Source organism: Flavobacterium sp. UBA2787, assembly GCA_002352205.1.
In the GTDB taxonomy this organism is placed as follows: domain Bacteria; phylum Bacteroidota; class Bacteroidia; order Flavobacteriales; family Flavobacteriaceae; genus Flavobacterium.
Map to the genome: position 1 here is coordinate 57,672 of DEHZ01000004.1, position 115,343 is coordinate 173,014.

Here is a 115,343-nt window from a genome sequence, read left to right on the forward strand (position 1 = left end):
ATCAATAAAAATCAATTCGTAAGCATATCAATCTTCCACTTACTCCAATCATCCAAAAAATAATTCAGAATGACCGGATTATCAATCGTATTGATTTTCGTTTTTTTAATCAAAATATCTTTTGGCATCACAAACGAATTGGCTAATTCAATATCAGTTAAATACTTTAATTCATTGGGTAAAGTACGATGATTTTTTTCATCAAAATCAAAATTGGCAGCAATCGTAAATCCCCAATTTCCAAACGAAGGAACATAGGTTTGATAGGTTTTAGTATGTCCAAAAACCTCATTCACCGTATTTTTTATACAACTAAAAGCCTGATTGGAATAATAAATTTCGCCCGATTGTGTTACAAAAATGCCTTTTTCATGTAAATTCTTTTTAACCAACATAAAAAATTGCTTGCTGTAAAGTCGAGCAATCGCATCGTTGGAAGGATCCGGTAAATCGGAAATAATAATATCGTATTGCTTAAAATTATTCTTCAAATAAATAAACGCATCATCCACAATCAAATTCACTTTCGGGTTTTTAGACGCTCCTTGATTAATGTCTAACAACAATTTATTGTGCTTAGAAAGATGAAAAATAGTACTGTCAATATCCACCACATCAATGGCACGAACATTCAAATGTTTCAGCACTTCCCTACTCGCTAAATTTTCGCCACCGCCCAAAATTAAAACCGTTTTTGGGTTCGGATGAATCGTCATCGGAACATGCACCAATAATTCATGGTATCGATGTTCATCCAACGAACTAAACTGTATCGATCGATTCAAAAACAAACGAACATCTTCTTGTTTTTTAGTAATCACAATTTTCTGAAATTGCGTTTGAATGTTTTCAACCACCGGATTTTTATAGATTTTTTCATCCCAAACTTTCAAAAACTGAGCAGTAAAAAATACCATCACAATTAAAATCAGTAACGAAAATAGTCCTAAAAAAGTAACCTTATTCCATTTTTTTATCAACGTGAAATTAATCCACAAACCCAATAAAATATTCGAAATTCCAAAAATTAAAGACGAATAAAACAACCCGACAAATGGCAAAAGAATAAACGGAAAAATCAACGTAGCAATCAATCCACCAATATAATCCAACGACAAAATATTGGATAGGTTGTCTTTATAATCGTCGTCTTCGTTTACAAAAGTAAGCAATGGCACTTCCATTCCGGTTAACAATCCTATGCTAAACATGATGACCAAACAGAGAATTTGTAACGTCATCGGACTCACATTCACAAACAAAAAGTACAACAACGGAACTGAAATTCCTCCAATTAAACCGAGAATAAATTCGATTTTAATAAAAAATTCAAGTGGTTTGTCTTTGAAAAACTTTGAGCAATAGGCTCCAATTCCCATTGAAAATAAATACACGCCAATTAAGATGGAAAACTGCCGAACACCATCGCCCAAAAAGTACGTTGCCGTGGCACTAATTAGCAACTCATAAACGATGGAACACAAGCCTGCTATAAAAACAGAAAATGATAAAACTTTTATTTTGAAATTCAATTTATAATAGTATGTTTGTTAAAATAATTATAAATTTCAAAGATGAAAAAAAATACAATACAAATAATCGCTTTGCATAAAAAATTATTTGTTTCAGGTTTATTGGTTAGTTCTTTGCTGCTTCAGAGTTGTGGCGGAGACGGAAGTCCAAAAATTAAAGATGCTCAAGTTCAAACCATTATGGAATCTTCCAAAGGTGTTATCACGGAAGTGGAAGAAGTTGAACCCGGAGATGATTACAAAATCATTGATGAAAAAATCATTGATGAAAAAGAACAATCACTCGCTGTAGTGCATCGCTTAGACGGAAAAATCGATACACTTTCGTTACAAAAAATAAAATCAGAATCTAATAATTCAAGCCACAGTGGTTTACGAAATGTGTTAATGTATTCGTTAGCCGCTTCTTATTTTAGCAGAAATTTAGGCAATACAGCTCCCAATTCAGGCTATTATAAAGATGCGAATGCACACAGTAAATCAACAGGTTTAAAAAATGATTTGACCAAATCGGCTACATCCAGACGCGTGAGTGTTCCCGGAAAATCATCAACAGGTTACGGATCAGGAAAATCATTCCGTTCTCATGGAGGATAGTCGTTTTAAAGAAATAAAATCATTCAAGAAAAAAGAATTACCGCACCAATTACATTGGTTTTTAAAGGAAGATTATTTTTCGGAAGAATTATTGGGTTTGTATTCATCAGAAGTTCAAAAATTTGAATACATCGCCAATGAAACCTTTCTCCTTTTTGAAAAAGCAACCGAAAAAATCATCCGAGAGAAAAATTTAGATTTTTTGAATATCCCCTCTTTTTTTCATTCAACAATTGAAAAGTCGTGGGCAAACAGAAACGAAAACCCATTTTTATACGGAAGATTTGACATCAACGGCGGCTTAGACAATAAAGAAGCAAAAGTAATTGAGTTTAACGCCGACACGTGTAGCACACTTCCCGAAACCGTTCTTTGGCAAAAAATACAATTGGCAACAATGCCCGGCATGAAATCGCAGTTCAATTCGTTGGCGGAAGATATCAAGCAAACGTTACTGAATTTACGAACAAAAATCGATTTTCCCGAACCGTATATGCTTGCTTCCTCTTTTGGTCATCCGGAAGATATTCAAAATTGCAATATCATTTTGGATGTGGCTCGAGAAGCCGGTTTCAAATGTTTTTATTCCGATTTAGAAAGTGTAACTTTTTCTGAAGACGAAGGAATATTTTTTGAAATTGGTGGCGAATTTCAACCCATCGATGTTTGGTTTAAACTCATTCCGTGGGATTGGATGTTTAACGAAGAACCCGAATTGGCAAAATTAATTTCAACCATAATCGATAAAAAATTGGCGATTGTTTTAAATCCGGCATTCACCGCAATTTGGCAAAACAAAAAGTTTCTGGCATACATTACCAAAAATTTTCCAAATCCGTACATTGCAGAAACCTATCTCAATAAATCGGAGTTAATGGGTTATGTAGAAAAACCAATTTACGGCAGAATGGGCGAAAGCATCAAAATTGTGGCAAACGAAGAAATAAATTCCAAAGGAGATTTTTCTCATCAAGAAAAAATTTATCAAAAATATTACCCATTAATGACAGATAGCGAACGGTATTTTTATCAATTAGGAATATTTTATACCAACAAAGCATCGGCAATTAATTTTAGAGCAGAAGAAAAAAAAATTATCACTAATGACTGCGAATTTATGTCGCATTTTATCATTTAAAACTAACAAAACATGAAAAAAATAGTACTATTAACCATCCTTGCATTTAGCTTATTTTCTTGTTCCAGTAACGTAGATTTAGCAATTGACAATCCAACCGACACGCCGGTGATTGTAAAAATTGACACCTTAACCGTGGAAATTCCGGCCAGACAAGTTGTTTGGGTAGAAATGGGAAAAGGCGAACACCAAATTACTTTAGAAAATGACAGCGTTGTGAAATTCGATTTTCAAAACAGCTTATACATGATTAATCCAACCCTAAGCGAATACCTAAAATTCGAAGAGTTTTACGGAGACGCGATGTCGCAAGCCATGTACAAAAGTTCAATTCCGTTGCAAAATGTAAAGTTTTTGGGCACCGAATTCGAAGGCAATTTTGAAGTCGTAAAAAATTTAATCAATCCCGTTACTTGGGATTGCGGTCCAAGAGAAGCATTACCCGAAATGGTTGAAGTAGAAGAAGGCGACAATTATACCACATTAACCAAACTGTGCGATGTTCGCGAATTCATTCAAATGGTACAATCGGAATCACCTGCAGAATCGGAAGAACCGGAAATGGATCTTGAATCTGCTGTAGAATAATTAAAATAAAATCATTTTATTATGATAGGTTATCATACAATTTGGGATATTTATGATTGCAATGCGGACAAATTGAAATATGTTGACCCCATCAAAATCATTCTAAATACGGTTGTTAATGAGCTTCGCCTTGGCAAAGTGTCAGAGTCCTACAAACAGTTTGAACCTTTTGGAGCAACCGGTTTTATTTTGCTCGAAGAGAGTCACATCAGCATCCACACATGGCCGGAACATCAGTTTGCCGCCATCGATATTTTTTCCTGCAAACCCTTTGAAAAAGAAGCAATTATCGAACTGCTTTCTGCCTATTTTGAAACCAATTCCATCACCTCCAAAATAATTGAACGCGGGTTAATTCCGGTTAAGTCGGAGTAAACTATACTTTTTTTTTTGAAGCTAATCCCGCTTCCTGCCTGCCGGCAGGCAGGTTAGCTGCAAGCTTGTTTGCAAAAACTGATTTTTTCTAAGCCGCCTCAAGAGCTTCCTTTGGTCGCTTTGGGTCAGCAAGAAAAAATCAGTTTTTGCGGCACAAGGCTTTTCGCTGCAATCGGGGCTGGGAGATTGTGCTTCAAAACAAAAATTAGTGAACAAAGTCGTTTTGAAGATTAGTACGATTTTTTTATTAAATTTGAGAAAAAGTCTGTCTTTTGTCAGACATAGCAACCTCAAAATGGGTGTTTATGTCGAATTTTGTCAGACATATATACAACTTGGCAGTAAGTTTAGAGCGACACCATTCGACAATTAAAAATGTTACACAGACTTTTTAAAATTTTTCAATCAAAGAAACCTATTCAGACAATGTATCCTGAGTTGGAAAAGGTCGGTGGACTTCAAAACGCAATAGATATTGAATTTGAGAAACTCAATTCAACTTTGAGAGTTACGCAAGACAGTGGGTTGGGCAAAATTCCATTGACATATGCAAGAATTGAAAATAGACAAAAATTTTCACAGGTTTACATTGGTGCTGAAGAAAAAATTTATCTGCCTGACTTTTGGAAAGAAGGCGTTTGCCTTGCCCACGGACAAACTACAAATATTTCAGAACTTGCACAAGTATTAGATTTTTGGCTATGTAACGACATTTCTACAAAACAGTTGGCTGATAAATTCTCTTTCGTATCATTAAGCGACAAAGCATTTGCTTTTGACAACAATAATGAAGTTGAATATACTTGGAACTTAATTTTGCAAGACCAAAACAGACAAGAAATTAACGATTTTGTTAAACTTGCAATCAAGGACAATGTTTTAAATAAATTGTTTCCATTTACAAGTTTATATACTTTGTGTTTTAGTAGGTGTACAGGTTATCCTTATGACACAGACAATTTACCAAATGTAACGCCAAAACTATTTGAGAACTTTGCCCCAATTCAAGGAAAAAAGAATAGTGCAGAGCAAGACATTAAGAAATTAGAAACGCAATTTGTAGTGAAAAAAAATAAAAGTGAATACCTTGGTGAAGGAAATGCTGAAGAAGCTCTGAAAATTGTAAAAGAAAATTTGCCAGACAATGTACAACAAGCAAGAAAAGGAACAGCGGACGAATAGAAAACCTACTGCCAACATCGTATTGGCAATAGTGGGGCTGACATTTATAAACTCAACATTTATAATTCTATTGGGCATTTGTGCAAATGTTGAGCTGACGTATTTCAAATGCCCCACCATCGCCAATACGTAAAACGTTATAAGCTAGTTATGAAAATCGTATAAAAAAGAACTATAATTAATGAAACAAACAATAATTTTATTTTTAATTATTATTCAATTTATTTCTTGTGGCACAAATAAGAAAGAAATGAAAATTGAAGAAAATTGTTATGATGTATTATATTCAGTTTCTTATGTAACTGTCGTTTATGATAAAAGAAATATTCGATTATCTCAACTACTTAACGAAATTAAAAACAACTCAAAAATAGATAACGACAATATAAGAGAAATTGAAAAATTATCTATTGAAATAAAGAAAAGAGTTAAAGTAAGTCTGAATAAACTTAATGAAAAATATAAGGAAAATAAAAATGAGAAAATTTTCGAAATAAGTCTAAAATATCTTTCTAAAGTTAATGATCTTGAAGAAAAACTTCCTTCATTCATTAAAGAATTATCTGATAATATTCCAAATACTAATTTTGAATTAAAAGATTTGATCAAAGAATATTCAATCGAAGTAAAATCACTAGGACAAACATATCATATTGCAATGAATGATTACTATAAATTTCATAAAATAAGTGATGTAAAATTAGATTCAATTGAAAATGTTGTAGAAGAAAAGACGAAAAAACATTAAATATTAACCAGCTTATAACAGCGGTTTGCTTCAATGACTACTACCGGATTTTCCTACGGAAAATCAGCTGCTGATGGAATGTTTTGTTATATTTGTAATGGCTTGGTGCTGGTTCAACGCCACTGAAAGTATGCCTGAGAACGTTATAATTAAACCCAGAAGTTACAAATATAACAAATTGTTATTATTTGTTATTTCAACACAAAAAATTTGAAAGTAACGCTTTAGGGACTTACCTTTGTTGAAAATTCAAGAATGAACTCATCAGATTTACTACAATTAGCAGACCAATTCGGAGGACCGCTCTATGTTTACAATGCCGAAAAAATAGAATCACAATACAAACGTTTGGTTAACGCTTTTTCAAAAGTGGAGCGATTACAGATAAATTATGCTGTAAAAGCATTATCCAATATTTCTGTTTTAAAATATTTTCACAAATTAGGTTCGGGTTTAGACACGGTTTCGCTCCAAGAAGTGCAATTGGGTTTAGCCGCTGGTTTTGAACCGAATCGTATCATTTTTACACCTAATGGCGTTTCCATCGATGAAATTGAAGAAGTGGCGACTTTGGGCGTTCAAATTAATATTGACAATCTTTCGATTTTAGAACAATTCGGAACCAAACACCCGACTGTTCCGGTTTGCATCCGAATCAATCCGCACGTGATGGCGGGTGGAAACACAAATATTTCGGTGGGTCACATTGATAGTAAATTCGGAATTTCCATTCATCAACTACCGCATTTGCTGCGAATCATCGAAAACACGCACATGCACATCAACGGAATTCACATGCACACCGGTTCCGATATTTTGGATATCGAAGTGTTTTTGTATGCTGCCGAAATTCTCTTTGAAACCGCAAAAAACTTCAAAACACTTGATTTCATTGACTTTGGTAGCGGATTCAAAGTTCCGTACAAAAAAGACGATATCGAAACCAATGTGGAAGAATTAGGTAAAAAATTATCCAAGCGTTTCAATCAATTTCAAACCGAATACGGTCGACCGCTGACATTAGCTTTTGAACCGGGGAAATTTTTAGTGAGCGAATCAGGTTATTTCTTAGCCAAAGTAAACGTGGTGAAACAAACCACTTCCACCGTTTTTGCGGGAATTGATAGTGGATTTAATCACTTAATTCGTCCGATGTTGTACGGTTCATATCATCACATTGAAAACATTTCCAATCCAAAAGGGAAAGAACGTTTTTACTCAGTCGTTGGTTACATCTGCGAAACCGATACTTTCGCCAACAACCGTAGAATTTCCGAAATCAAAGAAGGTGATATTTTGTGTTTCAGAAATGCCGGAGCTTATTGTTTTTCGATGGCATCCAACTATAATTCACGCTTCCGTCCAGCAGAAGTACTTTGGTATGAAGGCAAAGGTCACTTAATTCGTGAAAGAGAAACCTTTCAAGACATTCTTCGCAATCAGATTGAAATCGCATTTTAATTTCAAGGTATAACACCTGACAGGTTTCAAAAACCTGTCAGGTGTAATAAAATAAATAACCCTTATTGCCATAAATCACTACCTAATCAAACAAACACAACCAAAAAGAGTCGGAATTCATTTTCCGGCTTTTTTTATGAATGGGAATTAATGTTTATTTAACGGTAACCTCATTTGTATTTTTTATATTTGAAAAATTTAAAATCCCAATGAATAGAAGAAAATTTTTCAGAAACGGAACCCTTTTTACGTTGGGAACCGCCATCATAAATCCGTTTGAAAGTAGTGCAAACAGTTTAGACAATTCCATTGAATTCAAAGGAAAAAAAGCCAAAAACATCATTGTGTTAGTGAGTGACGGAATGAGTTCAGGAACGTTAAACATGGCTGATATTCATCTAAACAGAAAAAATGGAAAAGGCTCAAATTGGTTGAATTTATACCGAGAAAACAAGGTAACACGTGCTTTGATGGATATGGCTTCGGCTTCTTCTGTTGTTACTGACTCTGCGGCGGCCAGTTCTTCTTGGGGAAGTGGTTTCCGAGTAAAAAACGGAGCATTAAACGTCGGAACAAACGGTGAAGAATATCTCCCAATTTGGCAAAAGTTCAAAAAAGCAGGAAAAATGGCGGGTTGTGTGACGACAGTTCCAATCACGCACGCAACTCCAGCCGGATTTTGTGCCATCAGTAAAAGTAGAAATAGTCAGGATGACATTGCAGAATCCTATTTAGAAAGTCAATTTGATGTAATGATGGGTGGCGGACAAAAATACTTTGATCCCAATTCCAGAAAAGATAAAAAAGATTTGTATGCCGCTTTTCAACTAAAAGGTTATCAAGTGGTTAAAACGCGAAACGAAATGCTTTCCATTTCAAACGACAAACCCATTTTAGGCGTGTTTTTTGAAGATGGTCTTCCCTACTCGATTGACCGAGAAAACATTAAAGATTTAGGCAACACGATTCCGACTTTGGCAGAAATGACGCAAAAAGCCATTGACCGAATGAAAAGTCACAAAAACGGATTTGTACTGCAGGTGGAAGCCGGAAAAGTGGATTGGGCCGCTCACGCCAACGACATTGCCGGATTGCTGTATGACCAAGTTGCTTTTGATGAAGCGGTGAAGGTTGCTATGGATTTTGCTGAAAAAGACAAAGAAACGTTAGTCATTATCACCACCGATCACGGAAACGCAAATCCGGGTTTGATTTATGGAAAGAACGTCAACGATCATTTTGACAGCGTTCAACATCATAAACATACGAATGAGTGGATTTTAAATGGTTTTACACCGGAATCAACATTAGCTCAAATCAAAGAACGCATTGAATTTGCCAATGGTTTTGCGTTAACCGATGACGAAGCTAAAACGATTTTGAGTTATTATTCCAATTTAGAAAAACAAGACGACGGATTATATAACTATAAAAACCTACCTTTCAAAACCTTTGCCGAAATGCAAAAAAGCAGAACTTCCGTAGGATGGATAAGTATGGATCACTCGGCAGATTACACAGAATTGGCGATGTTTGGACCCGGAAGTGAAAAACTAAAACCATTCATTAAAAACACCGATTTACATTATTTTATGCTGGAAGCAGCGGAAGTGGAAAATAAATTTTAAGGTTAATTAATTCACAAAAAAAACACAGCCATAAACTGTGTTTTTTTTATTTTATTACTTTACTTTCTTCTCTCCCGCTCCTTCTTAATCAACATCAACTCCCGACTCGTTTGTCCGGCCACGGAAGTATTTTCTTCTGCTCTGCGAATTAAGTACGGCATCACATCACGAACAGGTCCGAAAGGCAAATATTTCGCCACGTTGTATCCATTGGCGGCTAAATTATAACTGATGTTATCGCTCATGCCATACAATTGTCCGAACCAAATGCGTTCGTCGTTTGCTGCCAGTCCTTTTGATTTCATCAATTCCATTAATTTATACGAACTTAATTCGTTGTGCGTTCCTGCAAAAATGGCCATTTTGTCAATGTTCTCAACCATATAAGTCACGGCTGCATCATAATTTTCATCGGTCGCTTGCTTTGATTCACAAATGGGTGAAGGATATCCTTTTTCTTCGGCACGTTTATTTTCTTTTTCCATATAGGCTCCGCGAACTAGCTTCATCCCGATATAAAAACCTTCTGTTTTGGCTTGCTCGTGCAATTTTTTCAGGTAATCCAAACGATCCCAACGGTACATTTGCAACGTATTAAAAACAATGGCTTTTTCTTTATTGTATTTTTGCATCATTTGAAGCACCAACTCATCGGCAGCATCTTGCATCCAACTTTCTTCGCCATCAATCAACAACGCAACATCTTTTTCGTGAGCAAATTTGCAAACGGCTTCATAACGAGCCACTACTCTATCCCACTCAGCATGTTCTTCAAAAGTGAGCGGTTTTTTCTTTCCTATTTTTTTATATAAATCAAATCGACCAAAACCGGTTGGTTTAAAAACCGCAAACGGAATGGCTTTCTTTTCTTTCGCAAATTCAATGATTTTGAGCGTTTTTTTCATCGCCGCATCAAATTCAATTTCGTCCTCTTTGCCTTCCACCGAATAATCCAACACGGAACAAACGCCTTTGGTGAACATTTTTTCCATCACGGGCAAACAATCTTCTTCGCTAATTCCGCCACAAAAATGGTCAAAAACTGAAGCTCTGATTAATCCTTCCACTGGTAAATGTGCTTTGAGAGCAAAATTAGTTACCGCTGTTCCAATACGAACAAGTGGCTCGCTGTCAATCATTTTAAATAAAAAATAAGCTCTATCCAATTCAGTATCACTTTTTAACGAAAAAGCAACTTGCGTATTATCAAAGATTTTATCCATGTTTTGTTGAAAATAATGTAGCAAAGATAAGGAGTGTTTGAGAATGTTATCAAATTTTTGATTTAATTTGTATTTGAATTATCAAAAATAAAATCAACCTTTTTCATGCAACCCATTCAAGCAACTAATTATTCAGTTTATTTCAATCAAGATTGCTATACTTTTCTGGATTCATTTTTAGTAGAAAATAATTATTCCAAACTTTTTATTTTGGTTGATTCGAATACGAATGAAAATTGTCTGCCTCATTTTCTATCATTAATTGCAACCGAAATCGTCATCGAAATCATCGAAATTGAATCGGGCGAAGCACACAAAAACATCGAAAGTTGCATTCAATTATGGGAATCACTCACAGAATTGGGTGGCGACCGAAAAAGTTTAATCATTAATGTTGGCGGTGGCGTAATAACTGATATTGGTGGATTTGTGGCTTCCACTTTCAAACGCGGTATCGATTTTATCAATGTTCCCACTACTTTATTAGGAATGGTTGATGCGTCAATTGGCGGAAAAAATGGCGTTGACTTAGGAAATTTAAAAAACCAAATTGGCGTGATTAATTCCCCAAAAGCGGTTTTAATTGATACGATTTATCTAGAGACTTTACCACAAAACGAAATGCGTTCCGGTTTAGCCGAAATGTTGAAACACGGACTCATTTTTGACAAAGAATATTGGCATAAATTCTGCGATTTGGGTAATTTATCTTCGGATGATTTAGATGATTTAATTTATCAATCCGTTGAAATAAAAAATGCTATCGTGATGCAAGATCCAACAGAAAACGGCATTCGAAAAGCATTGAATTTCGGACATACATTAGGCCACGCAATTGAAAGTTATTTTCTTGAAAACCCATTAAAAACAACACTTTTACACGGAGAAGCTATCGCCGTTGGAATGATTTTGGAAAGTTTTATTTCGATGAAAAAAGAATTGATTAGTTTAGATGAATATTTGGAAATCAAAACCACCATCAATTCCATTTTTGAACGGATTGTTTTTGATGAAAATGACATCGATCCCATCATTGATTTATTGATTCACGACAAGAAAAATGAATATGGAACCATTCAATTTGCTCTTTTAGACGGAATTGGAAAAACTAAACTAAATCAACTGGCTAATAATGAATTAATTGCACTTGCTTTTGATGATTACAAAACATAACATTTTTTTTAACCTTGAGCTTGCATTTAGGTTATATTATTTTTTACATTTGCCTCAATGAAAAACAATCAAAACAATAAGTGGGAGAATTTGACGACATTCAATAATCATTGGTCTTTTCAATGTTTTATAAAAAATAGTCTGAGTTCTAAAAATACTTTAAATTTTGATAATTCAGAAAGTTCTAAAATGTTTCAGGAAAAACTGCAAATAATTTTTGCAAATATTCGGGTTTGAAATTTAGATTATTAATTTTTCACTTCACTTTTAATCTAAATCACTGACAAACAAATGAATACTAAATATTTCGACTTAATTAATCAAACTTTCTACTTTCCACAAGAAGAATTTACGTTAAACAAAGACAACTTGCAGTTTCACAACATCGATTTGATGAAAATTGTGGAACAATATGGAACACCATTAAAGTTTACGTATTTACCGCAAATTTCAAACAACATCAACCGTGCAAAAGGTTGGTTTAGAAAAGCGATGGAAAAAAATAAGTACGATGCCAAATACTATTATTGTTATTGTACAAAAAGTTCGCACTTTAGTTTTATTATGAATGAAGCGTTTAAAAACAACATTCACATTGAAACTTCTTCGGCTTTTGATATTGATATCGTAGAAAATTTGATGGCGGAAGGAAAAATCAACAAAAATACCTACGTAGTTTGCAACGGTTTTAAACGTGAACAATACATTGATAATATCGCTCGATTAATCAACAATGGTCATAACAAAACCATTCCTGTGATTGATAATTATGAGGAATTGGATTTACTTCAAGAAAAAATTGAAGGTAAATTCAAAATCGGAATTAGAATTGCAGCCGAAGAAGAACCAAAATTTGAGTTTTATACATCTCGTTTAGGAATTGGTTATAAAAACATTGTTCCTTTTTACAGAAAACAAATTGAAGAAAACAAGAAAGTAGAGCTAAAAATGCTTCACTTTTTCATCAACACAGGAATTCGTGACACTGCCTATTACTGGAATGAGTTGCTAAAATGTATGAAAGTATATGTGGCATTAAAAAAAGAATGTCCGACCTTAGACAGTTTGAATATTGGTGGTGGTTTTCCTATAAAAAACTCATTAGCATTTGAATACGATTACCAATATATGATTGATGAAATTATCAATCAAATTAAAATTTCTTGTGAAGAAGCGGAAGTGGATGTTCCAAACATTTTTACTGAATTTGGTTCTTTTACCGTTGGCGAAAGCGGCGGAGCAATCTACCAAGTTTTGTATCAAAAACAACAAAATGACCGTGAAAAGTGGAATATGATTGATTCTTCTTTCATCACCACTTTACCGGATACTTGGGCAATCAACAAACGTTTTGTGATGTTGGCTATTAATCGTTGGAATGACACTTACGAGCGGGTTTTGTTAGGTGGATTAACTTGCGACAGCGACGATTATTACAACTCCGAACAAAATATGAACGCCGTTTATTTACCAAAATACAACAAAGAAAAACCATTATACATTGGATTTTTCAACACAGGAGCTTATCAAGAAACCATTGGAGGTTTTGGCGGTTTGCACCATTGTTTGATTCCGCAACCAAAACACATTTTGATTGACCGTGATGAAAACGGAATTTTAGCAACCGAAGTATTTTCTGAACAACAAAGTGCAGAGCAAGTACTATCAATTTTGGGCTACGAGAAAAAATAAATTTTTTGTTCTAAAAACCTTTTTTCTTTTCAGAAAAAAGGTTTTTCTTTGAACCATAATAATACGAATACAATTTAAGAATTACAAAATGAGTAAAGGACCTATCAGTCAATTTATTGAGAAAAATTATCTTCATTTCAATGCCGCTGCGTTAGTTGATGCTGCCAAAGGATATGAACAACATTTGCTTGAAAACGGAAAAATGATGATCACGTTGGCCGGTGCGATGAGTACGGCTGAGTTGGGAAAATCATTAGCAGAAATGATTCGTCAAGACAAAGTACATATCATTTCGTGTACGGGTGCTAATTTGGAAGAAGATATCATGAATTTGGTCGCTCATAATTCATATAAAAGAGTTCCAAATTACCGTGATTTAAGTCCGCAAGAAGAATGGGATTTACTTGAAAATCACTACAATAGAGTTACTGATACTTGTATTCCTGAAGAAGAAGCGTTCCGTAGATTGCAATCGCACTTGTTTGATATTTGGAATAATGCTGATTCTAAAGGAGAGCGTTATTTTCCGCACGAATTTATGTATCAGATGATTAATTCCGGTGTTTTAAAACAATATTACGAAATTGATCCAAAAGATTCGTGGATGGTTGCTGCGGCTGAGAAAAATTTACCAATTGTTGTTCCGGGATGGGAAGACAGCACGATGGGAAATATTTTCGCTTCCTATTGCATCAAAGGAACTTTTAAACCTACCACAATGAAAAGCGGAATCGAATATATGATGTGGTTAGCCGATTGGTATCCAAAAAATTCAACCGGAAAAGGCGTTGGATTCTTCCAAATTGGTGGAGGAATTGCAGGTGATTTCCCAATTTGTGTTGTGCCGATGTTATATCAGGATATGGAAATGCATGATGTTCCGTTTTGGAGTTATTTTTGCCAGATTTCTGATTCAACCACAAGTTACGGATCGTATTCAGGAGCTGTTCCGAATGAGAAAATCACTTGGGGAAAATTAGATATTGCCACACCCAAATTTATTATAGAATCTGATGCAACCATTGTTGCCCCATTAATATTTGCTTACTTACTTGATTTATAACAGATTTTTTTATGAGAAGAATTATTGTTGACTATGCTAAACTAACGAATGACATTCTTTCGATGCTTGTGGAAAAATTTCCTGATGGCTACGAGGATACCGACATTATTCGCTTTAGAAATGCACAAAACGAACTAATTGAAGCAGTTGAAGTTCGTACAGAAGATACTATCTATTTGGTTAAAGTTAGTAAAAAATTAGCCACCCGTATTGAGAATTTTGAAGAAGACGAAGATTTGGATGTAGAAGTAGAAACAATTGCACCGGTGAAAGGCCTTGATTTGGATGACGACATTGATGAAGTGGATGTTGATGAAGAAGATGATGACGCTCCTTCTGATGATGATGTAGAAATTGATCCGTTAAGAGATTCCGGTGGTTCAGACGACGATGATGATGACGATGATTTTGAAGATGAACCTTCTGATGACGAAGACGACGAAGAAGAATATTAAAATGAAGAGCCTTGTTAGGCTCTTTTTTTGTTAATACAACATCCTAACTTCTTTTATGCCAAATTGCACTATTGATTCGTTTTCCAATAAAACATTCAATAAACCTTCAGTCGAAACATGTTGAATAATTCCCATAAACTTCTCTCTTTTTTTATTTTCAAAAGCCATGGGAACTCCTATTTTGAATAATTTTTGATGATATAAATTCCAAATTGAATCAGTTTGCGAACTAATTTTTGAGACAAATTGTCTAATTGAAACACAAAATTCTTCCAAAAGTTCATCTAAATCATAATCCACTCCGGTTTTAAGTTTTAAAGAAGAAGCATTTGGCAAATTTTCAAAATTAATTTGATTTATATTTAAGCCAATTCCAACAATCGAAAAGACTTCTCCGTCTGATTTAAAACTGTTTTCAATCAAAATTCCACCAATTTTGTGATTCCCTGACATAATGTCGTTTGGCCACTTGATACTTACTGAAGGAATTTTATACTTTTCCAAAACGGAAATAATTGCTAAGGAAACAACAATGTTTAAAGTATAAAGTTGCTTTACATCTACAATCAAATCCTTTATTAAAACACTAAAAGTCAAGTTTTTACCAGCTTCAGAAATCCAAACCGAACCCATCTGACCCTTTCCATTTATTTGACTTTTGGAAGTCACAACCGTATAATTTGTCACCACTTGTTTGGCTATCAACTCCTTTAAATAGTCGTTTGTAGAATTAATGGCACTTAGTTTGATGATATCCATAGAAATAAATTATATAAAAATCGTTCTAAAGTTGTGTTAAGCTTCAAAAATAAACACAATTTTTGATAACTTTGCGAAAATATTAAAATAGTAAATGGCGAACAAGAAAGTTAGTAAAGATGAGTTATTGATAAACATCATCAAAGGAATAGAAGAAGTTAAGGGAAATGACATCGATATTTTAGATTTACGAGAGATCGAAAATACTGTTTGCGATTACTTTATCATTTGCAACGGTAACTCCAATACGCAAGTTAACGCTATCGTTAACTCGGTTCAAAAAACTGTTTCTAAGGAATTAAAAGATAAACCTTGGCATGTGGAAGGTTCAGACAATGCCGAATGGGTTTTAATGGATTATGTGGACATAGTTGTTCACGTTTTTCAAAAGCACGTGCGTGAATTTTATAATATCGAAGGATTGTGGGGCGATGCTAAAATCACTACTATTCCAAACAAAATTTAAAAATTGCTAAAGAAGAAAACTCATAATGTCAAAAGAAAATAATTCTACACCAAACCCGAATAAATTTAAATTTAATCCTTGGCTGGTTTATTTTATAGTTGCCGGTATTTTTATTTTTATCAGTGTAATTTCCGGTGGAAGTTCATTTCAAGAGCCTGGAAAACTAACCATATCTAAGTTTAATGAATACCTTGAAAAAGGTGAAATTGAGAAAGTTTTGGTTTATAGCAAAGGTGAAAACCTAAGTGAAGCTGAAATTTATATCACTAAAGAAGCCCTTAAAGACAAAAAACACAAAGGCGTTATTAATGACGTTTTGGGTCGCGAAAACAAAGGAGCACACTATCTTTTACCGAACATTGGTGATGTTAAGTTATTTCAAGACAAGTTAGAATTAGCAAAAAAAGAAAACAAATTAGCCGATTATAATTATTTGGTAAAAAGCAATTGGTCAGGAATATTGATCAATTTTTTACCAATCATTTTAATTATTGTCATTTGGATTATCATCATGCGAAGAATGTCTGGTGGTGGTGCCGGAGGAGGTGGTGGACAAATCTTCAACATTGGAAAATCGAGAGCAAAATTGTTTGACGAAAAAACCGATGTAAAAGTTACTTTTAAAGACGTCGCAGGATTAGAAGGTGCAAAAGAAGAAGTACAAGAAATTGTAGAATTCCTTAAAAATCCGGAAAAATATACCAACTTAGGAGGGAAAATTCCAAAAGGAGCGTTACTAGTTGGGCCTCCCGGAACAGGAAAAACTTTGTTAGCCAAAGCAGTTGCAGGCGAAGCAAAAGTGCCATTTTTCTCATTATCAGGTTCAGATTTCGTAGAAATGTTTGTCGGTGTTGGAGCTTCGAGAGTACGAGACTTATTCAAACAAGCAAAAGACAAATCGCCAGCAATTATTTTTATTGATGAAATTGATGCCGTTGGTCGTGCCAGAGGAAAAAATAACATGTCTGGTTCAAATGATGAAAGAGAAAACACATTAAATCAATTACTTACAGAAATGGATGGTTTTGGAACCAACACAAATGTAATTGTATTAGCCGCTACTAACCGTGCCGATGTATTAGATAAAGCATTAATGAGAGCCGGTCGTTTTGACCGTCAGATTTATGTTGATTTACCGGATATTCGTGAGCGTAAAGAAATTTTTGAAGTACACTTAGCTCCTTTGAAAAAAGTTGAAGGTTTAGATACTGAATTTTTAGCGAAACAAACACCTGGTTTTTCCGGTGCTGATATTGCGAATGTTTGTAACGAAGCCGCTTTAATTGCTGCAAGAAACAATAAAACTGCAGTGGATAAACAAGACTTCTTGGATGCTGTTGACAGAATTGTTGGCGGATTAGAAAAGAAAAATAAAATTGTTACACCGTCAGAAAAGAGAGCTATTGCAACCCATGAAGCTGGACATGCTACTGTGAGTTGGATGCTGGAACATGCTGCTCCTTTAGTAAAAGTAACTATTGTTCCTAGAGGACAAAGCTTAGGTGCTGCTTGGTATTTGCCGGAAGAAAGACTAATCGTTCGTCCTGATCAAATGCTAGACGAAATGTGTGCAACCATGGGTGGAAGAGCCGCAGAAAAAGTAATTTTTGATACAATTTCTACCGGAGCATTAAGCGATTTGGAAAAAGTGACAAAACAAGCTCGTGCGATGGTGACGATTTATGGTTTGAATGATAAATTAGGAAACATTACCTACTATGATTCATCAGGACAAAGTGAATATAATTTCTCAAAACCTTATTCTGAAGAAACTGCTGTAACAATAGACAAAGAAATTTCAGGATTAATTGAAAGCCAATACCAAAGAGCAATCAAATTATTAGAGGAAAACAAAGATAAATTAATTCAATTAGCCGACATTTTAATTGAAAAAGAAGTGATCTTTAAAGACGATTTAGAAGCAATTTTCGGCAAGAGACCGTATGGTGATGATAGCCATGTTTCTGTTGGAGTGGAATAAATTTCTTTATTTTCATCAAAAAACATAAAAAACTCAATTCAATATCACTTTTGAATTGAGTTTTTTTTATCTTTGAACGATTTCAATTACGAATTGCAGAATTGTTTAAAAAAGTATGAGTCTTTTTAAAAAATTATTTGGTGCCGGAAACGATTCTTCTGATGAAAATAAGGAGAAAGACGCGAGTCCGTTTAATCCCGAATCCAAAATTCCTGTGGACGAAATGTTTACTTTCAATTTTAAAAAAAATGGAGGTAAGTTTTTGTATTGTGAAAATTTAGAGGAAGTAAACGAACAGTTTCTTAATATCTTAGAAGAAAATGATTGGTTTGAATGCGAAGCTATTTGCTATGAGCCTAAACTATATCATTTTTTAGATGACAATAGATTAACTTACAAAAATACAACCAGTCCAAAATTCCTTTTAGCAAGTTGCGAAAATTTAATTGCAGATGAAGGCTCGGTTTTATTAACATCCAATCAAATCAAGCAAAATAAACCGCACGAATTACCAGCAAATATTGTTGTTTTTGCCACAACGAGTCAGATTTTGGAAAGTAAAAGCGACGGTTTAAGAGAAATTAAAAAACGCTACGACAAAGATTATCCCACTAATATTACCACTATAAAATATTTTGAAAAAGCAAAAGAAGAAGATTTTCTTCACTACGGAAGTGCAGCAAAAAACCTGTACCTCTTGCTTTTAGAAGATCTATAAGATGAATGAAACGCTTATAAGAGCTTTATCGGGTGCGGTTTATATTCTATTACTTTTAAGCTGCATACTTTATTCAAACATTACTTTCTACATTTTGTTTGGTCTCTTTTTGGCTCTAGCTGTACTAGAATTCTGTAAATTAGTAAAACTAAATTATGTTATTCCTTTAATCATTGCAATTGTTAGTTATGTTATTTTTTACAACACACCTTTCAATCAATTATATGATGGAACTATAACTATCATTAGTATAATAGTTTCAATTCAATTGGCTTTTTTTCTTTTTTCAAAAAATGACAAAGCCTTTAAAAAACATGAAAAATGGCTATATCTAATTGGCTACATCATTTTACCTTTTATAATTTTAACAAAAATACCAATTGGTGTTGATGGATATAACCCAAGAATATTAATTGGAATATTTATTTTAATCTGGACAAATGATACGTTTGCTTATGTGGTAGGAAAATCGATTGGTAAACATAAACTTTTTGAACGTATTTCTCCTAAAAAAACCATCGAAGGATTTTTTGGAGGTTTAACTTTCAGTATTTTAGGCAGTATTGTTATTGCAAAGTTTTTCATTGGCACGTCCAATATCGGAATTTGGATTGGAATAGCCATTTTAGTTAGTATATTTGCAACACTGGGCGATTTAATTCAGTCTAAGTTCAAGCGATTAGCCGGAGTGAAAGACAGTGGAAAAATCATGCCCGGCCACGGAGGAATATTAGATCGATTAGACAGTATAATCTACGTGGCACCATTCATTTTTTTGTTTTACCAAATTTTAAATTATGTTTCATAAAGAAGGAGCAAAAATCATTTTAATAGCAACCATTTTAGTGGCGGCTTTGGTTTTATTAGCAGATCATTTCATACTATTAACGTGGTTACGAATGACAATTCAGATTATTGGTTTGATTTTTTTGATACTAATCTTGCAATTTTTCAGAAATCCAAAACGATTAACTCAAAACAATGATAATCATGTAATTGCTCCTGTTGATGGAAAAGTAGTTGTGATAGAAGAAGTTTTTGAACCGGAATATTTTAATGATAAACGACTTCAAGTATCTATTTTCATGTCGCCCATCAACGTGCATGTTACGCGTTATGCAGTGAATGGCAAAATCAATTTCAGTAAGTATCATCCGGGAAAATACCTCGTTGCTTGGCATCCAAAAGCGAGTACAGAAAACGAACGAACTACTGTTGTGATTGAAAACCGAAATTTTGGTGAGATTTTATACCGTCAAATAGCAGGTGCTCTGGCTCGAAGAATCGTAAACTATGCCAAAGAAGGAACGATAGTGAAACAAGGAACAGATGCCGGTTTTATAAAATTTGGTTCAAGAGTAGATTTATTCTTACCTTTAGGTACTAAAATAAACGTTAGTTTAAACCAAACCGTAAAAGGCGGAGAAACCGTTGTAGCCGAAAAATAAAATGGCTGAAAAAGATTTAGATACTCGTTTTTTGGAGGCTTTTGAAAAAGCATCAAACATGACTGAGCAATTGCCTCAGGATGTAATGTTGCGTATTTATGCTTATTACAAACAAGCAACTCATGACACGATTGGCTATAAACAAATGAGTAATAACGATTTGAGAAACGCCTTCAAAACAAATGCTTGGATGCAAATTAGTCATATATCTCCTGATGAAGCCAAAGAACTGTATATTGAAACCATAAATTCATTACTAAATAAAAAAAAATAATATTATGAAAAAATTAATTTTATCTGCTTTAATTGTCTCAACCTTATTAAGTTGTAACAACAGCAAAAAATTAGAAGAAGTAGTTGAAGTACCGCTACCGGAAACAGAGGAAGTTGTAACTGAGATGGGCAACCCAGCTGATGTAAAAGTGGATGAAGGTGGAGCCTTTGAAATGATTGCATTGCCTTATGCATACAATGCTTTAGAACCTCATATTGATGCGAAAACCATGGAAATTCATTTTTCAAAACATCATTTGGGTTATGCAAATAATTTAAATAAAGCTATTGCTGATACAGAAATGGCCAATATGTCTATTGAAGATATTTTGAAAAAATTGGATCCGGAAAACAAAGCCGTTCGTAACAATGGTGGAGGATATTATAACCACAATTTCTTTTGGGAAATAATGGCTGCCAACAAAGGTGGTGAACCAACCGGAGTTGTTGCAGAAGCTATAACAAAAGATTTTGGAAGTTTTGCCGATTTTAAAACACAATTTATTGATGCTGCTACAAAACAATTTGGTTCAGGTTGGGCTTGGTTAATTGTTGATAAAACAGGAAAATTAGCTATTACAACTACTGCTAATCAGGATAATCCATTAATGACAAAGTTAGGAAATTCAGGAACACCGATTTTAGCTATTGATGTATGGGAACATGCTTACTATTTAAAACACCAAAACAAAAGAAAAGATTACGTAGAAGGCTTCTTCAACATAATTAACTGGGATAAAGTAACTGAAAAATATACTGCTGCAACAGCAGTGAAATAATATTTTCGTTCAAAATTGAAAAGGTTTGTTGAAGTAAAATTCAGCAAACCTTTTTTTATTTATTGACTTTTTTTTCTAAAATCACTTCAACCGGACGATTGGTTCGCGGTCCGAATTGCTGAGCTTGACGTTCATTTTCGGAAGAACACAAAATATACATATTAAAAGGATAAAGTTGAATGAGTTGTGTTTCAAACTGTCCTCCGTTTTCATCACCATCAATGTCTTGTATTTTGATAAAGTAATTTTCTGCTTTAAAAGTCGTAGCAACTGAAAGTAAATAATTTTCTTTCGCAAACGGAAAAAACCATTTAGAATCCGGTGTATCAGTTGAGACTTTATTGCCGTTATTGTCAATCTTATGATTTAGTTTAAAAACTAGCGGTTCGTTTCTGTTGGTCCAACTCAATAAATTATTCACGTTAATGACTTCTCTACCTAAACTATCGGCAATGGTAATTCGCAATCCTTTGATGGTTTCCGATTTTCCTTGTTCGTGAACATTTATTACTAAGTACGAAGTAAAATCATAACCGCAATGTTGTGCGTTGATGACTTGTGCTTTTGCAGAAAAGTTAAAGAGTAGAATAAATAAAAGTAGAATTCTCATAGTAATTTGATGATGTTGTAAAGATACGAAAGCAAAAGTTATTCCAAAATAATTAGAACACGGATTAAACAGATTAGCAGAGCTAAACGCTGGTGAACACGGATTTTAAAAATTGAAGAAATAAAAAAGAAGCACTCTTTTCAGAATGCTTCTTTTATTTTTAATAGAACACGGATTTTATAGATTCAATGGATTTCCGCGGATTTTGATAGCTTTGCTATAATGGATTAAAAAGGATTCGTTTAGAGAACATCTTCTTTAAAACAATATTTCCTCAACTTGAAACTTGAAACCTGAAACCTTCAACTCCCAACTATTTCACCTCCATCAACTCCACATCAAAAATCAACGTAGCATCGGGTGGAATTACGCCACCGGCACCACGAGAACCATAACCTAAATAGGATGGAATTACAAAACGAGCTTTGTCGCCTACTTGTAACAATTGAATTCCTTCGTCCCAGCCTTCGATTACGTGACCTTTTCCGAGTGGGAAATCGATTGGTTGTTTTCTTTTGTAGGACGAATCGAAGACTACTCCGTTTTCTAAAGAACCGGAATAATGAACCGAAACGGTTTTCCCTTTTTCAGCTTGTTTTCCGCTTCCTTTTTGGATGATTTTATAACGTAAACCGCTTTCTGTTTTTTCGAAACCTGCGGCTAATTTTTCTAATGCTTGTTCTGCTTTTTGTTTTTCTTCCGCAATTCTTTTTTCTCTTGAACCTTCAAATGTTCTGAACGCTTCGATGGCATTCCATTTTTGAGCTTCCTCGCCTACTCTAACGATTTCTAGGGTTTCTAACACATCGCCTTGAGCAATTGCATCAACAACATCTTGTCCTTCCACCACATTTCCAAATACCGAATGTTTTTTATCTAACCAAGGTGTAGCCACGTGTGTGATGAAAAATTGCGATCCATTTGAACCCGGTCCGGCATTTGCCATCGACAAAACGCCCGGTGCATCGTGACGTAAATCAGGGTGAAATTCGTCGTCAAACTGATAACCAGGTCCGCCAGTTCCTTGTCCTTGTGGGCATCCACCTTGGATCATAAAATCGGAAATCACTCTGTGAAATTTTAATCCGTCATAATACGGTTTTCCCATTGGTTTGGCATCATTTTCTAATTGTCCTTCGGCTAAGCCAACAAAGTTTCCTACTGTTCCAGGTGTTTTATCGTGTGTTAATTTTACTAAAATGGTACCTTTTGTGGTATTGAATTTAGCGTATATTCCGTTTTCCATCATTTGATTTATTTTAATTGAGGTGCAAATTTAAGATATTATTGTTGATTAACCTTATTTTTATGAATGCTGATTGTTGAAAATGAATTTCTTTTGAAAGCAGAATCCCCTAGCCCGGACCTTGCCTACCGGCAGGCAGGTTGAAGCGGAAAGCTTTTTTGAAAAAACAAATTAGTTTTGTTGGCTTGGCAAAGCGACCTTTGGAGCTCTTGCCGAGGCTTACAAAACTTTTGTTTTGAAAAAAAACTTGTAGTGAAAAGCCGGAATAGCTTCTGAAAAATAAGTATTTTTGCCAAAAATTAGTTGTATGCGAATTGATATTATCACGGTTTTGCCTGAGCTTTTACGAAGTCCGTTTGAGGCATCTATTTTGAAACGTGCCATTGATAAGGGTTTGGTGGAAGTACACGTGCATAATTTGCGTGATTATACGACCAACAAGCAGAAAAGTGTGGACGATTATCAGTTTGGCGGTGGTGCCGGGATGGTGATGTCGATTCAGCCGATTGACGATTGTATTGCGAAATTAAAGAGCGAACGTGACTATGACGAAGTGATTTATATGTCACCGGATGGTGAAACGCTGAATCAGAAAATGGCGAATTCGATGTCGATGTTGCACAATATTATTATTCTTTGCGGACATTATAAAGGTGTTGACCAGCGGGTTCGTGATCATTTTATTACGAAAGAAATTTCGATTGGTGATTATGTGCTTTCGGGTGGCGAATTGGGTGCGGCGGTGTTGAGTGATGCAATTATTCGTTTAATTCCGGGTGTTTTGAGTAATGAAACTTCGGCTTTGACGGATAGTTTTCAGGATAATTTGTTGTCGGGACCGATTTACACACGTCCTGCAGAATACAAAGGATGGAAAGTACCAGCTGTTTTGTTAAGCGGAAATTTTGCCGAAATTGATAAATGGCGTGAGAATATGGCGTATGAACATACGAAAAATAGACGTCCGGATTTGTTGGAGGAGTAGTTTTATTAAAAAAGGAGCAACATAATCAACTTTTTGTTACTCCTTTTCTTAATGTTGTAAGTTAAGTTGTTTAGAAATAAATTATTTTTCTTGTTTTTGCAATTGAGCTGTTTTTTGGAATTTCAACTACAGTTCCGTCATTAAAATTTATTCCAAAAGCAGAATTTTCAGATGCTTGAGTACTGCTCCAGTAAATGTCATTTGTGAAATTTCCTGCACCATTCAAGTGAATATTAGTGTAAATTAATTCTAACTCATCTATGCTTGGAATGAACCAGTTTTTGTAAATCGTATCAGAAACTAATGCTGTCTTGGCTGTTACTGATCCATTATTTTCAGAACTACATACAGATGGATTCAAATAGTAATTAATTTGATCATGGTAATTTGCAATTGCAATTGTGTTAAATAAACCTTCCCCAATTTCATTATGTTCAGCTAAAGTTAATGAATAAGCTGTACAACCCCATTCTTCTTGAACTTGGTCTTGACTTGAAACTTCAATATATTTCCAACCTTGATCATAAGAGTCTTTCGCATATGAAATTATTCCTTCATTAGGACCATTCTGACCAACCGAATAATTTATAGTCGAGCCATAATTTCTAATTAAAGGAACACTAAATTCACTAATTAAAATTTTTGAATTAAAATTTCCGGAAATTTTAAAATTCTTATTCCAATATTGAGAAGCTGCAGAATTACCTAATAAATTTATATTTAGATATAATTCAGAATCTATAAAAAGATGTACCCAAGTTCCTGTATAAGTAATATTTTTATAATTAAATGTAATTAATCCGTCTTCATTTGCAGTAAAATAACCTCCAGAGAAAGTGTTATCAAATTCTGACTCTGTGTAAGGTACTTTCCAAAAACATATTCCTTCAGTAACCAGTTGTACATTATTTTCAGCAATAATATCTTCAAGTGTACATGCGTTCAAGGCAATGATTAATTCATCATTGTTTGATATAGAAAAGAGCTCCCCATCAGGAAGAATTGCTGATATAGGATAGCTTAAAGAGATATTTATTGTTTCCGGCACACCCTCTAAAAAACTAACAAGCTGATTACTCTCTTGAATTACTTGAGAAGTAATTAATTCATAACTTGAATCAAACGATAATATAGTAAAGGGATATACAAATTCAATACATACCGAATTATCGTTATTTGTTGTGCCATATTTTGCAACTCTTAGAAGACCCTCTTTAATTTCATCGTTTATAGGAACATAAAAATTTGGATCTAATTTTATATCCGCAGGTTCAACTTCACAAGAGGTAATAAAAAGAAAGGAAGAAACTAGTACTAAGATATTGTAGATTTTTTTCATGTTGAATTGGTTAAGTTGATAATTTATTTTAAAAAAATATTAACAATAAATATGCCATAAAAAGTTAATTTTTTTTTTACAAACTAATAACTGCAAAAAAGCAATTAGAAAAACATACATTTACTATCGAATGCTTATCAAAAAAAATCTCAACATAACTTTTACATAATTGACTAAAATTAAGTTCTAGTAATTTTAGCGTTACTAAAAACATAAACAATATAAAATTCTTATTTTAGAGTATCTTTGTTATTGAAATTCCAATTTTATGCACACAAATTTACGAACGGTAAATGTTACTCGCTACATTACCCCTTTGCGAGAAGGTGGTTCTTTGCCTGCTTTGGCCGAAGCCGATGATGATTTTAATTATGTTTTAAAATTTCGAGGTGCGGGTCACGGTGTGAAAGCGTTGATTGCTGAATTTTTGGGCGGTCAAATTGCTCGTTTTTTAGGTTTACCGGTTCCAGAATTAGTTTTTGCAACGCTTGATGAAGCCTTTGGAAGAACTGAAGGTGATGAGGAAATTCAGGATTTATTGCAAGGTAGTCAAGGTCTGAATTTAGGTTTGCATTTTCTTTCGGGAGCATTGACTTATGATGCGGCTGTGAATGATTGTGATGCACTTTTGGCATCCAAAATTGTTTGGCTAGATGCGTATATCACCAATGTTGACCGCACTTTTAAGAACACCAACTTATTGATTTGGAAAAAAGAACTGTGGTTGATTGACCACGGTGCTGCTTTTTATTTTCATCATTCGTGGGATAATTGGAAAACAACTGCATTGACACCATTTGCTTTGATCAAAGACCATGTTTTATTACCAAAAGCCACTCGTTTGGAGGAAGTTAATGCCGAATTTACATCCAAATTAAATGATACTGTTTTACGTGAAATTGTAAATCAAATTCCGGAAGATTGGTTACTTTGGGAAGATCAAGCAATAACACCCACTGAAATAAAAGAAGTTTATTTTCAATTTTTGTCCATTCGATTGGCAAATGCGTCAATATTTTTAAAACAAGCACAAGATGTCCGCACCACACTTATATGAGTACGCCGTAATTCGCGTTGTACCGAGGGTGGAACGTGAGGAATTCATTAATATTGGTTTGATGGTTTTTTGCAAACATCAAAAATATTTGCGGATTCAATATGAAATTCCGAATGAAAAAGTTCATTTTTTGGATGCTGAATTTGATTTACCCCAATTAAAAATAAATTTAGAAGCATTTTCAAAAATCTGTTCCGGCAAAAAAGACGGTGGTCCAATTGCTGCTTTTGATATGGCTGAGCGATTCAGATGGTTAACTGCCGTTAAGAGTTCGAGTATTCAAACATCGAGACCTCATACGGGTTTGAGTTTTGATTTGGATTGTACTTTTGAACGATTGTATGCGGAATTGGTTTTGTGAGTGAATATTTACTCATCTCTTTAAAAATTTAGAATATACTATGACCCCAATCAAAACAGCCCTCCTAGCCTACGGACTTTCCGGCAAAATTTTTCACGCTCCTTTTTTAGCTACGAATAAAGGTTTTGAATTGTATGCTGTTTTAGAACGAAATAATCAAAAAGCGAAGAACGATTTTCCGGATGTGAAAAGTTATGCTTCGTTAGAAGCACTTTTGGCTGATGATTCGATTGAGTTGGTAGTTGTGAATACGCCCAACAACACGCATTTTGAGTTGGCTAAACAATGTTTACAAGAAAAAAAACATGTTTTGTTAGAAAAACCTGCAACAGCAACACCTGAAGAATTTTTGGAATTGATGAGGATTGCAAAATCGGTTAACAAACAACTTTTAGTCTATCAAAACCGCCGATGGAGCAGTGATATTTGTGCTGCAAAAGAAATTATAAAATCAGGAAAACTAGGAAATATTGTTGAAGTTTATTTGCGTTTTGATCGTTTTCGTCCTGACATTAGTGTGAAAGGATTTAAAGAAAATGAATTACCCGGAAGCGGAATTTTATATGATTTAGGTTCGCATTTAATTGACCAAGCGATTTCAATTTTCGGCAAACCAAAAAAGCATTATGTTCATAAAGGAATGTATCGAAATGGCACTTTGGTGGATGATTATGCGTTTGTGCATCTTTTATTTGAGAATCAGGTGAATGCTTTTATAACAGTAAGTTTACACGTACTTGATGTTCTACCGGGAATTGTGATTCACGGCACAAAAGGAAGTTTCATTAAAGATTTTTGTGACGAACAGGAAAATCAGTTGATGGCAGGAATGGCTCCGAATCATCCGAATTTTGGATTGGAATTGGAAAACAAAGAGGGAAAATTGACTTATGTTGATGAAAATAACAATGTGATTACTGAGCGAGTTCCATCTCAAAAAGGAAATTTTAATGGTTTATTTGATGAAGTGTATGAATGTATTCGGAATGAAAAATCGTTTTCTGTTAGGAATGAGGAGATTTTGGAGCAGCTAACTATACTCAATACAAAATAAATTCAACCAATTTAATTGTAATTTCAAAATAAATTGTAAATTTGCACCCACATTTGGACTAACCTCTGACGATAATCGTGTATGTTGCTCTGATAATCACTATTTTAACTTAATTGTTATGGCAGATTTAATGAAATTCGTTCAAGACGAATTTGTTACAAAAAAAGACTTTCCGGAATTCGGAGCAGGTGATACTATCACTGTTTATTATGAAATTAAAGAGGGTGAAAAAACAAGAACCCAGTTCTTTAAAGGAGTTGTAATTCAAAGAAGAGGATCAGGTGCAACTGAAACCTTTACTATCCGTAAAATGTCAGGAGCTGTTGGTGTGGAAAGAATTTTCCCGGTTAACATGCCTGCACTTCAAAAAGTAGAAGTTAACCAAAGAGGTAAAGTTAGAAGAGCTCGTATTTTCTACTTCAGAGACCTTACAGGTAAAAAAGCAAAAATCAAAGAAAGAAGAAGATAATCAACTTTCTAATCATAAAAAGTCCCGTTTTGAAATTCAGAACGGGATTTTTTATTTCCGCCAATTTTAACAACTCCTCAATTTTTAATTCATTTTTTGTCAAATTACTAATTTTTATAGTTCAGATTATCATATCCATAATTCAATCGTTTTCGTTTGTAGAATCTACCTGAATTCCACTTCCTTTTTCTTATCTTTGTAATCCTGATTTTTTTCAGGAATTGTCACAAACAAACACAAACAAATAATACCATCATGTCAAAATCCAAAATTATTTATACAATTACGGATGAAGCTCCTATGCTTGCTACTCATTCTTTTTTACCTATCGTAAAGGCCTTTACTGCTCCGGCAGCCATTTCAGTTGAAACCCGAGATATTTCATTAGCCGGAAGAATTATTTCAAACTTCTCGGAATATTTAAAAGAAGATCAACGAATCAACAACGATTTATTAGAATTAGGTCAACTAGCAACAACTCCGGAAGCTAATATTATTAAACTCCCAAACATTTCAGCATCCGTTCCTCAATTAAAAGAAGCGATTGCAGAATTACAAAAATTAGGTTATGCCATTCCTGATTTTGTTGAAAATCCACAAACCGAAGAAGAAAAAACCATCAAAGCTAAATATGCTAAAGTATTAGGTTCTGCTGTGAATCCGGTTCTACGTGAAGGAAATTCTGATCGACGTGCTCCGAAAGCAGTTAAAAATTACGCTCGTAAACATCCACATAGTATGGGTGCATGGAGTGCTGACTCAAAAACGCACGTTGCTCATATGACCGGTGGCGATTTTTATGGAAGTGAGCAATCGGTTTCAATACCGGAAGCAACTACTTTCAAAATTGTTTTTGAAGCAAAAGATGGTTCCACTAAAATATTAAAAGACACTACGCCTTTAAAAGCAGGCGAAATTATTGATAGTTCTGTAATGAACTTGAAATCATTAAAACAATTCATTGCCAACGAAATTGAAGATGCAAAGGCGAAAAATGTTTTGTTTTCCGTGCATTTAAAAGCTACAATGATGAAGGTTTCCGACCCAATTATTTTTGGAGCTATTGTGGATGTTTTCTTTGCCGATGTATTTGAAAAATATGCCGATTTGTTCAAAGAATTAGGTGTAAATACTAAAAATGGTTTGGGTGATGTGTATGATAAAATTTCCGGTCATCCAAAACAAGTCGAAGTGGAAGCTGCTTTAACGGAAGCAATGTCAAAAGGACCAGCGATTGCGATGGTAAATTCTGATAAAGGAATTACGAATCTTCACGTTCCTTCTGATGTGATTGTTGATGCTTCGATGCCGGCAATGATTAGAACTTCCGGTCAAATGTGGAATGCAGCAGGAAAACCTCAAGATACAAAAGCCATTATTCCGGACAGATGTTATGCCGGAATTTATACCGCTACAATTAACTTTTGTAAAAAACACGGAGCTTTTGACCCAAAAACAATGGGAAGTGTTCCAAATGTTGGTTTGATGGCTCAAGCTGCGGAAGAATACGGTTCGCACGACAAAACATTCCAAATAGATGACTTTGGTACAGTTAAAGTAATTAATGGAGACGGAGCAGTTTTAATGCAACAAGCAGTGGAAAAAGGCGATATCTTCAGAATGTGTCAAGTGAAAGACGCTCCTATTCAAGATTGGGTGAAATTAGCCGTAAACCGTGCGAGATTATCTAACACGCCTGCTGTTTTTTGGTTGGATGAAAACCGTGCTCACGACAGACAAATTATTGAAAGAGTAAATTCATATTTAAAAAATCACGATACAAGCGGATTAGATATTCGTATTCTAAATCCAATCGATGCAACTACTTTTACATTAGAAAGAATCATCAAAGGATTAGACACCATTTCAGTAACCGGAAACGTTTTACGTGATTACTTAACCGATTTATTTCCGATTTTGGAAGTTGGAACTTCGGCTAAAATGTTATCCATCGTTCCGTTAATGAATGGCGGTGGCTTATTTGAAACCGGTGCCGGTGGTTCTGCTCCAAAACACGTGGAACAGTTTATTGAAGAAGGCTATTTGCGTTGGGATTCATTAGGCGAATTTTTAGCTCTTGGCGTTTCGTTAGAACATTTAGGTCAGTCGTTGAATAATGCAAAAGCGTTGGTTCTTTCAGAAACGTTAGATTTGGCTACCGAAAAATTCCTAGAAACAGATAAATCTCCTGCTCGAAAAGTAGGTCAGATTGACAATAGAGGTTCGCATTTTTACTTGGCTTTCTATTGGGCTCAAGCGTTGGCTGAACAAAATAAAGACGAAGAATTAAAAGCACTCTTCACTCCTATTGCCAAAGAATTAACTGAAAATGAAACCAAAATCAATGAAGAATTGATTGGTTCGCAAGGCAAAAAACAAGAAATCGGTGGTTATTACAAACCTGATTTTAAATTGTTAGAAAAGGCTATGCGTCCGAGTGAGACTTTAAATGCAGTTTTGGCGAAATTGAATTAAAAAATATATTTTCTCAACTCGTTGGGTGTAATTAAACGATGAAATAATCTTACCACTAATTCACTAATTTTTTGGAGTAATTATTCGATTTAATTCGAATTTTCATCAAAGATGAACAAATTATTGCTTTTGCATATTTTAAAATTCGAGAATTCGTGGTAAAATATCCATTATGATTTTGAATTAAATAATTACACCCAACGGGTTTTTCTCATTATAAAAAGACAATCCTAACCGATTGTCTTTTTTTGTTTCATTTTAAATCCTAAATTTATAAAATCGAAAAAAGTTTTAGGTTCTTCCCAACCTTTTGCCAACTATTGTGCTCTTTATAAGAAAGCAAACCAATTGTGATGGAAAAAAATATCATTCAAGCCTGCAGAAAAATGCACCGAGACGCCCAGCGGAAGGTGTATGAGCACATGGGACCCAAATTGTATCAGTTATGCAAACGGTATCTCAAAAAAGAGGAAGAAATAGAAGAAGCTTTGGCCGATGCATTCTTTACTATTTTCACCAAAATTGATCAATTAAAAGAAGACCATGCGTTTGAAGCTTGGGCTAGAAAAATCACAGTCAATCAGTGTTTGCTGACGTTACGAAAAAATGTGAATTTTAATTTGTATTTGGATGATGTCAAATTAGCGTCGCAACCTACAACGGACGAAATTACTGATTTAGAAGAAGAAGATTTACTCAACCTGCTTCAACTGATTCCCGACGGATGCAAAGCCATCTTTAATTTGTTTGTAATTGAAGGCTATTCACACAAGGAAATTGCACTGCAATTAGGCATTTCAGAAGGCACTTCAAAATCACAATTGAACGCTTCCAAAACCAAATTGAAAGAGTTAGTGAACAATTTTTATTATCAAAAGGCAAAATAGTTATGGAAAATCAAGATAAATTATACGATAAAATGCAACGGGCAGCAAAAAATGCCGAGTCTAATACATTTCCCGGAATGGAAAAAGTCTGGGCACGAGTAGAAGAAAAATTAGACAAAAAAGAAGACAAAAAAGTAATCGCTCTTTGGAAAAAAATAGCCGTTGCTGCCTCTCTCCTATTGTTTGTTTCCATTGGATATCAGTTTTTAAAATCGGATAAAGAAATTATTACAATTGAAAATCCGATTGTGATTGAAAATAAGGATACAATTCAAAATGTTTCTCCTTTAAAAATTGAGAAACCGGAAGAGAAAGAAGTGGTTGTTTCTGACCCAAAACCAGAAATTAACAATGAACCTTCAATTGTTTTAGAGAAAGAAAAGCAAATTGTATATGCTGTTGAAGATAGTATGGTTTTTATGAAGTCGAAAAAAGCTTTAGTTTGGAACCCGAAATCTGATAATAAAGAGTTTTATGTCAAAGCAACAATTGAGCAATCAAATGATCAATTATTACAAGGGAAAGCAGTTGGAGTTTACATTAATAATCCAAATAAAACATATAATGAAAATAACAATATAATTTTAAGAGGTAATAACTCACAACAAGTTGATTCAAATAAATCTGCGACATCAGGTTATGTAACCGTTGATGATGAATCTAATGATTACAACTATTATAGAGGTAATGTCTACTCAAAAAATATGATTGATCCTGATGGTAAGGTTGAAATAATTGACAATGAAGAAAACTATTTTCAAACCAATAAAATAAAATTAATTCCTAATATAGTTTATGATACTTTAAGCAATGGAAAAATAATTGCCCGAAAAATACCCGGAACAATCAACCAACTTGCAATAAGAGGTACTAATTCAATAAACTCCAAACAAGAACCATTAATCATTTTAGACGGACAACCCATTTCCCAAAAAGAAATGCAAGTGCTTAATCCAAATGATATAAAAGATATTACTATTTTAAAAGATGCATCAGCCACTTCTTTATATGGAAGCCGAGGAAGAACTGGTGTAATCGTCATCACTTCCAAAAGCGGAAAAGTTGAAAAATTATCAAAAAGACAACTCAGAAAGAAACTAAAAGAATTAGAAGAAGCTCAAAAACAAGCACCAATTCAATGGCCGGTTCATGATCCAACGCAAGATGAATCGTATGAATCATTTGAAGAAAACGCCTTCGAGAGTCCGAGTACAGCACCGCTTTCTACTTTTTCAATTGATGTGGATAATGCTTCGTACACCAACATTCGTCGCTTTATCAACAACGGACAAACTGTTCCGAAGGATGCTGTTCGAGTGGAAGAAATGGTTAATTTCTTTAAATACAATTATGCTGAACCAACCAATGAACATCCGTTTACCATTCACACTGAATACAGCGACTGTGCTTGGAACAGCAATCATAAAGTATTGAAAGTTGGCTTGCAAGGCAGAAATATTCCAACCGATAATTTACCGGCTTCCAACTTAGTTTTTCTGGTTGATGTTTCCGGTTCGATGAACGACCAAAATAAATTGCCCTTGCTCAAACAATCGATGAAAATTTTGGTAGAGCAACTTCGTAAAAAAGATAAAGTTTCAATCGTGGTTTATGCCGGAGCAGCGGGAATGGTTTTGCCTCCTACTTCAGGCGAGGATAAAAAGACCATTATCGATGCTTTGGAAAAATTGCAAGCAGGCGGAAGTACTGCGGGTGGAGAAGGAATTGAATTAGCCTATAAAATTGCACAAGAAAACTTTGTCAAAAACGGAAACAACCGAGTGATTTTAGCTACTGACGGCGATTTTAATGTGGGAGCTTCTTCTAATACAGACATGCAAACTTTAATTGAAGAAAAAAGAAAAAGTGGTGTTTTCCTAACGTGTTTGGGATACGGAATGGGCAACTACAAAGACAGTAAAATGGAAACCATTGCCAACAAAGGAAACGGAAATTATGCTTACATTGATAACATTCAAGAAGCCAATCGCTTTTTAGGAAAAGAGTTCAAAGGCTCAATGTTTGCCATCGCCAAAGATGTGAAAATTCAAATCGAATTCAATCCGCAACACGTGCAAGCCTATCGATTGATTGGGTATGAAAACCGAAAACTGAAAGACGAAGATTTTGTGAATGATGCCATTGATGCCGGCGAATTAGGAAGCGGTCACACCGTAACGGCTTTGTATGAAATTATTCCAACCAATGTGAAAAGCGACTATTTTAAAGAACCAATTGATTTGAAATACTCTAAAACTGAAAATTCTTCAACCGTTTTTGGCAATGAATTGGCCACCATCAAATTCCGATATAAAAAACCCGATGGCGAAAAAAGTATTGAAATGGTTCAGGTAATTGAAAACAAATCGATTCCAATTGAAAATTCATCCGATGATTTTAAATTTTCATCAGCCGTTGCTTGGTTTGGATTAAAATTGAGAGATTCAAAATTAGTACAAAACAAAGACAGCGAAGCCATCAAAACCTTAGCAAAAAAAGGACTTTCCAACGATGAAGATGGCTATAAAGCCGAGTTTATCCGATTGGTTGAAACCGTAATATAAAAAATTGGTTACTCTGAAAACCTGACAATTAAATCCAATTTGTCAGGTTTTTTATTAACCGTACTTTAACAACTGATGTATAAAATTTCTGAAAAAATTTCATCAAATTTGTTAAAAAAATTACTCATGTCGTTAAACAAAATTTTATTGACAACTTTGATGACTTTTGGAATATTATTTTCATCAACCGCACAAGAGAAATTCACAATCAGCGGAACTATTTCCGACCAAAAAAGCAATGAATCGCTCTATGGAGTTAACATCATTGTAACTGACACAAAATCGGGAGCAACAACAAACGAATATGGTTTTTACTCCATTTCCTTGCCAAAAGGAACTTATCTAATTCAAATTAGTTATGTTGGTTTTCAAACCATTGAGGAAACTATCGTTTTAGATAAAAACATTCGAAAAAACTTTTCCTTATTCGAATCGAGTCAGCAATTAAACGAAGTAGTTTTAACCGAACGCAAAGCCAAAGCCGAAATTCGGAAACCCGAAATGAGTGTGAACAAACTTTCCATTCAGGAAATAAAAGAAATGCCTGTTTTACTAGGTGAAGTTGACATTATAAAATCGTTGCTGACTTTACCGGGTGTCACAAGTGCCGGTGAAGGTCAATCCGGATTCAACGTTCGTGGTGGTGGAGCCGATCAAAATTTGATTTTATTAGACGAAGCTACCATTTATAATTCCTCTCATTTATTTGGTTTATTTTCGGTTTTTAATCCAGATGCCATCAAAGATTTAAAACTATATAAAGGTGGAATTCCTGCTCGTTATGGCGGAAGATTATCATCCGTTTTGGATATTTATCAAAAAGAAGGAAATAGTAAAGAATATCATGTGAATGGAGGAATCGGTATCATTTCAAGTCGATTAATGGCGGAAGGTCCAATTATAAAAGACCGCGGATCATTTTTGGTTGCCGGAAGAGGTTCGTATGCTCACTTATTTCTAAAACTAACAGACAATGACAATTCGGCCTATTTTTATGATTTGAATACGAAATTGAGTTATAAAATTAATGACAACAATAACGTTTATTTTTCAGGCTATTTTGGTCGTGATGTCTTTAGTTTGAATAATGCTTTTGTGAATACATACGGAAATGCGGTACTGAATTTACGATGGAATCATTTGTTTTCTGATAAATTATTCAGCAACATGTCATTCATTTATTCGGATTATTATTATGGTTTGGAATTGGATTTTGTTGGTTTCGAGTGGAATAGCGGTATCAAAAATTATAACTTTAAATATGATTTCAAACATTATTTAAGCGATAAATTGAAATTAACCTATGGTTTAAATACGATTTATTATGATTTTAATCCCGGTAAAATTGAACCTAGCCGTCCTGATTCAGGTATCAACGAAGATCAATTAGATAAAAAATACGCATTAGAATCGGCAGTTTATGTTGATGCAGAACATCAATTATCTGAAAAAATAACTGTTTCCTATGGTTTTCGATTTAGTAACTTTTTACGTTTAGGAAATCAGACGTTGAATGTGTATGAAAACAATCAAGCAGTTAATTTCAATACTGATTTTCAAGTGTATGAAAGTGCCACTCCGATTGGAACAGTTTCCTATGGAAAAAATGAAACGATTGCCAGTTTCAACAATTTGGAACCACGTTTTTCTGTTTCATATGCATTGAATGACAATCAATCCATCAAAGCAAGTTATAACCGAATGAGTCAGTATTTGCATTTGATTTCAAATACACAATCGCCTACTCCGCTTGATGTTTGGGCTCCAAGTGATAACTTTTTGAAGCCTCAATTATTAGATCAATATGCCATTGGCTATTTTCAAAATTTTAAAGATGACGAATATTCCGTTGAAGTGGAAACTTATTATAAAGACATCAAAGATCGCGTAGACTATATTGATGGTGCGAATTTAATTGCTAACGAAGCTATTGAACGAGTGGTTTTAAACGGTCGAGGAAGAGCATACGGAATGGAAGTTTTATTTAGAAAAAATGCCGGTCGATTCAACGGTTGGTTGTCTTACACTTTAGCCAGAACCGAACAACAAGTGGTTGGAAGAACTCCCGAAGAAACAGGCATCAACAATGGAAATTGGTACAAAACCGGCTTCGACAAATTAAACGATATTTCATTAGTTGGAAATTATAAATTGAATGAAAAGTGGCGTTTTGGAGCTAATTTTTCGTTACAAACCGGTCAGCCAGTTACCTATCCTAACGGTCAATATGAATACTTAGGAATCACAGTTCCAAGTTTTAATAATCGAAACGAAGACCGATTGCCAACCTATCATCGTTTGGATGTTTCTGCCACTTTAACTCCACGTAAAAACAAAGATAGAAAATGGCAAGCCGAATGGGTTTTTGGTTTTTATAATATTTACAATCGTCAAAATGCAGCTTCGATAACTTTTCGCCAAAATGATGAAACGGCTCGAAATGAAGCAGTTCGATTATCCATTTTCGGAATTGTTCCGAGTGTAACGTATAATTTTAAATTCTAAAAAAATGAAACATTTGAAATATAGCTTACTCCTATTAATTACTTTCTTTACATTTAGTTGTGAAGAAGTTGTAGATGTTGATTTGAATACAGCTCCGCCAAAATTAGTCATAGAAGCTTCTATTAATTGGGTGAGAGATACGCCAGGTAATATTCAAGCAGTAAAATTATCGACTACTACTAATTATTTTGCAGACGAAATTCCGCCGGTTACAGATGCAATTGTAACCATTACCAATAGTGAAGGAACGATTTTTACTTTCACACAATTAGATGAACCCGGTTTATATATTTGTGCTGATTTTGTTCCGGTTGTCAATGAAACGTATACTTTAGTTGTTGTTTATGACGGTGAAACCTATACTTCAATCGAAAGATTATTGGCAACTCCGCAAGTAACAAGAGTTGAACAACGCAATGATGGTGGCGTTTTAGGTGACGAAGTGGAAGTAAAATTCTTCTTCGATGATATTCCAAATGAAACGAATTTTTACTTTTTAGGAATTTTTGATCCTTATAAAGTTATACCGGAATACGGTGTTTTGGAAGATCGCTTTTTTGAAGATAATGAAATGTTCGGATTATATTTTAGCGAAGATTTAGTAGCAGGTGATACATTGACATTCACAATGAATGGCGTTTCTCAAAATTATTTCAATTACCTTAATATCCTTTTGGCTCAAGCAGGAAACAATGCCGGACCGTTTAGTACACCCACTTCCACCGTTCGCGGTAATATTATCAATCAAACTAATTTTGATAATTTTGCATTGGGTTATTTTAGATTGAGTCAAACAGAAATTAATGAGTATATTATTGAGTGATTTTATATCGCTGAAAAAATAAAAAATGTCATCACATCACATAGTTCGAGACGACCAAGAACCGGCACTAATTATTGCTAATGGTGCCGCTTGTAGCGAAGAATTGCTAGGACAGTTGTTAGAATGGTCACCTATTGTAATTGTCCTAGATTCTGCGATTAGTCGTGTGATTGAATTAGGTATTAAAGTAGATGTATTATTAGGTGATTTTGACAGAGATTTTGATTTTGATTATTACAAAGAAATTCAATATCCGCTTGAAATTGTTCATACACCCGATCAGAACAAAACTGATTTGGAAAAAGCATTTGATTATTTGGTCGAACGAAATTTTCCGGCCGTAAATGTCGTTTGGGCAACCGGAAAAAGAGCCGATCATACGATTACCAATATCACATCCATTGTAAAGTTTAGAGAAAAACTGAAAATTGTCTTGTTTGACGACCATTCCAAAATATTTCATTTACCAAAAAAATACGAAAAATGGTATCCAAAAAATACTGTTATTTCTTTAATTCCGATTGGCGTTGTGCTCGGCATTCATTCGCAAAATTTATTTTATCCTCTACAAAACGATTCGTTGCAAATTGGTTATAGAACCGGAAGCAGTAATCATGTTGCCGAAGACGGCATTGTCACCATCCAACACGAAGAAGGCGATTTAATTTTAATGGAATGTTGGGATTAAAAAAATGCCCGTCCTAAAACGAGCATTTTTATTATAATTAGCCCGTTGGGTGTAATTAAATTTTGAAATAATCTTGCCACGAATTCACTAATTTTTTAGAATAATTATTCGATTTAATTCGAATTTTCATCAAAGATGAACAAATTATTGCGTTTGCTTATTTTAAAATTCGAGAATTCGTGGCAAAAATATCCATACTACTATTGAATTAAATAATTACACCCAACGGGTTATAATTAATTGTTTTTTTGAATTATTTACATTCATTAAATTCTTTCACAATATTGATTAAATTTTCTTGAATTTTTAAATCAAAAGCTCCGCTTAAAATCTCATCCGCTAAAACTTTACAAGCACTCAAATATTCTGCTAATTCTTTTGAAAGGTTTTTATTGTTTCGTTTATCAATCATTTGACCAACAGTTTGGCTTTTCAATTTTATCACAAAAACTTCCTCATCAACCGGGTCAATATAAACCGAATTTTCTTTTTCGGTAAACACTTCTTTATAAAAATAAGCATTGTTAAAGCCTAAAGACATTGCATTTGATAATTTTTTAGCTGCATCGCCTTTCACTTTCATTCCTTTGTAACCCGTTTGAGTACCATCGCTGTTTATTACATAAAAACTAACGTTGTCTTTTGCTGAAAGTGTAATAAAACGTTCTTTCCCTTTTTCATTCAAATATTTTATACTTACATTTTTACCATAATTATCGATCGCATCAACCACTTCGGTATTGCCGGTTTGATGAACATCTAATTTTTCAAATTGAGCAGTTAAAGTTCCATCATATTTAACACCTTTTTCATCAATGGCATAACCACGAACATTGTACACATTTACACTTCTTTCTTTAGCTAATTTTACTTTTTCGTTCAATAAATCTTGCTTGTATTGTTTCGCTTGACGACCTAAAGTGATGTCACGATAAACCAATTCACCCATTAATTCAACAAAAAAACTAGTGTTATCCGGTCCACTATATCTTTTTTGTGCAGGATAAGTAAACTTACTGTCGTTAAACAACGTTACTTCCACATCATTATTCATATTTCCTGTAATTTTTGCAGAAGCCACCTTGATATTATCCAAATCATACACATCGGCAAAATTATTGTTTCCAAAAGCGGTGTACGGACTTCCAATAACTTTTCCGACAATATTAGTTCCGGCTGTTCCGCCAAACATCACTGTTCCATCTGTTTTTACAAATGGGCGATATTTAGCAATTTTTGTTTCTTTTTCTTTTTTAGAAGCAATTACATCAATTTTTGCTTGCAATGATTTGTCGCCAATACTTTCTCTTTCGGTGGCAAAAAAAGCATCAATTTTTGCTTGATTAAAACCATTTGCATCAAACAATTCATATTTTGCAGATAACAAATGCATAATAACTCGTGAAGAATTAAACGAAGTAATCAGAACTTCATACGGAATTTCAGTTTTCTTCGTTCCATCTGAATTGGTAACCACTAACCATTGATTGATAATGGTCTGACCTTCCATTAATGTTTTGTATTCTGTAGTAAATTGCTTTACATTATTCAAATCAAAAAAGATACATTGGTCACGTACTTTGTCATTGAAAATGGCGATTTCTTTTTCATCAATTAAAATTCTGTCTTTTTTGGTTTTAATCTTTTGAGCAAAAGAAAAAATTGGGATGAGTAGAAATAAGTAAAAAATTGTTTTCATATTATTTTTTTAGAGTGCAAATATACAATTCTAAAACAGAACTACTTTGAAAACAAATCATTTTCGCCTTATTTTCAGTCAGTTATTCATAAAATAATTGCATTTAATCTTTCAATTATCAAAAACTGATAGAAATGCAACAATATCATTTTAAAAAAGTAAATTTGTGTAAATTGAATCATCGAAACCATTTACCTTGAAAAATAATACCACCCCAGAAAAATCATCGTTACACCCTCGAAATAAACACCGTTCGCGTTATGATTTTGAAGTTTTATTACTTAAAACTCCTGAATTAAAATCGTTTATTTATACTAACGAACATGAAATTGAAACTATCGATTTCAGTAATCCGTTAGCGGTTAAAACACTAAACAAAGCCTTACTTAAATCCTATTACGGAATTTTAGATTGGGATTTACCCGAAGATTATCTTTGTCCACCCATTCCCGGAAGAGCTGATTACATTCATCATATTGCTGATTTGTTGGCCGAAGTAAATCAGAACATCATTCCAACCGGAAATAACATTATGGGTTTGGATATTGGTGTAGGAGCCAATTGCATCTACCCCATTTTAGGAAATGCCGAGTATGACTGGAGTTTCGTTGCCACCGATATCGATGCCAATGCTCTTGAAAATTGTGTGTCGATTATTGAAAAAAATCCGCATTTAAACGAAGTAATTAGCTTACAGCAACAAGTCAATTCGCGTTATATTTTTAAAGATATTATTCAACCCGAAGATAAATTTGCGTTTACCATTTGCAATCCGCCTTTTCACGATTCCAAAGAAGAAGCCGCCAAAAGTGCTGCTCGAAAAGTTTCTAATTTAACCAATCAAAAAACAGTCAATCCGATACTAAATTTTGGCGGACAAAATAATGAACTTTGGTGCGAAGGAGGCGAACTCGCTTTTATCACCCAAATGATTTACGAAAGTGTAAAATATCCCAAACAATGTTTTTGGTTTACAACTTTAGTTTCAAAAAAAGATCATTTAAAAAGTATCTATAAAACACTTAATAAAGTAGAAGCTTCTACTATCAGAACCATTGAAATGAATCAAGGTCAAAAAATCAGTCGCTTAGTTGCTTGGACGTTTTTAAGCGAAAATCAACAGAAAGAGTGGAAGTTTACATCCGAATAAAACAAAACGTTTTTTTCGTAACTTTGTAAAAAGCATTGAATTAAACTCTCTCTTTAAAACCTCAGCAACTCAGTAACTCAGCTCCTCAGCCCCTCAAAAAATGAAATTCCAAGTCATCTCAGATTACATACCAACCGGCGATCAACCGCAAGCCATTGACAAATTAGCCAACGGAATCCTGAATGGCGAAAAATACCAAACACTATTAGGTGTTACCGGTTCAGGAAAGACATTTACTGTTGCCAATGTGATTGAAAAAGTTGAAAAACCAACCTTAGTTCTTGCTCACAACAAAACACTTGCCGCTCAATTATACTCTGAATTCAAGCAATTTTTTCCGAATAATTCCGTGCAGTATTTTGTTTCGTATTACGATTATTATCAACCCGAAGCCTATATTCCGGTAACGGGAACATACATAGAAAAAGATTTAAGCATCAACGAAGAATTAGAAAAACTTCGTCTCAGCACCACTTCTGCCCTACTTTCCGGGCGAAGAGATGTCTTGGTCGTTGCTTCCGTTTCGTGTTTGTATGGTATCGGAAATCCTGTCGAATTTCAAAAAAATGTCATTTCAATTGATCGTGGCGAAATCATCTCCCGAACCAAATTATTACACCGTTTAGTGCAAAGTTTGTATTCGCGAACCGAAGCCGATTTTACACCCGGAACCTTCCGCATCAAAGGCGACACCGTGGAAATTTTCCCAAGTTATGCCGATGATCCGTTTCGTGTCCATTTCTTTGGCGATGAAATCGAAGAAATCGAAGCCTTTGACACTAAAACAACAAAAGTAATCGAACGTTACACCAAATTAAACATTTATCCCGCCAATATGTTCGTCACTTCGCCCGATGTGTTGCAAGGTGCGATATGGGAAATCCAACAAGATTTGGTCAAACAAGTCGATTATTTTAAAGAAATCGGCAAGCATTTAGAAGCCAAACGGTTGGAAGAACGAACCAATTTCGATTTAGAAATGATTCGCGAATTAGGCTACTGTTCCGGTATCGAAAATTATTCTCGTTACTTAGATGGTCGTTTGCCCGGCACACGTCCGTTTTGTTTGTTAGATTATTTTCCACAAGATTTTTTAATGGTTGTCGATGAAAGTCACGTCACCATTTCACAAGTTCACGCAATGTACGGTGGCGACCGAAGCCGAAAAGAAAACCTCGTCGAATTCGGGTTCCGACTTCCCGCTGCGATGGACAACCGTCCGTTAAAGTTTGAAGAATTTGAAGCCTTGCAAAACCAAGTCATCTACGTTTCTGCCACACCGGCTGATTACGAATTACAAAAAAGCGAAGGAATCTTCGTTGAACAAGTCATTCGCCCCACCGGATTATTAGATCCAGTCATCGAAATCCGTCCGAGTTTAAACCAAATCGACGATTTAATCGAAGAAATTCAACTTCGTTGCGAAGCCGACGAACGCGTTTTAGTCACCACGTTAACCAAACGAATGGCAGAAGAACTGACAAAATATTTAACCAAAGTCTCCATCCGTTGTCGCTATATTCATTCTGATGTGGATACCCTCGAACGAGTGGAAATTATGCAAGATTTACGCAAAGGTCTGTTTGATGTTTTAATTGGCGTAAACTTACTCCGTGAAGGGCTGGATTTACCCGAAGTTTCGCTCGTTGCCATTCTCGATGCCGACAAAGAAGGTTTCCTCCGCAGTCATCGTTCGCTCACCCAAACCGTAGGTCGAGCCGCCCGAAACGTGAACGGAAAAGCCATTATGTATGCCGATAAAATCACGGCTTCGATGCAAAAAACCATCGACGAAACCAATTACCGTCGCGAAAAACAAATTGCCTACAACACGCTTCACGGATTGTCGCCCAAAGCCTTAAACAAAAGTCTCGGCAATGCGTTGAGCAACAATTCCGTTTCTACGCAATACTACGAAGACAAACTCCTCAAAGCCGCCGAACCCGAAAGTTTGTACCTCACCAAACCCGAAATCGAAAAGAAAATCCGCGACCTCCGAAAAATGATGGAAAAAGCCGCCAAAGAACTCAACTTCATTGATGCAGCCAAACTGCGTGATGAAATCAAAAGTTTGCAGGAGAAGATGTAATTTTTCAGAAGCTATTCCCGCTTTTCGCTACAAGCTTGTTTGCAAAAACTGTTTTTTCTAAGCCGCCCCAAGAGCTTCCGTTGGTCGCTTTGGGTCAGCAAGAAAAAATCAGCTTTTGCTGCACAAGTCTTTCCGCTGCAATCGGGGCTAGGAAATTGTACTCATAAGGAATAATGTATTAATTTCTTTTGTATAATTGACAAATCAATAAAGTAGGATGATTATCATACAAATCCACCCATGTTTTGGTGCATTAATATTATTCAGTTATACTTATATATGAGTTGATAGTAATTTTTTGATCAGCAACTAATTGTCCAAATATAATTCTAATTGTCTCTTAAATTGTAAATGTAAATTAGAATTTGAATCAAATACTGATTGAAAATGACCTAAGTTCTTTAATTTTTCTTTAAACTTCAATAAAGAATTAATTGAATCATGAATTTCATTTGTATTTATGTTACCACTTTTAAAATATGTCCATATTTTTGGACTTCCTGAAAAAATAAACTTTTCATAAGCAGTATCAAACTCTTCTTCAGTAAATTTACCAACTTTGGTAAAAAATAAACATAATGCAATATCACATTCCTTAAGCATCTTATTATATTCATCTTGTAATCGTGTTGTTGACATCTCATCTAAAAAATATTCCCATTGAATAATCTGAAAATATATTCCTTTTTTATGAAGGCGGTCATTTTCAATACTAATAAATTCTCTAAATGATTTTCTTTCCTCAGCAAGTTCAGAGGATGATGCTAAAAATAACTTAATAGTTTTCATTTCAATCTTACTATCTTTTTTTTCAATATCATCTTTTAATTTTTTTTCAGGATTTGGTAGACCAATATTATAAAGAAGAGATTCTACTCTAAATGATTCTTCACTAATGTTACAAAATACTTTCGCATCTTTATTTTCCATAATTTTATCCAATAACATTTCATATGAAAAAGTTGTAGAATCTTTTTTTGATAAGCATTTTTGGCATGTACAAGGAATAATAATCCGAGGAACTACGCCTTTGTAGCCATCAGTAATATCTTTAACTGAATTCATAATAATCATCATTAATCCTCTTGCATCATCCCCTTTTGCTTTTACTGTAATTCGCCTTTTGTAAAAATCTTCAAATACTTGGCTTGAAGTACCATTATCATAAAAATTTACCCCGTTGTTCCAAACTTCATTATCGTCTAGTATAAACCTACTTAGTTCAGCACTAATTTGATTAACTAGCCCCTTAGGCATAAATTCGTAATGATATTCAATTCGAAGATAATTATCTAAATCATCTTTCCAGATATCTTTAATTTCCATCGAATGTAATCTCGTTGGCATTATATAGTTACTTTTATTATTCTTTTTAGGAAATGCTATCTTAAAAACCTCTAACATATCTTTCAATATTGTATGCTTATCTTCATATATCTTTGCTTTCCAAACTAAATCAAAGTCTTCGGACAAAATTATACCCTTATTAGAATTTTTTTTGTAATCAATAATTTTATAAACTGCATCAACTGCCCACTTAGGATTTAAAATTACCCAATCTTTAAGTTGGTTTTCTGTATGATACCAAAGTAAAATCCCAATTGAATGAAAAAACTTTATACAATCTTCAACATCTTCCCTTGATTTAAAACTATCTGGATTCGACTTAACTATCTGTTCTTTAAGATCAATATATGATATGCAATTTCTACTTTTTAAATTATAAATCATTTCTCTAACAGGAACCCATGATTTTGGTACATTTCTCCTGTAGTGAGGGAGAGCGACAATTTGATTAATAATAGACTTTTTTATTTGTGAAAGTCCTTTATTGCTTTTAGGAAGGTTTATTTCATGATAATATTGCGATGAATCTTTTATTATGTTAAAATTTTCATTTGCAACATACTCACCTATATCATTCCAATTTGCTGTATTTCCATCATGACAAGTTTGCCCCAAGATTATTGGGCTTTTACCTCCAAATTGATAAATTGTAGGAATCCAGTAATCAAAATGATGAGTATTTTGACGAGATGAAGCTAATAAAACAAATACTGAATTTTCAGTAATAAAAAATCTATGCACAGGATAATAAACATCTTGACCTCCAAAATCCCATATATGTGCCATATGCTTCTTGTTTTTTTGGATTTTAAAAACCCAATCGACTATTGAAATTCCTCTAGTTCTATTTTTCTCTTCAGGAAATGGTGCTTTTGAATCCAATAATCTTCTAACAAGCGATGTCTTTCCGGCACTCCCCTCACCAACTAAAGTTAACTTAGCCTCGTAAATTGTATCTTCACCTTCTTGCACAATTTTTTCAAAAAATCTAATTATTGCCTGATTTCCTTGCTTTATGGTTTGTTGAGGAGGATATTCTAATGGATTATTTTCAATTATTAAACCACTAGATCTAGGCATAAAAGTCAAATTTATTTGAATCCCTTTTTCTATTATTGGTAATATTGCTCTTATATCTTTTATTTTATTACTACTAAGATTCAATATTACAATTTCGTCCTTATTACCTAAAGGAGAAATATCCGTAATTAAATTATTTTGCAAGAATAATTCTCGCAATCCAAATAAGTTTTTCAAAGGGGAAATATCTGTTATAAGATTGAAACTAAGATTTAATGTTTCTAAAGCTTTTAAATCTGTTAGAAAACTTAAATCATTTATGCCATTTGATACTAAGGATAAATTAGTTAATTTAGTAAGTTGACTAATTGGCCAATATGTTCTTATATTACATTCACCCAAATCTAATGTCGATAAGTTTTTAATATTTCCGAGTGCTTGAATATTAACATTCGGATTATTACGCATAGATAAAGAAGTTAAATTACTAAATCCTGCGAGAGGTGAAATATCTTCGATTTGGTTTTCACTAATATACAGCATTTTAATTTTTTTCAATCTTTTTAAAGCCGCCAAACTTTTAATTTTATTACCATCCAAATCCAAAAAGGATAAATTTTCTAAATTAGAAAGTGAACTAATATCTTCAATATTATTATCCCATAATGTCAAATGATTAAGATTTTTTAATTTTGATAATGGAGATAAATCACTTATCTTGTTACTCCATAGGTTAAGTTTAATTAAGTTATGGAATTTTGAAAGTATAGAAATATCCGATAAATTATTATGCCTTACTTCCAATATTTCTAATGACGTGAAAGACTCTAAAAAATCTATATTTGAAATGTCATTTTCCTCTAGATAGAGTTCTGATAGCTGACTTAATTCTGAATATTTCAAATTTTCAATTGATCCATTCATTACCAATATTTTAAGATCAGGAAAATAATCGATAAAGTCAATTTGAGAATTGATAATATTTAATCCAATTATTTTACCTTCTTTAAGTAAGTATGTACTAGTTTCATTGTAATTTAACAATAATTCTTTTTTATTAACTTCTTTAAATTCAGTATTGAGTTTGCTTTCAATAAAGAGAATGTTTTTTGGTTTCATACAATATAATGATTAATTATTATAAACTTAAAGTAAGTTAAACTCTAATTCTTTTAAATGAGGATGTTAAAAAAAAACAAATATTGAAAAATTATATCAAATAATTATCATGTAATCAAATTATTCGGATAATAAATAAACTGTTGATAACAAATACTAAAACTCATAGCTAGTTTTATTAAGTAAGTTATTGATTTTTTTTTCCTAACCAACCTCCCTAATTTTTTTTTATAGCACGAAACTCTTTGGATAGTCTCCATACCTCGCACCGCTCCCGCACGAATCCCTTCGTGTGACATCTTAAATAAATCACTATATTTGAAATAATCATTTCAAACAAGCCTTCACATATAAAGCTAAATATTGATTTATATTAGAAGTTTGTTTCATATATGAATGAGTTGATAACAAATCAAAAAAAATGAAACTCTACATCACATTATTCCTTTTATTCCTATCCACAACACTTTTTGCTCAAGAGCAATTTTTTTTGGATAACAGAACCGCTTATTGCACCCTATTTTTAAAAGACGGAAAACTGATTGGAACCTGTGAAAAAAGTTTTTTTACCTCCTTCGAGATTAATTTGACGAATCAAGAATTGGATAGCGTTAGTTTGTTTAAACAGCTTCCGTTAAGTGGCATTGCTAATGTTACCTATGTACCCAATTCGAAGGAAAATGTGGATTACAAACTAAAGGCAGAATACGATGTAACGACCCGAGCAGGATTTCCTCAAATTCTTATCAAAACAAGCGATGGATGGTTTGCAATGGATAATCTTACAATATACAGCGATCGCATTACCTTTGAAATGGATAATGACCCTGATCCTCCTATCACAGCAACTGATTTAATGGTTATCAATAAAACAATCACTTTACTTCAAAATGAAAAGCATTGGAACAGAAATGATGACAGAAGATGCAAAGATGATATTGAAAATAAAATCTACAGCCTTTTTTGTGCTTTATATTCCGCATCTGTTGAAGTGGAAGGAGCATACAACCACAGAAGTGCCATTATGCAACGCATCAGAAAAACAATTGTTGACATTTATCCCAACAAAGAATTAGAACACCGCCTACAAAGTTTTAATAATTTACCCGAAACAGACCATACCGTTTTAATGGATTTACTGACTCGGGTAAAAAATCAAGTTAGTGAAAAGTTGAAAGAATAATAGTGTACAAGCTCTGCATTCTATAATTTAGCAACAATAATCTTTTGTTATAGCAAAGCCATATAACTTTTCAAAAAACTTATATGACTTATATGGTTTAAAATAAATTAAGATATGAAAACCCCTCACCAACTCGCCTCCCGTTTTCGTGAAGTCATTTTAAACGGCACTTGGGTGGCCAACACCAACTTTAAAGCACAACTTTCCGGCACCGATTATAAAACGGTTACCACACCAATAAACGACCTCAACACCATTGCCGTGTTAGCACAACATATTCATTATTACATCAACGGAATAAATCAAGTATTTACCGGTGGCACTCTGGATATTAAAGACAAATACAGTTTCGATTTTCCACCAATCACCTCACAAGAACAATGGGAAAATTTTCTCAACACTTTTTGGAACGATTCAGAAACCTTTGCTAACCACGTTGAACAACTTTCCGAAGAACAACTCCAACACTATTTTACCGATGAAAAATACGGCACTTATTACCGCAACATCGACGGAATGATTGAACACAGTTATTATCATTTGGGACAAATTGTGTTAATCAAAAAGCTCATTTCAGCGAAAAAATAATTCATAAAAAATAAATCTATTTTAAAATCTACGAAACAGTTAGGTAAAATAAAGCATTGTTGGTGAGCAATTAAGCGAAAAGAACATGTGATTTTTGTAACAAAAAAATGTTACATATTTACGATATAGAGTGATTTTTATTAAGTAAAATTGTATAAATTTACTTAATAATTCATCATTTTATGAAAAAAGCCTATCTACTTCTGTTTTTTATTTGCAGTTTTTCTTTTGCACAAAGTCCACAAACCATCGATTCTCTAAAAAAGGTTATTTCTTCAAAAATACCAAGCGATGATAAATTGGATGCGTATCATAAACTCTTTTTTAATTACTTAAATTCAAATCCTGAATTGGCAAAAAAATATATGAATTCGCTTTATAAATTGAGTAAAGAAGGAAAATGTGAAAAATGTGAAATTTATGCCGATTTAGAAAATGGTGATTATCACAATTCTAAAAATGATTATAAAAAAGCAATTTATTATTATGATTTATGTGCTGAAAAATGCTTGAAACTAAAAGATTATGAAGTATATGAAGTTGCAATAATGCAAAAAATCAGCACTATTATAAACTTTAATAAACATGAAAATGTAGAAGCTGATATTAATCAATTACTTGAAATTAAGAAAAAATACAATTTGAATTCGAACTACGAATATGTTTATTTTTTATCAGGAGAATATTATACTGCCAAAGAATATTATCAAACTGCTTTGAAATATTATATCATGTGTGATGAGATTATGGATAAGAATAAATCCATCGATTTTCCTTTCAGAATTAATATAAACAATATGATTGCATTAGTATATTCTAATCTGGGAAATCATGACAAAGCCAGAAAATATATCGACGTATCATTAAAATTTGCAGAAAAGACAAATGATATTCACTATAAAATGTATGTCTATGTAAATAAAGGTTTTACTGAATATAAAGCCGGAAACTATAAAGAAGCTATAAAATATTCACAAGAAGCCTATGCTCATTTTGAAAAAAACAATATGGTTTTTAGTCTTGATGAACTTGCTTCAAATTTAGGAAAATGTTATCTGGAGTTAAAGGATGATTCAAAAGCACTATACTATTTTAATAGAAACATTGAAAATTATGAGCCTACTCAAGGAAAAGAAAATTACAGTACGTCATTAACCGGAAGGGCTCAAATTTGGCTAAATCGCAATGAAGTTGAAAAAGCAAAAGCAGATATTTTAGTGGCCAAAGAGTTGAATAAAATTGATATGGAATCAACTTATTATATTCAAATTCTTGACACAGAATTTAACTATTTCAAAAAAACAAATCAGCTGGAAAATGCTATTCAAACATTAAAAACTAAAGATTCATTAAATGCTATAAAAAATAGCAAGACCGATTTAATAAAACTCAACGAAGTGGAAGCCAAATATCAAAATGAGAAAAAAGAACAACAAATTCAACTTCTATCCACTCAAAAAGAACTAGCTGAAAAACAAAAATACATCTACATCGGATTACTCGGTTTGTTAGTCATTCTGGGAGCAAGTTTATTCTACGGCTATCGCAATAAAATTAAAACTGCTCAAAAACTCAATGAACTAAACGAATTAAAATCTCGTTTTTTTGCGAATATTTCTCATGAATTTAGAACACCGTTGACATTGATAAAAAGTCCTGTCCAAAGTTTGCAAGCCGAGATTACAAATGAAAACCAAAAAAATAAACTCCATTTGATTAATAAAAACTCCGATAGAATGTTAGATTTGGTTGATCAACTTTTGGAACTTTCAAAATTGGATAGCGGAAAATTGAAACTCATTTTAAAAGAAGGAAATATTGGTTTGTTTTTAAATTCTATCATTGAATCTTTTTCTTTTCAAGCCAAAGAAAATAAACTTTCATTTAGTTCTACCATTGAAAAAAACACAGAAAATCATCATTTTGATAAGGATGTAATTGAAAAAATAGTCACTAATTTACTTTCCAATGCTATTAAGTACACAGCTGAAAATGAAAAAGTTAACTTTACTTCTTCAACAGAAAACAATCAGTTAAAATTAGTGGTTTCTAATTCGGGTTCGGAAATTAAAAAAGAAGAAATCAATAAACTTTTTGAACGATTTTATCAGAAAAAAGAAAACCATCAAGGTGTAGGAATCGGCTTGGCGTTAGTGAAAGAATTAGTAGAATTGTATAACGGAAAAATTGAAACAACCGTTGAAAATGGACTTTTGAGTTTTACAGTACTATTGCCATTAGAAAAATCTAATCAAAATGCTATTGTTGTTACAAAAGAAACTACACAATTACTAAATGATCAAAACACTAACGAATCAGAATTACCTATTCTTTTACTTGTAGATGACAATCAAGATGTAAGAACCATTTTAAAAGATATTTTCAAAGAAAACTATCAAATTATAGAAGCGGCAGATGGCGAACAAGCTTTAAAAATTGCCAAAAAAGAAATTCCGGATTGCATTATTTCCGATGTTATGATGCCAAAAATGGACGGATTTGAATTTACCAAACAAATTAAAACCAACGAATTAACTTCATTCATTCCGGTTATTCTGTTAACCGCAAAAACATCAGACGAAGCTCATTTGGAGGGATTAAAAAGTACTGCAGATGCATTTTTAACTAAACCATTTAACAACGAAATCTTAAAAGCAACTGTCTTACAATTAATCGCAGAACGCAAAAAACTGCACACACGTTACAGTCAGGAATTGATTTTACGTCCGGTGGATATTGTCATAAATTCGGTAGAAGAAAAATTTATTGAAAAATTGCAACTCATTTTAAACAAAGAATTAGCCAACTCAGAATTTAGTTCCGATGACTTTGCTGCTTCAATTGGTATGAGTAGAATGCAGTTGCATCGTAAATTAAAATCACTTTTAGGTGTTTCGACTTCCGAATTTTTACGAAATGAGCGATTGAAAGCCAGCACAGAATTACTCAAAAAAGGTAAAGCAAATATATCAGAAATTGCTTACTCTGTCGGGTTTAATGATGTATCCTATTTTTCAAAATGCTTCAAAGAAATGTATCATTGCACTCCAACTGAATACATGGAAAGAAATTAAATTACGCTGCTCAGATCCTTATTTTATTGAGATGTAACACCTTGTTACAAAAATCATAATCCCTGTTACAATAGTCATAGGGATTTTTTTGTGCGTCCTATACTTTTACATCAACACAAAAACGATTACTCAATGTCAAAAAAAGAAACGGTGAAGTATGAAGCTAAAATTGATCAGTTTTTTGATAAGAAGATAATCATAAATGTGAACCATTTGGATAATGGAAATTATGAATTGAACATAATCAATAAAAATAAGCTCATCGTAAAAACAACATTCAAAAAGAAATAACCATGAAAAAAATTCTATCCCTATTATTATTACTTCCATTATTGTCTATCGCACAAGTTGGAGTAAACACAACAACGCCAAAAGCAGCTTTGGATGTAGAATCAACGAATAACGGAGTATTAATTCCAAGAGTTCAATTGACTTCAATACTAGATATAACTACTGTAATTAATCCCAACACCGGTCCATTAGAAACTTCAACATTGGTTTATAATATAGCACCAGCAGGAACAATACCAAACAATGTGGTACCAGGTTTTTATTATTGGAATGGCTCACAGTGGACAGCTATCGCAGGAAATGCTCCATCAGATCATGATTGGTATGAAGTGGGAACAACAGTAGCTCCCAATGCAATTACCGATGAAATGTTTCATATTGGAAATGTTGCTATTGGAAAAAATACAGCAAACCATAAACTTGATGTTGAAACTACAAATCAAAATGTTGGAATTTCCAATAATTTAATAAAAAGTCTAAGTTTAGGCATAGGTTATGGTTTTGATAACATAATGAACATTAACTCAAATGACGAAACTCAAGCCATTAGAAATAGATTTTTAGGAACAGGAACAGGTTTAAAAACCGGTTTAAAAAACTATGCTGATTCATCCATTTTAGGTTCAAAAATAGGTATTGACAACGAACTAAATGCTAGTGGAAGCAATTTCCTTTTCGGGATGAGAAATACGCTCAATCATTCCGGTAGCGATTTAACTTTAGGACTATTTAATGCTATAAATAATCCTCTTGGTTCTACCGGAACGACTCACGCCATTGAGAATAGAATAATTAACAATAGCACCCTTGAAACAACTGCTGTTTTTAACGTTATAGACTCTCCAGATGGTGGTGGTGGTGGAAGCTATGGAATCCACAATTTTATTGGAGGAAGAAAAACTGGTGGAAAATATGGTTTCAGAAATGTAATATCCTCACTAGTTCAAGATGACATGTATGGCGTTAGTAACTCCATTACTTCAACTGTTGACAACGGAAGTATATACGGATTATATAATGATTTTAACACAAATAGCAACACACCAACTTATGGAAATAGCAATCAATTGGGCGGAACAGGTGATGGAATCATTAGAGGTGTTTACTCTTTTATTACTAACTCAGGTAATGGAAATCACATCGGAATTCTGAGTAATCTTTCCGGAAGTGGAAATGGAAGTAAAATAGGAACTTTTACCATAATACCACCAACTGCCGGGGGGACACACTACGGAATTTACAGCGAAGTTTTAAAACCGGGAGCAAACAATTTTGCCGGTTATTTTCTCGGAAATGTTGGTATAGGAACAACAACAACCAACACATATACTTTCCCTCCATCACGTGGAACCAACGGTCAAATCATGCAAACCGATGGTTTTGGAAATTTATCTTGGACAAATCCGCTCAGTATAGGAACTGGCTGGTCTATTTTTGGAAACTCAGCCATCGTAACACCTGCAAATCCTGCCATTTACGGTACTTCCTTTATAAGTGCAACCGAAAACTTTATTGGAACAACAAACGCACAAGCTTTTGTGATAGGCACCAATAATATCGAACGCATGCGAGTACTACCAACAGGAAATGTTGGAATTGGTATTGCAACTTCACCGGCAAGGTTAACGGTACGAGGCACTATTAACGCACCAGCGATTCCGGGTGCAACTTCTAATGCCATGCTCAGAATTGGAAATGAACTTGATGCTTTAGATATAGGCAAAGCAGGAGCAACAGGCAATTTTTCCGCTTGGTTGCAATCTGGATTTCAAGGCACAGCAGATCCCATGAGCTTACAACCACTTGGTGGAAATGTTGGTATTGGAACAACAAACCCCACATCTAGTTTAGAAATTGAAAGCGGGGGCATAACAGAGTTAAAATTAAGCTCTCGGGCAGCTTTTGGTGCAACACGATTTTCTATGTATAGTGATAAAAACCTACCAAATGAATGGCGACCAGCCTACATCGAAAGTGCAGACAACGGAGCATTTACAGGAAGATTAGATTTTTATACCAATGGAACCGGAGCTGCCAATCGATTAGGTTCAGTGAGAGCCATGAGTATCGTTAATGGAAATGTTGGAGTTGGAATTACAAATCCAACTCAAAAACTGCACGCGTTTGAAAATGCAGACACAAACAAAAGTGTTATTTTGGGTGAAGCTAGACAAATTAATACCGGAACAGATTTTCTAAACATTGGTGTAAAAGGAAATGGTAATGGCACCGGAGGTTGGGGTTTTGGAGTTGGTGTATTGGGAATGAGTGATGTTAACAACACCTATAATTCAACTGGAGTTTATGCACTTTTGGGCACTGTAAACCCAACATTTAGTACAAGTTTTTCTCGAAATCAAGCATTAATTGCAAATGGAAATGGAATTGGAAACTCGGCAATGTTTGTTGGCGGAAATATGGGCGTTGGAGTACCATTAGACACAAATCCTACCAATTTAGTCCATATAAACAATGCAACTCCCGGTGCTTTACGAATTGTAGATGGCACTCAAGCAGCTAATCGGGTATTAACTTCAGATGCCACTGGTGTTGCAACTTGGAGAGAAAGTGCCTTGACTGGAGTGACTGGAAATTTAGTTGCCTCTGGCAGCGGTATTAGTATTCCTTATACTCAAACAGTTGGTTTTCTTCAAACAGGATCATCTATCACTTTGCCTCCAGGCCGATATGTGGTTAATGTAACAATGTTAATGTCTGTATTCCCTACTACATCAACAAATAATTCTTCGTTTTGGTTAAGAACAGCGTTTTCAGATAGTAGTGCCGCAAGTCCAACCAGAACAGCAGATACAGTAGGATCATATTACATAAGCGGAAACTTACCCGGAAGTAGCTATTTTTCTATTTTATCAGGCTCTGTAATTATTAATAATACATCTGGAGCAAACAAAACTTATTACTATATAGCCGGTGAAGCTCTAACAAACAACACAACGCAAAGTTTAGGGAATTTTAGCGGATGGGGAGAAGATAGCATTGTAGCCTATCGATTAAATTAATAAAATCTTAAAATAATAACCTTTAAATCAAAAACAATGAAAACAAAAATTTTAAAATCAGTTTCAATGGTACTATTTATGAGTACTAGCCTATTTTCTTGCAGTAGCGATGCTATTATTTCCAACGAAAATGAAAACAACAATAGTAATACAAATCATTTAAAACCAGCACCACCGGGATTACCAGAATTTTATTACCGCCATAATGGTGTAACACCCTATACTAGTGTTCCAGATGCATTTGCAAGCTCCTCTTCTTCTGCCATTTACGCAATGGACGGGTCGTTTAATGTTATAAAAATTCCGCTAAGCTCTCTAGCTGTCGGCTCTTATCACGTCAATATTGGTAGTAATTATTTTACCTATATGTTGCCTACCAATACAAATAATTGGAATGGAATACAAGGTTCTGTCAAAATAACACAGAATGATTCATATCTAATTTCAGGGAATTTTAAAATTACAGGTAACGGAATCGGATTTACAGGCGTTACCTCTGTAAATGGCTTTTTTAATTCAGTCCCAATTCTGCCATAATTTTAAGTACTCATTAGTTCACAAAAAAAGCACCCCGAAAGGTGCTTTTTGTCATTTAACTTTATGATTAACCAATTTCAATCATTCGCTTTGGTTTTGGTAATGCTTCTTCGCGTTTTGGTAAGGTTATATGCAACACACCATTTTCATAAGTAGCATTAATATCCGATTCATTCACAATTTCAGGAAGTGTAAACGCACGTTTAAAAGACGAATAACTAAACTCTTTGCGAGTATATTTTCCATCGTTGTCTTTTTCTTCTTTTTCGTGTTTCGATTCAGAAGAAATAGTTAACACATTGTCATCCAATTCAATGTTAAAATCGGCTTTACTTTTGCCCGGAGCGGCTAACTCTACCACAAAAGTAGTTTCAGTTTCTTTAATGTTCACTGCCGGTACTGTGTTGTTCATTCGTTCCATGCCACCCATCCAATCGGGTTTAAAAAATTCATCAAAAACGGCTGGAAAAGGAAATCGGTTGTTTGTTTTTACTAGTGTCATAACTTTATTTTTTTATGGTTAAACATTTTATTTTGACTCACAAAAAACAAAGTTTATACCAATTGAATCGTTAAGTCAAATTGACATTTTTTTAAACCAAAAACAGTCAAAATTTCAGTTATTACAACTGATTAACAATGTTTTAACAGACATTTTTTCAGAAGCTAATCCCGCTTTACGCTACAAGCTTTTGCTCAAAAACCTTTTTTTCTAAGGTCCGGCAGTAGCTCCCAAGGTCGCTCTGCCAAACCAAGAAAAAATAGGTTTTCTTCACCAAAGGCTTTTCGCTACAATCGGGGCTATGGGGTTTGTGCAAATAAAGAAATAATAGTTCAAATCTGCTTTCACAATAATTGTATCTAACTTTTATAAAATAAAATATTAAATTTACTCCCAACGCTACCGCACGAATCCCTTCTTGTGGCATTTATAAATACCTAATTTAATCAAAATAACCATGTATCATTTCTCCTACTTCAAAGAAAAAGAAAAACAAGTCATCTTCGATTTTATGGAAGATCATCCATTTGCATTTCTAACAGGAAGTACACTTTCTGGCAAACAAGTGGCCACCAAAATTCCTATTTTGATTGAGGAACGAAATGGCGACTTGTTTTTGCAAGGACATATTATGCGAAATACAGACCATCATAAATGCTTTGTAGAAAACCCAAATGCATTGGTGGTTTTTACAGGTCCAAGTGCTTATGTGAGTGCTACTTGGTACACCAATTCACAAAATGGCTCTACTTACAATTACATGAGCGTGCACACCAGCGGACAAATGAAATTTATGTCACCTGAGGAGTTAATACAATTTATGCGAAAGTTTACCTTGAAATTTGAAAAAGGAAATACCGAGTCGGCAACCATTTATGACAATCTACCTGACTCCTATTTATCTAAATTGATGCCCGCCATTGTAGGTTTTGAAATCAAGGTAGATAAAATGGACAATGTCTTTAAACTAAGTCAGAACAGAGATGAAAAAAGCTACCTCACCATCATCTCCAAACTCGAAGAACAAGGCGGAGAAAGTGCCTTGATTGCTCAAGAAATGAAGAAAAGAAAAGCAGAACTATTTCCACCCGGAGCAGAATGGGATAATTCTAAATTTGATTCCTAACAAAATCAATTACATCTTTACAAACTTTCTATTCTCCACCACATTTCCTGAAATAAGTTTCAAGAAATAAACTCCCGCTTGTAAGTCTTGCACATCGAGTTCATTGGTGTTATCATGACTACTTTTCACTGTTTTTCCATGAATATCAATCACTTCTAGTGTATCAATAGCCAATGATGAAGAAATCCTAAGCATGTTTGCTACTGGATTCGGATAAAGTGTGATGTTAGCTTCCAAATTTGTTTGCGGAAGAGCCAATGTTGAATCCGGTCGTGTGGCAACCGCTCCCAAACAATTGTTATAATTCGTCATCATATTTATCACCGAACCTTCTTCGCTATTGATTGTGGTGGTACTTGTAACAAGTCCGGTTTCTAATGAAATGCCAAATAAACTCTCACCATTACTAAAATAATAAGTTCCCGTAGTTGGGTCAATTGTTGATCCGGCATTTACAGAATACGCATAAGTTGGCAGCGGAACTTCAGAAATGTTTGTTACTTCTCCGGTGGTAGGATTAATTTTTCCAAAACGTGTATAATAAATAGAGGAAGGAAACGAAACATCAGGATTTTGCACCTGAGTATTTTCCACCACCAAACCATAAACCGTTTCATCGGCACAGTTATAGGTAAAATTAGTAAAATTGAATTCGTTTGGGTTACTAAAAACAATATCCGGGTTGCTATATACCGCTCCGTTATATAAATCGATACCCATAAACTTAGTACCTGTTGAATAATAATAAACCATTTCTCTTGGGTCGATGGCTGTTCCGGCCAATTGATAACCTTGTCCAATAGACGTTTGCGAAAGCTGGGTTAAATTACCGTTATCGCTATTTAATTCAGCAAGATACATACCAATAAATTGATTGTTTTCTGTAAATGTTCTGGCTAAACCGTACAGTTTATTGTTTGAATTATTATAGCGAACATTATCAAAATACGTAGTTCCGCCAAAAAAACTGTTGATAGGTAATTCGTCAATAATATCACCTGTGAAAATATCAAACGACATCATAAAATTAATGGAAACCAAATTAAACCGATTGGTCGATTGGTTGAGCGAACCACCCGTGATACTAAAAATATTTGGGCTGGTTTCTTCCCCAACATTGGTAACAATTCCATCGGTTGGATCTACTGTACCTATTCGAATGCTAGGGCCAAATTCGGTACTATATTTAGATACAACTGTATACAATTCATCTGTGGCTTGAGCACTCAGTTGCAGTGCAGTTGCCAAAACCAGTACAAGTAATGTTCTTTTCATAGCTTAATATTGTTTAATGCGTTACTAAATACTGCAATTAAGTATTAATAATTTATTTTTTACTAAAGGTAATGTATATATAAATTCAAATGTTAAAATATAACGCATTTAACTATTGTTTAAGCAGTTAGAATAGAAATGTGAGGCATTTAATTTATATTTTTAAACAATGCACAACCTGAAACTTGGAACTTGAAACTTTTTAACCGCAAAGAACGCTAAGGATTTCGCAAAGAGCACAAAGACGCTTCGCTTTTAATAGAACACAGATTAGAGGGATTTACCAAATTTATTAGGAAATTAGTGAGGTGTAGAAGTTTTTTGTATTCTATATGAGAAAATTGATATTAAAAATGAGTAAATTGCATTATGAAAAAGATACTACAACACATATTCATCTTTATTATCATAGTAGGTTTTTGCATTTTTATTGCCTTTAAACTCTCACCCTATCCTTCTGCTTGGATTGTGAGACATGGTTTTAACAAAGAGGCTATACGAGTTAATAAAGCTTTGGAAAAGTTTGTTCCAAAAAATATTAAAACGATAGGCAACTTGCATTATGACACAAAAGACAAGGATGCTTTTTTAAATGCATATTTTCATTCAGATACGGTTAAAATAAAAAACAAATTACCTATTATTGTATGGACTCACGGAGGTGGTTTAATCTCCGGTAATAAAGAACAATTAAGTAATTACTGCAAACTACTTGCTTCATATGGTTATGTTGTTTTTTCAATTGATTATTCAATTGCTCCCGAAAAAAAATATCCAACACCCATGCGGCAACTAAATAAAGCATTGGAATATATTTCTTCTAACTCCGAAAAATTCTATGCAGATAATTCTTTTTTTGTTTTGGCAGGCGACTCAGGCGGTTCAATGATTTCTGCAGCCACAGCCAATATTATAACAAATCCGAGTTATGCTCAACTAACCAAAGTTAAACCAGGATTAGATTCCAAACAATTGAGGGGACTATTGCTATATTGTGGAATTTATGAAATTGATAACTTAAACACAGATGGTGCCTTTGGTGCATTTTTAAAAACTGTTCAATGGGCCTATTTTGGTAAAAAAGATATTTCAGATGATGAATATGCAAAAAGTGCTTCTGTTACAAACTTTCTTACCCACTCATTTCCACCCACTTTTATTTCTGCCGGCAATGATGATCCTTTACTCCCGCAATCCAAACTATTATCTCAAAAACTTTCAGCTTTAGGTACTCCAATAGATACATTGTTTTTTCCGGAAAATTATTCTATTAAATTAGGGCACGAATACCAATTCACCTATGATAAATCAGGCAAAATGGCACTTGAAAGGTCTTTATATTTTCTTAAAAATATTGCTAAGTAAATTTATAATTGATACGTCGCCAAGTTGCTACTTAAAATCTATTCGTGTAACATTTTTAAAATAAAACAGTATTTTTACTGTTCTAGTATTAAAAGTTTACACCCCACCATGAACAAAGCATTTCCCCTCCTACTACTATTGCTATTCCTCAATTGTAGTAAAAGTGATGACTCATCATCAAATATTCCTGAACCGGAAGCATTCACCATTCCGGAAACCAAAGACATTGTGATGTATGAAATCAATATCGGATCGTTTAGTCAAGCGGGAAATTTGAGCGGTATTACCAATCGATTAGATAATATCAAAGCATTGGGAATTAACACCATTTGGTTAATGCCAATTCATCCGATTGGCACTGTCAATTCGTTTGGTTCTCCCTATTGTGTGAAAGATTATCGAGGAGTAAATCCCGAAATTGGAGGGTTCACTGATTTAAAAAATTTAGTTGATGAAGCTCATGAACGCGGAATTGCCGTGATTTTAGACTGGGTCGCCAATCACACCGCCTGGGATCATGCTTGGATTACACAACATCCGGACTGGTACACACAAGATGGTTCCGGAAACATCGTTCATCCGCAAGGAACCAATTGGATGGATGTAGCCGATCTAAATTTTAGTAATACCGAAATGCGTTTAGAAATGATAGCCGCCATGGAATTTTGGATTACCGAAGCCGGAGTCGACGGCTTTCGATGTGATGCAGCCGATTTGGTTCCGTTTGATTTTTGGCAAGATGCTCTTTCAACTCTAGAAACCAATACACAACGCGACCTCATCTTTTTGGCAGAAGGCACACGAAACGATCATTTTGCAGCAGGATTTCAAATGAATTTCAGTTGGGATTATTACAATACTGTGAAAAATGTGTTTGTTTCGAATGGAAATCCTTCGCAACTTTCTACAACAAATACGAATGAATATCAAGTTGTTCCCGCAGGAAAAAAGAAACTTCGATTTACCACCAACCATGATTTATCCAACGAACTTACACCAATTGGTGTATTTGGCAATAAAAATGCGGCTTTAGCAGCTTCCGTTGCTACTATCTTCATGAATGGAACACCCTTGATTTATTCCGGTCAGGAAGTAGGTGTGAGTAATCCATCTGTTTATACAAACGGATTAGCTATTAATTGGAGTTCAAATTCGGATATGCTTTCGGCATACACAAAATTACTACAGTTTTATAAAAGTTCAGAAGTGGCAAAAAATGGAATAATAGCCCATTTCAATACCTCCGATTTTATTGTTTTTGAAAAAACACTTGGGAATGATAAATTGCTAGTCATTATTAATAGTCGTTCTTCTGAAAAAACATTGACTGTTCCCGCCGGATTACAAGGAAATTGGGAAAATGCTTTGTTGAATGAACCTTTATCTTTAAATGGAAGTTTACAACTCAATGCTCATGGGTATTTGATTTTAAGAAAGTAATAATGGTTTGTTATTAATAGCACACGGATGAAAAAAGATTAATTAGATTTCCGCTGATTTCTTTGGTTCGCTTGGCGATAATAGATTAAAAAGGATTTATTCGTGCTAAATTTTAGTTATTTTAGACATTATTCTTAATCTATTGAGATTTCTCCTATCGTCGACATGACAAGATTCACGGATAATATGCCGAAAATTCCAATTACCTATTACCTTTAACTAATTAACCTTTAATTTACAACTTTCAACAACTCTTTTTCAAACTTTTTAAAATTACTTTTATTCTTTCCCCAATCAAAAATCTGATAAGGAAAAGCACACACCGATTTGTAATCTAAATTGAGTTTTCCATCAGAACTTGCTACTTTAACTTCTACATATTCCGACCAAGAGTTCATCGAAAAACCAACTAATCCGGTAAATTTATTTTCTTCTTGATGAAAATTTATGTTTTTCACACCTGCTCTTTTCATTACCTCTGGAAGAAGTTGCATAATGCTATCTGATTCTTGAATTTTTAATGAATTTTGATAATTAGATCTTAAAAAATAAGGTCTTCCGCTAACTAATCGAATGAGTGAGGTCAGAATAATAACACCAAAAAAAAATGACCCAAAAAATATTATTTTTAATAATTTCCATAGTAATTTTATTTGTTAGTTAAGTATGATGAATTAAACGATATTTATGTTTTTTTATTAAAATGTTATGAGATTTCTTCTATCGTCGACATGAAAAGATTACGAGAGATTATGTCCAAAATCACCTTTCTACCCATCACCTTTCACCCTAAATTAATTATGTTGCTCCTTAAAAATTCCCAACAACAAATCGGCTTCAATCATTCGTGTTGGCGAATTATCCATTTCTTTTAATACACGTTTGATGGAAAAAGGATTTAGACCTAATTTTAATCCCAACTGATACATAAATTCATGTTCACGATCATGGTGATGGTTATCGCAATGCGAAAGTAATGCCAAGCGGTAAAAATGCTCAATACGTTTAAATTCCGACTTAAAAACTAAGAGCTCGTTTGGAATTGAAAATAATTCTTCAAAATCGGCAGTCCGAACGTTTAATTCTTCTGCTACCATTTTGATAAATTCGTATTCGCGGTCGTGCAATTGACCATCTACTTTAGAAAGTTCAATCATATCGCCCAACAAGCTTAATTTTTCTTTATACGTGATCATAAAACCATATTTTTGGCTAATTTAGTTTTTCCATTCAATTTATCAAAAAATGAAGTTAATTTTCTCGTTACTTATTCTTTTCGGCATACTCATTTTTGTTAGTCAGAACGTTTGGAGTCAAAAACGCTATTCCACTTTTGAAATAGAATCTCCTCAACTGAAAACCACCAAAAAAATATGGGTTTATCTTCCAAAAGACTATGCAAAACAAACCCGAAATTATCCTGTAATTTATATGCATGACGCTCAAAATCTTTTTGATGCTAAAACTTCCTATGCAGGGGAATGGAATGTAGATGAAACTTTAGACAGCCTGAAAATGAACGTAATTGTTATCGGTATCGAACACGGAAACGAAAAGCGTTTGGAAGAATTAACACCCTATAAACACGAAAAACACGGTGGAGGAAATGCCGATGCATATTTGGATTTTATTGTAACCACCTTAAAACCTCATGTTGATAAAACCTATCGAACCAAAACAAAAGCCAAACATACCGCTATTTTTGGCAGTTCGTTGGGCGGATTGGTTTCGTTTTATGCAGTATTAAAATATCCTGAAATCTTTGGTAAAGTAGGCGTCTTCTCCCCTTCTTTTTGGTACACGGAAGATATTTACACATTGACAGAAAAAACAGAGAAAATCAACGCAAAACTATATTTCCTTTGCGGAGACAGCGAAAGTGAAGACATGGTGAGTGATTTCACTAAAATGACTGCTTTGGTTGAAAAACGAATTTGTAAAAAATCGAACCTCAAACAAGTCATCATCAAAGATGGAAAACACAATGAGAAATTATGGAGAGAGAATTTTGGGGAGGCGGTTCGGTGGATGTTTTAGTTGCGGGTTTGAAGGTTGCGAGTTGCGGGTTATTATAAATCCATAAAATTTCAAGATGTACAATTGGAAAAAAGATAAAATAAGCATTAATAATATAGGAAAAACTAATTTTTGGTTCGGAATAATTATTGGTATTTTAACTGCCACAACACTATCTTTTAGTTTCAATTACTTTCGAGAATTTTTCAGGTTATTTAGTCAAATGAATACCGATTTATTAATTCTTTCTGATAAAAAGGTTTGGTTTTACACATTTTTTTTCTCGTATCTATCAAGCTTTTTAGGCTTGAATATGACACTTTGGATTTGGATGAATACTGATTATCAAAAGAGGCGAAAACACAGTCTGTTAAAAAGAACGGCAAAAATGTATCACCTTTTATTTTTTTGGTTTTTCTTATTTATTATAACTCGATTTTGCAGTGCAATTTCAACAGTGTTTTTTGGGGTTGGAGGTCCATCTTATTTTGAAGAGTTAATTGATAATTATATTAATTTCTTTTTATTGATACCGATTTTTTTATTTTTTAAAAGTTGGTCAGTAATTCAATTAGTATTTAAATGTAGACTTTGGATGATTTATTCTTTTATCATTTGTATGATATTATCAATAATTTTGACATTTATATCTAAAGTTGATCAATCTGTTTTGAATAATTCTTACCATAAAAGGTTTGAAAAAGAATATCAATATATTGATGATGAAGTTGCAAAAACCTATCATAACTACAATTTCAAACTAAAAGATGAAACAATTAAAGCTCTAAAGGAAAGGAATACAGATGCTTCGCAATTTCAAGTTTTCAAAGTTAGGGAAGCTTTCAATTCTAATTCAAAAGTATCTTTAGATACAATAATTTTACAACGAATGATTATCCATAATTTTAAAGAAAATTGGGTTTATTTAAACGAAAATGATCGTTTCAGTTTTAATAGATGGATGTATGTTTCGCCTTTTGATATTAAAAATCAATTAATGTTGTTTAATGAAGAGATAATGAAGCGACTGAATTATTCAAATTATTGAGAGAAATTGAAAATGTGTCATATTTTAAACATAAAGTCGATGACATTGAAAACTTGGATGAAACAGAGTATAGAAAATATATGTTTTCTAAAAATGAAGAATTTCATCTGGGATTTGATGTCAGTTACATCTTTTTAATTAATGAAGAATTAAAAACTAAATTCCCTACACTAATAAAACTTTTGTACTTTTATGAAGCTGAAAATTACACTATCTTTACCGAATAAAAAACTCGCAACCCACCACCTTCAAACCCACAACAATTATAAAAATGAACAACAACGATATCTTCAAAAAACTCCGTGTAGCCCTTCAACTTCGTGATGATCAAATTGTAGAAATCATGGAATTGGTTAATTTTCGTATTTCGAAAGCGGAATTAGGAGCTTTTTTTAGAAATGCTGACCACCCTAATTATATGGAATGTGGTGATCAAGTGCTTCGCAATTTTTTGAACGGATTGGTGATTCATTTAAGAGGAACAAAGGAAAACCCGAAAAATCCGATGGAAGTGATTAAAAGTCACAAACCAACTACTCCTGTCACTGAAAAACCGAAAGCTAAAACCTTTGGTGATAAAAAACCTGTTCAAAAATCAGGTCCAAGACCCACTGGAAAACCAAGCGGAAAACCGGGTTTCAAAAAGAAACCGGAAGCAAAACCTGAAATTGTTGAGAAAGTTAAATTCAATAACGGTAAGAAAAAATAGTTTCTACAAATACCTCTCTGCTATAATCCGTTGATGATGTTTTTGATGTCCTGCAGCAATAAAACCAATGGCTCGCACCGTGAAAGAATTATTTGAAGCGATTCCGGTGTGCATCAATTCTTCCTCTGTAAACGACTTGAATAAATATAACGTTGACAATCGCACTGCTTTATATTCTTGAAGTAAATCAATTAGCGTTCTTTTATTAGCATCTGTAGTATCAACATACTCGTTTTCATCAAAACCGGGAAGTGGCGTTTGATCTTTTCGGGCAAAACGCAACGAGCGATAAGCAAAAACACGTTCGGCATCAATTAAATGTTGCACAATATCTTTGATAGTCCATTTACCATCCGCATAACTAAATTCATGTTTTTCTGATGGAATTCGATTTAGAAATTCTTCAAAATCTTGAATTGAATTTTCTAATTCTTCTATCAGGTTTACATTGCCTAATGCTTTTATGTAAGGAGAATAATACGATGCGTATTCGGTTGGTTGTAAAGTGGATGAGTTCATTATTTTAATATTTTAAGCCGAATTTCTACTCGCATTAATATTTCCAAACAACGAACGGGTAACAATTTTTTCGTACACGGCAATCTGCTTTTCGTCCGGATTTTTCTGTTTCTTTAATTCACTTATTTTCAACAAAGCATATTGCTGAATCGTCAACAAAGGCAATACAATTTGTTCACGAATTTCAATTGATGCTTTTCCGTCCGGATAATTTTCCATCAATTCAGTAAAACCGGATAATTTGAGTAATAATCGTTTGGTTTCCAGATATTCATCATGAATAATCTGCCAAAACTCACCAAATTCTTCATCCTTTTGCATATAAGCCGTGAGCGGAAAAAATGATTTTGACAACGACATCATGCTGTTCTCAATCAGCGTTTTAAAGAACAATGAATTTTGATATAACTGCGTTACTTTTTCCCATTCATTAGTTTCTTCAAACTGTTTTAAAGCGGTTCCTACACCGAAAAATCCGGGAACATTTTGCTTTAATTGACTCCAAGAACCCACAAACGGAATGGCTCTCAAATCGTTGAAATCCAACTGATCACTTTTATTTCTTTTGGATGGACGACTGCCAATATTGGTTTTGGCATAATAATTCAACGTGCTCATTTTTTCCAAATAAGGGATGAATTTTGGATGCTGTTTAAACTTCAAATATTTGTCATAACTCAACTGTGACAATTCATCTAAAACACCATTATCAGTCTCAGAAAGTACATTTTCACCTTTACTAAAAAGCTGATTGGTGGCTCCTGCACTCAACAAATTTTCTAGATTATAACGACAAGAATCCAATGTTCCAAAATTAGAACTAATGGTTTGCCCTTGTACCGTCACTTGAATCTGCTGATTTTCGATGGTTGACCCCATCGAAGCATAAAACTTATGTGTTTTGCCTCCACCTCTTGCCGGCGGACCACCTCTACCATCAAAAAAGAGCACTTTTACGCCATATTTTCGAGAAATAGCTGTTAGTGTTTGCTTTGCTTTATAAATGCTCCAATTCGCCATTAAATAGCCTCCGTCTTTAGTTCCATCCGAAAAACCAAGCATCACAGTTTGAATATTATTTCTAGTTTCAAGATGATTTTTATAGGCTGAATTGGTATATAATTGTTCCATGATTTTATCGGCAGCTTGTAAATCATCTACCGATTCAAAAAGTGGAATGATATCTACCGAAGGATTTTTCCATCCGCAAAGTCCAAACATGGCAAACGTTTCCATCACATTCAATGCACTTTCGTTGTTGCTGATGATGTAGCGATTACAACCCAATTCGCCATTTTTTTCCTGAATGGTTTTCATGGCATGAATGGAACTTACGGTAGATTTCGTGATTTCGTTTTCAAAATCGGATTCGGTTAATGAACTGCTGACTTTAGATAAAATTTCAATTTTTTCTTTTTCGCTTAATTGGGTATAATTAATTGGAAATAAGGATTTTTCTTTATCCACAATCTCTTGAAAAACGGCTTTGTGAATGCGGCTATTTTGACGAATATCTAATGTAGCAAAGTGGAATCCAAATAAATTAAGTTTATTCAACAATAAATCTATTTCATCCAAATAGAGCGACTGATGTTCATCTTTTATAATTTTTTTAATATTTATCAAAACCGATTTAAATTCATCATGCGTGATGTAAATTTCTCCTCTTGAATAAAAAACGGAACGGTATAATTTGCTTTCCACATCAGCAATTAAGGTATCAACTCCTTTAAAAGTTAGTTTTCGTTTTAATTTTCGAATGTCTGTGTAATATGATTTTAAGATTGAAGTACGAAGTCTTTCGGCTACTTTCAAAGTAATTTCGGTTGTTACAAATGGGTTTCCATCCCGATCGCCACCCGGCCAAAATCCTAAATTAATAATGGAATTTTGTATTTCTTCTCCATCAAAAATATTTTTTTGAAGGTATTGAATCATTTCGCCCACCGTTTGATAAAACACATTTTCCAAATACCAAATTAAACTCACTGCTTCATCAAATGGCGTTGGTTTTTCTTTTTTAATGAAAGGGGTTTTCCCCAATTGAGCGAGTAATTCTTTTATGACAACTAGATTATTCACACGAACAGCTTCGGTTAAATCGGTGATAATTCCTAACACAGCACCTGGGTAAAATTGCGTTGGATGAGCCGTTAAAACAGTACGAACTTGAAAATTTTCTAAAAATTCTTTTAATTCTTTTCTTTTAGAACGTTGATCTGCTTTTTCTTTCATATCTCGAAGAGAACCGCGTCCTTCCATATTATTTACAACAGGAAAAGCAGCATCTTCAATAGCATCAAACAAAACAATTTGCCGTTCGATATATTGAATGAATCGAAACATTAATTCAATTTTCTGCTCCTCAGTTGGGTTTTCTAAATATTTGGAAGCGAAAGAATTAAAAATCTCTTCCGGATTTTGTTGGTTTTTAAAACCGTTTTCACAAACTTCTGTAAAAAGTGGTAGAAGTACGCCGGTATTATCAATCGCATCAAAAGGAAGCGTGATAAAAACACTGTTGTAAATTTGATATTTAGAGATTACGTTTTGGTGAAAACGTTCAATTTTGGGAAGCGTGTACATAGTCTGAATTTTGCTCACTAATTTAGTGAATTATTTTAAAAAAGAATCTTGATTTTTTTCATAAAAAAACCCTCTCGATTGTAGTGGAGAGGGTATATATTTTGAAGATTTCAAATCTTACATGTTTTTGAAAATCGTGTGCATCAAACGTTTTTTGTCGTTGATACTTTCCTCTAACGAGATCATTGTTTCGGTGCGATAAACACCTTCGATATCATCAATCATGAAGATAACATCTTTAGCATGTTTAGTATCTTTAGCTCTAATTTTACAGAAAATGTTGAATTTTCCGGTTGTAACGTGAGCTACGGTTACGAAAGGAATTTCGTTGATACGTTCTAAAACGAATTTAGTTTGAGAAGTATTATTCAAGAAAACGCCAACATAAGCGATAAATGAATAACCTAATTTTTCATAATCTAACGTTAAAGACGATCCCATGATAATTCCGGCATCTTCCATCTTTTTTACTCTTACGTGAACGGTACCTGCTGAAATTAATAATTTTTTAGCAATATCCGTAAAAGGAACTCTTGTGTTATCAATTAACATATCAAGAATTTGGTGGTCTACTTCATCTAAACGAAACTTACTCATCTGTTTTTTGTCTATTTATTTTGTTTATTTTCACTGCAAATGAAATACAATTTATTCAATAAAAAAACGAATTCATTAATTTTTTAGCAAACCATTAACAAATTTGATATGTTTTCCTATTGTAAAATTAGCTTTTTCATTGATTTTCGGCAAATTATCATTTTCATCTTGGTATACATCATCTTGAACATCATATTCTGAATGACCAAAAAAACCTTTTAAATCGCCAACATGTGAAATGTAAGCATTAAAAACAAGCTGATTTTCTATAATTTCTTCCCGAAATTGCACTGCAAAATTCGTAATAAATATTGAATTATCATAATTTATTTTGACATTTCTGTAAACAATATCGAAAAAACAGGGATTATTTTGCGGAATTTTTAAATAATCATCGATTTTGTTATTAACTATATCGTTTTCGTAAAGTGCTTGAAAACTTTTTAAAAGAGCAATAAATACATATTTTCTAGTTTCTTCCCTTTGGTAATCATGAGGAAAATGACCTGCTTCAAACAAAACAGTTGGAACTCCTAATTGCTGAAAAGTATCTCCAACACAATTTCTGTTGAAACTATCATCAAAACGACCAATTTGGCCTGGAATATGTATTTGAAGTTCTTCATTTATGCAAGAAATTAGATTCATTGCCTGTAAGCGATTATCATTCACATCTCTAATTTCATTAAAAGAAGGTGCTAAAAAAGAGACAGTAGCTGGTTGTCCGGTATTTTCCACACCAAAAATAGTACGTTGATCATGTAAATTGAAACAAAAATCGGGTTCAAAATCATTAAAAACACTCATTAGCAGCTGACTTTCCGGTTGTGAAAGTTTTATAAAATCACGATTTAAATCGACTTGATTGGCGTTTTCTCTTATATAAAGTTCAGCTCCATCGGGATTGAGCATAGGGATAAAATAGAAACTAAATTTTTCTTTCCATTTTTTTACTTCTTCCACATCGGAATCCAAAAAATTAAAAAGATCAAAAAGTGCTTTGGTGGTTGTACTTTCATTTCCGTGCATTTGTGACCAAAGTAGAATCTTGAAATTTCCTTTTCCAACCTGATAACTGTAGATTGACTTTTCCAACACCGAATTTCCTATCACTTGAATTTCATTTTTGGCAAAATGTTTTCCTAAAATTGGTTCGATATTTTTTAATGTTATGTATCGACCTAATAAGGATGTTTCTTTGTTTTTTTCGAAAATAGAAAGGTAGTTCATTTGGGTAAAATTTATCAAAACAAAGGTAAACATCTTTACAATAACATTTGTAAACAGATGAAAATTAGTTTGTAATTTAACTTTGTAAACAACAAGTTACAATTAGTATTCCTGTATTTATTTTTAAATTTCAATACTTTGTTTTCCAGTATTTTAAATTTTATTAAATAAACAATAAGTTTAATAAAATAATTGCTTTAAAAATTAAATTACATTTGTAACATTCAATAAGTAGCACAATTTGATTACATTTGTAACACACAATTTACTATTATATTTCACCATGCAAAACACTCAGGATTTTGTTCAAAAACTGGAACTAATTTTAAACTATTTCAACCTCAATGCTTCTGCTTTTGCAGACAAAATTGGTGTGCAACGATCTAGTCTTTCTCACCTACTCTCGGGCAGAAATAAACCAAGTTTAGAATTTGTAATCAAAATTACAGAGGCTTTTCCAGAGGTGGATTTGTATTGGTTTTTGTTGAATAAAGGAAGCTTTCCTAAATCAAATTCGACGGAAAACCATTTAATTTCAGAAGAAATTCCACCGAAAAAAAATGATGAAATCAGTAAACCGGAAGTGATTAAACCTGAAAAAGCAATCTTTCAAGACCAAGAAGACGTTGAGAAAATAGTAGTTTTCTACAAAAACGGAACTTTTAAAACGTATCTACCAAAATAAAGAAAGCCCCAACTCACATGGAGCTAAGGCTTTCAGGACCAATAAAACAAACACAAAAAACTATCTTCTAAGCAAGAAAACCGCAGCACAACCAGGCTCTAACCTATTCATTGCAGGAGCATAATCTCCGCTGGTTGCCGGAACCGAGAAAGTTAAAACTCTTCCGCCTCCGTTTGCTCTTTCTGCTACATATATCATTTTAGTCACATTGTCATACGCCACATCTACCGGATTTCCTAACATTGAATTAGGTCCGTAGATTCTAATTTGATTTGCTGTTGAAATCGTTCCGTTATTTGCTGTGGACGAGAAAACATTAGAGAAATTTTTAATTACAATCACACCTCCGTCAGAATCAGAAGCTGCTGCAGCTACATCGGTTAAAACCATAGTGTTTTCAACACTTGAATAAGTGATTCCGTGTGTACGTACCAAACCTTCAATAGTGACACGTTTGCTTGGCATAAGCGGTCCGGATGAATTGCTTAAAAAATTATTATAAGCCACTAAATCGCTAGTTAAATCAACAATAGCATACAATGTAGTTCCATCGAAATGTATTCCCCATAACTTAATATCAACATCAAATGTTCTTTGCAATGTGAATCCGGAAGCTGTTTTTTCATAAACAAACAATTTGTTTTGATTTCCGTTAGATTCCGCTTGATCTTGTGTTACAATCACTGTATTTCCTGTCACTGCAATTTCTCTGGCATTATTAAAATCTGAAGTACTGTTGTAAGCCATAGTTAAACTTGAACTATTGTTCATCATTGCTTGTTTTACGTTCCCATAAGCCTCCAAGCGATTATTTGAACGAGAAGCCAGAATGATTTCATCAGTTGACGGATAATAATGAATTCCGTCTGCATCGGTAGAATTTACCAAAAAACTTTGAGTGGTTGGTGTAGATGGAATTAAATCCGTTACCGAAACCATTCCTGAAGTGTTACTTGAAGTAAATAATTTTACTTCGCTAACTGTTTGCTGGTTATCATCGTCATCACTACATGACATAAATAAGATTGAACTTAAGATAACTGCCGAAAATAAATTTTTGTTTTTCATGTTGTATAATTTTAAGTGTTTATACAAGCATGTACGAGAACAAATTACTATTGGTTTTTTTAAAGTTTATTTTTTTTCTTTAAAAACTATTTTCCGGTATTTTTCCAATTACTCCAACATATAATTTTTGCAAGAATTGAATATCTTCTTCACTATTTCCGGTCGGGTAAAATGGGTTTCCTAGTTTAACTTCTTTTTTTGAATAATCAAAAGCAACCGGAATTATAGGAACATTTGCTTGAAGAGCAATGTAATAAAACCCCGTTCTCCATTCAGTTACTTTTTTTCGGGTTCCTTCCGGTGCGATGGCTAATCTGAAAATTTCTCTTTTTTGAAAAACTTGTGCAATGGCTTCTACTTTATTTAAACCTCCCGATCTGTCTAATGGCTCTCCTCCCATCCATTTGAAATAATAGCCAAAAGGAAATCGGAATAATTCTTTCTTCCCAACAAAATTCATTTCTAAACCTACAATTCCTCTTGTAAAAAGACCAAGATAGAAATCATGCCAACTTGTGTGCGGAACCACAATCATGACACATTTTTTAATAGCTGGGTCAATGGTACCCGAAATTTTCCATCCCATGAATTTAAAAAACACCAACTTGTATAGCCACTTCTTCATCGCACAAAATATTTTAGTAAAAATACGATTTATACATTATTTTTGATAAAAATTATCAAATGTTCAAAAAAATAATCAGCTACTTCTATCCTATCAATTTACATAAAACGACTTCTGAGATTAGCAAGTCTTTGGAAGTTACCTTGGTAAATGGTCAAGTAGTTTTGGACAGCTTGAACACCAATTATTCGTATGGAAGTCTGCAACGTGTGCTTAGAAAAGGACTTTTAAGCATTGGTTTTGATAATATTAAACCAATGAATCACATATTGGTTTTGGGTGTTGCAGGAGGAAGTGTTATCAAAACGTTGGTGGATGAAATCGGTTATTCCGGAAAAATTACCGGCATTGAATTGGATGAAAAAGTAATCGATTTGGCCAACGAACATTTTGGTTTGGATAAAATAAAAAACCTCAACATTATTCATCATGAAGCCTTTGAATTTGTGTTAAAAACCAAATTGAAATATGATTTAATTATTGTTGATATCTTTCAAGACACGACTATGCCCGGCTTTTTATTTGAAAATTTCTTTCAGAATCGGTTGACTGAAATTTTAAATGTAAAAGGTTACATTCTTTTTAATACGATGATTTTGAAAGAACATGACAATGCAAGAAATACAGCCTATCTCTCTTTTTTTGATATTGAAAAATATAAGGTTTGGACACTTCCGCGAATTGAAGAGCACAACGAACTGATTTTAGTTAGAAAAGAAAATAACTTGGTACACTAATTGCAACGTAATCTAATGAATACCAATTAAATTATTACTTTTGACCTCAGAAATTCGTAGCATGAAAAAAATATATTTTATACTTCCCATTGGTTTGGCCTTACTCCTTTTATTTGGTTTTGAAATGGATGATAAAGATAAAAACACGCAAAAAGCAGGAAAAAAAATGCAGGAAATGGTGGTCGGCATTTCAAAATATGCCCGCAAATTCAATCCTGATTTTATTGTTATTCCGCAAAATGGTTCCGAATTAGCATTTCAAAACGTTGATCCGGACAAACCGTTGTGTAACGAATATATGAATGCAATCGACGGAATCGCAATTGAAGAATTATTTTTGGATGAAAAAGGTAAAGCAGACAACTATCGAATTAACAATTTAAAAAAATTACCAAAAGACAAAAAAGTAATTGTTTCTGAGTTTGTAAAGGACAAAAATGAAGAAGAAAATATCATTAAACTAAATCAAGAAGCTGGATTTGTTCCGTTTATTAGAACAGCAGATAATTATCATTATCATACCATTCCTGAAAAAATACTGAATGAAAATTCTAATGATGTTAACAAACTAAAAGATGTTCAGAATTTTTTATACCTCATTAATGCCGATGATTTTGACACCAAAAAAGAATTGATTGATAAAGTTGCTGATACTAATTTTGACTTGATTTTAATCGATTTATATTATTTAAGTTTTCCATATACCAAATCCGATTTAGAAAAACTAAAAGTGAAGAAAAACGGCGGAAAACGATTAGTAATTTGTTATTTAAATGTTGGTGCTGCCGAAAATTGGCGAAGTTACTGGCAACCCGACTGGAAAAAAGGCAATCCGAAATGGCTTAAAAAGAACTACAAAGGCTATGAAAATGAAATTTATGTAGAATTTTGGGAACCAACTTGGCAAAAAATCATATATGGTAATGATGATTCGTATATGAAAAAAATAATCAACGCCGGATTCGACGGTGTATTTTTGGATAATGTAGAAGCTTATTATGCTTTGTACAACTAAAGTAAAAGTCTAGCTTTTTCCAAATCTTCCGGAGTATCGATTCCGATGCCAACATGATTGGTTTCTACCATTTTGATTTTTTTACTGTATTCTAAATAGCGAAGTTGTTCTAATTTTTCTGAAGCTTCGAGTGATTTCATCGGTAAATGATAAAAATCCAACAACGCTTGTTTTCTGAAAGCATAAATTCCGATATGCTGAAAATAGCGAACTCCAACATTTTTCTCTCTTGGATACGGAATTACAGAACGTGAAAAATACAAAGCCAATCCGTTTTGATCGACAATTACTTTTACGTTATTAGGGTTTTCAATCGCTTCCCAATCGGTTATTTCTCGCATCAGCGAAGCTAAATCGACTTTTTGTTCTTTATCGTTTTTAAAAACTTCAATCACTTTTTCAAGTGGTTCTTTGTTGATGAAAGGTTCGTCGCCTTGCACATTTACCACCACATCAACGTCTAAATTTTCAACAGCTTCGGCAATTCGGTCGCTGCCACTTTCGTGTTCTTTGATGCTCATGATGGCTTTTCCACCTTGCGAAACAATTTCATTAAAAATTAAATCGGAATCCGTAACCACAAAAACATCATCAAATAAATTAGTGTTTACAGCCGCTTCATACGTACGTGTGATGACAGTTTTTCCACCCAAATCTTGCATTAATTTGGCAGGAAATCGTGTGGATGCATAACGGGCTGGAATGACGGCGATGATTTTCATTTTTGGATTGTTGGATTTTCAGATTTTTCGATTTTTGGATTGTTGGATTGTTAGATTCTTTCGGTTCTTATTTTATCATCTTTCGAAAAAATTTAATTCCCACAAAGAAAATAAAAAGCACTAGAACAAATGCTATAATTGGTATAAAAATGGAGGCGAACGACATGACTGTTGCTGTTCCGGTTTCAACGGTGGAAACAATCGGGTTTCCAAGTCCGCCCGTGGTTGTGGTTGAAGTTAACCGTGTTGCTGCTGTGGCTGAATTGATTGCTGCAGCTGTTCCCCCACCGGCAATAATGGCTAAAGCCCACGTAAATAGCGGACTCAAATCAACCAACGTAGAAGCCATGACAGCCGTTCCGGCAATGGCTGCTAAAGGAATAGCAATTGTGTCTAAAATATTGTCTACAAAAGGAATGTAATAGGCTAAAACTTCAAACATCATAGCAATTCCAAGTGCAATTAATGCCGGTGTTTCGCCAAGCCAACTCCACGAATCATTCACAGGAATCCAATTCAAATGAGAAGCCAAACTCAATATAAAAAGGGGTACAAAAACGCGGAATCCGGCTGAGGCTGCCAATCCAATTCCGAGACAAATGCTTATAATAGTTTCTATGGATATCATAGTTCAAATTTATTCAAAATTTTCGTCTTTATAACCAATTAGATACAATTTCTCTTTGGCTCGCGTGATGGCGGTGTACAACCATCGAATATAATCTCGATCTACTCCATCAGGCAAATACGGTTGTTCTACAAAAACGGTATTCCACTGACCACCTTGCGATTTGTGACAAGTTATGGCGTATGAAAATTTGACTTGCAAAGCATTGAAATATTCATTTTCCTTCACCTTTTGCACTTGTTTATATTTTGGTCCTTCATTTTCATAATCTTGCAATACTTCCTGATACAAGCGGTTGGATTCTTCATACGTCAATGATGGTGAAACACTTGTAACTGTATCCAACAACAAAATGGTTTCAAACGGTTTTTGGTTCGGATAATCGACCATTCTGATTTTTACTTTTGCAAATTTGAATCCGTATAATTCTTGAATTTTATGAATTTCGAGTATTTCAACAATATCTCCATTGGCAATAAATCCGGCTTCATCGGTTTCTTTTAACCAAAAATAATTGTTTTTTACCACCATCATAAAATCCCCGGCAGATAAATCGCTCTCGCGGAAAAGAATGGTATTCCTAATTTGTTGATTATATTGATTAGCTCGTTTGTTAGTTCGCACGATGAAAGCGGTTTCCTCCATCCCATCCTTACTGTAAGCGGTATTAATAGCATCTTGAATATCATATCCATCGGTTAAACGCACGATATCCTTGAATCCTTTTACATTAAATTGAAAGGAATCGATAAAATGATTTTTCAAAATTTCTCTGAGTAAAGTCGCATTATATAAAATTCCCGAATTTTCTTCTTGACGCATAACTTCATCCAACTCAATATGAAGCACTTCTTTATTATAATACGTTACTAAGGTTTCAATATTCAAAGCAGGACTTACATCTAAATGAACGGGTGGTAGCTGAGCTGTATCTCCCAATAAAATCATTTTACAATTTTCTCCTGAATAAACATAACTCATCAAATCATCCAAAAGCGAATTGCTGTCCATTGATTTTGAATCGGTATTTACATCCGAAATCATCGAACTTTCATCTACAATAAAAATCGTGTTTTTATGTTTATTAATTTGTCTTGTAAAAGAAACACCTCCTGAAGGATTTTTTTTGGGAAAATAAATTTTTTTATGAATAGTGAAAGCCGGTTTGCCCGAATAATTGGCAATCACTTTTGCTGCCCGACCCGTTGGAGCTAACAACACATATTTTTTGTTTACAGAGATTAAGTTTTCAACTAAAGTAGAAATCAATGTAGTTTTACCCGTTCCTGCATATCCTTTTAAAACAAAAAGTTCGTTAGAATCTGAATTTGTGGCGAAATTGGCTACCTTTTCAAAAAAAATAGTTTGTTTTAAAGTGGGATTAAATGGGAATGATTTTTGTAAGATACTGTAAAACAGAGATGAATTCATTTATGAAAAGTTAGGAAACTATTAAAATTCAAATATACTGATGAATTTTGTGTGAAATGCTTTTGAGAAAAAAAAAAAATTGTAGATTTGCCTTAAACTGAAATTAAAAAAAATCAAGATGATTAAATTAGTTATAATTGTTGTAGTACTTGCATTAGCCATTTTTGGAATTGTAAAATTACTGGATAAAAACACAAATACTAAATTGAAACCTGTTATTTCAATTGTATTATGGATTGTAACCTTAGTGTTTGGCTATTTAATTTACGAATCAATTCAGGATCCGATTCGATTTGACAAATTAAAAGAAAAGCGTTTTCAAGTTGCCGTAAATAAAATGTTAGATATCAAGGCTGTTCAACAAGCCTACAAATCTATCAACGGAAAATATACTGATAATCTTGATTCGTTGATTTCGTTTATTGAAAATGAAAAGTTCACAATCATCGAGAGAAAAGATACGTCAGTAATTGATGCAGAAAAAAATGCAGCTTATCGTATAACTGTTGGTCCTGACGGAACAGGCGGTTATTTTAAAGATATTGTTGTTACGAAAGAATTAGGAAAAGTAAGCATCAAGGATTCCTTGTTTAAAGGTTCTGACCGTTACAAAAGATTAAATGTTGTGAAAGTTGGCGACATTGAAGCTAAAATTGATTTAAAATCCGGTTTTATTAAGAAAAATGATTTGAATGTTCCTGTTTTTGAAGCAAAACTTGAGAAAGCAAAATTGTTAACAGACCAAGATCAAGGTTTGGTTGCAAAAGAAAAGAAAGTTGTTTCAGTTGATGGAATTAATGGTGAATACATTTTATTAGGATCAATGGAAGAAGTTAGTATGTCAGGAAACTGGCCTAAAAAATATGGTAATAACGAATAGTACAATCACCGAAAAAAGTTATAAAAAATTGTCCATTCAGGTCTCTCTGAATGGGCTTTCTTTTTGTTGCCGTGACAATCTGTCTGGGCAAATAATCTCTTTTAATAACATTGATTTTACTAAATTTCCAAAAACTTTCAGTATCGAAAACTGTTTGTGGAAATCAATTTTAGATTATACAGATTTAACAAAATCATATGATCAAATTACGGTTTTACATGAAAACAATCTGAGCACTTTTGTTCCAAAACCGCTTTTTGATGAAGATTATAAAGGAAGTTATCTCCAATATAATACCAAGGTGTTTGACACCGATTATTTTGCCGTTGATGAAATTGGAAAATATGAAATGATGAATGTTTATGTACCTTACGTCAATATAAACAATTATCTTATTGATCAATTTGGTTCATTTGAATATCAACACTATAGCGGAATTTTAGTTTCAAAATTGCTTGATTTGTCTAAAAATGACGTTTCGCAAAATATGTTTGTTCATGTAACTAAAACACATTTTGAAATTATAGTTATTCAAAATCAAAAATTATTACTTTTCAATTCATTTGAATATCAAACTGCCGAAGACTTTTTATATTATTTATTATTCACTGCTGAGCAACTACATCTTAATCCGGAATCGTTTAAATTAGTAGTTTTAGGCGATTGCACTGAAAAAGATGCATTGTATCAAAAGGCTTATCAATATGTTAGGAATACATCTTTGTTGGATGTTTCCGATTTACAAAAATCAAATACTTTTTCGGCTCAAGAAAACAGAACCCATTTTATACTTTTTAACTCGTGAGAATCATATCCGGAAAATACAAAGGTCGCAGGCTATCACCACCCAAAAACTTACCTGTTCGACCCACAACCGATATGAGTAAAGAAGCTTTGTTTAATATTTTGAACAATCATTTTAATTTTTCTGAACTAAAAGTTTTAGATTTATTTGCAGGAACAGGAAATATTAGTTTTGAATTTGCTTCTCGTGGAAGTGAACCAATAGTTTCAGTTGATGCAGATTTTGGATGCATTTCTTTCATTAAAAAAATTACAACCGAATTTGAATTTAATATCACCGCCATTAAAAGTGATGTATTTAAATTTTTAGAAAAAACCAAAGGCGATTTTGACATTATTTTTGCTGATCCACCCTATGGAATGGAGCAAAAAGACTTTGAAAGAATTGTTCAGTTGGTTTTTGAAAATGAGTTAATGAATGAAGAAGGTATGATGATTATGGAGCATTCAAAACATACCAAATTGGAACATTTAGCTCAATTTTCATTTCAAAAAAATTACGGTGGTTCTACTTTTTCTTTTTTTGAATGGGAAAATAAATCTGAGAACGATGAAAATGAAGATGACGATAGCGAAGAATAAAGCGAACTTTTTTGGTTTATTAATAATTGTTATGTTTTTCAATTCGTGCTATTTTCCAAATTATAGGTCAATTGCTGAATCAAGTTTATATGACATCAATTTTTCGGAAGGAAAATGGTTTTTAAATCATGTTACCGTAAACGGAAAAGCTTGGAATGATTTATCTACTCTAACTGAAGAAGCCCTTGCAACATGTCTTAAAGACTCGCTATATCTTAGCTACGGAAAGCGAAAAGCAGCTTATATTGTTCCGGTATTAAATGATAAAAACGCTAAAGAACAATTAAATCTATTAAAAGCAACTAATAGTGTGGATTATGTAATTCAGGTAGTAGGTAACATTAGTGCTGATGAAATTGGAGTAATCAATATCAAGCCGCACAAATTCAATGAGAAATCAGAAGCATCTATATCAGTTCAAGTTTATGATGTTCAAAAAGGAAAACTAATTTATTCTCATAAAACCACCGGAACAATTGATAGCGAAAACAACAATAAAGATGTCGTTTTTGGAAAATCAATACAAACAATTTTAACAAAATGCCTGGAAAAAGAATTGAAAACACTCAAGAAAAATAGTGGTTGTGAATTATAGCAGATTTGTCTACTAAAATTCCAACCACCACTTAGACCAATTTATCAAAACTATAAGTACTAAAAACCTTAATTTATAATTAATTTAATTGATTTTTGTCCTTCACTACTATTCAGTTTTACAATATAAAAACCTGTAAGATCAATATCGAAAGATAAATCCGTTGATGTAGTGCTTAACGATTTTACTAATTGTCCGGTAATCGAATAAACTGAAACATCTAATTGTGAATCAATATTATTTAAGTAAACTCTTTTGTCCTTTACATAGTAATTGATGTTAGACAACCTTGTTTCTTGAACATTTAACAGCCATTCAGACATAGGTATTGTAGTGGTAACTGTAGCACCGTCAACTTCAATTTTATATATTCCAAAACCATTCGTTTCTGCATAAACAAATATTCTTTTTGGACCATTTGTATTATTTCCTTCTAAGATAAATGCTCCCGGATTGCTTGAATTTGGAGCACTAGCAAGAACATTTTCACCATCACTGATTAAAAGGGTTCTAGTAGATGTGTTTTGTTCTCTTGCCCATACCTTTATAGTACAATTATCTGATACATCAAAAAAGAAAAATCGCATAGTTGGTAAAGCTCCTACTGGAACAGAACCGCCACTCATATTGGCTCTTCTGTTGGTTTGAAAACCATCCGGAAAAGTAGACGCTCCTGTTGCTTGAGATGAAAAGTTGTTTGATGTTATATGGCCAAATCGACCTAAATCATCCACAATATCTTCTGTTCCTCCTGGTACACCGGTAAAATCATCTGGTAAAATAGTCATGTTTGTTAAAAAGTTCCAAACTTTTGTTTGAGCATCAGATGTCATCACACATAAAAGTGTCAATAAGCTAAAGAGAAATTTTCTATTCATAATTTTAAATTTTAAATGTAATCGATTACGTAAATTTAAAAAAATAATTTTATTTACAACATTTTTTTTACGAAATTATTTTTTATAATGATAAAATAATAACGAATCAATAATTTAAAAAACAAAAAATGGCAATTTTCTTTTTAGAATTATTTAATGAAAATGAAGAAAAAACAGTAATGGTAGTTTAAAAATTTGAATTGAAAAATTGAAGAAAAGTGGTGATTACGATTATTTATAGCCTTCGATAACACAACACCTGATTAATATTTACAATAAAAAAAGCAGACCTATAAGCCGGATTCTGTATTCGCCGAACCGAACCCTTATCATTTATCTTGTTCAATAGTTACCCATTGAATCTAGCTGCCTACCCTTCAACCTCGGACGAGTAGCCCTTATCCGCCGGAGCGGAACGTTGATTTACATGGCATTTCACCGCATAGAGTTTACCTGGTTTCACTACAGCCGAACTGTACATACTTTCTGTTGCACTTGTCCTTCTCGTCCCGAAAGACGAGAGACGGGCGTTACCCGTTATGCTACCCTGTGGTGTCCGGACTTTCCTCTCTCATTACTGAAAGCGATAAGGCGGTCTGCGTTGCAAAAATAAACTTAATAAATCATTATTGTGCAAAATCTTGCGGATTAAATTTTCCGGTTGACACCATATAAATTATCATCAATATAGCAGCTATAATAATAAATATAATATACAATAAAGTTAGCATGATAAGAAAAAATAATGTCTTCTTTATGAGTTGCTTTGCAGTTAAATCAAAAATTCTCTTTAGTGCAAAACAATGGTAAACTAACATAAATGTAATGGTGAGAAGAGAATAATAATAAAATTCAATTTTTAGAAATAATAAGAAAGGAATCATTAATAAAACAGAAATCGAAGATTGCGAATAAGTATAAAAGTATATCAAATTATGTTCAGCATAATTAAATTGTTTGTAATTATAAAAAACTATTTTTGAAACCAACGCTAAAAGAGGTATACTTATAAATACGATAACACTATTATAATCATAAATACTATTCATGTATTCCTTCATGTCAAATGGAATTTTATCATTGCCTTGCATCGCTTTAAAATCAATTTCACCTAAATAACCTCTTTTCATCAAAAAAATAGAAATACCACTCAACGTTACAGCGATTATAAGATAAGTTATCGGATTAACATAGCGAACTCTTAAACCATTCAAATATCCATTCACCACCAATTCCGGTTGAGTAAACATTGTTTTAAAAGTGGTTAGAAACTTATTGTCAAAACTTAAATAGCGTTCAGAAAATTCGTGAACTACTTTTTTTACCGTTAATTTTTCGGTGACTACTTGTGCTCCACAATTCGAGCAAAATTTATCTTCTGATAATAAAGGTTTCAGGCAATTTTTACAGCTCATGTTAAAATTTTTAACTAAAGTAAAAAAAATAACTTTGTACATTTGAAAAAAGTTACAAAATGAACATCAAATTAATCGCTATTGGTAAGACGGATAACAAAAATCTTCAAACGTTGATGGATGAATACCAAAAGCGATTATCGTTTTACATCAAATTTGATTTGGAAATTATTCCAGACATCAAAAACGCCAAAAATCTTTCGGAAGCTCAACAAAAAGAAAAAGAAGGCGAATTGATTTTGGGTAAATTGGCTCCTACTGACTTTTTAATTCTGTTGGATGAAAATGGAAAATCCTTTAGCAGTGTTGAATTTGCAAATGAATTACAAAAGAAAATGAATGCCGGAATTAAAACGTTGGTTTATGTAATTGGTGGTCCGTACGGCTTTTCGGAGGCGGTTTATCAAAAAGCACAACAGCAAATTTCGCTGTCTAAAATGACTTTTTCACATCAAATGGTGCGGTTGTTTTTTATTGAACAGGTTTATAGAGGGTTTACGATTTTGAGGAATGAGCCTTATCATCATCAATAGAAGTCGCTTTGCTTCTTTTCTTAAACGCAAAGAGCACGAAGAATTTCGCAAAGGACACAATTTTTTCTCACAGAAAACAAGGAAGACACGGAATTTATACTTTGCCACAAAGGCACAAAGTCAGAAAAATTGTAACTCTACTTTATGAGATCCCTCCTTCGTCGGAATAACAACATTACGTTCAAAAACTTGAAACCTGAAACTTGAAACTCGCAACCCGAAACCTTCCAACCCGAAACGTTTACATCCCACAATCACAATCAGGCAACTTCTTTTTATCATAAATAAAATGGATTGGAGAAATGGAAACCATCTCATTTTCAAGTGATTTAAGTTCGATTAATTTAGATAAATATTGATTAAACGTCAATCGTTCATCAAAATTCAAATAAATTAAAACACGTTTTCCATCGCTGGAAAAAACAGTATATTCTTTTAAAAAAGTAAGTAGTTCGCTCATTTCTACTTCATTTCCATCCACAGAAACTTTATTTTTTGGTTTAAAATTTACTGAAAAAGTCTGAAAATGAAGATGATAATCAGGATTTTCTTTTACATAAACAGTAGAGAAATAACTGTTGTAGCTATAATTGATTTCCTTAAATGGAATGAAAGCCAATGTTTTTTGGACGCTATCTGTGTAAGAGAAATAATTTCCGGCTTCTTCGTTTTTATGAAATTGAGCCTTGTCTCTTCTGTCTTGCAACGCCACAATTTCTGGAATTGCAACGTTCAACGGAAGACGTTTATCTACATGAAAAATCCAATTGGTTGTTCCGATGGTGTTTTTTCTGTTCACTTCGGCAAGGGTATCTTTTCCTTTCGTATCTAAAAAAATATAAATTGGAGAATGATCCACAACGGTTGAATCAATTGTTCGATTTGCTTTTACTAATTCAACTTCCTTTTGACAGGAAATCATCATCAAAACACAAAAAAGTAAGGTCAGTTTTTTCATTTTATAAACTCATTAAAGAAAATAATTTTACACATTCTACCGCTTCTTTTACGTCGTGAACTCTCAAAATCGAAGCTCCTTTTGTCAACGCAATCATATTGAGAGCAGTGGTTCCGTTCAACGCATCTTCGGGCGAAGATTCCAATGGTTTATAAATCATTGACTTTCGTGAAACTCCGGCTAAAATAGGCAATTCCGTCATTTGAAACAATTGTAGTTTTTGCATTACTTCATAATTTTGCTCGATGGTTTTGGCAAATCCGAAACCGGGATCAATAATCAAATCATTAATTCCGAGACTTCTGGCTTGAGCAATTTTTTCAGAAAAATAGAATAACATTTCTTTTACAATATCATCATATTTAGTCAAATTCATCATCGTTTGCGGCGTTCCCTTCATATGCATCATAATATAAGGAACTTGAAATTTTGCCACCGTTTTCATCATATTTTCATCTAAACTTCCGGCAGAAATATCGTTAATCATCGCCGCACCGTTTTCAATAGAAGCTCTAGCAATTTTGCTTCTGAATGTATCAACCGAAATTATCGTCTTGGGAAATTCTTTCAAAACCGATTTCAAAATTGGAAGTAATCGATTTGATTCTTCTTCTTCCGAAACGAATTCCGCATTTGGTTTACTGGAATAAGCTCCAATATCAATAAAATCAGCACCTTCATTCAGCATCACTTCTACCCTTTTGAGAATTTCATTTTCTTGTTGGTATTTTCCTCCGTCAAAAAAAGAATTGGGCGTAACATTCAAAATTCCCATTACTTTGGGTGTTTTTAAATCAACTAAATTACCTAAGCAGTTTATTAACATATCGTTTGAAAAAAGGCATTAAAAAGTAGCATCTACTTGTTTTGAAAATTGTATTTTTGAAAATCTTATACAAATATAATTCAATAATGGATAGTACTTCCCAACAATATGATAAAGTCATCGCTGTATGCCGACAATTGTATTGCAATAAAATGAAAGATTATGGTAGTGCGTGGCGAATTCTGCGTTTACCTTCATTAACCGACCAAATTTTTATCAAAGCTCAACGCATTAGAAGTTTACAGGAAAATTCCGTTCGAAAAGTAGATGAAGATGAAACGGGCGAATTTATTGGCATCATTAATTATTCTATTATGGCTTTGATTCAGTTGGAAAAAGGCGTGGTCGATCAACCCGATTTAGGTTTAGAAGAAGCCACTCGTTTATATGATGAAAAAATTGCTGAAACCAAATCGCTAATGGAGAACAAAAATCACGATTATGGCGAAGCTTGGCGAGAAATGCGAGTGAGTTCATTAACCGATTTAATTTTGCAGAAACTCCTTCGCGTAAAGCAAATTGAAGATAACAAAGGAAAAACATTAGTATCCGAAGGTATTGATGCAAATTATCAAGATATGATTAATTATGCCGTTTTTGCTTTAATTCACTTAGGTTTTCACCAAAAATAACCCAAATTTACACATTGCCAAATTAACTAATTGACACATTATAAACATGAAAATTATCACTCATATCTCCAGAATTTTAGTCGGATTGTTATTCATAATTTCCGGATTAATCAAATTAAATGATCCGGTTGGGTTTTCATTTAAATTGGAAGAATATTTTTCGGAAGGCGTTTTGAATCTTCCATTTCTAATGCCAATTGCTTTGATGATTGCCGTTTTTGTAGTCATTTTTGAAGTGGTTTTGGGCGTCATGTTACTCATTGGTTTTAAACCTAAATTCACGGTTTGGAGTTTATTTTTGATGATTGTATTTTTTACATTCCTAACCTTCTACTCTGCCTATTTCAATAAAGTAACCGATTGCGGTTGTTTTGGCGATGCTTTAAAATTAACACCTTGGGAATCATTTACAAAAGATATTGTTCTGCTGATTTTGATATTAATTTTATTGATTAACTTAAAATACATTCAACCACTTTTTGGACGATTGGCTTTAAACATAACCGTTCTGGCTTCTTATATTTTTTGTTTATGGATGGCTTACACCGTATTAATGCATTTGCCTTTTATTGATTTTAGAGCGTATGCTGAAGGAACAAACATTCAAAAAGGAATGGAAATTCCTGCCGGTGCTCAAATGTCGGAATACGAAATGATTTTTATTTACAAAGTAAATGGTGTAGATACCGAGTTTTCACAAGCCGATGTCATGGCAAATAAAGTGCTGGAAACTGCCGAATTTGTGGACAGAAAAGACAAATTGATTACACAAGGTTATGTTCCACCAATCCATGATTTTACAATAGAATTAGATGGAAGTGATTATACGGAAGACATGTTGAAAGAACCAAAATTAATCATGCTAATTTCGTATGATTTAACTAAAGCGGAGCATGATGGTTTGAATGAGTTGGAAGATTTTTACCAAAAAGCGACCAAAAAAGGCTATAAAGTTATCGGGATGACTTCTTCAGATAAATCGATTATTGATGGTATTAAAGCTGAATACAAATTAAGTTTTGACTATTATTTCTGTGATGCAACTACCTTAAAAACAATCGAAAGAGCCAATCCGAGTATAGTTGTTTTAGAAAAAGGAACGATTGTAGAGAAAAAGCATTTTAATGATATTGATAAAGTAACTTTAAAATAAGTTGATTCGCTATCTCCTAAATAAAATTGGCTATGCTCTGCTTACACTTTTTGGTGTAATTACGGTTATTTTTGTTTTGTTTACGATACTTCCCGGTGATCCGGCAAGAATGATGCTCGATCAAAATGAAAATTCCGAGCAATTAGCAATCGTCAAAAAAAAGTATGGTTTTGATAAACCGATTTCAACACAATATTTATATTATTTGAATGATTTGTCACCTATTTCTTTTCATAGTTCAAATTCAGAAGATTATACTTTTTTATCAGAAGGAAAATACAATGCTTTTCAATTAGTGAAGTTAGGAAACACAACAACCGTTTTAAAAACGCCTTATTTAAGAGAAAGTTTTCAGAAAAGCGGTAAAAAAGTAACGGATGTAATTGGAAATACATTACCAAACACATTCATTTTAGCGATTTTTGCCATTATCATTGCCATTGTAATTGGTGTTTTTTTGGGAATCATTTCAGCACTTTATAAAGACACGTTGTTAGACCGAATTATCGCTTTAATTAGTACGTTAGGAATGAGTGTTCCGTCGTTTTTTAGTGCCATTTTATTTGCTTGGTTGTTCGGGTTTGTATGGCATAATTACACCGGACTCAACATGACCGGAAGTTTGTATGAGGTGGATGATTTTGGAGAAGGAAGTTACATTCAGTGGAAAAACATTATTCTTCCCGCAATAGTTTTGGGAATTCGTCCGCTTGGAGTTGTCATTCAATTGATGCGAAATTCATTATTAGAAACATTCGGACAAGATTATATCAGAACGGCAAAAGCTAAAGGATTGAATTCGTATCAAATTATTAAAAATCACGCATTAAAAAATTCTCTCAATCCAGTTGTGACAGCTATTTCCGGTTGGTTTGCCTCGATGTTGGCCGGGGCGGTTTTTGTAGAATATATTTTCGGTTGGAATGGTCTTGGGAAAGAAATCGTTGAAGCATTGAACAACTTAGATTTACCGGTAATTATGGGTTCTGTGATTGTGATTGCCACGACTTTTGTAGTAATTAATATTTTGGTGGATTTGGTGTATGCATATTTAGATCCAAAAATCAGGTTAAGCTAAAACGTTTTCGGTTTTAATTAGGACTTTTTTGGGATTTCATTTCCTGAGTTATCGTAAATTTGTGTGATAAAAATTAAATTATGAAAAAAATAATTGTGTCCTTTTTTGTTGCGTTAGGATTGATTTCCTGCTCCAATGCTCAAAAAACTGAATTTTCAAAAGAAGCTTTAGCTGATAAAATGTTATCTGTAGACGGAAGTGAATTAGCTTTTTCAGACATCCTGAAAAAATACGAAGGCAAAACTGTTGTCATAGATGTTTGGGCCTCTTGGTGTCCGGATTGTATCAAAGGAATGCCAAAAGTAGAAGCGTTACAAAAACAATTTCCTGATGCCGTTTATTTATTTTTATCATATGACAAAACCCCTGAAAGTTGGGCAAAAGGGATTGAAAAATATGCTGTAAATGGCGAACATTATTTAATTTTATCCAAATGGAAAGGCGGAACTTTCAGTAATTCAATTGATTTAGATTGGATTCCGCGTTACATTGTTTTAGATAAAACCGGAAAAATTGCTTTATATAAAGCCATCGAAGCAGATGATGAAAAATTGATATCGACCATAAAAAACCTTAACTAATGAGACAAAAAATCGTTGCAGGAAACTGGAAAATGCATAAAAATGCAGAAGAAACCGAAGATTTATTAAACGAATTGATTGATAAAATTCCAACTGATATAGAGCAACGTGTAATTGTTGCTCCAACATTCGTGAATTTATCAGCGGCAGCCGATCACTTGGAATTCACCAATATTGAAGTCGCAGCTCAAAATATGCACCAAGCGGAAGGCGGAGCTTTTACGGGTGAAATTTCAGCTTCAATGCTAAAAAGTGTTGGCATAAACATTGTGATTTTAGGTCATTCTGAACGTAGAGCTTATTTTCACGAAACCGATGCTTTATTAGCCAACAAAGTGGATACCGCTTTGAAACACGAAATGGAAGTCATTTTCTGCTTTGGCGAAGAATTAAAAGACCGTCAATCGGGACAACATTTTAATGTGGTAGAAAATCAATTAAAAGACGGTTTATTTCACTTAGAGGCTTCGGCTTGGAAGAATATTATTCTGGCATACGAACCGGTTTGGGCGATTGGAACGGGCGAAACGGCTTCTCCTGAACAAGCACAAGAAATGCATGAATTCATTCGTGGAATTATCAACAAAAACTATGGCAATACTGTTTCAGACAATGTTTCTATTTTATACGGAGGAAGCGTAAAACCGGAAAATGCTGCCGAAATTTTTTCTAAACCTGATGTAGATGGTGGTTTAATTGGTGGAGCCGCTTTAAAAAGTGATGATTTTGCTAAAATTGTTTTAGCGGTATAAATATTTTTACTAAACAAAAAAGTCGTCCAAATTTTCTTTTCGGACGACTTTTTTTTATGTAATCAGTTTTCGATTAATCATTCATTGAAATCAAAAACTCTTCGTTATTTCTGGTTTTCTTAAATCTGTCGTTTATAAAATCCATTGCTTCTACCGGATTCATATCAGCTAGATATTTTCGCATTATCCACATACGGTGAATTGTATTTTCATCCAATAATAAGTCATCACGACGTGTGCTTGAAGAGGTTAAATCAATCGCAGGGAAAATACGTTTATTCGAAATTTTTCTATCCAATTGAAGTTCCATATTACCTGTTCCTTTGAATTCTTCAAAAATAACTTCGTCCATTTTAGAACCTGTTTCGGTAAGAGCCGTTGCAATAATACTCAACGAACCTCCATTTTCGATATTTCGAGCAGCTCCAAAGAAACGTTTTGGTTTTTGTAAAGCATTGGCATCAACACCACCACTTAACACTTTTCCTGACGCCGGTTGAACTGTGTTATAGGCTCTTGCTAAACGTGTAATTGAATCTAATAGAATAACAACATCATGACCACATTCTACCAAACGTTTTGCTTTTTCTAAAACGATGTTGGCTACTTTTACGTGACGATCGGCTGGTTCATCAAATGTAGAAGCGATTACTTCACCTCGCACATTTCGTTGCATGTCGGTTACCTCTTCCGGACGTTCGTCAATTAATAAAACAATTAAATATACTTCCGGATGATTGGCGGCAATGGTGTTGGCGATATCTTTCAACAACATGGTTTTACCTGTTTTTGGCTGAGCTACAATCATTCCGCGTTGCCCTTTTCCTATAGGAGAAAATAAATCAATAATTCGGGTTGAAACGGTAGCTTGCTTTTCGGCTAATTTGAATTTTTCTTGAGGAAAAATCGGTGTTAAATGTTCAAATGAAACACGATCTCTAACTACTTGCGGATCATGACCGTTAATTTTTAACACTTTTACTAAAGGGAAAAACTTCTCTCCTTCTTTTGGAGGTCTAACCACACCTTTTACAGTATCTCCGGTTTTTAAACCAAATAAACGAATTTGTGAAGTGGAAAGATAAATATCATCGGGCGAGGCCAAGTAATTATAATCGGATGAACGCAAAAACCCGTAACCATCCGGCATCATTTCTAAAACTCCTTCACTTTCTATGATTCCGTCAAATTCATAATCGGCATCGCGATAATTAGTTTTTTTGTTTTTAAAGTTTGGATTTTGGTTACCATTTCCGTTTCCGTTACCATTTTGGTGCTTTTGAAAAGGCTGATTTTGCTGTCGTTGTGGCTGATTTTCAGAATTTGAAACCTGATTCTCTTCTGTAACTGCAGGAGCTTGAACTTCTTGAGCTGAATCGGATGTTTCCGGTTGTTCGTTTTTCTTTTTGAATATTTTTTTCTCAAATTTAGATTTTACAAACTTAGCCGGTCTATCAGTATTTTTTGAATCTTGAACATTTTGTTCAGATTCTGACTGATTGTCTTTAGGAGCAGTATTTTCAATTTCAGCAGACTGTTTTACTTCCGGTTCAGAAAATAAAGTAGAAACTTCTTCTTTTTTCTCTGCAGGAGCAATTATTCTGGCTCGTTTGGATTTAGAAGCTGATTCATTAGGTTGATTTACTTCAGACTTTGAAACACTATTTTGCGTTTCAATAATTTTTTGAATTAAATCGTCTTTTTTTACGCCGTTGAATTTTATTGTTTTGGCTGCTTTCGCAATTTCTTGAAGCTCAGAAAGCTTCATTTCTTTTAATACAGAAATTTCAAACATGAATGTTCTATGATGTTAATTTTTAGTCGGAAAATGTAATGAGGTACACTATAAATATTTTATCTGCTATAATGAAGAAAAAACAGATTTACATTGCAATATTACAAATATTTTTTAATAAACAATAGCAATTATTAAAAAAGAAAATATATTTTTGCTGAGTTAATATAAAAACATGTTACAAAGAATACAATCTATTTACCTTATTGGTGCAATCATATGTTCAGGGATATTACCTTTTTTCTTTCCTTTGTGGTTTGATGAAAACGGTTTTCCTTTTTATTTTCAAGGAGATTTACCTATTTCAATTTTATTTGGTTTTGGTACCTTATTAGCTATTTTAGCTGTTGGGTCTTATAATAAAAGACAACATCAATTTGTTCTAAACAGAATGAATATCATATTAAATATAATTTTATTATTATTATTTGTGTTGTATGCCCCAAAATTATCTGGAGACCCATTTGTGTCTAAGAAGGGTATTGGGCTAGTTCTTCCTTTACTTTCTATCGTGTTTTTAGCATTAGCCAACATCGCTATTCAAAAGGACGAAAAGCTCGTAAAATCGTCGGGCAGACTACGTTAATAATATAGTAAACTTAGTTTATTTTAGTGCGTTAAAAATCCGAACCAATGGTTCGGATTTTTTTATTTAATTAACTCACTGATTTTAAGACTTTACCGTGACTTTACCTAAATTATAACAGAAATTGTTAAAAGATTAGTATTTTTTTTTACTTTTGATATTGACTTAAGATAATAAACAAACCTCTAAAATTACATGTCTGAAAAAATAAGAATTCATCTGGCTGATGATCATCAGGTTCTGATTGACGGAATGCTTGCAGTACTAAAAACGAATTCAAAGTTTGAGGTAGTTGGTCATTCTTTAAACGGAGTAGAATTGGTAAACAATATACTTTCAAATGGTGCTAATGTCTTAATTATGGATATTAATATGCCAAAAAAAGACGGTATAGAAGTACTTAAAGAGCTCTCGTTAACCAAACATTCTTGCAGAGTGATTATTTTATCCAGTTATGATGACATCAAATTAATCAAAGAGGTTTTAAAATTAGGAGCCAACGGTTATTTATCTAAACAATGTGCCGGAGAAAGTATTGTTGAGGCCATCGAAAGTGTTGCTTCAGGAAAAGATTATTTTTCTCAAAACATTCAAGAAAAAATTTTTAGCTCTTTTTCAGGAAATGGAGCAGAGCCTTCTACTAATGAAATTTCTATAAACGCTACGTTAACCGACCGTGAACTTGAAATTTTGAAGCTTATTTCTTTAGAATACAGTGGAAAAGAAATTGGTGAAGAACTTTCCATCAGTCTAAATACCGTTGAGACTCACCGCAAAAATTTAATCAAAAAACTAAACGTTAAAAATACGATTGGGATTGTAAAATTTGCTATCAAAAACAACTTAATCAAACAATAATTATGGAACTTTTAGGAACTTATTCTACTTCGAGAATTGATACAAACAGCTATAATTTGACCTATAGTTACCCAGAAAATTGTAATGTAGTTGTAAGTCACAAAGATGGTTTATATTCAGTAGCAATCAATTTAAAAAAGGGTCAAACACAACCTTCATCAAAATATGTCACTGAAAATGAGATTTGTAATCAATTTAATGGCATTATAGAAATTCAATTTATACAACAAAATTACAATCCAATTGGCGGTGATTTTGGGGACGGAACTTCAACTAAACCAAAAGTGAAAATTTTTGTTAATGGGTAAAATTTTATTAAATATCCTACTTCTTTTTTTTGTTATTACAACTACTTTCAGTCAATCAAAAGTTGACTCGATTGATTATTATTCTGAAAAAAAAGAATTAATAAAAGCAATTAATTATGCGAAAAAAAAATCTGATAATTATTTAATACAAAAAAAATACGCTGACTTTTGCAAAATTTCAGTCAGAAAATCAAAACTTTTTGGCACACTTAATGATCATGAAAAAGCCCTAGTCACGCTGTATAATGCTCTTTCCATTTCTGAAAAAAATAAACTGAAAGGTAGAGCAGAAATAATTGAACAAATAGCAACTCGTTATTCAATTGTGAGTGATACTGCTAGAGCTTTTAAAAATTACTACAAAGCTAAACACATTGCTTTAATCGAAAAAGATACTTCATCATTAATTCATGTCTATCATAATTTATTTCGATTACATACAACAAAGAGTATTGATAGCTCATATTATTACATGAAAAAGAAGTTTGTATTAGATAAATTAACAAATTCAATTTCGGGTCTATCATTTAGTTACAATAATCATTTTGTATATTATACATTAATAAATGAAAAAGAAAATGCAAAGTCATATTTAGACAGTTCCTATAATTTTGCTGTAAAGCATAATATTAAAAACTCAATTATTGGGACTCTAAGCAATTATGGCTATTATTACATGCAGTATGAAAATGACTTTAAAAAAGGAGCAGAAACGTATGAAAAAATTAAAAATGAGTACAAAGACGATTTAACTACATTTGATTATGTTGAGTTATATTTAAACTTAGTTTATGCTTATGAGCAAATTGGTGATTATAAAAAAGCAAATTTTTATAGCTCTTTAGCTTATGAGTACAGTCAGAAATTATATAATGAAAACCTAAGTGATAAAATTCGCGAAATTGAAACAAAGTATAACATTACTAAAGTAGAAGATGAGTATAAAGAAAAATCTAAACAATTAGAAGAAAGACAAAGCCGAAACAAAAAAATCATTTTTATTTTTGTGGCTTTATTTGGATTCAGTTTAGTGCTTTTCTACTTTTTTTATCAAAACTTACAATTAAAGCAACGCAATAAAATTAAAGAATTAGATAGTGAAATTCAAGAAAACATTATCAACGCTTCCATTGATGGTCAGGAAAAAGAACGAAAAAAACTTTCTGAAGTTCTTCACGATAACATCAGTGCTTTATTGTCTTCAGCCGGACTGCATCTGTCTGCGTACTTAGTTGGTCATAAAGATGAAATTCCCGAAGAAATTTTGAAAGCACGATCGCTTTTAAAAGAAGCACATGATCAAGTTCGTGATTTATCACACGAACTAGTTCCACCTGTATTGGCAAAATTAGGTTTGTATTATGCTGTGCAAGATTTATGTGAAAAAAATTCAAATTCCATTATCAATTTCACATTTAACTATTTTGGCTCAAACCAAAAAAGATATAACGAAGAATTTGAAATTAAAGTTTATTTTATAATTACAGAACTCGTTAATAATATCGTTAAACACAGTAAAGCAACCAGTGGTTATATCACATTAGAAGAACGTAATAATCAAATTATCATTAACGTAGAAGACAACGGAAAAGGATTTGACAGCACTAAAACATACAATAGCGACGGTTTCGGACTTACTCAAATTAAGGCTCGAGTTAAAAACTTAAAAGGTAAAATTACAATCAATTCTAAGTTAAATGCAGGAACATTAGTTTACATCAAACTACATATTCCAGATCATTAAGCTTTCTTCTCCATTTCAATAATTTCTAATGCTTTAATTTGCTCACCGTCAATTTCAAATCGAAGCATTGTTCGCACTTGATGAAACCCGCTAATTCCGGCCGCACCGGGATTCATATGAAGTAAATTCAACGTTTTATCAAATTGTACTTTCAAAATATGCGAATGGCCACAAATAAATAATTTTGGCGGATTATTTCTAAGTTCCTCACGAATTGCCTGATTATATTTTCCGGGATAACCACCAATGTGCGTAATTAAAACCTCTACCCCTTCACAAAAAAAACGATTATTCAACGGAAATTCCATTCTGGCTTTATCGTTGTCAATATTGCCATAAACAGCCCGTAGCGGTTTGAGTTTTTTAATTTCATCGGTCACAGTCAAATCACCAATATCGCCGGCATGCCAAACTTCATCAGCTAAACGGACATATTTCAGGATCTTTTCATCAATAAAACTATGTGTATCGGAAAGAAGAAGAATTTTTTTCAATTTTTATTTTTTTTGACACCAAAGCACGAAGATACAAAGAGAAAATTTAGGAGACTTTCTAAATTGAAATAAATCACCCATTACCTTTTACCTCTTACCGATCACCTTGACAAAGTTTAACGTAAAATTATATCCTCCGTAAATTTGATACAATTTCAATTCAATTATCTTTGTAGATTGAAATATGAGATACTTTATCAAACTAGCATATAACGGAACCAACTACCACGGGTGGCAAACGCAACCCAATGCAGTATCAGTTCAAGAAACATTGGAAAAAGCACTTTCTCTTTTACTTAAAAATAAAATTGAAATTGTGGCTGCCGGTAGAACTGACTCCGGAGTTCATGCCAAAGAAATGTTTGCTCATTTTGATTTTGAAGAGGCTATTGATGGTGATTATTGGATTCCAAAATTGAATTCCTATCTTCCAAAAGATATTGTAATTTATTCCATTTTTGAAGTGAATGCAGAAGCTCATGCTCGGTTTGATGCCATCGAACGAACCTACGAATACCATATTCATTCTACGAAAGATGCTTTTATAAACGAATTAAGTTGGTATCATTTTTATCCCTTAAATTTGGAAAAAATGAACCAAGCTGCAAAAATTTTGTTGGAATACACAGATTTTGAATGTTTTTCAAAAGTAAATACAGACGTTTTTACTTTTAACTGTAAAATAAAAAATGCCTTTTGGCAACAAAATGAGAATCAACTGGTTTTTACGATAACTGCCGATCGTTTTCTACGAAATATGGTGCGAGCAATCGTGGGAACTATGATTAATATTGGCCAAGGAAAAATTGAACCGGAACAGTTGCGAAACATCATCGAAAGTAAAAACCGAAGTCAAGCAGGGTTTTCTGCACCGGCACACGGACTCTATTTAACCCAAATTTTATATCCATACAGCACCGAATGAAAGCATTTGACACTCAATTATTCAAACGGATTTTATTCTACACCAAACCCTATCAATGGCGGTTTAAAGGAGTAATATTTTGGGCAATCGGACTTTCTGTTTTTGCCGCTCTTCGCCCCTATTTATTAAAAAACACAGTTGATGATTACATCAAAACCCATGACAGCCATGGCTTGATGTTTTATATTATATTGATGGGAATCGTATTAATTCTCGAAGTTATATCACAATTTTACTTTGTTTATTGGGCCAATTGGTTAGGGCAAGATATTGTTCGCGATATCAGAATCAAGCTTTTTGATCATATGCTTCGGTTTAAAATGAAATATTACGACCATTCTCCGGTTGGTCAATTGGTAACTCGGTCAGTATCTGATATTGAGGCAATTGCACGGATTTTCAGTCAAGGATTATTTATGATTATCAGTGATTTAATGAAAATGGTTGCCGTTATTTTTGTCATGTTCTTCATGAATTGGAAACTTTCATGGATTGCAATTTTGGCCATGCCCATCTTAATTTATGCCACACGAATTTTTCAATTAAAAATGAAATCAGCGTTTGAAGAAGTTCGAACACAAGTGGCCAACATCAACACTTTTGTGCAGGAAAGAGTAACCGGAATGAAAATTGTTCAACTTTTTTCGAGAGAACAAATTGATTATGAAAAGTTTAAAGTCATTAATGACAAACACAACAAAGCCTGGATAAGAACAGTTTGGTATAACTCAATTTTCTTTCCAATTGCCGATTTAGTTACTTATTTCACCTTAGCTTTTGTAGTATATGTTGGTGGATTATCTCTGATTGGTGGAGATACCACAACCACTTTTGGAGATTTATTTACGTATACAATGTTGATCGGAATGTTATTCAACCCACTCCGTCAAATTGCAGATAAATTCAATGAGATGCAAATGGGAATGATCGCTGCCAATCGCGTTTTTGCCATTTTAGACATTCAAGACCAAGTGCAAGAAAACGGTACAGTTGAAGCTCCGCATTTTGAAGGTAAATTATCTTTTCAAGATGTTCGTTTTGGCTATATCGAAGATGAAGAAGTCATTAAAGGCATCAATTTGGAAGTAAATCCGGGTGAAACCATCGCCATTGTAGGTTCTACCGGAGCAGGAAAATCAACGATAATTAATTTATTAAATCGATTTTACGAAATTAATAGCGGAACTATTTCCATCGACGGAAGAAACATCAATGAATTTGAATTGCAAAGTCTTAGAAAACAAATTGCTGTTGTTTTGCAAGATGTATTTTTGTTTGCCGATACAATTCTGAACAACATCACTCTCGATAATCCAAACATTACTAGACAAGATGTGATTGAAGCCGCCAAAAAAATTGGTGTAGATGAATTTATCATGACTTTACCTAATGGTTATGATTATAATGTAAAAGAACGCGGTGTGATGCTTTCATCCGGTCAACGACAATTGATTGCTTTTTTAAGAGCGTATGTAAGCAATCCCAGCATTTTAATTTTAGATGAAGCCACTTCTTCTATTGATACCTATTCTGAAGAATTAATTCAACGTGCTACCGAAAAAATCACCAAAGGTAGAACTTCCATCGTCATTGCCCATCGCCTTGCAACTGTTGTGAATGCTGATAAAATCATTGTGATGGATAAAGGGAAAATTGTGGAACAAGGCAAACATTCAGAACTTTTATTAAATGATAAAGGATTTTATAAAAACTTATATGATTCGCAATTTGTAAGCGAGCATTAAAAAATTGTCAGTTGTACGTTATCAGATAACCATCAACAGACAACCGAGAACAAACAACCATCACCCTTCATGGACGATCAACAAAAACAACTCATCAAATTGGCCCACACCAAAATGCCTTTCGGTAAATACGAAGGTCGATATTTGATTGATCTTCCTGAATATTATGTAGTTTGGTATCACAACAAAGGTTTTCCAAAAGGAGAACTTGGACAACAACTTCAATTGATTTATGAACTCAAATTAAACGGTTTAGAACATTTAATTCGAACCATAAAAGTCAAATTTCCAAAGCCTTAACGATTGAATTGGAATGATTTTTTTTTTAATTCAATTATTACATCATAATCTCAATATTTCATTTTTACATTGACTAATTAAATCGTACTTTTGCACCGTTTTGCATTAAAGTATATTCTATTAATTCATCACACACAACTACAACAACAAACAACAACACAATGAATCAGACAAAGTATATTTTTGTTACCGGCGGCGTAACTTCTTCCTTAGGAAAAGGAATTATTGCGGCTTCGTTAGCAAAATTATTGCAAGCCAGAGGTTATCGAACAACCATTCAAAAGTTCGACCCGTATATCAACGTCGATCCGGGAACACTAAATCCCTATGAACACGGAGAATGTTATGTAACAGATGATGGTGCAGAAACCGATTTGGATTTAGGTCATTACGAACGATTTTTAAACGTACCTACTTCGCAAGCTAATAACGTAACCACCGGAAGAGTTTATCTTTCTGTGATTGAAAAGGAGCGAAGAGGCGAATTTTTAGGTAAAACGGTGCAAGTTGTGCCACACATTACCAACGAAATTAAAGAAAGAATGCAGTTGTTGGGTAATTCAGGTAATTTTGACATCGTAATTACAGAGATTGGCGGAACTGTTGGTGATATTGAATCATTGCCGTACATAGAGTCAGTTCGTCAATTGTTATGGGAATTGGGTGAAGAAAATGCAATCGTTATTCATTTAACGTTGATTCCATATTTGGCTGCAGCAGGTGAATTGAAAACAAAACCAACACAGCATTCCGTAAAAACCTTGATGGAAAGTGGAATTCAAGCGGATATTTTGGTTTGTAGAACGGAACACGAATTATCAGATGAATTACGTCAGAAATTGGCATTGTTTTGTAATGTAAAACGTGAAGCGGTTATTCAATCGATTGATGCATCAACGATTTATGATGTTCCGAATTTAATGTTGGAAGAAGGTTTGGATAAAGTCGCTTTGAAAAAATTGAACTTACCCGAAAAAACCACTCCGGATTTGAAACAATGGAACGAGTTTTTGTTTAAATTGAAAAATCCAAAGCATACTGTAAACATTGGTTTGGTTGGAAAATATGTTGAATTGCAAGATTCGTATAAATCAATTTTAGAAGCGTTTATTCACGCAGGTGCTGCAAACGAAACGAAGGTGAACATTGTAAGTGTGCATTCAGAATATATTGATAAATCGAATGTAGCAGAAAAAATTGGTGATTTCGATGGAATTTTAGTCGCACCAGGTTTTGGAGAAAGAGGAATTGAAGGAAAAATTGAAGCAGTTCGTTACGTTCGAGAAAATAATATTCCGTTTTTCGGAATTTGTTTGGGAATGCAAATGGCTGTAATTGAATATGCTCGAACTGTTTTAGGTTTTGAAGATGCCAATTCAACCGAAATGAATTCACAAACATCGCACGCCGTAATTGATTTGATGGAAGAACAAAAAACAATTACCGACAAAGGCGGAACAATGCGTTTAGGAAGTTGGAAATGTGATCTTCAAGAAGGAAGTTTGGCTCATCAGATGTATGGGAAATCTCAAATTGAAGAACGTCATCGTCACCGATTTGAATTTAACGGTCAGTTTAAAGATCAATTAGAAAAAGCAGGTTTAAAAGCAAGTGGTATCAATCCAGATACCGGTTTGGTTGAAATTATCGAAGTGGATAACCATCCGTTTTTTATCGGAGTTCAATACCATCCGGAATATAAAAGTACAGTAGCCAATCCGCATCCAATTTTTGTTGGGTTTGTAAAAGCAGCTGTTGAACATAAATCCGTTTCAGCCTAAATTTGAAACGTAAATAAGTAATAAGTAAGTAAATGGAAGAAAAAAAATTAGACTTAAACTCGATTATCGGATTCGGATTAATTTTCGTAATTCTGATTTGGGTGATGTACAACAGTCAACAAAAAGAAGCCGAAGCACAAGCTATGAAAGCTCAACAAGAACAAGTTGAAGCCAAACAAAAACCTACTCCAGCCAAGGTTGCAACAACAGAAACAAAAGCGGTTGCTCCGGTTTCAGATTCAGTTCAAGTGGCTCAATTGCAAAGTAGTTTAGGTTCTTTTGCTTATTCTGCCTCACTTCCATCTGCAACTGAAGCATTTACAACCATCGAAAATGAAGTGGTACGATTGAAAATTGCCAACAAAGGTGGTTATATCGTGGAAGCCGAAATGAAAGAATTCGAACAATTTAAAAAAGGTTCGGGTAAAACTGTTCATTTAATTAAAGATGGAAATGCCGATTTCAACATCGAATTAAAAACCAACGATAATCGTACATTAAACACAAGAGATCTATTTTTTGAACCAACTTTAACGAAAGAAGGTGAAAATCAGGTCGTAACTTTTCGTTTAAAAGCTGGTGCAAACCAGTTTTTAGAATACCGTTATGTATTGAAACCAAAAGAATATATGCTCGATTTCGCTATTCGTTCACAAGGTTTAAATACGGTTTTAAATTCCTCAAATCCGGTAAATTTAGATTGGAAAATCAAAACGTACCGAAATGAGAAAAGTGTAAGCTATGAAAATCGTTACACCGAATTGATTTTTGAATATGAAAATGGTAAAGATGATTATTTAGGTCAAGGGGATTCAAAAATGGATGATCCTGATGATGTAACTTACATCGCCTTCAAACAACATTTTTTCACTTCAGTTTTAATGACAGATACGGCTTTTGAAAAAGCTGTAGTTGTTTCAGAAAATTTAGTTCAAGACGAAGAAATTGATACTTTATTCACTAAACAATTTAAAGCATCAGTTCCGTTAGCGTTTAAAAATGGTGAACTTAATTATGATATGAATTGGTACTACGGTCCGGCTGATTATCATATTTTAAATAATTATGATAAAAATCTTGATGAAATTGTTCCGCTTGGATGGGGAATGTTCGGATGGATTAACCGATACATTTTCATACCCACTTTTGACTTATTAATTGGGTTTTTACCTTACGGAATTGCCATCATCATCTTAACCATCTTGGTTAGAATTGTGATGTCGCCTTTCACTTATAAATCTTATCTTTCTCAAGCTAAGATGAAAGTTTTGCGTCCTGAAATTCAAGAATTGACAGCAAAATATGCAAAAGATCCGATGAAAAAGCAACAGGAAACAATGAAATTGTATTCCAAAGCAGGAGTAAATCCGATGGCGGGTTGCTTGCCGGCTTTAATGCAAATTCCGGTGTTTTATGCGTTGTTTAGTTTCTTCCCATCAGCAATTGATTTAAGACAAAAAAGTTTCCTTTGGGCAGATGATTTATCGTCATTTGACTCGGTTATCGATTTACCATTTTACATTCCTTTTTACGGAAATCACGTGAGTTTGTTCCCGATTTTAGCTTCTATTGCTATTTTCTTTTATATGAAAATGACAACAGGAGATCAAGCGATGAGTGCTCCACCACAAGAAGGTATGCCGGATATGGGTAAAATCATGAAGATTATGATTTATATTTCTCCGTTAATGATGTTGTTCTTCTTTAACAATTTTGCTTCTGGTTTGAGTTTGTATTACTTCATTTCGAATGCCATTACCATAGGGATTATGTTAGTGATTAAAAACTACATTATCGATGACAAAAAAATTCACGCTAAGATTCAAGAGAATAAAACGAAGCCAAAAACAATGAATCGCTTCCAACGCAAAATGCAGGAAATGATGGAAGAGGCTGAAAAGCAAAAGAATTTAAAGAAAAAATAAACTATAAAAAAAGCTCCGAGATTTTCGGAGCTTTTCTTTTTCATAGCAAATAAATTGTTGTTAATCAAAAGTTGGTAACAAAACATTGTCTAAAACATGAATTACACCATTTGCAGCTTGTACATCAACAGCCACAATGTTTGTTATTCTACCTCTTTCGTCTGTTAACTTAGCACCGCCAGTTAATCCTACAGTTAGAGTTCCAGTTTCAAACGTAGTTAAAACTTGACCTTGTGTTAATGATGTTGATAAAGCATTTGCTCCAGCAACAACGTGGTAAGTTAAAACAGCTGTTAATTCATCTGAGGACAAGGAGGCAACTACACCCGGAATTTCTGCATCTAAAGCAGCAAAAGCAGCATTAGTTGGTGCAAAAACAGTGAAAGGAGAACCTGCAGTTCCTTCAAGAGTAGGTACTAATCCTTGTGCGGTTAATGCTGCTGCTAAACCAGAAAAGTTACCATCAGCTTTTGCAAATGTGCCAACAGTTGGCAATCCAATTACAGCATCTACCACATGAACTACACCGTTTGAAGCAATAATGTTTGGAGTCACCACAGAAGAAACACCGTTTAGTCTAACACCTGCGGCAGTATTTACATACATGTTCAATGCGTTACCAGTCGGGGTTCCACCAAAAGTAGCACTTGTTTCGATGTAACCTGTTGATAACTGTGTAGATTGTACAGCTCCAGCTACAACGTGGTTTAATAAAACCTGTCTTAAAACGTCAACTGGAACAGCATTTAAATTTGCAAATCCATTGTCGTCTAAAAAGTCTTCAAAAGCATCATTAGTTGGTGCAAAAACAGTTAATGCTGTTGTTCCATCTACTGCAGCAACTAAACCTGCTCGGTCTAAAGCTTGCACTAAAATGCTTAAATCCGGTGTGCGAGATGCAATGGCTGCAATGGTGTTACTTTGAGGAGCACCAGCGTCATCATCGTCGCTACATGAAAAGGTAGTAATCGCTAAAAAAGCAAAAAGTACCGATTTTAAAAAATTTCCATTTTTCATAGTTATTGAGTTTTTTATTGTTCGATACAAATATAGGAATTATTTTTAATGTTGTTTAATCTTTTTAGACATACTATAAACAAAAATAAAAAATAAAAATAAAAAAAAATCAAGCAATCGGTTAAAAGTACTTGTTTTATAAGGCGTTTTTAGAATTTTTTAAGCACGCTATGGTTTTTATATTTGTTTAATTTTAACAAATATTTAATAAACAAAATTTAAAAAATCACTTTTTGAATACTTTATAATTCATCATTTCAGATTTTAAAATATAAATACCACTTTTAATATTGTCAGGTAAAGTATTCATTCCGTTTTCAAGTTTTAAAGAAGTAACTTTTTGTCCGGTTACAGTAAAAAGTTCAAAAGTTGTATTATCTTCAAATCCGTCTACCCAAAGTTTTCCACTTAATGTTTGAATCAAAATCGGCTTTTTTGGTTGGATTGAGTCAATAGATAAATTTTCATCCATAAACAGCCATTCGTAAGCAGCTTCAAATTCGCCACGCCAATAACTTTCTGAGTGAGTTCCATACGAATCAAATTTTGTCAACGTATTATCAGAAGTCATTCCGTTATTTTGCATTGCATTTTTGATACTATTTGTATTTGTTACCATAGTAGATGATTCATTCTGTCCGGCAACAAAATAACTTCTATGATTAGATAAATCAATCGGTGTGTTTAAATAGGAATTCAAATCATCCAAAGCAAACCAATAGGCTGGACTAAATGAACCTAATTTCCGAAACAAATTTGGATATTCACAAACGCCATACGTGGCAATTAAAGCCCCCATCGAACTTCCAATTAAGGCATTGAACTGCGGTTCTGTTCGAGTTCTGAAATTTTCATCGATATATGGTTTCAATGTTTCAGCAATAAACTCCATATATTCATCTCCTTGACCGCCCCCGTATTGTGCATTTACCCAAGGTGAATACTCATTTAAGCGTTCGCCTCCGCCATTGTCAATACCAACCACAATAGCTCCATAATCGCCTTGTTCAAAAAGTGCATTCAAGGTTTCATCCACTTCCCATTCTCCTGAAAAAGAAGTTAAATTATCAAACAAATTTTGTCCGTCTTTCATATACAAAACCGGATAATTCTTTGTGGAAGTTTGATAATCAGGTGGCAAATACAACCAAATTCTTCTATTTCGGTCTAATTGCGGCATATAAAAATTAGAACTCAAAATCTGAACATTGGCAGCTGCTGTACTATTATTTCCGCCGCCAAGATCTTCCCAAGATTGAATGGTTAAAGTCAATGTTTGTGGCGAACCTGTAAAACTGAAGTTTCTATTAGGTAAAAAACCACCGGAAGCATTTCCTTCTACAGTTGCCCAACTACCACGTGTAAATTTATATTCAACAGTACCAGTTCCTTCGGGAATTGTGATTTCATACGCTCCAAATCCATCCGGTTGCAAAATATAATCATTGGAACCTGCATTCCAACCATTCACACTTCCGGCCAAATAGATTGTTGCTTCAGATGGTGTGTTTCCTGGAATAGAAGTTATTCTCAGCGTTACTTGACCATAAAATGAAATGGAAAAAATAGAAATGAAAACAAGTAGAAATTTTTTCATAGTTTTGAATGTTAAATGGTATAACCTCAAATTTATGAATTTTCAAACAAATTCTGATCATCATATACTATTTTTGCTATTGTTTAGTTTTATAAATAAAAATATTAAATTCATGGCTACCCATTTTTCTAAAAAAATATTTCTGATTTTCTTTTTAATTAGTTCGGCAATTTTTGCCCAAGACAAAATCAATCAAGTAGATGATAAGGGAAATAAACACGGGGCTTGGAAAGGCTATTACGATGACACTAAAAACCTTAAATACGAAGGAGAATTTAAACATGGCAAAGAAGTAGGTGTTTTTACCTTTTATGATAATACTAAAGTAAAAAAAATTGTTGCTACAAGAGATTTTACTGCTAAAGATGGTTCATGCTACACAATAGTTTTCAACGGAAAACACAAAGTGAGCGAAGGAAAATTAATCAACAAAATTCAGGAAGGAGAATGGAAATATTATCATTTGCGATCGGATACCATTATGAATTTAGAAAATTATAAAAATGGTAAATTACACGGTACAAAAAAAGTATTTTACAATACAGGATTAATAGCAGAAGAGACTACTTATGTTGATGGAATCAAACACGGACCCTACAAAAAAGTAGCTGAAAATGGTGTAGTTTTAGAGGAAACCAATTATAAAAATGGAGAATATCACGGGCCTGCTATTTTTAGAGAAGCGGCTGGTGGAAAATATACAGAAGGACAATATAAAAACGGCCAGTCAGTTGGAATTTGGAAATTTTATGAAGGAGGGAAATTAGTCAAAGAAGAAAACCGAAGCGAAAAGAAAAAAGCCAAACCCAAAACGGCGGCAGGTGAAGCCAAAAGAAAAGTTAAAGCACTTAAGCAGTAATTTTAGAAATCCCTACCTTTGCAAAAATTTTTGAAATGAAAAGAGTAGTAGTCGGACTTTCCGGCGGGGTAGATTCCAGTGTTGCGGCGTATTTGTTGAAAGAACAAGGTTACGAAGTTATCGGTTTGTTTATGAAAAACTGGCATGATGATTCGGTGACAATTTCAAACGAATGTCCGTGGTTGGAAGATTCCAATGATGCTCTTTTGGTGGCCGAAAAACTCGGAATTCCGTTTCAAACAGTCGATTTAAGCGAAGAATACAAAGACCGTATTGTTGATTATATGTTCAAAGAATATGAAAACGGTCGAACCCCAAATCCGGATGTTTTATGTAATCGCGAAATCAAGTTTGATGTTTTTATGAAAATTGCTCTTTCTTTGGGAGCAGATTTTGTGGCAACCGGACACTATTGTCGAAAAGGAATTCTTGAAAAAGAAGGAAAAGAAATATATCAATTGCTTGCCGGAAAAGATGAGAATAAAGATCAATCTTATTTTTTATGTCAGTTGTCGCAAGAACAATTGGCAAAATCGTTATTTCCGATTGGTGAATTAACTAAGCCGGAAGTACGTGAAATTGCCTCAAAATTGGATTTGATTACCGCTGAAAAGAAAGATTCGCAAGGTTTATGTTTTATTGGAAAAGTCCGTTTGCCGGAATTTTTACAACAAAAATTACAACCAAAAGAGGGTATTATTATTGAAATTGATAAAAATGATTCGATTTATACTTTACAAAAACCAACTTTTGAATCAATAGAAGATCAACTGAATTTTGATGCTCAACCTTTCCACTATTTACCAACTATGGGAAAAGTGGTAGGCAAACATCAAGGTGCTCATTATTTCACTATAGGTCAACGAAAAGGGTTGAATGTGGGTGGAACTAAAGAAGGTTTATTTATCATTGCCACTGATATTGAAACCAATACCATTTATACAGGACAAGGTCATACTCATCCCGGATTATTCAGAAAAGCATTGAAAGTTCAACCGAATGAAATTCATTGGGTTCGCGAAGATTTACGTTTGAATAATGGGCAAACAATGGAAGTAATGGCACGCATTCGTTACCGTCAAGCATTACAAAAAGCAACTTTGTATCAATTTGATAGTGGATTATTTGTAGTCTTTGATGAACCACAATCAGCCATTACAGAAGGACAATTTGTCGCTTGGAATGTGGGTGATGAATTAGTAGGTTCGGGTGTAATTTCGTAAATTCGCTTTTCTTAATATTTGAATTTATGAACAGAATTACTTCTCTCTTCAACATAAAATACCCAATTATTCAAGGCGGAATGATATGGAACAGCGGTTATAAATTAGCCAGTGCTGTTAGTAATGCCGGCGGTTTAGGATTAATTGGAGCCGGTTCGATGTATCCGGATGTTTTGCGAGAACACATCCAAAAATGTAAAAAAACAACTGACAAACCGTTTGGTGTAAATGTTCCGATGCTTTATCCTAATATTGAAGAAATCATTCAAATTATTATCGAAGAAGAAGTAAAAATCGTCTTTACATCTGCAGGAAATCCAAAAACGTGGACTTCTTTTTTAAAGGAAAAAGGAATTACGGTGGTTCACGTAGTGAGTAGTTCAAAATTTGCATTGAAGGCCCAAGAAGCCGGAGTAGATGCTGTGGTTGCAGAAGGCTTTGAAGCCGGCGGACACAATGGACGAGAAGAAACCACTACCTTAACATTAATTCCGATGGTTAAGGAGAATATTTCCATCCCATTAATTGCGGCAGGCGGAATTGCAACCGGAAGAGGAATGTTGGCTGCTATGATTTTGGGTGCTGATGGTGTTCAAATGGGAAGTCGTTTTGCAGCTTCCACAGAAAGTTCTGCTCACGCTGATTTTAAACAAACGATTATTGATACGAAAGAAGGCGATACGTTGGTTACATTGAAAGAATTAGCTCCTGTTCGATTGATAAAAAATAAGTTTTACAACGATATTCAGGAATTATATTCTAAATGTCCATCCACTGAAGAATTAAAAGAATTGTTAGGCCGTGCCCGTGCAAAACGTGGTATGTTTGAAGGCGATTTAGTAGAAGGCGAATTAGAAATCGGTCAAATTGCCGGATTAATTCACGATATAAAACCGGTGAAAGAAATTATTGATTCGGTTATGGAAGAATTCGAAATGGCTAAGAAGGAAGCGGTTTTACTTTAAAAAGTGTAACCAATTCTTGCATGTAGATCAACAGCTGCACCTGATCTGTCGCCTCCATATTCTTCAAAATAAATAGCATATCCAATTCCAAATCCAGCTTCGTAATTAAAATTAGAATTTCCAATATTTCGTTTAATTGCCCATTTTGGAATAATTGACAATGTACTAATTACATTGATGTTATCCATTTTGGATATATAAAACCAATCTGGACTATAAATAAAATTTAAAGCTAGGAAATTGGAACTGTTATTTTTTATCGAACGACCTTTTTCAACTCTTTTATCTAAATTATAATGCCATCTGGGCTCCATTCGAATTGTTGGAATAAAAAGTGAAGTAACATCATCGCCATAATCTACAACTAATCCTAAGTCCATTCCAATTTCAGAACGCAAACTAAATTTGTTTGCTAATCGAGTTTCGTTAGTTATCCAAGCTCCGAAAAGTCCAGTTTGAATGCCAAAAATATTTTTTTCAACACTGTTATCTTGGGCATTTCCCACAAGATTAAAAAACAAAACGATTACAATAATTATTCTTTTCATTTCTCCAATTTTTCTTACGGTTGCAAATATATTATTAAAAAATATTTTTAGGATATAATTTTTTCAAATTTGGATTTTTTTCATAAAAAAAACCGTCCAACTCAATAATTGAACGGCTTCTGTATTTTAAAATAGTAAATTACAAATGAATAACTTCGCCATACGCATCTGCCACAGCTTCCATGACTGCTTCACTCATCGTTGGGTGTGGGTGAATTGCTTTTAAGATTTCATGGCCGGTTGTTTCTAATTTACGAGCAACAACGGCTTCGGCAATCATATCGGTTACACCTGCACCAATCATATGACAACCTAACCATTCGCCGTATTTGGCATCAAAAATAACTTTTACAAATCCGTCCGGAGTTCCGGCAGCTTTTGCTTTTCCGGAAGCGGTAAACGGAAATTTACCCACTTTTAATTCGTATCCTTTTTCTTTCGCTTGCTTTTCAGTTAAACCAACTGAAGCAATTTCCGGAGTAGCATAAGTACAACCAGGAACGTTGCCGTAATCTAATGGTTCAACGTGTAATCCTGCAATTTTTTCTACACACAAAATTCCCTCTGCGGAAGCCACATGGGCTAAAGCTTGACCCGGAGTTACATCACCAATGGCATAATAACCCGGAATATTGGTTTGATAATAATCGTTAACTAAGATTTTATCGCGGTCAACGGCAATTCCAACATCTTCTAAACCAATGTTTTCAATGTTCGTTTTGATTCCAACTGCAGATAATAAAATATCGGCTTCAATAACTTCTTCGCCTTTTGCGGTTTTTACATAGGCTTTTACACCATTTCCGCTTGTGTCAATTCGTTCTACTGAAGAACTTGTCATTACTGTAATTCCTGATTTTTTCAACGAACGTTCAAATTGTTTTGAAATATCTTCATCTTCTACAGGAACAACATTTGGCAAAAATTCAACAATGGTTACTTCTGTTCCCATCGCATTATAGAAACTGGCAAACTCAACACCAATAGCACCTGAACCTACCACAATCATCTTTTTTGGTTGCTCAGGTAATGTCATCGCTTGACGGTAACCAATTACTTTTTTACCATCTTGTGGTAAGTTAGGCAATTCGCGTGAACGAGCACCGGTTGCAATAATGATATGGTCTGCACTGTATTCAGTAACTTTTCCGTCACCGGCAGTAACATCTATTTTTTTACCTGGTTTTACTTTACCAAAACCTTCTATAACATCAATTTTATTTTTTTTCATTAAAAACTGAACGCCTTTACTCATTCCGTCTGCCACTCCACGACTACGGTTTATTACAGCTCCAAAATCTTTATCAAATTCCTTAACGATTAATCCATAATCTGAAGCGTGTTTTAGGTATTCAAACACTTGAGCCGATTTTAAAAGTGCTTTTGTTGGGATACATCCCCAATTTAAACACACACCGCCTAAATTTTCTTTTTCAATAACGGCTACTTTAAAGCCCAATTGTGAGGCACGAATGGCTGTTACATATCCACCGGGACCACTACCTAAAACAATAATATCGTATTTCATTTTATTTTGAATTTTCGTAATTACAGACTGCGAATTTAAGGATTAAATATGTTTTTAAAAAGTTTTTTGATAAACAGTTTTCGGTTATGTGCTGTCGGTTATATGTTGTTAGCAGCGGAAACTATTTCCAATTAAAAGTAATTTCCTTTTCAATATCCGGATGTAAGCTCAACATTACCGGACAAGTCATGGCTGCTCTTTCTAAAATAGTTTTAGTTTTATCATCTGCTTCAAGATTCATATTCAAAACAGTGATGATTTTAGCAATTTTACGAGGTTCTGCTTGCATAATTTTGGTAACTTCTACGGTTGAACCTTTTAAATCTACATTCAAATCCCTTGATTTTATTCCCATAATAGAAATCATACATGTAGCTAATGAATTAGCAACTAAATCGGTTGGAGAAAAAGCTTCTCCTTTTCCGTGATTATCTTTGGGTGCATCGGATAAAATTTCTGTTCCCGACTGTACGTGAATTGAAGTCGTTCGTAATTCACCGATATATGTTACTTTTGAAGTCATTATTCTACTGGTTTTGCGGTTAAATCTTCATCATAACGCATGATGTAAACTCCTTTGTTGGAATAACCGGAAGCTAATTTTTTCTCGTAATCAAATTTATTTTCAATACCTTCACTAGCACTATTTTGAATCGTGGTTTCAAAATCTTCTTCTTGTGAAAGTCGCAACATCGTATCAAAAACTAAATCAAAACCACGAATAGCATATTGGTTTGGGTAAACATTGTTTTTCTTTTTATAACTTGTCGCAAAACCTAATGATTCTGATGTATCTTGAAATTTAGCCAACGAAGGAAAAATAATATTTTGTTTTAATATTCGTGGAAATACTTCATCCGTTTCAAAGGTTGGATTAATATCTAAAACAACTAATTCTACTTTATAACCTTCACTTTTTGCTTTGCTACATTGATTGACGGCATTGAAAATCATACCTGTTGCTGCTGTTTCTAAAATAAAATAATTCACTTTATTCTTAGAAAGCTTTGGAGTAATACTATCACCAATCACACCACCTTTTTCACCTAAAGGAGCAATAAAAATGTCTTTATGATTTTCTTCAATAAATTGTTTGGAAGAACCTTTTTTTCTATCAATCAAAGCAATCATATTTCCGTTTTTTGAACGAATGTAATCAAACATCACATTTTTTACGAAATCGCCGGATGGCATTGATTGATACAAATTGCTATACGATTTTGATGTTTCTCGTAAAGGAGAAATAACAGGAACATTATGCGGATTTAAAAGTTCTGCAGCTTTTTCAACATATTGAGGATAAAACGGTCCGATAACAGCATGAGCCTTATCAACATTATTATTTCTGATTATTGGCAGCACATTTGAAGAGCTTTTTGTTTCTTGAGAATCAAATATTTTTACATTGAAATTTAATCCCAATCGCTTGGCTGAATCCACTGCCATCAATGCTCCTGAATAAAAATCTAAAGTCATGTTCAAAAATCCGTCACGTTTTAATCTGGCTTGAGTAGATAAAGTGGTGTCACTCTCAATATTGGACACATTAAAAGGAAGCAATAACACAATTTCCTTTTTATCTTTAACAGAAATTGATTTACTCAAATCTTTTACTTGACGAATAGTTCCAGTATTTAGCGATACATTTGATGGGACTTTAAGTGTCATTCCTTCTTGTACCCCATCATTTAATTCCGGATTCAAAGCGATTAACTCATCCTGACTTAAACGGAACATTTTTGCTAAACCGAATAAAGTTTCTTTTGGTTTTACTTCGTAAGTTAAATATTTTCCGTTATCAGGAACTTCTATTTTTTTGGCAGGAATTGATGAAGCAGTTTCAACAGTTTTCCCTTTCTTGATGATTAATTTTTGACCTATAGTTAAACCCGATTTAGATTCAGGATTCAACAATTCCAATTCTTCAACCGAGACATTGTATTGTTTGGAGATGCCATACATTGTTTCTTTAGGCTGAACTTCATGATAAACTGCTTGCCCGTTTGAAATTACTTCTTGTTTAGCTTCTTCTTTTTTTCCGTTAATTTGAATGGTTTGTCCTATTTTTAGACCTTCCTTTTTAACTTCAGGATTTAAACGTTCTAATTCTTCAACAGAAGTATTATATTGTTTCGCAATCCCGAAAAGCGTTTCTTTAGGCTGAACTTCATGAGTTTTTGAATTTCCGTTTTGCTCTTTGGTAACAGCTGAAGTAGGAATAAGTAATGTTGTGTTTTCCTGAATTCCGTTTTGAGCATCGGGATTCAATCGATAAATATCGTAAGGTGTAACTTTATACTTTTGGGCAATTTGAGTAATCGTTTCTCCTTTGGCAACAGTATGCTTTTTATAATTAGAAGGCTGAGCCATCAAAAAATTGGTGACACTTAAAAAGATAATTAACGTTTTAAATACTAGTTTCATTCTTGTAGGTTGCTGCAGTTTAAACGCAGTTAATTGGCTTTAATTGTTAATACTTGTCCGGCTTGTAATCCATTTTTTAACAGTTTTTCATTTTGACTCAATATTGAATCTATAGGAACGTTATATTTTTTTGACAATCCATATAATGTTTCCTTTGGGGCAACAGTATGTTTAAAAACTTCGCCGGTATTTTGATAATTTGTTGTTTTCAGTGAATCTTCATCACTTTTAACAACCTTTGGTTTAGCATTACCAACAATTGTGCCATCCGGAATTTTTAATGTTTGTCCAGCTTGCAAATTATTTTTCATCAAAATAGTGTTTGCATTTTTAATTTCATCAACAGAAACATTATATATTTTGGATAAACCATATAAGGTTTCTCCTGATTTTACTTTATGTGTTTTGTTACTACTATTGCTTTTTGGAACAACTATATTTTCAGGTTGCTCTACTGGTTTTGAAACTGCTTCAGATGTATTTGATACAGGTTTTGTTTGATAATTCTCCGACGGAAGTATAATTTCCGGTGATTTTTGAGGAGCGTAAAACTCCAAAACCATTCCTTCTTTAACACCATCAATAGCAAATCGATTGGCTCTGTAAATTTCGGCTGGATCGACTGTGTATTTTTTTGAAATATCTAAAACTGTTTCACCCGAAGCTACTGTGTGTTTCACAGGATCCATTCCGGGTTTCACAACGGTTTGTGAAAAAGTGATTTGGGGGCTTAGCAATACCATTGCTCCAAATAAAAACTTCTTCATCTTTATTAAACTTAAAAATTATTCCCACTCAATTGTTGCAGGTGGTTTAGAACTGATGTCATAAACTACACGATTTACTCCTTTTACCTTGTTGATTATTTCGTTTGAAATTTTCATCAAAAAATCATATGGTAAATGAACCCAATCGGCGGTCATTCCATCAGTTGATTCCACGGCTCTTAACGCTACTACTTTTTCGTAGGTACGTTCGTCTCCCATTACTCCTACGCTATTTACCGGAAGTAAAATGGCACCCGCTTGCCAAACTTGATCATAAAGTCCGTGTGATTTTAGACCTTCGATAAAGATAGCATCAACTTCTTGCAATATACGAACTTTTTCTTTTGTTATATCTCCTAAAATTCGGATGGATAATCCAGGTCCCGGAAAAGGATGTCTTCCTAATAACTCAGGGTCAATTCCTAGGGATGCTCCTACTCTACGCACTTCATCTTTAAACAACATTCGCAATGGTTCAACAATTTTTAGCTTCATAAAATCAGGTAGACCTCCTACATTATGATGCGATTTAATTGTCGCTGATGGTCCCTTTACCGAAATAGATTCAATAACATCCGGATAAATTGTTCCTTGAGCCAACCATTTCACATCTTCTATTCGGTGAGCTTCGTCATCAAAAACTTCGATAAAAACTCTTCCGATAGCTTTGCGTTTGGCTTCCGGTTCTTCGATTCCGGCTAATTGATCTAAAAATCGATCAGCGGCATCAACACCTTTTACATTCAAACCCATTCCTTTGTATTGATCTAATACATTTTGGAACTCGTTTTTACGCAATAAACCATTATTAACAAAAATACAATACAAATTTTCACCAATAGCTTTATTCAATAAAACGGCAGCTACGGTAGAATCTACGCCACCTGAAAGTCCTAATACAACTTTATCTCCTTTGATTTTTTCTTGTAATTCGGCTACAATTTCTTCTACAAAAGCATTTGGTGTGAAATTCTGTGGTACTTCGGCAATACGAACCAAAAAGTTTTCCAACATTTGTTTTCCATCTGTTGAATGATATACTTCAGGGTGAAATTGGATAGCATATGTTTTTTCGCCTTCAATACGATAAGCGGCATTTTCTACATCTTTTGTACTGGCTAACTTAACACCGTTAGTAGGTAGTTTTTTAATTGTATCACTATGACTCATCCAAACTTGACTATTGAGTGCCACTTCTTCAAAAAACGGATCGTGGTCATCTACAAAGCTTAAATTGGCTCTGCCATATTCGCGTGTGTTGGATGGAGCTACTTCGCCACCATCAAAATGGGCCAAATATTGAGCACCATAACAAACAGCAAGCAAAGGCATTTTACCTCTAATTTGCGATAAATCGGGATGTGGAGCATCATCTGCTCGAACAGAAAAAGGACTACCGGAAAGAATTGTGGCTTTAAAGCTGGACAAATCTTCGGGAACTTTGTTATAGGGAAAAATTTCGCAGAATATGTTTAATTCTCGAACTCTTCTCGCAATAAGTTGTGTGTATTGCGAACCAAAATCTAAAATAAGTACGTTGTGTTGCATGGGCAAAAATAGCTATATTCTTGGAAAGTGAAAAACAGTTTCCAAGTTAAATTTAAATTAATTAAAATGTGTTGATTATAAGTTAACTAGTCTTTAAATTCCGATTTCAACTTGAAAGCGAATGTACCAATTGGTTTTACTACTTCCGTCAAAATATGTTAAATCATCTAAAGTTATTTCTGTTTGTAATTTAAAAGCGTGTTCCCATAAATATTTCGTCACACCAATACTATATTGCTTGGTATGTGGAGCAAAACTTTGAATATCTTCGTTAACTTTTTGTGTTGAAAATCTTCCGATTACTTCATAACTTGTTGGAAAAATGTAACTTAATTGATAGTCAAAACCTTCTCCAACATATACATAATTAAAATCGGTTGCATCCTCCGGATTAAATGTAAATGGATTTTCAGAAGTTCGATTCATATACGAACTCATCAAAGCCCAACCGTTATATTTTAACATCGCATCTACAAAAACAGATTCCATTGTTCTTTTTTCAAACAAATCTTGCCCTAATTGTCCTTGGGTTTGACGAGCTTTTACATTCCGTTGAAATGTTCCTGCTAATAATAATCTAGGTTTTTGTTCACGTGCAATATCGCCTTCAAAGTTGGTTCCGTCTTTGGAAAACGCTCCTAAAGGAAAAAGTTCCATTCTTCCGGTTAACGCAAACCCATCATCAGGACTTTTGGTGACATTTCGGCCATTTCCTGTACTAATGGCAGATTTTAAATTATAGGAAAATTTATCTTTCTTCTCATTTAAAAAATAGGTTTGAAATCCAAAATCACGATCAATATTAAAACGAGCATTATTGATGGAACGATCGGTTAATTGCAAAGCTCCCGATGAATTGACACGTTGACGATTTCCCGGTAATTTTGTTTGTCCGAAAGCAAAACTCCAATGTTTGTTAGGTCGATAAAACATAACCGCATCACGAATAATATTGATGTTTTCGCCGGCTTCAATTTCACCTACATCGCCTGGTGCAAAAGACAATTGAATTGCATATAAGAATTTTGGGTTTCCAACATATCCATCAAAACGCAAACGCAAACGTCTTACTTGACCTTCATAGGCGTCGTCTTGGTCTTCATTATTTAAATAACCTAATCTGTTTTGCATTCTAAAACGAATATTGAGTTGAAAAATACTATCGGGAGAAGTCAACCCCAAACCTCTACCATAGTTATAATAAGGTAAAGTGGCTAATTTTAAATCGTTGTCTTTTGTGCTAAATTTTATATCCTGAGCGATTGAAAATGAGGATATTAATAAAAATAAAGTTATGAAATTTGTTTTCATTGGTAGTAGTTGTGTTTGCTCGGCAAAAGTAATTTAATTTTTGTAATGTAAAAGTATTGTAGTGGGATTGTTACCTTTGCAAAAAAAACAACATGTCGAACATCTATTTAGGATATCATTTTACGGTTGAACCGAAAGAATTAGGTTGCGAAATTTTAGTGGCCGAATTGGGCGAAAAACCTTTTGAAAGCTTTATTGAAACCGAATTCGGTGTAACCGCTTATGTTCAAAAAAACCTTTGGACGGAGGATATTTTGGATGATATTTTCATCTTAACTTCTCCTGAATTCACGATTTCTTTTCATGTAGAAGAAATTGAGCAAGTGAATTGGAATGAAGAATGGGAGAAAAATTTTAATGCGATCGATGTCGATAGAACGTGCTATGTTCGAGCACCGTTTCATCCAAAAACAGATGCTGAATATGATATTGTTATCGAACCCAAAATGAGCTTTGGAACCGGTCATCATGAAACAACGCACATGGTTATTCAACATTTATTGGAAACCGATTTGGTTGGTAAAAAAACGTTGGATATGGGTTGCGGAACTGCTATTTTAGCCATCTTAGCTGAAATGAAAGGAGCCAAACCAATTGATGCTATTGACATTGATAATTGGTGCTATTTGAATTCAATTGAAAATG

The 115,343-nt window shown here is 33.6% G+C and carries 107 protein-coding genes and 1 other RNA gene (1 of these 108 only partly in view); 71 read left to right on the plus strand and 37 right to left on the minus strand.

Annotated features, from left to right (window positions below):
* Nucleotides 1–11: 11 nt before the first annotated feature.
* Nucleotides 12–1,532, minus strand: coding sequence for a polyamine aminopropyltransferase (locus tag B4N66_RS03105; RefSeq protein ID WP_291092277.1), 1,521 nt, complete (start codon nt 1,530–1,532; stop codon nt 12–14).
* Between the two features lie 42 nt (nt 1,533–1,574).
* On the opposite strand from B4N66_RS03105, the gene B4N66_RS03110 reads away from it, so the two are divergent.
* The 8 genes from B4N66_RS03110 to B4N66_RS03145 all read left to right on the plus strand — a co-directional run bounded on the left by B4N66_RS03110 (nt 1,575) and on the right by B4N66_RS03145 (nt 9,249).
* On the plus strand, nt 1,575–2,129 hold the full coding sequence (locus tag B4N66_RS03110; RefSeq protein WP_291092278.1) for a hypothetical protein: 555 nt from the start codon (nt 1,575–1,577) through the stop codon (nt 2,127–2,129).
* Nucleotides 2,119–3,267, plus strand: coding sequence for a glutathionylspermidine synthase family protein (locus tag B4N66_RS03115; RefSeq protein ID WP_291092279.1), 1,149 nt, complete (start codon nt 2,119–2,121; stop codon nt 3,265–3,267). Before B4N66_RS03110 ends, B4N66_RS03115 begins: the two co-directional genes overlap by 11 nt.
* Before the next feature lie 12 nt (nt 3,268–3,279).
* A complete protein-coding gene (locus B4N66_RS03120; protein WP_291092280.1) occupies nt 3,280–3,855 on the plus strand; it encodes a hypothetical protein in 576 nt (191 codons plus the stop codon).
* A 21-nt stretch (nt 3,856–3,876) separates the two neighbouring features.
* Nucleotides 3,877–4,230 (plus strand): adenosylmethionine decarboxylase, encoded by a 354-nt coding sequence (speD, locus tag B4N66_RS03125; RefSeq protein WP_291092281.1) that lies wholly within the window; start codon nt 3,877–3,879, stop codon nt 4,228–4,230.
* A gap of 375 nt (nt 4,231–4,605) precedes the next feature.
* Nucleotides 4,606–5,412: a DUF6193 family natural product biosynthesis protein gene (locus B4N66_RS03130; RefSeq protein ID WP_291092282.1), complete on the plus strand. Its 807-nt coding sequence runs from the start codon at nt 4,606–4,608 to the stop codon at nt 5,410–5,412.
* A gap of 181 nt (nt 5,413–5,593) precedes the next feature.
* Entirely contained in the window at nt 5,594–6,160 is a 567-nt protein-coding gene (locus tag B4N66_RS03135) for a hypothetical protein (RefSeq protein ID WP_291092283.1), read from the plus strand.
* A gap of 255 nt (nt 6,161–6,415) precedes the next feature.
* Nucleotides 6,416–7,621, plus strand: coding sequence for a diaminopimelate decarboxylase (gene lysA / locus B4N66_RS03140; RefSeq protein ID WP_291092285.1), 1,206 nt, complete (start codon nt 6,416–6,418; stop codon nt 7,619–7,621).
* 209 nt (nt 7,622–7,830) lie between these two features.
* The gene (locus B4N66_RS03145; RefSeq protein ID WP_291092286.1) at nt 7,831–9,249 is read left to right on the plus strand and encodes an alkaline phosphatase; all 1,419 of its coding nucleotides are present in this window, start codon (nt 7,831–7,833) and stop codon (nt 9,247–9,249) included.
* Nucleotides 9,250–9,308: 59 nt separating this feature from the next.
* On the opposite strand, the gene B4N66_RS03150 is transcribed toward B4N66_RS03145, so the two are convergent.
* Nucleotides 9,309–10,472 carry a proline dehydrogenase family protein gene (locus B4N66_RS03150; protein ID WP_291092288.1) on the minus strand — a complete coding sequence of 388 codons (1,164 nt, stop codon included), beginning with the start codon at nt 10,470–10,472 and terminating at the stop codon, nt 9,309–9,311.
* A gap of 105 nt (nt 10,473–10,577) precedes the next feature.
* On the opposite strand from B4N66_RS03150, the gene aroB reads away from it, so the two are divergent.
* The 4 genes from aroB (at nt 10,578) to B4N66_RS03170 (ending at nt 14,855) form a co-directional block, all read left to right on the plus strand.
* A complete protein-coding gene (gene aroB / locus B4N66_RS03155; protein WP_291092289.1) occupies nt 10,578–11,645 on the plus strand; it encodes a 3-dehydroquinate synthase in 1,068 nt (355 codons plus the stop codon).
* A 291-nt stretch (nt 11,646–11,936) separates the two neighbouring features.
* Entirely contained in the window at nt 11,937–13,337 is a 1,401-nt protein-coding gene (locus B4N66_RS03160; RefSeq protein ID WP_291092290.1) for an arginine decarboxylase, read from the plus strand.
* 88 nt (nt 13,338–13,425) lie between these two features.
* Complete coding sequence (locus B4N66_RS03165; RefSeq protein WP_291092292.1) at nt 13,426–14,400, plus strand: deoxyhypusine synthase family protein; 975 nt, start codon at nt 13,426–13,428, stop codon at nt 14,398–14,400.
* Nucleotides 14,401–14,411: 11 nt separating this feature from the next.
* A complete protein-coding gene (locus tag B4N66_RS03170; protein WP_291092293.1) occupies nt 14,412–14,855 on the plus strand; it encodes a DNA primase in 444 nt (147 codons plus the stop codon).
* Nucleotides 14,856–14,885: 30 nt separating this feature from the next.
* Here B4N66_RS03170 and B4N66_RS03175 read toward each other — a convergent pair whose 3' ends face one another.
* Entirely contained in the window at nt 14,886–15,614 is a 729-nt protein-coding gene (locus B4N66_RS03175) for a biotin--[acetyl-CoA-carboxylase] ligase (RefSeq protein ID WP_291092295.1), read from the minus strand.
* Nucleotides 15,615–15,708: 94 nt separating this feature from the next.
* Between B4N66_RS03175 and rsfS the strand changes: the two genes are divergently transcribed.
* The 7 genes from rsfS to B4N66_RS03210 all read left to right on the plus strand — a co-directional run bounded on the left by rsfS (nt 15,709) and on the right by B4N66_RS03210 (nt 21,279).
* Complete coding sequence (gene rsfS / locus B4N66_RS03180) at nt 15,709–16,080, plus strand: ribosome silencing factor (RefSeq protein ID WP_291092297.1); 372 nt, start codon at nt 15,709–15,711, stop codon at nt 16,078–16,080.
* Between the two features lie 25 nt (nt 16,081–16,105).
* Nucleotides 16,106–18,061 (plus strand): ATP-dependent zinc metalloprotease FtsH, encoded by a 1,956-nt coding sequence (ftsH, locus tag B4N66_RS03185; protein WP_291092299.1) that lies wholly within the window; start codon nt 16,106–16,108, stop codon nt 18,059–18,061.
* 115 nt (nt 18,062–18,176) lie between these two features.
* Nucleotides 18,177–18,779, plus strand: coding sequence for an LUD domain-containing protein (locus tag B4N66_RS03190; RefSeq protein ID WP_291092300.1), 603 nt, complete (start codon nt 18,177–18,179; stop codon nt 18,777–18,779).
* 1 nt (nt 18,780) lies between these two features.
* The gene (locus tag B4N66_RS03195; protein ID WP_291092302.1) at nt 18,781–19,587 is read left to right on the plus strand and encodes a phosphatidate cytidylyltransferase; all 807 of its coding nucleotides are present in this window, start codon (nt 18,781–18,783) and stop codon (nt 19,585–19,587) included.
* Nucleotides 19,577–20,227, plus strand: coding sequence for a phosphatidylserine decarboxylase family protein (locus B4N66_RS03200; RefSeq protein ID WP_291092304.1), 651 nt, complete (start codon nt 19,577–19,579; stop codon nt 20,225–20,227). The genes B4N66_RS03195 and B4N66_RS03200 overlap by 11 nt, the downstream gene beginning before the upstream one ends.
* A gap of 1 nt (nt 20,228) precedes the next feature.
* Nucleotides 20,229–20,501 carry an acyl-CoA-binding protein gene (locus tag B4N66_RS03205; RefSeq protein WP_291092305.1) on the plus strand — a complete coding sequence of 91 codons (273 nt, stop codon included), beginning with the start codon at nt 20,229–20,231 and terminating at the stop codon, nt 20,499–20,501.
* Nucleotides 20,502–20,505: 4 nt separating this feature from the next.
* Nucleotides 20,506–21,279 carry a superoxide dismutase gene (locus B4N66_RS03210; RefSeq protein WP_291092307.1) on the plus strand — a complete coding sequence of 258 codons (774 nt, stop codon included), beginning with the start codon at nt 20,506–20,508 and terminating at the stop codon, nt 21,277–21,279.
* Between the two features lie 55 nt (nt 21,280–21,334).
* Here the strand turns inward: B4N66_RS03210 and B4N66_RS03215 are convergent, their stop codons facing one another.
* Nucleotides 21,335–21,889, minus strand: a complete 555-nt coding sequence (locus B4N66_RS03215; RefSeq protein ID WP_291092308.1) for a hypothetical protein — start codon at nt 21,887–21,889, stop codon at nt 21,335–21,337.
* Nucleotides 21,890–22,202: 313 nt separating this feature from the next.
* Nucleotides 22,203–23,135, minus strand: a complete 933-nt coding sequence (locus B4N66_RS03220) for a peptidylprolyl isomerase (protein WP_291092309.1) — start codon at nt 23,133–23,135, stop codon at nt 22,203–22,205.
* 307 nt (nt 23,136–23,442) lie between these two features.
* On the opposite strand from B4N66_RS03220, the gene trmD reads away from it, so the two are divergent.
* On the plus strand, nt 23,443–24,120 hold the full coding sequence (gene trmD, locus B4N66_RS03225; RefSeq protein WP_291092311.1) for a tRNA (guanosine(37)-N1)-methyltransferase TrmD: 678 nt from the start codon (nt 23,443–23,445) through the stop codon (nt 24,118–24,120).
* Nucleotides 24,121–24,190: 70 nt separating this feature from the next.
* On the opposite strand, the gene B4N66_RS03230 is transcribed toward trmD, so the two are convergent.
* Nucleotides 24,191–25,459: a hypothetical protein gene (locus B4N66_RS03230; protein ID WP_291092312.1), complete on the minus strand. Its 1,269-nt coding sequence runs from the start codon at nt 25,457–25,459 to the stop codon at nt 24,191–24,193.
* A 268-nt stretch (nt 25,460–25,727) separates the two neighbouring features.
* On the opposite strand from B4N66_RS03230, the gene B4N66_RS03235 reads away from it, so the two are divergent.
* The 10 genes from B4N66_RS03235 to B4N66_RS03280 all read left to right on the plus strand — a co-directional run bounded on the left by B4N66_RS03235 (nt 25,728) and on the right by B4N66_RS03280 (nt 38,342).
* Nucleotides 25,728–26,516, plus strand: coding sequence for a HipA family kinase (locus tag B4N66_RS03235; RefSeq protein WP_291092313.1), 789 nt, complete (start codon nt 25,728–25,730; stop codon nt 26,514–26,516).
* Nucleotides 26,494–26,877 (plus strand): DUF3037 domain-containing protein, encoded by a 384-nt coding sequence (locus B4N66_RS03240; RefSeq protein ID WP_291092315.1) that lies wholly within the window; start codon nt 26,494–26,496, stop codon nt 26,875–26,877. Before B4N66_RS03235 ends, B4N66_RS03240 begins: the two co-directional genes overlap by 23 nt.
* Nucleotides 26,878–26,917: 40 nt before the next feature.
* The gene (locus tag B4N66_RS03245; protein WP_291092317.1) at nt 26,918–27,931 is read left to right on the plus strand and encodes a Gfo/Idh/MocA family oxidoreductase; all 1,014 of its coding nucleotides are present in this window, start codon (nt 26,918–26,920) and stop codon (nt 27,929–27,931) included.
* Nucleotides 27,932–28,049: 118 nt separating this feature from the next.
* Nucleotides 28,050–28,400 carry a 50S ribosomal protein L19 gene (gene rplS, locus B4N66_RS03250; RefSeq protein ID WP_188362613.1) on the plus strand — a complete coding sequence of 117 codons (351 nt, stop codon included), beginning with the start codon at nt 28,050–28,052 and terminating at the stop codon, nt 28,398–28,400.
* 252 nt (nt 28,401–28,652) lie between these two features.
* A complete protein-coding gene (locus tag B4N66_RS03255) occupies nt 28,653–30,875 on the plus strand; it encodes an NADP-dependent isocitrate dehydrogenase (protein WP_291092536.1) in 2,223 nt (740 codons plus the stop codon).
* Between the two features lie 386 nt (nt 30,876–31,261).
* Nucleotides 31,262–31,762, plus strand: a complete 501-nt coding sequence (locus tag B4N66_RS03260; RefSeq protein ID WP_291092537.1) for an RNA polymerase sigma factor — start codon at nt 31,262–31,264, stop codon at nt 31,760–31,762.
* 2 nt (nt 31,763–31,764) lie between these two features.
* Nucleotides 31,765–34,326 carry a vWA domain-containing protein gene (locus B4N66_RS03265; protein WP_291092320.1) on the plus strand — a complete coding sequence of 854 codons (2,562 nt, stop codon included), beginning with the start codon at nt 31,765–31,767 and terminating at the stop codon, nt 34,324–34,326.
* A 126-nt stretch (nt 34,327–34,452) separates the two neighbouring features.
* Entirely contained in the window at nt 34,453–36,831 is a 2,379-nt protein-coding gene (locus B4N66_RS03270) for a TonB-dependent receptor (RefSeq protein WP_291092322.1), read from the plus strand.
* Between the two features lie 4 nt (nt 36,832–36,835).
* Nucleotides 36,836–37,654, plus strand: coding sequence for a DUF4249 domain-containing protein (locus B4N66_RS03275; RefSeq protein ID WP_291092324.1), 819 nt, complete (start codon nt 36,836–36,838; stop codon nt 37,652–37,654).
* A 25-nt stretch (nt 37,655–37,679) separates the two neighbouring features.
* Entirely contained in the window at nt 37,680–38,342 is a 663-nt protein-coding gene (locus B4N66_RS03280; RefSeq protein ID WP_291092326.1) for a thiamine diphosphokinase, read from the plus strand.
* 253 nt (nt 38,343–38,595) lie between these two features.
* Here the strand turns inward: B4N66_RS03280 and B4N66_RS03285 are convergent, their stop codons facing one another.
* Complete coding sequence (locus tag B4N66_RS03285; RefSeq protein WP_291092328.1) at nt 38,596–40,041, minus strand: hypothetical protein; 1,446 nt, start codon at nt 40,039–40,041, stop codon at nt 38,596–38,598.
* Between the two features lie 196 nt (nt 40,042–40,237).
* On the opposite strand from B4N66_RS03285, the gene rlmF reads away from it, so the two are divergent.
* Both rlmF and uvrB read left to right on the plus strand, forming a co-directional pair.
* A complete protein-coding gene (gene rlmF / locus B4N66_RS03290) occupies nt 40,238–41,191 on the plus strand; it encodes a 23S rRNA (adenine(1618)-N(6))-methyltransferase RlmF (RefSeq protein WP_291092330.1) in 954 nt (317 codons plus the stop codon).
* A gap of 100 nt (nt 41,192–41,291) precedes the next feature.
* A complete protein-coding gene (gene uvrB / locus B4N66_RS03295; protein WP_291092331.1) occupies nt 41,292–43,280 on the plus strand; it encodes an excinuclease ABC subunit UvrB in 1,989 nt (662 codons plus the stop codon).
* Between the two features lie 309 nt (nt 43,281–43,589).
* On the opposite strand, the gene B4N66_RS03300 is transcribed toward uvrB, so the two are convergent.
* Nucleotides 43,590–46,766: a COR domain-containing protein gene (locus B4N66_RS03300; RefSeq protein WP_291092332.1), complete on the minus strand. Its 3,177-nt coding sequence runs from the start codon at nt 46,764–46,766 to the stop codon at nt 43,590–43,592.
* Nucleotides 46,767–47,187: 421 nt separating this feature from the next.
* Here B4N66_RS03300 and B4N66_RS03305 point away from each other — a divergent pair, with 421 nt between their 5' ends.
* The 6 genes from B4N66_RS03305 to B4N66_RS03330 all read left to right on the plus strand — a co-directional run bounded on the left by B4N66_RS03305 (nt 47,188) and on the right by B4N66_RS03330 (nt 55,459).
* Entirely contained in the window at nt 47,188–47,949 is a 762-nt protein-coding gene (locus B4N66_RS03305; RefSeq protein WP_291092333.1) for a hypothetical protein, read from the plus strand.
* A 114-nt stretch (nt 47,950–48,063) separates the two neighbouring features.
* Nucleotides 48,064–48,537: a DUF1572 family protein gene (locus B4N66_RS03310; RefSeq protein WP_291092334.1), complete on the plus strand. Its 474-nt coding sequence runs from the start codon at nt 48,064–48,066 to the stop codon at nt 48,535–48,537.
* Between the two features lie 182 nt (nt 48,538–48,719).
* The gene (locus tag B4N66_RS03315; protein WP_291092335.1) at nt 48,720–51,611 is read left to right on the plus strand and encodes a hybrid sensor histidine kinase/response regulator transcription factor; all 2,892 of its coding nucleotides are present in this window, start codon (nt 48,720–48,722) and stop codon (nt 51,609–51,611) included.
* 132 nt (nt 51,612–51,743) lie between these two features.
* Nucleotides 51,744–51,902 carry a hypothetical protein gene (locus tag B4N66_RS03320; RefSeq protein ID WP_291092336.1) on the plus strand — a complete coding sequence of 53 codons (159 nt, stop codon included), beginning with the start codon at nt 51,744–51,746 and terminating at the stop codon, nt 51,900–51,902.
* Between the two features lie 2 nt (nt 51,903–51,904).
* Nucleotides 51,905–54,922 carry a hypothetical protein gene (locus tag B4N66_RS03325; RefSeq protein WP_291092338.1) on the plus strand — a complete coding sequence of 1,006 codons (3,018 nt, stop codon included), beginning with the start codon at nt 51,905–51,907 and terminating at the stop codon, nt 54,920–54,922.
* 36 nt (nt 54,923–54,958) lie between these two features.
* Nucleotides 54,959–55,459 carry a DUF6252 family protein gene (locus tag B4N66_RS03330; RefSeq protein ID WP_291092339.1) on the plus strand — a complete coding sequence of 167 codons (501 nt, stop codon included), beginning with the start codon at nt 54,959–54,961 and terminating at the stop codon, nt 55,457–55,459.
* Between the two features lie 67 nt (nt 55,460–55,526).
* Here the strand turns inward: B4N66_RS03330 and B4N66_RS03335 are convergent, their stop codons facing one another.
* Nucleotides 55,527–55,961, minus strand: coding sequence for an Hsp20/alpha crystallin family protein (locus B4N66_RS03335; RefSeq protein ID WP_291092340.1), 435 nt, complete (start codon nt 55,959–55,961; stop codon nt 55,527–55,529).
* A 457-nt stretch (nt 55,962–56,418) separates the two neighbouring features.
* On the opposite strand from B4N66_RS03335, the gene B4N66_RS03340 reads away from it, so the two are divergent.
* Nucleotides 56,419–57,087, plus strand: a complete 669-nt coding sequence (locus tag B4N66_RS03340; RefSeq protein ID WP_291092341.1) for an FMN-binding negative transcriptional regulator — start codon at nt 56,419–56,421, stop codon at nt 57,085–57,087.
* Nucleotides 57,088–57,096: 9 nt separating this feature from the next.
* Here B4N66_RS03340 and B4N66_RS03345 read toward each other — a convergent pair whose 3' ends face one another.
* On the minus strand, nt 57,097–58,362 hold the full coding sequence (locus B4N66_RS03345) for a T9SS type A sorting domain-containing protein (protein ID WP_291092342.1): 1,266 nt from the start codon (nt 58,360–58,362) through the stop codon (nt 57,097–57,099).
* Between the two features lie 369 nt (nt 58,363–58,731).
* Here B4N66_RS03345 and B4N66_RS03350 point away from each other — a divergent pair, with 369 nt between their 5' ends.
* Nucleotides 58,732–59,727 carry an alpha/beta hydrolase gene (locus tag B4N66_RS03350; RefSeq protein ID WP_291092343.1) on the plus strand — a complete coding sequence of 332 codons (996 nt, stop codon included), beginning with the start codon at nt 58,732–58,734 and terminating at the stop codon, nt 59,725–59,727.
* Between the two features lie 108 nt (nt 59,728–59,835).
* Nucleotides 59,836–61,167 (plus strand): alpha-amylase family glycosyl hydrolase, encoded by a 1,332-nt coding sequence (locus B4N66_RS03355; protein WP_291092345.1) that lies wholly within the window; start codon nt 59,836–59,838, stop codon nt 61,165–61,167.
* A gap of 230 nt (nt 61,168–61,397) precedes the next feature.
* On the opposite strand, the gene B4N66_RS03360 is transcribed toward B4N66_RS03355, so the two are convergent.
* Both B4N66_RS03360 and B4N66_RS03365 read right to left on the minus strand, forming a co-directional pair.
* Nucleotides 61,398–61,661: a hypothetical protein gene (locus B4N66_RS03360; protein ID WP_291092347.1), complete on the minus strand. Its 264-nt coding sequence runs from the start codon at nt 61,659–61,661 to the stop codon at nt 61,398–61,400.
* 300 nt (nt 61,662–61,961) lie between these two features.
* On the minus strand, nt 61,962–62,363 hold the full coding sequence (locus B4N66_RS03365) for a TerB family tellurite resistance protein (protein WP_291092348.1): 402 nt from the start codon (nt 62,361–62,363) through the stop codon (nt 61,962–61,964).
* 49 nt (nt 62,364–62,412) lie between these two features.
* On the opposite strand from B4N66_RS03365, the gene B4N66_RS03370 reads away from it, so the two are divergent.
* From B4N66_RS03370 to B4N66_RS03385, 4 genes are all read left to right on the plus strand, one after another.
* A complete protein-coding gene (locus B4N66_RS03370) occupies nt 62,413–63,204 on the plus strand; it encodes an alpha/beta hydrolase (RefSeq protein WP_291092349.1) in 792 nt (263 codons plus the stop codon).
* Nucleotides 63,205–63,802: 598 nt separating this feature from the next.
* Nucleotides 63,803–64,231, plus strand: coding sequence for a hypothetical protein (locus B4N66_RS03375; protein WP_291092351.1), 429 nt, complete (start codon nt 63,803–63,805; stop codon nt 64,229–64,231).
* Entirely contained in the window at nt 64,228–64,458 is a 231-nt protein-coding gene (locus B4N66_RS03380) for a hypothetical protein (RefSeq protein ID WP_291092352.1), read from the plus strand. The genes B4N66_RS03375 and B4N66_RS03380 overlap by 4 nt, the downstream gene beginning before the upstream one ends.
* Nucleotides 64,459–64,502: 44 nt before the next feature.
* A complete protein-coding gene (locus tag B4N66_RS03385) occupies nt 64,503–64,940 on the plus strand; it encodes a DUF1456 family protein (protein WP_291092354.1) in 438 nt (145 codons plus the stop codon).
* Nucleotides 64,941–64,943: 3 nt separating this feature from the next.
* On the opposite strand, the gene B4N66_RS03390 is transcribed toward B4N66_RS03385, so the two are convergent.
* From B4N66_RS03390 to B4N66_RS03405, 4 genes are all read right to left on the minus strand, one after another.
* Nucleotides 64,944–65,459, minus strand: a complete 516-nt coding sequence (locus tag B4N66_RS03390) for a DinB family protein (RefSeq protein ID WP_291092355.1) — start codon at nt 65,457–65,459, stop codon at nt 64,944–64,946.
* A 12-nt stretch (nt 65,460–65,471) separates the two neighbouring features.
* Nucleotides 65,472–68,045, minus strand: a complete 2,574-nt coding sequence (locus tag B4N66_RS03395; protein WP_291092357.1) for a phosphoenolpyruvate carboxylase — start codon at nt 68,043–68,045, stop codon at nt 65,472–65,474.
* A gap of 117 nt (nt 68,046–68,162) precedes the next feature.
* Complete coding sequence (locus B4N66_RS03400; protein WP_091140893.1) at nt 68,163–68,642, minus strand: Lrp/AsnC family transcriptional regulator; 480 nt, start codon at nt 68,640–68,642, stop codon at nt 68,163–68,165.
* Nucleotides 68,643–68,717: 75 nt separating this feature from the next.
* A complete protein-coding gene (locus tag B4N66_RS03405; protein WP_291092359.1) occupies nt 68,718–69,872 on the minus strand; it encodes a M14 family metallopeptidase in 1,155 nt (384 codons plus the stop codon).
* Nucleotides 69,873–70,155: 283 nt separating this feature from the next.
* On the opposite strand from B4N66_RS03405, the gene B4N66_RS03410 reads away from it, so the two are divergent.
* Nucleotides 70,156–70,557: a helix-turn-helix domain-containing protein gene (locus B4N66_RS03410; RefSeq protein WP_291092360.1), complete on the plus strand. Its 402-nt coding sequence runs from the start codon at nt 70,156–70,158 to the stop codon at nt 70,555–70,557.
* Nucleotides 70,558–70,617: 60 nt separating this feature from the next.
* Here the strand turns inward: B4N66_RS03410 and B4N66_RS03415 are convergent, their stop codons facing one another.
* Together B4N66_RS03415 and B4N66_RS03420 are read right to left on the minus strand one after the other, a co-directional pair.
* Nucleotides 70,618–71,625, minus strand: a complete 1,008-nt coding sequence (locus B4N66_RS03415; RefSeq protein WP_291092361.1) for a hypothetical protein — start codon at nt 71,623–71,625, stop codon at nt 70,618–70,620.
* A 79-nt stretch (nt 71,626–71,704) separates the two neighbouring features.
* Nucleotides 71,705–72,250 carry a 1-acyl-sn-glycerol-3-phosphate acyltransferase gene (locus tag B4N66_RS03420; RefSeq protein ID WP_291092362.1) on the minus strand — a complete coding sequence of 182 codons (546 nt, stop codon included), beginning with the start codon at nt 72,248–72,250 and terminating at the stop codon, nt 71,705–71,707.
* A gap of 59 nt (nt 72,251–72,309) precedes the next feature.
* Here B4N66_RS03420 and B4N66_RS03425 point away from each other — a divergent pair, with 59 nt between their 5' ends.
* Entirely contained in the window at nt 72,310–72,987 is a 678-nt protein-coding gene (locus B4N66_RS03425; protein WP_291092363.1) for a spermidine synthase, read from the plus strand.
* Between the two features lie 61 nt (nt 72,988–73,048).
* Nucleotides 73,049–74,002: an endo alpha-1,4 polygalactosaminidase gene (locus tag B4N66_RS03430; protein ID WP_291092364.1), complete on the plus strand. Its 954-nt coding sequence runs from the start codon at nt 73,049–73,051 to the stop codon at nt 74,000–74,002.
* Here B4N66_RS03430 and kdsB read toward each other — a convergent pair.
* From kdsB to B4N66_RS03445, 3 genes are all read right to left on the minus strand, one after another.
* The gene (gene kdsB / locus B4N66_RS03435; protein WP_291092365.1) at nt 73,999–74,724 is read right to left on the minus strand and encodes a 3-deoxy-manno-octulosonate cytidylyltransferase; all 726 of its coding nucleotides are present in this window, start codon (nt 74,722–74,724) and stop codon (nt 73,999–74,001) included. The genes B4N66_RS03430 and kdsB overlap by 4 nt on opposite strands.
* Nucleotides 74,725–74,791: 67 nt before the next feature.
* Nucleotides 74,792–75,349: a DUF4126 domain-containing protein gene (locus B4N66_RS03440; RefSeq protein WP_291092538.1), complete on the minus strand. Its 558-nt coding sequence runs from the start codon at nt 75,347–75,349 to the stop codon at nt 74,792–74,794.
* A 12-nt stretch (nt 75,350–75,361) separates the two neighbouring features.
* Nucleotides 75,362–76,783 (minus strand): ATP-dependent DNA helicase, encoded by a 1,422-nt coding sequence (locus tag B4N66_RS03445; protein WP_291092366.1) that lies wholly within the window; start codon nt 76,781–76,783, stop codon nt 75,362–75,364.
* A 118-nt stretch (nt 76,784–76,901) separates the two neighbouring features.
* Between B4N66_RS03445 and B4N66_RS03450 the strand changes: the two genes are divergently transcribed.
* The 4 genes from B4N66_RS03450 to B4N66_RS03465 are packed head-to-tail and all read left to right on the plus strand — an operon-like array spanning nt 76,902 to nt 79,644.
* A complete protein-coding gene (locus tag B4N66_RS03450; protein ID WP_291092367.1) occupies nt 76,902–77,663 on the plus strand; it encodes a hypothetical protein in 762 nt (253 codons plus the stop codon).
* Complete coding sequence (locus B4N66_RS03455) at nt 77,647–78,468, plus strand: DUF3822 family protein (RefSeq protein WP_291092368.1); 822 nt, start codon at nt 77,647–77,649, stop codon at nt 78,466–78,468. Before B4N66_RS03450 ends, B4N66_RS03455 begins: the two co-directional genes overlap by 17 nt.
* On the plus strand, nt 78,465–79,049 hold the full coding sequence (gene rsmD / locus B4N66_RS03460) for a 16S rRNA (guanine(966)-N(2))-methyltransferase RsmD (RefSeq protein ID WP_291092369.1): 585 nt from the start codon (nt 78,465–78,467) through the stop codon (nt 79,047–79,049). The genes B4N66_RS03455 and rsmD overlap by 4 nt, the downstream gene beginning before the upstream one ends.
* A complete protein-coding gene (locus B4N66_RS03465; protein ID WP_291092370.1) occupies nt 79,024–79,644 on the plus strand; it encodes a hypothetical protein in 621 nt (206 codons plus the stop codon). Before rsmD ends, B4N66_RS03465 begins: the two co-directional genes overlap by 26 nt.
* Nucleotides 79,645–79,712: 68 nt before the next feature.
* On the opposite strand, the gene B4N66_RS03470 is transcribed toward B4N66_RS03465, so the two are convergent.
* The 3 genes from B4N66_RS03470 to B4N66_RS03480 form a co-directional block, all read right to left on the minus strand.
* Nucleotides 79,713–80,522, minus strand: coding sequence for a T9SS type A sorting domain-containing protein (locus B4N66_RS03470; RefSeq protein ID WP_291092372.1), 810 nt, complete (start codon nt 80,520–80,522; stop codon nt 79,713–79,715).
* A 277-nt stretch (nt 80,523–80,799) separates the two neighbouring features.
* Nucleotides 80,800–81,125: RNase P RNA component class A (gene rnpB, locus B4N66_RS03475), an RNA gene on the minus strand.
* 23 nt (nt 81,126–81,148) lie between these two features.
* Nucleotides 81,149–81,937, minus strand: a complete 789-nt coding sequence (locus B4N66_RS03480; RefSeq protein WP_291092374.1) for a DUF3667 domain-containing protein — start codon at nt 81,935–81,937, stop codon at nt 81,149–81,151.
* A gap of 59 nt (nt 81,938–81,996) precedes the next feature.
* On the opposite strand from B4N66_RS03480, the gene rlmH reads away from it, so the two are divergent.
* Complete coding sequence (rlmH, locus tag B4N66_RS03485) at nt 81,997–82,470, plus strand: 23S rRNA (pseudouridine(1915)-N(3))-methyltransferase RlmH (protein ID WP_291092375.1); 474 nt, start codon at nt 81,997–81,999, stop codon at nt 82,468–82,470.
* 241 nt (nt 82,471–82,711) lie between these two features.
* On the opposite strand, the gene B4N66_RS03490 is transcribed toward rlmH, so the two are convergent.
* Entirely contained in the window at nt 82,712–83,428 is a 717-nt protein-coding gene (locus B4N66_RS03490) for a hypothetical protein (protein WP_291092376.1), read from the minus strand.
* A gap of 1 nt (nt 83,429) precedes the next feature.
* Entirely contained in the window at nt 83,430–84,254 is an 825-nt protein-coding gene (gene folP, locus B4N66_RS03495) for a dihydropteroate synthase (RefSeq protein WP_291092377.1), read from the minus strand.
* A gap of 86 nt (nt 84,255–84,340) precedes the next feature.
* Here folP and B4N66_RS03500 point away from each other — a divergent pair, with 86 nt between their 5' ends.
* From B4N66_RS03500 to tpiA, 5 genes are all read left to right on the plus strand, one after another.
* Nucleotides 84,341–84,886, plus strand: coding sequence for a DUF1599 domain-containing protein (locus B4N66_RS03500; protein ID WP_291092379.1), 546 nt, complete (start codon nt 84,341–84,343; stop codon nt 84,884–84,886).
* A 46-nt stretch (nt 84,887–84,932) separates the two neighbouring features.
* Nucleotides 84,933–86,039, plus strand: coding sequence for a BT_3928 family protein (locus B4N66_RS03505; protein ID WP_291092380.1), 1,107 nt, complete (start codon nt 84,933–84,935; stop codon nt 86,037–86,039).
* Between the two features lies 1 nt (nt 86,040).
* Complete coding sequence (locus B4N66_RS03510) at nt 86,041–87,117, plus strand: ABC transporter permease (RefSeq protein ID WP_291092382.1); 1,077 nt, start codon at nt 86,041–86,043, stop codon at nt 87,115–87,117.
* 80 nt (nt 87,118–87,197) lie between these two features.
* A complete protein-coding gene (locus B4N66_RS03515; RefSeq protein ID WP_291092384.1) occupies nt 87,198–87,698 on the plus strand; it encodes a TlpA family protein disulfide reductase in 501 nt (166 codons plus the stop codon).
* Nucleotides 87,698–88,450, plus strand: a complete 753-nt coding sequence (tpiA, locus tag B4N66_RS03520) for a triose-phosphate isomerase (protein ID WP_291092385.1) — start codon at nt 87,698–87,700, stop codon at nt 88,448–88,450. The genes B4N66_RS03515 and tpiA overlap by 1 nt, the downstream gene beginning before the upstream one ends.
* Before the next feature lie 73 nt (nt 88,451–88,523).
* On the opposite strand, the gene rho is transcribed toward tpiA, so the two are convergent.
* Nucleotides 88,524–90,245 carry a transcription termination factor Rho gene (gene rho / locus B4N66_RS03525; RefSeq protein ID WP_291092386.1) on the minus strand — a complete coding sequence of 574 codons (1,722 nt, stop codon included), beginning with the start codon at nt 90,243–90,245 and terminating at the stop codon, nt 88,524–88,526.
* 175 nt (nt 90,246–90,420) lie between these two features.
* On the opposite strand from rho, the gene B4N66_RS03530 reads away from it, so the two are divergent.
* The 4 genes from B4N66_RS03530 to B4N66_RS03545 all read left to right on the plus strand — a co-directional run bounded on the left by B4N66_RS03530 (nt 90,421) and on the right by B4N66_RS03545 (nt 93,741).
* Nucleotides 90,421–90,831, plus strand: coding sequence for a DUF4293 family protein (locus tag B4N66_RS03530; protein WP_291092387.1), 411 nt, complete (start codon nt 90,421–90,423; stop codon nt 90,829–90,831).
* Nucleotides 90,832–91,026: 195 nt separating this feature from the next.
* Entirely contained in the window at nt 91,027–91,689 is a 663-nt protein-coding gene (locus B4N66_RS03535) for a response regulator (protein WP_291092389.1), read from the plus strand.
* 2 nt (nt 91,690–91,691) lie between these two features.
* Nucleotides 91,692–91,997, plus strand: coding sequence for a hypothetical protein (locus B4N66_RS03540; protein WP_291092391.1), 306 nt, complete (start codon nt 91,692–91,694; stop codon nt 91,995–91,997).
* A complete protein-coding gene (locus B4N66_RS03545) occupies nt 91,990–93,741 on the plus strand; it encodes a sensor histidine kinase (protein WP_291092393.1) in 1,752 nt (583 codons plus the stop codon). Before B4N66_RS03540 ends, B4N66_RS03545 begins: the two co-directional genes overlap by 8 nt.
* On the opposite strand, the gene B4N66_RS03550 is transcribed toward B4N66_RS03545, so the two are convergent.
* Nucleotides 93,738–94,235, minus strand: coding sequence for a metallophosphoesterase family protein (locus B4N66_RS03550; protein WP_291092394.1), 498 nt, complete (start codon nt 94,233–94,235; stop codon nt 93,738–93,740). The genes B4N66_RS03545 and B4N66_RS03550 overlap by 4 nt on opposite strands.
* Nucleotides 94,236–94,419: 184 nt before the next feature.
* Here B4N66_RS03550 and truA point away from each other — a divergent pair, with 184 nt between their 5' ends.
* The 5 genes from truA to yidC all read left to right on the plus strand — a co-directional run bounded on the left by truA (nt 94,420) and on the right by yidC (nt 100,911).
* Nucleotides 94,420–95,160, plus strand: a complete 741-nt coding sequence (truA, locus tag B4N66_RS03555; RefSeq protein ID WP_291092396.1) for a tRNA pseudouridine(38-40) synthase TruA — start codon at nt 94,420–94,422, stop codon at nt 95,158–95,160.
* Complete coding sequence (locus B4N66_RS03560) at nt 95,157–96,905, plus strand: ABC transporter ATP-binding protein (protein WP_291092398.1); 1,749 nt, start codon at nt 95,157–95,159, stop codon at nt 96,903–96,905. Before truA ends, B4N66_RS03560 begins: the two co-directional genes overlap by 4 nt.
* A 69-nt stretch (nt 96,906–96,974) precedes the next feature.
* Entirely contained in the window at nt 96,975–97,205 is a 231-nt protein-coding gene (locus B4N66_RS03565) for a DUF3820 family protein (RefSeq protein ID WP_291092400.1), read from the plus strand.
* 161 nt (nt 97,206–97,366) lie between these two features.
* Nucleotides 97,367–98,986: a CTP synthase gene (locus B4N66_RS03570; protein ID WP_291092402.1), complete on the plus strand. Its 1,620-nt coding sequence runs from the start codon at nt 97,367–97,369 to the stop codon at nt 98,984–98,986.
* 32 nt (nt 98,987–99,018) lie between these two features.
* The gene (gene yidC, locus B4N66_RS03575) at nt 99,019–100,911 is read left to right on the plus strand and encodes a membrane protein insertase YidC (RefSeq protein ID WP_291092404.1); all 1,893 of its coding nucleotides are present in this window, start codon (nt 99,019–99,021) and stop codon (nt 100,909–100,911) included.
* Between the two features lie 60 nt (nt 100,912–100,971).
* On the opposite strand, the gene B4N66_RS03580 is transcribed toward yidC, so the two are convergent.
* Complete coding sequence (locus B4N66_RS03580; RefSeq protein WP_291092406.1) at nt 100,972–101,928, minus strand: fasciclin domain-containing protein; 957 nt, start codon at nt 101,926–101,928, stop codon at nt 100,972–100,974.
* A 226-nt stretch (nt 101,929–102,154) separates the two neighbouring features.
* Nucleotides 102,155–103,525, minus strand: coding sequence for an alpha/beta hydrolase-fold protein (locus B4N66_RS03585; RefSeq protein WP_291092407.1), 1,371 nt, complete (start codon nt 103,523–103,525; stop codon nt 102,155–102,157).
* 112 nt (nt 103,526–103,637) lie between these two features.
* Here B4N66_RS03585 and B4N66_RS03590 point away from each other — a divergent pair, with 112 nt between their 5' ends.
* From B4N66_RS03590 to B4N66_RS03600, 3 genes are read left to right on the plus strand one after another with little or no spacing between them, the layout of a single operon-like run.
* Nucleotides 103,638–104,384: a toxin-antitoxin system YwqK family antitoxin gene (locus B4N66_RS03590; RefSeq protein WP_291092408.1), complete on the plus strand. Its 747-nt coding sequence runs from the start codon at nt 103,638–103,640 to the stop codon at nt 104,382–104,384.
* Between the two features lie 35 nt (nt 104,385–104,419).
* Nucleotides 104,420–105,607: a tRNA 2-thiouridine(34) synthase MnmA gene (mnmA, locus tag B4N66_RS03595; protein WP_291092409.1), complete on the plus strand. Its 1,188-nt coding sequence runs from the start codon at nt 104,420–104,422 to the stop codon at nt 105,605–105,607.
* Nucleotides 105,608–105,633: 26 nt separating this feature from the next.
* Complete coding sequence (locus tag B4N66_RS03600; protein ID WP_291092410.1) at nt 105,634–106,572, plus strand: NAD(P)H-dependent flavin oxidoreductase; 939 nt, start codon at nt 105,634–105,636, stop codon at nt 106,570–106,572.
* Here the strand turns inward: B4N66_RS03600 and B4N66_RS03605 are convergent.
* From B4N66_RS03605 to B4N66_RS03635, 7 genes are all read right to left on the minus strand, one after another.
* Nucleotides 106,569–107,120 (minus strand): hypothetical protein, encoded by a 552-nt coding sequence (locus tag B4N66_RS03605; protein ID WP_291092411.1) that lies wholly within the window; start codon nt 107,118–107,120, stop codon nt 106,569–106,571. The two genes, B4N66_RS03600 and B4N66_RS03605, sit on opposite strands and share 4 nt — an antisense overlap.
* 139 nt (nt 107,121–107,259) lie before the next feature.
* The gene (gene lpdA, locus B4N66_RS03610) at nt 107,260–108,648 is read right to left on the minus strand and encodes a dihydrolipoyl dehydrogenase (RefSeq protein WP_291092412.1); all 1,389 of its coding nucleotides are present in this window, start codon (nt 108,646–108,648) and stop codon (nt 107,260–107,262) included.
* A gap of 121 nt (nt 108,649–108,769) precedes the next feature.
* Nucleotides 108,770–109,171, minus strand: coding sequence for an OsmC family protein (locus B4N66_RS03615; RefSeq protein WP_291092414.1), 402 nt, complete (start codon nt 109,169–109,171; stop codon nt 108,770–108,772).
* Nucleotides 109,171–111,072 (minus strand): LysM peptidoglycan-binding domain-containing protein, encoded by a 1,902-nt coding sequence (locus B4N66_RS03620; RefSeq protein WP_291092416.1) that lies wholly within the window; start codon nt 111,070–111,072, stop codon nt 109,171–109,173. The genes B4N66_RS03615 and B4N66_RS03620 overlap by 1 nt, the downstream gene beginning before the upstream one ends.
* 29 nt (nt 111,073–111,101) lie before the next feature.
* A complete protein-coding gene (locus B4N66_RS03625; RefSeq protein ID WP_291092417.1) occupies nt 111,102–111,839 on the minus strand; it encodes a LysM peptidoglycan-binding domain-containing protein in 738 nt (245 codons plus the stop codon).
* A gap of 18 nt (nt 111,840–111,857) precedes the next feature.
* Complete coding sequence (gene guaA, locus B4N66_RS03630; protein ID WP_291092419.1) at nt 111,858–113,387, minus strand: glutamine-hydrolyzing GMP synthase; 1,530 nt, start codon at nt 113,385–113,387, stop codon at nt 111,858–111,860.
* Nucleotides 113,388–113,480: 93 nt separating this feature from the next.
* Nucleotides 113,481–114,698, minus strand: coding sequence for a porin (locus B4N66_RS03635; RefSeq protein WP_291092420.1), 1,218 nt, complete (start codon nt 114,696–114,698; stop codon nt 113,481–113,483).
* Between the two features lie 92 nt (nt 114,699–114,790).
* On the opposite strand from B4N66_RS03635, the gene prmA reads away from it, so the two are divergent.
* Nucleotides 114,791–115,343 carry the 5' portion of a 50S ribosomal protein L11 methyltransferase gene (gene prmA / locus B4N66_RS03640; protein ID WP_291092421.1) on the plus strand. 284 nt of this gene lie beyond the right edge of the window, so the window shows 553 of its 837 coding nt (coding positions 1–553); its start codon is at nt 114,791–114,793; its stop codon lies beyond the right edge, outside the window.

Bases quoted from the DNA above. Each gene is read 5' to 3' on its own strand.
- B4N66_RS03110 (WP_291092278.1), top strand. From the start codon at position 1,575: ATGAAAAAAAATACAATACAAATAATCGCTTTGCATAAAAAATTATTT.
- B4N66_RS03115 (WP_291092279.1), top strand. From the start codon at position 2,119: ATGGAGGATAGTCGTTTTAAAGAAATAAAATCATTCAAGAAAAAAGAA.
- B4N66_RS03120 (WP_291092280.1), top strand. From the start codon at position 3,280: ATGAAAAAAATAGTACTATTAACCATCCTTGCATTTAGCTTATTTTCT.
- speD (WP_291092281.1), top strand. From the start codon at position 3,877: ATGATAGGTTATCATACAATTTGGGATATTTATGATTGCAATGCGGAC.
- B4N66_RS03130 (WP_291092282.1), top strand. From the start codon at position 4,606: ATGTTACACAGACTTTTTAAAATTTTTCAATCAAAGAAACCTATTCAG.
- B4N66_RS03135 (WP_291092283.1), top strand. From the start codon at position 5,594: ATGAAACAAACAATAATTTTATTTTTAATTATTATTCAATTTATTTCT.
- lysA (WP_291092285.1), top strand. From the start codon at position 6,416: ATGAACTCATCAGATTTACTACAATTAGCAGACCAATTCGGAGGACCG.
- B4N66_RS03145 (WP_291092286.1), top strand. From the start codon at position 7,831: ATGAATAGAAGAAAATTTTTCAGAAACGGAACCCTTTTTACGTTGGGA.
- B4N66_RS03150 (WP_291092288.1), bottom strand. From the start codon at position 10,472: ATGGATAAAATCTTTGATAATACGCAAGTTGCTTTTTCGTTAAAAAGT.
- aroB (WP_291092289.1), top strand. From the start codon at position 10,578: ATGCAACCCATTCAAGCAACTAATTATTCAGTTTATTTCAATCAAGAT.
- B4N66_RS03160 (WP_291092290.1), top strand. From the start codon at position 11,937: ATGAATACTAAATATTTCGACTTAATTAATCAAACTTTCTACTTTCCA.
- B4N66_RS03165 (WP_291092292.1), top strand. From the start codon at position 13,426: ATGAGTAAAGGACCTATCAGTCAATTTATTGAGAAAAATTATCTTCAT.
- B4N66_RS03170 (WP_291092293.1), top strand. From the start codon at position 14,412: ATGAGAAGAATTATTGTTGACTATGCTAAACTAACGAATGACATTCTT.
- B4N66_RS03175 (WP_291092295.1), bottom strand. From the start codon at position 15,614: ATGGATATCATCAAACTAAGTGCCATTAATTCTACAAACGACTATTTA.
- rsfS (WP_291092297.1), top strand. From the start codon at position 15,709: ATGGCGAACAAGAAAGTTAGTAAAGATGAGTTATTGATAAACATCATC.
- ftsH (WP_291092299.1), top strand. From the start codon at position 16,106: ATGTCAAAAGAAAATAATTCTACACCAAACCCGAATAAATTTAAATTT.
- B4N66_RS03190 (WP_291092300.1), top strand. From the start codon at position 18,177: ATGAGTCTTTTTAAAAAATTATTTGGTGCCGGAAACGATTCTTCTGAT.
- B4N66_RS03195 (WP_291092302.1), top strand. From the start codon at position 18,781: ATGAATGAAACGCTTATAAGAGCTTTATCGGGTGCGGTTTATATTCTA.
- B4N66_RS03200 (WP_291092304.1), top strand. From the start codon at position 19,577: ATGTTTCATAAAGAAGGAGCAAAAATCATTTTAATAGCAACCATTTTA.
- B4N66_RS03205 (WP_291092305.1), top strand. From the start codon at position 20,229: ATGGCTGAAAAAGATTTAGATACTCGTTTTTTGGAGGCTTTTGAAAAA.
- B4N66_RS03210 (WP_291092307.1), top strand. From the start codon at position 20,506: ATGAAAAAATTAATTTTATCTGCTTTAATTGTCTCAACCTTATTAAGT.
- B4N66_RS03215 (WP_291092308.1), bottom strand. From the start codon at position 21,889: ATGAGAATTCTACTTTTATTTATTCTACTCTTTAACTTTTCTGCAAAA.
- B4N66_RS03220 (WP_291092309.1), bottom strand. From the start codon at position 23,135: ATGGAAAACGGAATATACGCTAAATTCAATACCACAAAAGGTACCATT.
- trmD (WP_291092311.1), top strand. From the start codon at position 23,443: ATGCGAATTGATATTATCACGGTTTTGCCTGAGCTTTTACGAAGTCCG.
- B4N66_RS03230 (WP_291092312.1), bottom strand. From the start codon at position 25,459: ATGAAAAAAATCTACAATATCTTAGTACTAGTTTCTTCCTTTCTTTTT.
- B4N66_RS03235 (WP_291092313.1), top strand. From the start codon at position 25,728: ATGCACACAAATTTACGAACGGTAAATGTTACTCGCTACATTACCCCT.
- B4N66_RS03240 (WP_291092315.1), top strand. From the start codon at position 26,494: ATGTCCGCACCACACTTATATGAGTACGCCGTAATTCGCGTTGTACCG.
- B4N66_RS03245 (WP_291092317.1), top strand. From the start codon at position 26,918: ATGACCCCAATCAAAACAGCCCTCCTAGCCTACGGACTTTCCGGCAAA.
- rplS (WP_188362613.1), top strand. From the start codon at position 28,050: ATGGCAGATTTAATGAAATTCGTTCAAGACGAATTTGTTACAAAAAAA.
- B4N66_RS03260 (WP_291092537.1), top strand. From the start codon at position 31,262: ATGCACCGAGACGCCCAGCGGAAGGTGTATGAGCACATGGGACCCAAA.
- B4N66_RS03265 (WP_291092320.1), top strand. From the start codon at position 31,765: ATGGAAAATCAAGATAAATTATACGATAAAATGCAACGGGCAGCAAAA.
- B4N66_RS03270 (WP_291092322.1), top strand. From the start codon at position 34,453: ATGTCGTTAAACAAAATTTTATTGACAACTTTGATGACTTTTGGAATA.
- B4N66_RS03275 (WP_291092324.1), top strand. From the start codon at position 36,836: ATGAAACATTTGAAATATAGCTTACTCCTATTAATTACTTTCTTTACA.
- B4N66_RS03280 (WP_291092326.1), top strand. From the start codon at position 37,680: ATGTCATCACATCACATAGTTCGAGACGACCAAGAACCGGCACTAATT.
- B4N66_RS03285 (WP_291092328.1), bottom strand. From the start codon at position 40,041: ATGAAAACAATTTTTTACTTATTTCTACTCATCCCAATTTTTTCTTTT.
- uvrB (WP_291092331.1), top strand. From the start codon at position 41,292: ATGAAATTCCAAGTCATCTCAGATTACATACCAACCGGCGATCAACCG.
- B4N66_RS03300 (WP_291092332.1), bottom strand. From the start codon at position 46,766: ATGAAACCAAAAAACATTCTCTTTATTGAAAGCAAACTCAATACTGAA.
- B4N66_RS03305 (WP_291092333.1), top strand. From the start codon at position 47,188: ATGAAACTCTACATCACATTATTCCTTTTATTCCTATCCACAACACTT.
- B4N66_RS03310 (WP_291092334.1), top strand. From the start codon at position 48,064: ATGAAAACCCCTCACCAACTCGCCTCCCGTTTTCGTGAAGTCATTTTA.
- B4N66_RS03315 (WP_291092335.1), top strand. From the start codon at position 48,720: ATGAAAAAAGCCTATCTACTTCTGTTTTTTATTTGCAGTTTTTCTTTT.
- B4N66_RS03320 (WP_291092336.1), top strand. From the start codon at position 51,744: ATGTCAAAAAAAGAAACGGTGAAGTATGAAGCTAAAATTGATCAGTTT.
- B4N66_RS03325 (WP_291092338.1), top strand. From the start codon at position 51,905: ATGAAAAAAATTCTATCCCTATTATTATTACTTCCATTATTGTCTATC.
- B4N66_RS03330 (WP_291092339.1), top strand. From the start codon at position 54,959: ATGAAAACAAAAATTTTAAAATCAGTTTCAATGGTACTATTTATGAGT.
- B4N66_RS03335 (WP_291092340.1), bottom strand. From the start codon at position 55,961: ATGACACTAGTAAAAACAAACAACCGATTTCCTTTTCCAGCCGTTTTT.
- B4N66_RS03340 (WP_291092341.1), top strand. From the start codon at position 56,419: ATGTATCATTTCTCCTACTTCAAAGAAAAAGAAAAACAAGTCATCTTC.
- B4N66_RS03345 (WP_291092342.1), bottom strand. From the start codon at position 58,362: ATGAAAAGAACATTACTTGTACTGGTTTTGGCAACTGCACTGCAACTG.
- B4N66_RS03350 (WP_291092343.1), top strand. From the start codon at position 58,732: ATGAAAAAGATACTACAACACATATTCATCTTTATTATCATAGTAGGT.
- B4N66_RS03355 (WP_291092345.1), top strand. From the start codon at position 59,836: ATGAACAAAGCATTTCCCCTCCTACTACTATTGCTATTCCTCAATTGT.
- B4N66_RS03360 (WP_291092347.1), bottom strand. From the start codon at position 61,661: ATGCAACTTCTTCCAGAGGTAATGAAAAGAGCAGGTGTGAAAAACATA.
- B4N66_RS03365 (WP_291092348.1), bottom strand. From the start codon at position 62,363: ATGATCACGTATAAAGAAAAATTAAGCTTGTTGGGCGATATGATTGAA.
- B4N66_RS03370 (WP_291092349.1), top strand. From the start codon at position 62,413: ATGAAGTTAATTTTCTCGTTACTTATTCTTTTCGGCATACTCATTTTT.
- B4N66_RS03375 (WP_291092351.1), top strand. From the start codon at position 63,803: ATGATATTATCAATAATTTTGACATTTATATCTAAAGTTGATCAATCT.
- B4N66_RS03385 (WP_291092354.1), top strand. From the start codon at position 64,503: ATGAACAACAACGATATCTTCAAAAAACTCCGTGTAGCCCTTCAACTT.
- B4N66_RS03390 (WP_291092355.1), bottom strand. From the start codon at position 65,459: ATGAACTCATCCACTTTACAACCAACCGAATACGCATCGTATTATTCT.
- B4N66_RS03395 (WP_291092357.1), bottom strand. From the start codon at position 68,045: ATGTACACGCTTCCCAAAATTGAACGTTTTCACCAAAACGTAATCTCT.
- B4N66_RS03400 (WP_091140893.1), bottom strand. From the start codon at position 68,642: ATGAGTAAGTTTCGTTTAGATGAAGTAGACCACCAAATTCTTGATATG.
- B4N66_RS03405 (WP_291092359.1), bottom strand. From the start codon at position 69,872: ATGAACTACCTTTCTATTTTCGAAAAAAACAAAGAAACATCCTTATTA.
- B4N66_RS03410 (WP_291092360.1), top strand. From the start codon at position 70,156: ATGCAAAACACTCAGGATTTTGTTCAAAAACTGGAACTAATTTTAAAC.
- B4N66_RS03415 (WP_291092361.1), bottom strand. From the start codon at position 71,625: ATGAAAAACAAAAATTTATTTTCGGCAGTTATCTTAAGTTCAATCTTA.
- B4N66_RS03420 (WP_291092362.1), bottom strand. From the start codon at position 72,250: ATGAAGAAGTGGCTATACAAGTTGGTGTTTTTTAAATTCATGGGATGG.
- B4N66_RS03425 (WP_291092363.1), top strand. From the start codon at position 72,310: ATGTTCAAAAAAATAATCAGCTACTTCTATCCTATCAATTTACATAAA.
- B4N66_RS03430 (WP_291092364.1), top strand. From the start codon at position 73,049: ATGAAAAAAATATATTTTATACTTCCCATTGGTTTGGCCTTACTCCTT.
- kdsB (WP_291092365.1), bottom strand. From the start codon at position 74,724: ATGAAAATCATCGCCGTCATTCCAGCCCGTTATGCATCCACACGATTT.
- B4N66_RS03445 (WP_291092366.1), bottom strand. From the start codon at position 76,783: ATGAATTCATCTCTGTTTTACAGTATCTTACAAAAATCATTCCCATTT.
- B4N66_RS03450 (WP_291092367.1), top strand. From the start codon at position 76,902: ATGATTAAATTAGTTATAATTGTTGTAGTACTTGCATTAGCCATTTTT.
- B4N66_RS03455 (WP_291092368.1), top strand. From the start codon at position 77,647: ATGGTAATAACGAATAGTACAATCACCGAAAAAAGTTATAAAAAATTG.
- B4N66_RS03465 (WP_291092370.1), top strand. From the start codon at position 79,024: ATGAAGATGACGATAGCGAAGAATAAAGCGAACTTTTTTGGTTTATTA.
- B4N66_RS03470 (WP_291092372.1), bottom strand. From the start codon at position 80,522: ATGAATAGAAAATTTCTCTTTAGCTTATTGACACTTTTATGTGTGATG.
- B4N66_RS03480 (WP_291092374.1), bottom strand. From the start codon at position 81,937: ATGAGCTGTAAAAATTGCCTGAAACCTTTATTATCAGAAGATAAATTT.
- rlmH (WP_291092375.1), top strand. From the start codon at position 81,997: ATGAACATCAAATTAATCGCTATTGGTAAGACGGATAACAAAAATCTT.
- B4N66_RS03490 (WP_291092376.1), bottom strand. From the start codon at position 83,428: ATGAAAAAACTGACCTTACTTTTTTGTGTTTTGATGATGATTTCCTGT.
- folP (WP_291092377.1), bottom strand. From the start codon at position 84,254: ATGTTAATAAACTGCTTAGGTAATTTAGTTGATTTAAAAACACCCAAA.
- B4N66_RS03500 (WP_291092379.1), top strand. From the start codon at position 84,341: ATGGATAGTACTTCCCAACAATATGATAAAGTCATCGCTGTATGCCGA.
- B4N66_RS03505 (WP_291092380.1), top strand. From the start codon at position 84,933: ATGAAAATTATCACTCATATCTCCAGAATTTTAGTCGGATTGTTATTC.
- B4N66_RS03515 (WP_291092384.1), top strand. From the start codon at position 87,198: ATGAAAAAAATAATTGTGTCCTTTTTTGTTGCGTTAGGATTGATTTCC.
- tpiA (WP_291092385.1), top strand. From the start codon at position 87,698: ATGAGACAAAAAATCGTTGCAGGAAACTGGAAAATGCATAAAAATGCA.
- rho (WP_291092386.1), bottom strand. From the start codon at position 90,245: ATGTTTGAAATTTCTGTATTAAAAGAAATGAAGCTTTCTGAGCTTCAA.
- B4N66_RS03530 (WP_291092387.1), top strand. From the start codon at position 90,421: ATGTTACAAAGAATACAATCTATTTACCTTATTGGTGCAATCATATGT.
- B4N66_RS03535 (WP_291092389.1), top strand. From the start codon at position 91,027: ATGTCTGAAAAAATAAGAATTCATCTGGCTGATGATCATCAGGTTCTG.
- B4N66_RS03540 (WP_291092391.1), top strand. From the start codon at position 91,692: ATGGAACTTTTAGGAACTTATTCTACTTCGAGAATTGATACAAACAGC.
- B4N66_RS03545 (WP_291092393.1), top strand. From the start codon at position 91,990: ATGGGTAAAATTTTATTAAATATCCTACTTCTTTTTTTTGTTATTACA.
- truA (WP_291092396.1), top strand. From the start codon at position 94,420: ATGAGATACTTTATCAAACTAGCATATAACGGAACCAACTACCACGGG.
- B4N66_RS03560 (WP_291092398.1), top strand. From the start codon at position 95,157: ATGAAAGCATTTGACACTCAATTATTCAAACGGATTTTATTCTACACC.
- B4N66_RS03565 (WP_291092400.1), top strand. From the start codon at position 96,975: ATGGACGATCAACAAAAACAACTCATCAAATTGGCCCACACCAAAATG.
- B4N66_RS03570 (WP_291092402.1), top strand. From the start codon at position 97,367: ATGAATCAGACAAAGTATATTTTTGTTACCGGCGGCGTAACTTCTTCC.
- yidC (WP_291092404.1), top strand. From the start codon at position 99,019: ATGGAAGAAAAAAAATTAGACTTAAACTCGATTATCGGATTCGGATTA.
- B4N66_RS03580 (WP_291092406.1), bottom strand. From the start codon at position 101,928: ATGAAAAATGGAAATTTTTTAAAATCGGTACTTTTTGCTTTTTTAGCG.
- B4N66_RS03585 (WP_291092407.1), bottom strand. From the start codon at position 103,525: ATGAAAAAATTTCTACTTGTTTTCATTTCTATTTTTTCCATTTCATTT.
- B4N66_RS03590 (WP_291092408.1), top strand. From the start codon at position 103,638: ATGGCTACCCATTTTTCTAAAAAAATATTTCTGATTTTCTTTTTAATT.
- mnmA (WP_291092409.1), top strand. From the start codon at position 104,420: ATGAAAAGAGTAGTAGTCGGACTTTCCGGCGGGGTAGATTCCAGTGTT.
- B4N66_RS03600 (WP_291092410.1), top strand. From the start codon at position 105,634: ATGAACAGAATTACTTCTCTCTTCAACATAAAATACCCAATTATTCAA.
- B4N66_RS03605 (WP_291092411.1), bottom strand. From the start codon at position 107,120: ATGAAAAGAATAATTATTGTAATCGTTTTGTTTTTTAATCTTGTGGGA.
- lpdA (WP_291092412.1), bottom strand. From the start codon at position 108,648: ATGAAATACGATATTATTGTTTTAGGTAGTGGTCCCGGTGGATATGTA.
- B4N66_RS03615 (WP_291092414.1), bottom strand. From the start codon at position 109,171: ATGACTTCAAAAGTAACATATATCGGTGAATTACGAACGACTTCAATT.
- B4N66_RS03620 (WP_291092416.1), bottom strand. From the start codon at position 111,072: ATGAAACTAGTATTTAAAACGTTAATTATCTTTTTAAGTGTCACCAAT.
- B4N66_RS03625 (WP_291092417.1), bottom strand. From the start codon at position 111,839: ATGAAGAAGTTTTTATTTGGAGCAATGGTATTGCTAAGCCCCCAAATC.
- guaA (WP_291092419.1), bottom strand. From the start codon at position 113,387: ATGCAACACAACGTACTTATTTTAGATTTTGGTTCGCAATACACACAA.
- B4N66_RS03635 (WP_291092420.1), bottom strand. From the start codon at position 114,698: ATGAAAACAAATTTCATAACTTTATTTTTATTAATATCCTCATTTTCA.